Consider the following 106,999-nt stretch of genomic DNA (forward strand, 5'->3'; position numbering starts at 1 on the left):
GTTGCCGACCCAGGGGCCCAGCGAGTTGCGGGTTCATCACGATCAGGCGAGCGGTCCGTCGCCCGTGCCGACCCAGGTCGAACCGGCCCAGGTACAGGGGCAGTCGGGGTTTTGGCTGGACCTCGGGCAACCGGGGTTTGGCCCGCAGGCAGTGGCGGCCAGTGGCGTGCAGGTGGTGCAGTTGGAAGGGCGCGAACTGAGCCGGGTGCCGGCGTTGCAGGCCTTGCATGAACAGTGGGGGCACAGCCAGTTCGTGCGCATCGGCAACCCCCATTGCGTGACCCTGGTGAGTGACGCCGCAGCGCTGCCGAGCAATCAGCAGATGGGCCAGGCGCCCTTGGCCGAGGGCCTGACCCGGACGGCTTTTGCCTTGCCGGTGGGCAGTGGCCAGCCCTGCCCGGCGGGGGTCAACCTGCAATGGGCGGCACGTGAGTCCGAGGGTCGCCTGGTGGCCCGGGTATTCGAGCGGGGCGAAGGGCCGACCGCGTCATCCGGCACCAGCGCCAGCGCGGTGGCCAGTGCCGCGTGGCGGGTGGGTTGGGTCAAGGCCGGGCGGGTGGAGGTGGTGATGCCGGGTGGCACCGCGCCTTTGCGCCTGGACGAGCACAACGGTGAGCTGGTGCGCGTGAGCTTGTTCGGCACCGCGCATTCGATTCCCTGAACGCGCGCTGACTCTGCTGTTTGACGCTGGCGACCGCGAGGCCGCCAGCGCACGCCTTCAACCCTCCCGCAGTTCGAACTGCGCCATCTGCCGTTGCATCAGCACCTTGCCGTGGCGGATCGAGTACAGCGGCAGGCCCTGACTGCGGATCACTTCGTAGTCGCTGTCCGCCGAGAGGATCAGCAGGTTGGCCGGCCGCCCTTCTTCCAGGCCGTAGCCGTCACCGAGGGCCAGGGCCTTGGCGCTGTTGTCGGTGACCAGGTCCAGGGCGTTCTGCAGGTTGCGGTAACCGAGCATGTGGCAGATGTGCAGCCCGGCTTCCAGGACCCGCAGGATGTTGCCGTTGCCCAGGGGGTACCAGGGGTCGACGATGGAGTCCTGGCCGAAACACACGTTCATCCCGGCTTCCAGCAGCTCGTTGACCCGGGTGACGCCCCGGCGTTTCGGGAAGCTGTCGAAGCGCCCCTGCAGGTGGATGCTTTCGGTGGGGCAGGAAACAAAGCTGATGCCCGAATGCCCGAGCAGGCGAAACAGCTTGGCGCAGTAGGCGTTGTCGTAGGAGCCCATGGCGGTGGTGTGGCTGGCGGTGACCCGGGCGCCCATGTCGCGGCTGCGGGCTTCTTCGGCCAGCACTTCGAGAAAGCGCGAGTGAGGGTCGTCGGTTTCGTCGCAGTGCACGTCCACCAGGCAGCCCGTGCGCTCGGCCAGGTCCATGAGGAACTTCACCGAACTCACGCCCTGGTCGCGGGTGTATTCAAAGTGCGGAATGCCGCCCACCACGTCGGCGCCCAGGCGAATGGCTTCTTCCATCAGTTCCCGGCCATTGCGGTACGACTCGATGCCCTCCTGGGGGAAGGCGACGATCTGCAGGTCGATCAGGTGCGCGCTGTCTTCACGCACTTCGAGCATGGCCTTGAGGGCGGTGAGGTCCGGGTCGGTGACGTCGACGTGGGTGCGCACATGCTGGATGCCGTGGGCGGCCAGGGTGCGGATGGTTTTCTTGGCCCGGGTCTTGGTGTCTTCCTGGGTGATGGTGGCCTTGCGTTCGCCCCAGCACTCGATGCCTTCGAACAGGGTGCCGCTCATGTTCCAGCGCGGTTCGCCGGCGGTGAGGGTGGCGTCCAGGTGAATGTGCGGCTCGACAAAGGGCGGCACCACAAGATTGCCGGCGGCGTCGAGGTCGTCGGGGCCCAGGGTCGGGGCTTCGGTTTGCCGGGCAATGCGGGCGATGAGGCCGTTTTCCAGGTGCAGTTGGTGCAAGCCTTCACGGTGGCGCAAGCGGGCGTTGGTGATAAGCATTGGGCAGTTCCTCGTTCAGGCAATCAGGCGGATAGCCGCCAGATCATCAGCGCCACGCCGATGTCCAGACGGTCGTATGGGTGGTCCAGTGCCAGGCCGGTCAGGGCCTCTATGCGCTGGACGCGGTGAGTCAGGGTGTTGCGATGCACCGCCAGGCGCTGGGCCGCAGCCATCAGGTTGGCGTTTTCATGGAACCAGGCTTCCAGGGTCGGCATCAGGCTGGGGCCGTGGCGCCGGTCATGGCGCAACAGCGGGCCGAGGCGTTCCTCCAGAAACTGGTCGAGCAAGGCGCGGTTGTGCACGCCGCTGAGCAATTTGAGCACACCCAGCTCGTCGTAGACACACAGGCCGGCACGTTCGCTGAAACGCCGGGCCGCCGTCAGGGCCTGGCGCGCCTGGTCCTGGGCCTGGGGCAGGTCCGCCGCGCGGTGCCCGGCGGCGCTGAGGCCGATCAACAGTTTCAGCGGTGCCAGGCGCGGATTCAGCTGTTTCAGCCAGGTGGCCAGGCGCTGACGGTTGGCTTGGGCGGCGCTGGCATCGGCGGCGGGCAGCAGCAGGTGCCATTGCCCGGCACGCCCCAGCACCGGGCATTCGGGCCAGTGCTCCCGGGCCAGTTGCCGCAGGTGCCGGGCGATGCTGTCGCGCTGGCGGTCCAGTTGGGCTTGGGCGGCGTCGGCATGGCCCTGGGCGAACAGCCCGTCGCCGCCTTCGAGGTGCAGTTGCGCCACTTGCCACTGGCCCTGGAGGGCCATGCCCAATTGCCCGGCGCGCTGCAGCAGAAGGTCCAGAGACTGGTACTCGCCGGCCAGCAGCCGCTCCAGCACTTCGTGGCGCGAACGACCCAGTTGTTCGGCCTGCACCAGTGCGGAACCGATGGCTTGGGTCACTAGCACCATTTTCAACGAGTAGGGCTGCTCGATCAGCGGCAGCCCGGCCGCCTCGGCCTCGGCCAGCACCCGTGGCGGAATCGCCTGGATATAGTCGGTGCCGGTGAGGATCACCACCCCGGCCACCCGGCGTTCGCGGGCTTCATCCAGCAATTGCAGGAGGTTGGTTTCGTCCCGCGGGTGGTTGATGCCGGTGACGAACACCAGCTCGCCCCCCAGCACCCAATCGGCGATGCCGCTGTTTTCCGCCACGTAGGGCCAGCGCACCGGGTTGCCCAGGCCGACCGCGCCGGCCCGCAGTTGCATGGACTCCAGCCCCGGCAGGGCCAGCACGTCTTCGACGGTCAGGCTCATGCCCGGGCGTCGACGGCGACGGGCGCGCGGGAGCCGAGCACCGCGCTGATCAGCACGTAGCTCAGGGCCGCCGCGCCGATGCCCACCAGGGGCGCGACCCACGGCGAGCTGAACGCGGCCACGGTGCCGATGGCGTAGGCACTCAGGCCGGGCCAGTTGAAGGCCGGCAAACGGGTGTCGGCCAGGCGTGGGTAATGGCCGCGATAGCGGTAGAAGAAGTCGGCCATGATCACCCCGCCAATCGGTGGGATCACCGTGCCCAGCAAAATCAGGTAGGGCACCAGCATGTCGTACATGCCGAGCAGGGCCAGCAGGGTGCCGATCACCGCGCCGACCAGGGTGACGGTCTTGCGGCGGCCGGTGCGCAGCAGGTTGCAGCCGGCCACGGCGAAGTTGTAGATGGTGTTGTCCTGGGTGCTCCAGATGTTCAGCAGAAGCATGGCCATGGCCGCCAGGGCGAAACCTTGCAACAGCAGCACTTCGACCACGTCCGGTTGCTGGTAGACGATGGCGCCGTAGGCTCCGATCAGCACCATCAGGCCATTGCCGATAAAGAAGCCGATCAGGCTGGCGAGCACGGCCACCCTGGCCGAGCGTGAGAAACGGGTCCAGTTGGTGGCCTGGGTGGCGCCGCTGACAAAGGTCCCGAACACCAGGGTGATGGCGGTGGACAAGTCCAGGCTGCCGCTGGGCACCACGGCCATCAGGCCGTCGAGGCCGCCGACCTTGACCGTGGCCACCCACATCGACAGCAACAGCAACAAGGCCATGGCTGGCACCGCGATGTAGGAGAGGATTTCCAGGCCGCGATAGCCGATGTAGGCGGTGGCGCAGAACACCATGCCGAACAGCACCATCAACCCCAGCACCGTGCCTTGGCTCAGTTCGAAGTATTTGCCCAGCACCACCGCGGCGGTGGCGGTGCCCCAGGCGTACCAGCCGATCTGGGTGAAGCCGAGGATCAGGTCGCTGAGCTTGCTGCCCACTTCACCGAAACAGAAGCGCCCCATCAATACTGAGTTCAGCCCGCTCTTGAAGGCGATGTAGCCCAGGCCGGCGGCGTACAGCCCCAGCAGCAGGTTGCCGAGGACAATCACCCCGAGCATTTCCCCGAAGCTGAAGGCCACCCCCAGCTTGCCGCCGGCGAACATGGTGGCGGTAAAGAAGGTGAAGCCCAGCAGCACCATTGCCGTGGAGGCCAGGCCTTTGCGGGCGTGCATGGGCACTTCGCTCAAGGGGTAGTCGTTGCCTGGATCGTTCTGGGTCATGGGCCTGCTCCGGTCGGGTGGGGGATACAGGCCCTTTGCAGTGGTCGTGCCAACCCGCCCGGGGTGATCGACGCACAGCGCCGCTTGTGCAACCTGCACAAGGTTTATAGCCAACGCGTCGATTTTTGCCCTTGAGGTTGGTCGCCGTGCCCGGTTCGGCACGAAAGCGGTGCAGCGGTGATACAGATTGGATCACCGCCCAGCCATCAATCGAACAGGGTCAGGGTGGTGTCACCGCGCTGGAAGGCGAAGGCTTCTTCCAGGTCCCGTTCCACGGTGCGGCCTTGGGACAGTTCGGGCAGCGCGTCGAGGGCGAAAAAGCCCGCGTCGGTGGTTTCGCCCTGGGCCCGGGGGGCGCTCTGGTCAAGGCGGGTACAGAGGAAATACAGCTTGTAGAAGTCCCGGGCGTCGGCTTTGTACGGGCCCTTGGCTTTGTGCCGCACGCAGTACAGTGCTTGCACCGCGACCTCAAGCCCGGCTTCCTCGCGGATCTCCTTGACGATGTTTTCCGCCGCCGACAAGCCGACGTCGGCGTAGCCACCGGGCAGGGCCCAGCGCTCGTCGTTCTGTTCGCGCACCAGGAGGATCTTGTCGTTCTCGATCAGGGCGCCGCGCACTTCAACCATGGGTGTCGAGTAGCGCTGGGCAAAGTCCGAGACCAGCCCGGTGATGCGTTCCAGGGGCACGTTGCCCAGTTGCGCCAGCAGGCCGTGGGCGATGTCGGCGATTTCCTGGTAACGCTCGCGATCGAACGGGTCGCGGCAAAAATGCAGGCCGGTCGAGGCGATGGCTTGCAAGCGTTTGGCCTGGGTCAGCCAGTGGCTTTCCATGGACGATTCCTTGTTGGGTTGATCAGTGTTCCGGGGTTGCGCCGGCGGCTGTGGGGCGGCCCAGGTGTTGCTGGAGCTGCTGCACGGCGACTTCCACCGTGGCGCTGCAGCCGGCCCAGGTGCAGGCCAGCATCAGGTTGCGTGGCAGCCCGAAGTCTTCCACCAGGAAGCCCTGGGCATCGCGGCCCTCGGCGTCGTGGGGCACTTGCTCGCGCAAGGTCGCGGGGCCGTCGAAGTAGGCCCACACCGGCTTGCCCAGGGCCACCGCCATGCCCACTTCGAAGGCGCTGCCGGAGTCCGGTTCCAGGCCGCGAAAGTTGTTCAGGTTGGCCAGCACGGCGTCGCAGTCGCGGATCATCTGCAGGTTCTGCTGGCAGATCTGCTGCGCCTTGAGCGTTGGCGGCAGGTGCTCGGGGACCTGGTTGTCGAAGGGGTAGAGGCCTTGCAGGCCCTGGGCGCTGCACAGGCTTTTCAGGTAGTCGCCGTGGGCGATGGCATCGACGCGGAACACATCGAAGCCGGCCAGGTAGATACGCGCGGGCATGGGGCTTTCCTCAATCCAGGGACTTGCTCATGTACACCCGGTGCAGGCCGTGTTCCACCGCGCGGTGGGTTTCCACATAACCGTGGCGGCCGTACAGGGCAATGTTTTCGGTCATGGCCTGGTTGGTGTACAGGCGCACACAGCTGTGACCGGCCAAGCGTGCCTGTTGTTCGGCAAACGCCAGCAATCGACGGCCATGCCCCTGGCCCTGGGCCTCGGGGCTGATGGCGACGTTGTCCAGCAACAGGGCTTCCTGGGCGTCGAGCAGGACGATAAAGCCGGCGATCGTTTCGTCCTCTTCCAGCACCCAGGCCTGCTGCGCCAGCACCAGGCAGGAATAGTCCTCGAGCATGGGGGCCGGCTCGCGGCCGATGCGGGCGATGTAGGGCGCATAAGCACTTTTGGCAATGCGTTCGATGGCGGGCAGGTCGGCGAGGGCGGCGGGACGAATGATCGGCGACATGGGGCGCGGGCTCCGGCGCAAGGATGGCTGATGTTGCGGTAAAGCTTAGGCGCGGGAACGCCTGGGCATAAAAAAACCACCCTGGGGTGGTTTTTGGTGCCGGGTTTACTCGCCGCGGTAGATGCAGCCGCTGGTGCAGGTCTCGTGGATGCGGATCGCACTGAGCTCGGGCAGCAGGGGTTTGAGCTCATTCCAGATCCACTGGGCGAGCACTTCGCTGGTGGGGTTTTCCAGGCCAGGAATGTCGTTCAGGTAGTTGTGGTCCAGGCGTTCGTACAGCGGCTTGAAGATCGCCTTGATTTCCGAGAAATCGCGAATCCAGCCGGTGTGCGGGTCAATGTCGCCACTCAGATGGATGCCCACCTTGAACGAGTGGCCGTGCAGGCGCCCGCATTTGTGGCCTTCCGGTACGTGGGGCAGGCGATGGGCGGATTCGAAGGTAAATTCTTTGAAGATTTCCACGGTGTGACCTGTAGGGCTTGTGTAGCGCGGGTTTTAGGTGATTGCCAGTAGCGGGTGTACTGATCAACGTACTGATGGGTCGTGACTGGGCGTTATTGAAGTGCTCCATTCGACCATGGCCGATGGGCGCCAGGCGACCGAATTGGCGCCTAGTCTAACCTGTTTTGGGAATCAGCCCTCGCTGATCCTCCGATAACCGTATTGCGGCCAAGGCCTGTGCTTTCTGGCGGTTCTGAACTCGACTGCCCAGCCCGGGGGCGTGCTGTCGACTCAGGGCTTCACCGTTCACGCGGGGGAAGGCCTGCTTTGCCGGGGTTGTCTTTGCGCTTCAGGCAACCCATCGTTGTACGACTCCGGCTATTTCCGCTCCATGCTCCTGTTCAGCCTTGCGCAGCTCGTAGGTGGTCTGCAGGTTGAGCCAGAACTCTGGAGTGGTGTCGAGGCAGATGGCCAGGCGTAATGCCATGTCGGCAGAAACCCCGCCGCGTTCAAGCAGGATGTTGTTCACGGTGGGGGTGGCGACGCCGAGTGCGCGGGCCAGGGCAGCAGCGCTGAAGCCCATTTCTTTCTGGAAGTCCTCACGCAGGATCTCGCCAGGGTGTACGGGTCGCATGCCATTTTTGAGCATGATGTACCTCAGTGGTAATCGACAATTTCAACGTTTTCAGGGCCTTCTTCGGACCAGACGAAGCACGCGCGCCATTGATCATTGATCCGAATGCTGTCCGGCCCGATTCCCGCGCAGGGACTCAAGGCGGTTGCCGGGTGGTGAGCCCAGGTCGCGAAGCTCATTGGCGGCGTCCAGCATCGCTAGCTTGCGTTCGGCGACGGATTTGATATCGCCCCAGCGTCGCGTTTTTCCGGTTCTGAAGAGCGCTTCCGTGTCAGCGCATGCGAAGCTTCGAATCATGGCTATGAATGCTTAACGTTACTCGTTAAGGCGCGAATGTACGCTGATTTATTGGGTATTCAACGCTTGGTTGAATAGCCAGTTCGACGACTAAAGGGTTAGCAGGTGGTCCCCCAGGCGGCCAGTGCTGGCCAGCTCGAGGAATTCATCGCCCAGGCGTCGGCTTTCGTCCATGGCGCTGCGCCAGTATTTCTGCCGGCCGGCGTCGTCGCCCATAAAGCGTTTGAAGTCGTTACGGTCCGGCAGCTTGCCGTAGGGCAGGCGGGCCAGGTACTGCTTCGAGGGGGCCAGCAGAAGCACGTCTTGCAGGCGCCCGGTATCGCCGCGCCGCCAGGGCAGGCCTTTGTCGAACCAGCCGGGGATGACCTTGTCGGTGAAGTGCGGGTACAGCACCACGTCGTCACCGCTGTAGGGCAGGTCCAGGTGGTAGTCCAGCAGGCCGCCGTCGCGGAAGGTGCCGGCTCCGGCGCCGGGCAGGTCGCGCACCCCTTGCATGACCATGGGGATGGAACCCGAGGCCAGCAGGGCCTGGCGCAAGTTGCCCAGGTCCAGGGGCACGAAGCGCGAAGGGAAGTCGTTCAGGGCGTGCAGCGGCGGCGCCAGGCGCGGGTCGTGCAGCACCAGGCGTTCGAAGTGCCGTGAGAGTCGCGCGCGGCCCCGCAGGTTGTCGGCGATCACCGAGGACAGGCCCAGCCCCAGGCGGCCGCGATGGTCATCGGCGAGCAGGCCGTGGCTCTTCACCACCATGATGTTGAGGCGGTAATGCGGGTTGTCGAGGATCGACGCGTCGTGGCCGTCCAGCAATTCGTCGAGCATGCGCTGGGAGCTCTGGCTGATGTGCGCCATGGTCACGCCTTTGGCAAAACTTTGCGCGTTGTACAGCCGGCCCAGGCGCTGCAGGCTTTCGACTGCGTTCGGCAGGCAGGCACTGGCGAAGCGCCAGGAGCCCACCGAAGCGCCGATCAGCGAGCGCTCCCGTGGCGCCGCTGGCAGCCACTCACCGAACAGCGCCAGGTCCAGCCCCTGGATACCCAGGGCCTTGGGCCCGCCAGCGGCGCCGGGCAGGGTGCCCACATCGGCCGCACTGAGGCCTTTCTGGCGGATGCGTGCCCAGGCGCGGGGGCCGGCCTTGAGGGTCAGGGCGGGGAACTTGATGTGGATAGCGGTCATACCGGCCTCAGTCTCTGGCAAGCGGGTGAGTATAAAGAGTGGTGGCGGGATCGGCCGAGTGAAACTTCAGCCCCGGCAATGATGGCCATTCAGTTTCAATTAAGTTCAGTCGGTTAACGTGCGCAGCATCCGCTAGCCCGTACGTCCCGGAGACTTCCGATGAAAACCCTGACTGCCCTGTTTACCGCTGCCCTCGTTACCCTGACTGCCAACCTGGCACACGCCCGTGATCTGGGCCCCGATGAAGCCCTGCGCCTGCGTGACGCTGGTACTATTGTGTCCTTCGAAAAACTCAACGCCACGGCCGTGGCCCGGCACCCGGGTTCCATCGTCAATGAAACCGAGCTGGAAGAGGAATACGGCAAGTACATCTACCAGGTGGAATTGCGCGACCCCCAAGGCGTTGAATGGGACCTGGAATTGGACGCCGTGAGCGGCCAGGTCCTCAAGGATCATCAGGATAATTAATGAAGTCGAATCTGCGCGCCGGCCGTCGATTGGCCCTGGCGCTTCTGGCTTTTTGCTCCGTGGCACTGGCCCGCGACCTGGACCAGGACGAAGCCCTGCGTCTGCGTCAGCAGGGGGTGATCCTGCCGCTGGAGCAATTGCTGCAGCAGGCCATGGACCGCTACCCCGGGGCCAAGTTGCTGGAAGCCGAGCTGGAAGAAAAACACGATGTGTACATTTATGAAGTCGAGTTGCTGACCACCGACGGCGTGGTCCGCGAGATTGACCTTGAAGCCGCCACCGGGCGTTTATTGAAAGACGAGGAAGACGACTGATGCGCCTGTTGTTGGTGGAAGACCATGTGTCCCTGGCCGATGAGCTGCTTGAAGGCCTCAACCGCCAGGGCTATGCGGTGGACTGGCTGGCCGATGGCCGGGATGCGGTCTACCAGGGGGCCAGTGAACCTTACGACCTGATCATTCTCGACCTGGGCCTGCCGGGCCTGCCGGGCCTGGAGGTGCTGGCCCAGTGGCGCGCCGGCGGGCTTGCGACGCCGGTGCTGATCCTCACCGCGCGGAGTTCCTGGGCCGAGCGCATCGAGGGGCTCAAGGCGGGGGCCGATGACTACCTGAGCAAACCTTTCCATCCTGAAGAGCTGCACTTGCGGGTCCAGGCTCTTTTGCGCCGCTCCCATGGCCAGGCCAACCAGCCGACCCTCAAGGCGGCTGGCCTGCACCTGGATGAAGGCCGCCAGTGCGTGGTGCGCGACGGCGAAGACATCCAGCTGACCGCCGCCGAGTTTCGCCTGCTGCGCTACTTCATGCTGCACCCGCAGCAGATCCTGTCCAAAAGCCACTTGGCCGAACACCTGTACGACGGCGAGACCGAGCGCGACTCCAATGTGCTGGAGGTCCACGTCAACCACCTGCGGCGCAAGCTCGGCAAAAGCGTGATTGAAACCCGTCGCGGCCAGGGCTACCTGTTTGGCGGGGCGGCGTGAGGTCGATCCAGCGCCGCCTGAGCCTGGGCCTGGTCAGCGTGATGCTGGTGGTTGGCCTGGTGCTGGCCCAGACCAGCCTTTGGCTGTTTGAGGTGGGCTTGCAGCGTTACCTTGAAGCCGGTTTGCGCAACGACAGCGAAAACCTGCTGCTGGCCCTGGTGCGCGGCCCCCAAGGCTTGCAGCTGGATGAGCGACGCTTGTCGCCGGCTTACCAGCGGCCGTTCTCCGGGCATTACTTCCGCATCGATTTTGCCGACGTGCACTGGCGCTCCCGTTCCCTGTGGGACCAGGAGCTGCCGCAGTTGCCCCAGGTCGGTCTGCAAAGCAACTTGCAACTGGGCCCCGAAGGCCAGCAGTTGCTGGTGCTGCGCAGTGACTACCGACGCCTGGGGCAGTCGATTTCCATCAGCGTGGCCCAGGATTACACCCCGGTCCGCGAGAGCTTCCAGCGCATGCGCCAGATCGGCGTGGGCCTGGGTGTGGCCGGCCTGCTGCTGATTCTGCTGTTGCAGCGGGTCACCGTGCGTCGGGCCCTGCGCCCCCTAGAGACCGCCCGCGAACAGATCGCCCAGTTGCAGCAGGGCCAGCGCTCCCAGCTCGATGCCCAGGTGCCCCTGGAACTGGAGCCCCTGGTGGCGCAGATCAACCATTTGCTGGCCCATACCGAAGACAGCCTCAAGCGCTCGCGCAACGCCTTGGGCAACCTTGGTCATGCCTTGAAAACACCCCTGGCGGTGCTGTTGAGCCTAGCCTCGAACCCCAAGCTGCAGGCCTACCCGGAGCTGCGCAAGGTGCTCCAGGAACAACTGGAGCAAGTGCAGCAACGCCTGAACCGCGAGCTCAACCGCGCGCGCCTGGCCGGCGATGCGTTGCCCGGTGCGTTATTCGATTGCGATGCCGAGGTCCCCGGCCTGCTGGCCACCTTGAACATGATCCACGGCGAGCACCTGGAGTTGAGTTACCAAGGCGTGCCAGGGCTGCAATTACCCTGGGACCGGGAAGACTTGCTGGAGCTGTTGGGCAATCTGCTGGACAACGCCTGCAAATGGGCGGATGCGCAGATTCACTTGAGCATCGAGGCCAACACCGAGGTTTTTTGCTTGAAGGTGGAGGACGACGGGCCGGGCATTCCCGAGGCGCAACGGGCCCAGGTGTTCAGCCGTGGCACTCGCCTGGATGAACAGACCGATGGCCACGGCCTGGGGCTGGGTATCGTGCGCGACATCGTCGATGCCTGGGGTGGCGTGCTGCAACTGCACGAGAGCCCCCTGGGGGGCTTGCAAGTGCTGATCGAGTTGCCCCACCGCTAAAGGGCGCTGGCCGGGGGCGCTTGGCCCCGGCGGTTGATGGGGTCAGACCCGGAACTGATCCATCAGGCCTTGTTGCTGGTTGGCCAGGCTGTTGAGCGAGCGGCTGACCCGCGCCGACTCATTGGCCCGCTCCGACAGCGACTCGGTGACGTCGCGGATGGTCGCCACATTGCTGTTGATCTCTTCGGCCACCGCGCTTTGCTGTTCGGCGGCGCTGGCAATCTGCAGGTTCATGTCGCTGATCACCGTGACCGCATCGCCGATCTGGCGCAGGGCGCTGGCCGCCTGGCCCACGTGCTCGACGCTGCCCTGGGCCTGGCTGTGGCTGTTGTGCATGGCGTCCACCACCACTTGGGTGCCTTGCTGCAGGGCTTCGATCACCGTGCGGGTTTCTTCCACCGACTCCTGGGTGCGCCGGGCCAGGTTGCGCACTTCGTCGGCGACCACCGCAAAGCCCCGTCCGGCCTCACCGGCCCGGGCGGCCTCGATGGCGGCGTTGAGGGCCAGCAGGTTGGTTTGTTCGGCGATGGAACGGATCACTTCCAGTACCGAGCCGATCTTCTCGCTGTCGGCGGCCAGGCCTTCGACCTGGCTCATGGTGCTGCTCATGTCGCTGGCCAGGTGGCCGATGTGGGTGGTGGTGCGGTCGATCACCCTCAGCCCTTCAAGGGTGGCCTGGTCGGCATCGCGAGCCGCATGGGCCGCTTGGGCTGCGCTGCGGGCAACGTCCTGGGCGGTGGCGCTCATTTCATGGGAAGCGGTCGCCACCTGGTCGACCTGGCGGTACTGCTGCTCCATGCCGGCGCTGGTCTGGGTGGCGATGGCCGAGGATTGGTCGGCGGTGCCACGGGCGTCCTGCACCGAGCGTTTGACCTCGGCAATGATCGGTTGCAGCTTGTCGAGGAAACGGTTGAACCAGCCGGCCAACTGGCCCAGTTCATCCTGTTTGTCGTAGGCCAGGCGTCGCGTCAGGTCGCCTTCGCCGCTGGCAATGTCTTCCAGCATATGGGCCACGCCGAGGATCGGCCGGGTCACGCTGCGGGCCATCAGCCACACCAGCAGCAGGCCGAGCACCGTGGCCAACAGGCCCAGGCCCAGCTCGATCAGGGTGCCGCTTTGATTGCTCGCATCGAGCTTGTCTTTCAAGGCTTCGGCCGGCCCTACCAGCACCTGCTCGGGCACATCCAGCAGCACGCCCCAGGGCTTGCCCCCGGGAATCGGGCTGAAGGGCGCCAGCACCTTCAGTTGCTGGTTGCTGTGCAGGCTCTGGGGGCGGGTGCTGGCGGACAGCAGGCGAATCAACTCCGCGCCGCTGGCCGGGTCCACGCTCTCCAGGCGCTTGCTGAGTTTGCCGGCGTCCGGGCTGTAGCCAGCCAGCAGGCCCACCGGGCTGATGATGCTGACGTGGGTCTGGCCGTCGTACAGGCGCTGGCTGGCGCTCTGGCTCATGGCTTGCAGGCTGTTGAGGTTGATGTCCACCGACAGCGAGGCAATCACTTTGCCGTTGACCAGCAGCGGGAAGACGATGCTGGTCATCAGCACCTTCTGGCCGTCGATCACATAGAAGTAAGGTTCGATCACGCAGGGCTTGAGGGTCTGGCGCGGGCAGGTGAACCAGGCGTTGGCCGGCTCGCCGCTGGGCCCCTGCTGGGTGTCGTGCATGTCGCTTTCGGGCAAGGCCATGGACTTCAACTGGCCGGGGCTGGATTGCGACCAGTACAAGGCGAAGCGGCCCTTTTCATTACTGCCCAGTTCGTTCTGGTCGGCGAACAGTTCGTCCTTGCCGTCCAGGGCGTTGGCCTCGAACACCAGGGACAGGCCCAGCAGCTCGGGGTTGTTCTGCAAGGCCGACTTGACCTGCCGGGTCATGTCTTCGCGCAGGTCGAAGGCATCCAGGAAGCGTTTTTCCGCCTGGTCCCGCAGGAACAGCACCTGGCGCGAGAAACCGTGGCCATATTGGTAGGCATCCATGAATTGCTCGCGGATCGCCAGGGATTGCACTTCGCCTTGGGCTTCGATGCGCGCCTGGGCCGCTTCGTTGAGCATCTCCATGCTCGAGGCCTTGACCAGCTCGGAGCTGTGTTCCATGCGATACAGGGACAGGCCTACCAGCAGGGTCACGATGCCCAGCAGACAGAGTCCGGCGAGCAGGGTGATTTTCCATTGAATGGAGAGTTGTCTGGGCAACATGCAGAGGTCCTTGTTCGATAAATATCTGTGACTTCGCCACCTTATCGGCCGTGGTTGGCTCATCTTTAAACGCTTGTTTAACTGCCGTCGGGGCAGAAAACCACAGTTTTTCACGTGTTAATGCCGGGATAAGCGGCTGCAATGGCCTTGTTTTTGACAAGCCGGGCCAGCTCCTGCAAAGTGCGCGCCCTCTAATAAGAACCCACTTTTTATCCGGCGGCGGCCTGCTTGGCCCTCTGGCTGGACCCTGCTCCTGTGCGCCGTTTTTTATCGGCGCCGTAATGAGGTCATGATGATTAATGCTGTAATTGCCGCGGTTGGCGTGATGCTGATCCTCAGCCTGTCCCGCGTGCATGTGGTGATCGCGCTGATTGTCGGCGCGCTGGTGGGCGGGTTGACCGGCGGCCTGGGTATCGAGGCCACGCTCAAGGCCTTCAACAGTGGCCTGGGTGGCGGTGCCACGGTGGCCCTGTCGTACGCCTTGCTCGGTGCGTTCGCGGTGGCCATCGCCAAGTCCGGCCTGGCCCACGCCCTGGCGGACAAGATCCTGCTGCTGGTGGACCGCCAGGACGCGACTGGCAGCGGCCAGGTCAAGTGGCTGTTGATCGGTCTGTTGTGGGTGGTGTCCATTGCTTCGCAGAACATCCTGCCGATCCACATTGCCTTTATTCCGCTGTTGGTGCCGCCGCTGCTGTATGTGCTGACCAAATTGCAGTTGGACCGGCGGCTGATCGCCTGCGTCATCACCTTCGGCCTCATCACGCCCTACATGTTCCTGCCCGTGGGCTTCGGCAACATTTTCCTCAATGAAATCCTCCTGGCCAACGTGGCCCGCAGCGGCGTGGACATCAGCCAGGTCAACGTCACCCACGCCATGGGCATCCCGGCGTTGGGCATGCTCTGCGGCCTGTTGCTGGCCTTGATCAGCTACCGCAAGAAGCGCGTGTACGACCTGGACCGTATCGAGAAAGTCGAGCAGGTGCAGGTGAGCTACAACCCGCGGACACTGTTGGTGGCCGGGCTGGCGATCATTGTCGCGTTCGTCGTCCAGTTGCTGCTGGACTCGATGATCATCGGCGCCTTGTGTGGCTTTTTGCTGTTCTCGGTGTCGGGCATCGTGCGCTGGCGCGAGACGGATGACCTGTTCACCGAAGGCATGAAGATGATGGCCATGATCGGCTTCATCATGATTGCCGCCTCGGGTTTCGCCGAGGTGATGAAAGCCACCGGCGATGTGAAAACCCTGGTGGAGACGTCGGCCAGCTGGATCGGCCACAGCAAGGGCGTGGGTGCGCTGTTGATGTTGCTGGTGGGGCTGTTGGTGACCATGGGCATCGGCTCGTCGTTTTCCACGGTGCCGATCCTGGCGGCGATCTTTGTGCCTTTGTGTGTGCAACTGGGCTTCAGCCCGCTGGCGATCGTGTGCATCGTCGGCACCGCCGGAGCCTTGGGCGATGCCGGTTCGCCGGCTTCCGACTCGACCCTGGGGCCGACCTCGGGGCTGAATATCGACGGCCAGCATCACCATATCTGGGACACCGTGGTGCCGACCTTCCTGCACTACAACCTGCCGCTGCTGGCCTTTGGCTGGGTGGCGGCCATGGTCCTCTGACACCCGCTTTGGCGCCCCTCTCTATATAAGAGGGGGTTGCCGGTGGAGGGCTTCGTCGGCAAGCCGGCCTCTACGCAAGCGCGGGGCGAGCGCTGGGCTCAACTTTTGATTCGGCCAGCCGTTAACGGCTTATCACGCCCAATAAAATCAAGAGTGACCTCCTATGCGCCTAAGCCTGAAGGCCAAAGTTCTATCCCTCGCGGTACTCCCGGTTTTGCTGTTTGCGGTAGTGATCAGCCTGACCACGGTGTTCATGCTTAAAGAACAGGCGAAAAAGCAGGTCGACGAGACCCGCCAGCGCTTGATGAGTGAATCCAAGGCCACCTTGCAGGGTTACGTCGAAGTGGCCCTGAGCACCGTCAAGCCGCTGTACGACGCGGCGGCCAGTGGCGACCAGGCGGCTCGCGCCGAGGTGGTCAAGCTGCTGTCGAACATCACCTATGGCAAGGACGGTTACTTCTTCGGCTACGACTCCGAGACCGTGCGCCTGTTCAAGGGCAACAGCCCGGATGGCGTGGGCAAGAGCTTCAAGGACAACCGCGACCCCAATGGCGTCTACGTCAACCGCGAGCTGGTGCGGGTCGCCAAGGACGGCAGTCACTACGTGCAGTACAGCTCGACCCAGCCGGGCAGCGATGTGCTGGTGCCCAAGTTGGGCTACACCGAGTACCTGCCCAAGTGGGACATGGTGATCGGCTCCTCGGTGAACATCGACGGCATCGACGCCCAGGTGGCGGCGGTGGAAGCCGGGGTCAACGAGCGCATGGAAGGCATGGTGTTGAGCATTGTCGGGGTGGCGGCGGTGGTGCTGCTGGTGATTGCGGCCCTGGGCATGCTGGTGGCCAACACCATCCTGCGGCCGCTGAACCTGATGAAGCTCAACCTGGACGACATCGCCGCGGGCGAGGGTGACTTGACCCGGCGCCTGGCAATTACCAGCCAGGACGAACTGGGGGACCTGGCGGGCTCGTTCAACCGGTTTGTCGACAAAATCCACGGCCTGGTGCGGCAGATCACCGAGATGACCGGCCAGCTCACCGGCCTGGTGACCCAGGTGTCGGAGCAGGCCCAGCGTTCGGAGCAGGCCATGGAGCGCCAGCGCCACGAAACCGATCAGGTGGCCACGGCGATCAACGAGATGTCTTCGGCCGCCCAGGAAGTGGCCCGCAGTGCCCAGGGTGCAGCGGTGGCGGCGCAGAAGACCGACGAAGAAGGGCAGACCGCCAAGCGCGTGGTGGATGGCAGCATCCAGCAGATCCATGCCCTGGTCAGCGACATTCGCAACAGCGGCACCTCGCTGGACAGTCTGCAGCAGGACGTGGCGTCGATCGTCAGCGTGCTGGATGTGATCCGCTCGATTGCCGAGCAGACCAACCTCTTGGCCCTCAACGCGGCCATCGAAGCGGCCCGGGCCGGGGAGGCCGGGCGCGGTTTTGCCGTGGTGGCCGACGAAGTACGGGCCCTGGCCAGCCGCACCCAGCAGAGCACCCAGGAAATCCAGGGCATGATCAATCGCCTGCAGCAGGGCACCCGGGTGGCGGTGGACGCCATGCGGCGCTCCAGCGATGCCGGCGATGGCACCTCGGTCCAGGCCAACGAAGCGGGGGCGTCCCTGGATGCCATGGCGCAGTTGATCGGCACCATCAACTCGATGAACGCGCAGATCGCCAGCGCCGCGGAAGAACAAACCGCCGTGGCTGAAGAGATCAACCGCAGCGTGCATCAGATCGCCGTGGCGGTGGACAGTGTGGCCGATGAAACCCAGCTCGGGGCCCAGACGTCCCGCAGCCTGGCCGACCTGGGCCAGCGCCTGGGCAAGCTGGTGGGGCAATTCCGCATCTGAACCCAGGCCTGCCGCGCGGTGGTCAGCCGCGCGGTGCGGGTGCCGCCTGGCGGGCGATCAGTTGCGGCTCGCAGGCCGGGTCGGGCTCTGCTGCAGGCCGTTGCGTCACATCGCGCATCAACAGGCCGAAGCGCAGGTCCACCTGATCGGGGATCGGCAAATACACGGTGTGCCCGTCCCCCGGTGCCACCTCGATGGCCTCGTCTTTGACGTTCTGCAACTCACTCAGGTCGAAATGGAAGTTGCCCTTGGGGGTCATCAGTTCCATGTGATCGCCCAGGGCAAAGCGATTCTTCACCTTGACCTCGGCCAGCCGCCCCCGGCGCTCGCCGGTCAACTCACCGACAAACTGCTGGCGCTCGGAGACTGAGCTGCCGTTCTGGTAGTTCTGGTATTCGTCGTGCACGTGGCGCCGCAGGAAGCCCTCGGTGTAGCCCCGTTGCGCCAGGGATTCGAGGTCGCTCATCAGGCTGCGATCGAACTCGCGGCCGGCTGCGGCGTCGTCGATGGCCCGGCGATAGACCTGAGTGGTGCGGGCGCAATAGAAGTGCGACTTGGTGCGGCCCTCGATTTTCAGCGAGTGCACGCCCATGGCGCTCAGGCGTGGCACGTGCTGCACCGCCCGCAGGTCCTTGGCGTTCATGATGTAGGTGCCGTGCTCATCCTCGAAGGCGGGCATGGCCTCGTCCGGGCGATTGGCCTCGCGCAGCAGGAACACCTGGTCGGTGGGCGTGCCCAGGCCCAGGGTCGGTTCGGGTTGATAGGTCTGGACGATTTCCCCGAGGGTGTTCTCGGTGGCCGCCTCGGCCTGGTACTTCCAGCGGCAAGCGTTGGTGCAACTGCCCTGGTTGGCGTCGCGCTTGTTCATGTAGCCCGAGAGCAGGCAGCGCCCGGAATAGGCCATGCATAGGGCGCCGTGGACGAACACTTCCAGTTCCATGTCTGGCACTTGCTGGCGGATTTCGTCGATTTCCTCCAGGGACAGCTCCCGGGACAGGATCACCCGGCTGATGCCCTGTTGCTGCCAGAACTCGACGCTGGCCCAGTTCACTGTATTGGCCTGTACCGAGAGGTGGATCGGCATGGCCGGGAAGTGCCGGCGCACCAGCATGATCAGCCCCGGGTCGGACATGATCAGCGCGTCCGGGGCCATGGCGATGACCGGCTCCAGGTCCTTGAGGAAGGTTTTCAGCTTGGCGTTGTGTGGGGCGATGTTGACCACGACGTAGAAGCGCTTGCCCTGGGCCTGGGCTTCCTGGATGCCCAGGGTCAGGTTGGCGTGATCGAATTCGTTGTTGCGCACCCGCAGGCTGTAGCGTGGCTGGCCGGCGTAAACCGCATCGGCGCCGTAGGCGAAGGCGTAGCGCATGTTTTTCAGGGTGCCGGCGGGGGCCAGCAGTTCGGGTTTGGCGAGGAGCGTCATGGGGCTGTCGGTCGCAAAAGTTCGCGAGGGTAAGGCAGGCGCTGGCGGGGTTTATTGATCTGGGTCTAAGGCTGCGCAAGAAACTACGGCACTCGGCGCGGGTGCCGAGGACTAACGCTCAGGACGCTGAACATCTGCGTTGACTGACATGGATTGGATATGAACCAACAGAACCTGCAACACAAAAGCCTGCTCGTCTTGCTGACGCTGGTGACGATCGCGTTTATCTGGATTCTCTTGCCGTTTTACGGTGCAGTGTTCTGGGCGGTGATCCTCGGGATTGTCTTTGCACCCTTGCAGCGTCGCCTGCAACTCAAGTTCGGCTGGCCGCGCAACCTCACCTCGTTGTGCACCCTGAGTTTGTGCCTGGTGATGGCGATTTTGCCTGTGATCATCACCAGCGCCTTGCTGGTGCAAGAGGGGGCGACGCTGTACCAGAACATTGAAAGCGGCAAGCTGGACATTGCCGCCTATGTGGCCCAGTTCAAGCACAGCCTGCCGCCGTATTTCCAGCACCTGCTGGATCGCTTTGGCATGGGCGAGCTGGAGGGGCTGCGGGAGAAAATCGTCAAGAGCGCCATGCAAGGCAGCCAGTTCTTTGCCAGCCAGGCCTTCAGTTTCGGCCAGGGCACCTTCGAGTTTGTGGTGAGCGTGTTCATCATGCTCTACCTGCTGTTTTTCCTGCTGCGCGATGGCCCGGAGCTGGCGCGCAAGATCCGCACGGCGGTGCCGTTGGCAGAGCATCAGAAGCGTCGCCTGCAGCTCAAATTCAACCGCGTGGTGCGGGCCACGGTGAAAGGCAACGTGCTGGTGGCCGTGACCCAGGGCGCCCTCGGCGGCTTGATTTTCTGGTTCCTGGACATCCCCAGCGCCTTGCTCTGGGCGGTGCTGATGGCGTTCCTGTCGCTATTACCGGCCGTGGGTGCGGGCATTGTCTGGGGCCCGGTGGCCGCGTACTTCCTGCTTAGCGGAGCGATCTGGCAAGGGGTGGTGCTGGGGCTGTTCGGGGTGTTCGTGATTGGCCTGGTGGACAACGTGTTGCGGCCGATCCTGGTGGGCAAGGACACCAAGATGCCGGACTACCTGATCCTGATCTCGACCCTGGGCGGCCTGGCGATATTCGGCCTCAACGGGTTCGTCATCGGGCCGTTGATTGCCGCATTGTTCATGTCGAGTTGGGCGCTGTTTGTGGAAACCCGGCCGCGGGTGCAGCTGCCTTAGGCGTGGGCGGCGAGCGTGGGCCACTGTTGTGACAGGGCCTGGGCAGCGGGCAGGGAGGCGAGGGGGCCGCTGACGGGCTCGCCGTCCTGCATCAGATACCAGCAGGCCAGCACGCCGCGAGCCCTGAGGGATGCGGGAACCGCGCTGCCGATAACGGACATGATCTGAACTGTGGGCATAAGGACCTCCGATACGTGGTGGAGCTACCTTACAAAGCGCGCAGTGTTACGAAAAATCACCTGGCTCAATAGTGGTTATTGAAAATTGCTAACGGACGCGGGGGCCGCCTTCAGTCCACCACCTGGTCGAGCATGTGCAGCACTTCCTGTTCGCTGAGCAGGCCCTTGCGCACCAGGTTCTCGGCCAGCAGGGAGAGAAACTTGGCATTGCGATGGCCTTCCAGGTGCTTGAGTTCGGTCAGCGCGCCATAGACTTTGCTGGAGGTGCAGAGTCCGGCGATGCGGTGAGGGTTTTGCGTCGGCATAAAGGGCGTCCTTGTTGTTATGGGTCATTGGAACGACGGACAGGTCCGATCTTGCGGGCCTGCAATGACATCAATATGACGGTCCGATGGCTGAGGCCATCGAGGGACCGGTCGCCAATTGTCAGGCAAATACCGTTCCAGGCCTGGCCCTGGCGTGGACAGTCAAGACTTAAGGATGATGGCCAAATGCAACAAGCCCCGCTTGTGAGGGCGGGGCTTGTGGGTGTGATCAGCCTGTTACCAGCGCGGGCCACGGTCGTAATGACGTGGCGGACCGTAGTAACCCGGAGGCGGGCCGTAGTAGACCGGGGCGGGGCGGTAATACACCGGCGCCGATTCCACATACACCGGTTGTGGCTGGTAGTAGACCGGTGGTGGCGCGGCGTACACCGGCTGTGGCTGGACGTACACCGGTTGTTGCTGCACGTAGACCGGGCGTTCCTGGCCGGCGATCACCGAGCCCACCACAGCAGCACCGACAACAGCACCCAATACGGCGGGTCCGGCCCAGCCACCGCCGTGGGCAGACGCCTGGCCTGCGACAGCGAGTGCACCAATGAGCAAGGCTATCTTGGGGAGTTTGGAAATCATGAGCGTTCCTCGATTCAACCCCAGCGCTTGTTGCCTGCAGCAGGCTCAAGGACTGTCGTGGGGGATACTTCTAAGACAGTGGTTTTTTGAAAAACTGCGAAGCCGCAGGGTAAATATTGTGTAAGGTCTGTACCGGCTTCTTTACCCAGTTCCCAGGCGGGTAAAGCGCCCTTGGCTACGGGTCATCATGATCAGGCAGAACCGGTCGGGCCGGTTAATCCGTCCATCCGAAAGTGCGGTGCAAGGAGATAACGATGCAAATGAACCCCAACAAAGACACTCAGTTGTGCATGTCCTTGTCAGGGCGTCCGGGGAACTTCGGTTTGCGCTTTCACAACCACCTGTATGAGCAGTTGGGGCTGAACTTCTATTACAAGGCGTTCAGCAGCCAGGATTTGCCTGGCGCCATCGGCGGGATTCGCGCCCTGGGCATTCGCGGCTGTGGCGTGTCGATGCCCTTCAAGGAGGCGAGCATTGAGTTGGTGGACGAACTGGATGCATCGGCCCGGGCCATTGCGTCGATCAACACCATCGTCAACACCCAGGGCCACCTCAAGGCCTACAACACCGATTACATTGCTATCGCCCAATTGCTCAAGAGCCACGAGGTGCCGAAGGACTCGAGCTTTGTCTTGCGTGGCAGCGGCGGCATGGCCAAGGCCGTGGCCAGCGCCTTGCGTGATGGCGGCTACGCCAACGGCGTGATTGTGGCGCGTAACGAGGCGGCCGGACGTGGCTTGGCCAATGCCCTGGGTTATGAGTGGCAGGCCGAGCTCGGGGATGTGCGCGCGCAAATGCTGATCAATGTCACGCCGATCGGCATGGCGGGTGGGGCTGAGGCTGAGCAGTTGGCCTTCTCCGCAGAGGCGATTGCCGCTGCCGATACGCTGTTCGACGTGGTTGCGGTGCCCCCTGAAACCCCGCTGATTCTGCGCGGCCGGGCTGAGGGCAAAAAGGTCATCACCGGCCTGGAAGTGATCGCCATCCAGGCCCTGGAGCAGTTTGTGCTTTACACCGGGGTGCGCCCCAGTGAGGAGCAGTTCCAGAACGCTGTGGCCTTCGCCCGGGCCGGGTAGGGCGCTGCGTCGGCGCAGCCAGCGGGTGTCGTACCCGCGGCTGCGCCCACTGAGGGTTCAGCCTTCGAGTTGCGCCAGGCGCTCTTCGAGGGCAGCAATCCGCGCTTCCAACTCTTCGATACGCTCCACCGAGACCGCGCCGCCAGTGCTGCGTTCCACCGGGTTGTGCCGGGCCGCGAGGATCGCCTCGATGTCCGCCGGGTCACCCAGGGCGTGGGTGTAGCGGTCTTCCCGCTGGCCGGCCTGACGCGGGATCAACAGCGCCAGGTCGCGGGCAATCAGGCGCTCGAGTTGGTGCACCACTTGTTCGGCGTCTTCGAAGTCATGCATGCGGCCGCTGCGGGTCAGCAATTCATTCACCGTCTGCGGGCCGCGCAGGAACAGCAGGCCGGTGAGGATCATCTGCGCCGGCACCAGCTCCAGGGCCTTGTCCAGCCGGTGTTCCCAGCGGTCGGCGCGGCTGCCCATGACCAGGCGGGTAAACCCTTGGCTTTCCAGGGCGCGCAGGCTTTGCCCGACCTGGCCCTGGGTCAGGTTCATCACGGGCTCGCGGCTGGTCTTCTGGTTGCAGGCCAGGACCAGGGCGTTGAGGGTCAGGGGATAGGTTTCCGGGCTGGTGGCCTGCTTTTCGATCAAGGCGCCGAGGATGCGGATTTCGGTGCTGTTGAGTCGCAGTGCTTCGCTGGAGGTGTCGTGCTCGCTGCTCATCGCGCTTTCCCTATGCTGTGGAAGGCGCCTAGCCTAATCCTTGCGGGATAAAAGACAAGCCGCGCGCTGCCTCGGGCTGGGGCTATAATCGTCCCTCGCTGTATTTCTGCCATCTATGTCGAGACTGTCATGACTATTTCCCTGTACGCCGCTTCCGTTCCTGTCTTCAAGCAAATGCTCAATGCCTTGAGCGACGTTCTGAACAAGGCCGAAGCCCACGCCACGGCGAAGAGCATCGACCCCAACGCTTTGCTGCAGGCCCGCCTGTTCCCGGACATGTTCCCGCTGGTGCGCCAGGTGCAGATCGCCGTGGACTTCGCCAAGGGCGTGTCGGCGCGCCTGGCTGAAGTCGAGTTGCCGAAATACGACGACAGCGAAACCACCTTCGCTGACTTGCAGGCGCTGATCGCCAAGGTCCTGGCCTTTATCGACGGCATCCAGCCGGAGCAGATCGATGGCAAGGAAGGCATCGAAATCGTTACCCGTCCGGGCACTCCTAAAGAGAAGCGCTTCAGTGGCCAGAGCTACCTGCTGACCTACGGCCTGCCGCAGTTCTTCTTCCACGTCACCACCACCTATGCCTTGCTGCGCCACAACGGTGTGGAAGTGGGCAAGCGCGACTACATGGGCGCGTTCTAAACCGCCGGGCCAATGCGTCACCCTGTTCGGTGGCGCTGGCAGCCGGCAATAAAAAGCCCGGCAAGGTGCGAGCCTTGCCGGGCTTTTTTGTGCGCGGTGATGGTCAGGCCGGTTGCTGGCCTTGCTCATCCTGGGCCAGGCAGGCCGCGGCGGTGAACAGCACGTCAGTGGAGGAGTTGAGGGCGGTTTCTGCCGAGTCTTGCAGCACGCCGATGATGAAGCCCACGGCCACTACTTGCATGGCGATCTCGCTGGGGATGCCGAACAGGCTGCATGCCAGGGGGATCAGCAGCAGCGAACCGCCGGCCACGCCCGACGCACCACAGGCGCAGATGGCCGCGACCACGCTGAGCAGCACCGCGGTAGGCAGGTCGACGGCGATGCCCAGGGTGTGCACGGCGGCCAGGGTCAGCACGGTGATGGTGATCGCCGCGCCGGCCATGTTGATGGTCGCGCCCAGAGGGATGGATACCGAGTAGGTGTCTTCATGCAGCCCCAGGCGCTTGCTCAGCTCCAGGTTGACTGGAATGTTGGCCGCCGAACTGCGGGTGAAAAACGCGGTGATGCCGCTTTCCCGCAGGCAGGTCAGCACCAGGGGGAAGGGGTTGCGACGAATCTTCCAGAACACGATGGCCGGGTTGATCACCAGTGCCACAAATAGCATGCAGCCGATCAGCACGGCCAGCAGGTGCAGGTAGCCGATCAGGGCGTCAAAGCCGGAGGTGGCCAGGGTCGAAGCCACCAGGCCGAAGATCCCCAGCGGGGCGAAGCGGATGACCACGCGAACGATCAGGGTCACGCCGTTGGACAGGTCGCCGAGCACGGTGCGGGTGGTTTCCCCGGCGTGACGAATGGCCACGCCCAGGCCGATGGCCCAGGCCAGCACGCCGATGAAATTGGCGTTCATCAAGGCGCTGATGGGGTTTTCCACCACGCTTAGCAGCAGGCTTTGCAGCACCTCGGTAATACCACCGGGGGCGCTGACGCTGATGTCCTGGGTCGACAGCACCAGGGTGGACGGGAACAGGCTGCTGGCGATCACTGCCACCACGGCCGCGGCAAAGGTGCCCAGCAGGTAGAGGAACAGGATCGGGCGGATATGGGTTTCCTGGCCGTGCTTGTGGTTGGCGATGGACGCCATGACCAGCACGAACACCAGGATCGGCGCGACAGCCTTGAGCGCCGAGACAAACACTTTGCCAATAAAGGTGGTGGACTTGGCCAGCTCGGGGGCCAGCAGCGCCAGGGCGATGCCGGCGATCAGGCCGATGACGATCTGCGTGACCAGGCTGGTGCGTTTGAGTGTTTGCAGGAGCGAAGGGGGCGAAGCAGTCATAGCGGTATCTCTGATTTTTTTAGTTGGCAGTGGTGTGATGCGCGTGGGCAGCGACAAACGGGGCAGGCTGCTGAACGGACGCGGACCTTTGCAATGACGCGGGTGACCGTGGAGCCCCAGGCCCATTGAAGGTGAGGATCTACCGTCCTTTGGACGTTTTGCGGGCCGCGGACTTTATCACAGCCTTTGGCCAACCCCTGCGGATGTGACGATCTGCCACTCTTTCCGACGGCCCTGCGCGGTCTTGGCGTGTCCCTGGGCGGACACACTCTGTTAAGATTGCTCATCCTTTTTTCCTGCCCTATCAGCGAGCCCTCGGGCTGTCGCTGATGTCGTCGTTTCTGGAGTTATTGATGCTGTTGCCCATTCTGCTGTTGTCGGCCGCGGGTTTTACCGTGCTGACCACGGAATTCATTATTGTCGGCCTGCTGCCGGCGATTGCCCGAGACTTGGCGGTGAGCGTGCCCCAGGCCGGTTTGCTGGTGACCCTGTTCGCCTTCACAGTGGCTGCGTTCGGCCCGTTCCTGACGGCCTATTTCGCCCGCTTTCCGCGTAAGCAGCTGTTTATCTGCGTGCTGATCATGTTCGGCCTGGCCAATACCCTGGCGGCGTTGGCGCCGAATATCTGGGTCATGGCCGTGGCACGGTTGATTCCGGCCCTGGGCCTGCCCGTGTTCTGGGCCCTGGCCAGCGAGACGGCGGTGGACATCGTCGGTCCTGACTACGCGGGGCGAGCGATTGCCAAGATCGGTTTCGGCATTGTCTGCGCCACGGTGTTCGGCATTCCGGTGGGTACGCTGATTTCCGACGCCTTCGGTTGGCGTAGTGCCTTCGGCATCCTGGCCGTGGTGGCTTTTGCCAAGGCGCTGCTGCTGTGGGTTTACCTGCCGCGCACGCCGGTGCATCACCAGCACAGCAGCCTGCTTCAGCAGTTCCGGATCCTGCGCAGCCCGTTGATGCAGGGGCATGTGCTGTTGTCGATCCTGGTGTTCAGCGGCATGTTCACCGTCTACACCTACCTGGCGGACATCCTCGAACGCCTGGCCGGTTTCGACGGCACGCTGGTGGGCTGGTGCCTGATGGGCTTTGGCGCGGTAGGCCTGCTGGGCAATTCATTGGGCGGTCGCGCGGTGGATCGCCACCCGCTGCTGGCGTCGATGGGGTTCTGTGCCTTGATGATCGGCGGCATGGTGGCCCTGGTGCCGAGCATTCATTCGACTCTGGGCCTGGCCGCCGCCATGGGTATTTGGGGCGTGACCCAGGCGGCGCTGTTTCTGGTCAGCCATGTGCGTTTGATCAAGGCCGCGCCTGAGGCGCCGGCCTTTGCCGCCTCGCTGAACATTGCCGGGGCCAACCTGGGCATCGGCCTGGGGGCCATGGTCGGCGGCCGGGTCATCGACACCCTGGGGCTGGGCAGCCTGGGTTTTGCCGCAGCGGGTTTCATCCTGCTGTCGATCCTCCTGGCCTGGGGCCTGATGGGCGCCAAGCCTCGCGCCCTCTGCGCTTGAGGCCCTAGCTGTTGAGGGGCGTGAACAGCTCCCGGCGCGCGCCTTCGGTGATGGCGACGATGCCGGGGTGCTTGACCTTGCGCTCCACCGAGATGGCATAAAACGATTCGGCCACGGCGTCGGTCTGGCCGATCAGATCCACGGCGTATTGGCGTTTGATTTCATCGGCGATCACGCTGGGCGCGATAAAGATCCCGCTGCCGGATTGGCCAAAGGCCTGCATCAGTGCGCTGTCGTCGAACTCGCCGATGATCCGCGGCTGGATCTGCTGTTCGGCGAACCAGCGCAGCAGGCGGCTGCGGACCACGGTTTCCTGCCCGGGAATCAGCATGGGCGCGCCGTGCAGGCCCTTGGGGAAGTCCGCGCCGTATTGCTCGGCCAGGCGCTGGGTGGCGAAAAAGCTGATACCGCATTCACCGAGCTTCTGGCTGTAGCCCTTGATGTCCAGGTGCGACGGCATCGGGCTGTCGGATATCACCAGGTCCAGGCGCTGGATGGCCAGGTCGGCGAGCAGGCGCTCGAGCTTGTCTTCGCGGCAGGTGATGCGGATCGGTTCGCTCAATTCCATGGTCGGTGCGATCAGGCGGTAGACGATGGACTTGGGCACCACGTCGGCGACCCCGACCCGGAACGGGATCTGCTGTTCATTGGGTTGAGCACGGAGCAGGGCTTCCAACTCGCCTCCCAGCTGAAACATCTGCTCGGCATAAGGCAGGATCTGACGTCCAGACTCGCTGAGTTCCAGTTGCCGTCCCACTCGACGAAACAATTCGATGCCGTAGGTCTGCTCCAGCAGGGTGATCTGGCCGCTGATGGTCTGGGGCGTCAGGTTCAGCTGTTCGCAGGCGCGCACGATGCTGCCGGTCTTCGCCACCACCCAGAAATAATGCAACTGGCGGTAATTGAGCATGGGGCTTAATCACTTCGTAAAAACCGAAGTATAACTGCTAAAAATACGAATTTTCCTGAAGTATCGCGCTCCTTAGAATGCCTCGCTATCGATGGGCCCCCGGTTGGGCCCATGCGTTCTATCGAGGGTACTACCATGACACGCAAATCCATGGCCGCGGCATCGCTGCTGGCTCTGTCCCTGCTGGCCCTGGCGGGCTGTGACCAGGCTGAGAAAAGCGCTCAGCAGTTGATGGGCAAGGCTGCCGAGACCGCCAAACAGGCCATTGACGACACGCACAAGGCTGCTGAACAGGCCCTCGCCGATGCCACCGAAGACTTGATTGGCAAGCCCGAAAAACCGGCAGATGATGGCGAGAAAAAAGCGCCGGCGTCCCAGGAAATCTAATCTTTCGTTCAAACAGACTCAGGATTGACCCATGGAATACCTCTTACAGCTCGCCGCCAGCCCCACCGCCTGGGTCGCCTTGGCCACCCTGGTGGTGATGGAAATCGTGCTTGGCATCGATAACCTGATCTTTATCTCGATCCTTACCAACAAGCTACCCGAGCAACACCGGGCCAAGGCGCGGCGGATCGGTATCGGCATGGCCTTGATTCTGCGTCTGGCATTGCTTAGCACCATTGCCTTTATCGTCCAGTTGACTGAGCCGGTGATCGACGTCTTCGGCCAGAGCTTCTCCTGGAAAGACATGATCCTGATTGCCGGTGGCCTGTTCCTGGTGTGGAAGGCGACGACCGAGATCCATCACAGCATGTCCCCGGAGCCCGAGGAAAAGGACACGGCGAGCAACGGTGTGAGCATCGGTTTTGCTGCGGCGATTGTGCAGATCCTGATGCTGGACATGGTGTTTTCCATCGACAGCATCATCACGGCAGTGGGCATGACCGAGCACTTGCCGATCATGATCATCGCGGTGGTAGCGTCGGTGCTGGTGATGTTGCTGGCGGCTGAACCCCTGGCCAAGTTCATCAACGACAACCCGACTGTGGTGATGCTGGCCCTGGGCTTCCTGATCATGATCGGTATGACCCTGATCGCCGAAGGCTTTGGTGCCCATGTGCCGAAAGGCTACGTGTATGCGGCGATGGCTTTCTCGGCAGCGATCGAGACCCTGAACATCCTGGCGCGACGTGTTCGCCAAAAGCGTCAGGCGGTGGAGACTCAAGCCAAGGCTTAAGTCGCACCCACGACAAACGGCTGTCTGCACTCGAAAGAGTCAGATGGCCGTTTTTTTTAGTGGTGAATAACGCTGGGTCAGTGCGCGGTGGCCGGGCGGCCGGCGGTTTTGTCTCGCGGTGTCACGGTGGTCGATGGCAGTGGGTGATGATGGCGGCGGGCAATGCGCAACACGCCCCAAAGCATCGCGGCGGCCACGGCCAGCCAGCCAATTACCAGCATGCAGATCGTCGTCATCAGGCTCATACGTGCCTCCTTCTGGCCCCGTCCGGGGCACACGCTCTTTGCAATGGACAGTCTAGTCGCTGGTATGTTTCAGGCGATTGACTCGTGGTCGAGCCCTTCGAACACTTCGCTCTATCCATTTCAATTTACTGCGGCCTAACGCTATACCCCCGTGCAAGACGCCCTATTATCAGGGCCCTTGCCGGGAGATCGTGGCCCGGTGTCTGAGCAAAGAGAGTGATGATGGTGCGGGTATTTTCTCGAATTCGATGGGCATTGTTGGGCGCCGCCTGTGTGCTGAGCCTGGCGGCATGCGCGGGCAAAGTGCCGTCCGAGATTCAGCGTTTGCCTGAGCGGGTCGAACTCACCAGCGTGCCGTTCTTTCGCGGCAACATCTATCAAAGCGGACCGGGCGCCTTGGCCAGCATGCTGTCTCAGCAGGGCGTGGTGATTACCCCGGGGCTGCTGGACAAACCCTTGCATTTACCCGGTGCCGAGGCCCAGTTGCAGCAGAACATGCAGCGCCTGGCGCGGGATTACGGGATGGTGGTCTATCCACTGGATGAGCGCCTGCCGGCGTTGCTGGCCCAGGTTGCGGCCGGGTACCCGGTGTTGCTGCGCTTCACGGAAGGTTCGGCGTTCTGGTCTGAGCCGCGCTACGCGATACTGGCCGGCTATAACCGTGACAAGCAGACCGTGCTGTTGCGGGCAGGGCAGAATCGTCGGTTGTTGATGAGCTTCTCGGCGTTCGAGTCGGCCTGGAAAAGCGCCGGTAGCTGGGCGGTGTTGATTCAGGCACCGAACCAGTTGCCCGCCAATGTCGATCGCCAGCGTTGGTTGAAGGCCGCCAATGAGTTGGCCCAGGCCGGCCAAGAGCAGGCGGCGAATCGGGCGACCCAGGCGTTACCTGCTCCCTGATCGTGGCGAAGAAAAGAAAACGGCGCCCAAGGGCGCCGTTTTTTATGGCCTGTTTGATTAGTCCGAGGCCTGGGCCGCGCCGGTTTGGCGGTTCTTCAGGTTCTTTTCCGCTTTGTAGCGCAGCGCGACGTCCGGCACCGAGCCGCTTTTGCCGGTTTCCATCCAGTTGCGAATGCGCCCGGCGTCAGCGAAATGGGTGTATTTGCCGAAGGCATCGAGAATCACCAGGGCCACCGGGCGATTGGCCATGCTGGTCACCAGCACCAGGCAGTGGCCGGCCTGATTGGTGAAGCCGGTCTTGGTCAGCTTGATGTCCCATTTGTCTTTATGAACCAGATGGTCGGTGTTGCGAAAACCCAGGGTGTAATTGGGTTTGCGGAACGCCACGGTCTTTTCCTTGGTGGTGCTCAGCTCGCTCAGCATTGGGTATTTGCGCGCCGCCAGCAGCAGTTTGCTCAGGTCGCGAGCGGTGGACACGTTGTGGATCGACAGGCCAGTGGGTTCCACATAGCGGGTGTTGGTCATGCCCAGGGCCTTGGCCTTGGCGTTCATGGCTGCAATAAAGGCTGCGTATCCGCCTGGGTAATGGTGGGCCAGGCTGGCGGCGGCGCGATTCTCCGAGGACATCAGGGCGATCAGCAGCATGTCGCGGCGGCTCAACTCGCTATTGAGCTTGACCCGGGAGAACACCCCTTTCATTTCCGGGGTGTCGCTGATGTTGATTGAAATGTATTCGTCCATGGACTGCTTGGCGTCCAGCACGATCAACCCGGTCATGAGTTTGGTGACCGAGGCGATCGGCACCACCACATCCGGATTGCTTGAATAGATGACTTTGTTGGTCTGCAAGTCCAGCAACAGCGCGCTGCCCGAAGCAATGTGCAGTTGCGAGGTGTCGCGGGGGGCAGCAGTGGTTTCGCTCGCATCGACGTTGGGCGTGATCAAAGTGCCTGTGATTGCAAAAAATAGGCTGAGGATGGAAAGACGGATTTTCACGCGGGCGGACTCGATAAAGTATGGATATGCCGTTTGGCAACGGGCTTTTTCAGAAAAACGTTACATTTTATGATTATGGTTGATAGCTGTCGATTGTTCTTCAAAGGTCTGTTGAATACCCAAAAAAACCTGAAATATGCCGGTTTTCCTTTCGTGCCTCCTGGCTTTGGTCGCAGTTCGTCGCCTGGGGCGCGGCTTGAAACAAAGAACCCCGCCATTGGCGGGGTTCTCGTCGGGGCAAAGGTGCTGTGCCGGGTTTAGCCGTGCAGCGACTCTGCCGCATACAGGGTGTTTTCCAGCAAGCAGGCGCGGGTCATCGGGCCAACACCGCCAGGTACGGGGGTGATCCAGCCGGCGCGGGGCAGGGCGGTCTCGTACACCACGTCGCCTACCAGCTTGCCGTCTTCCTGGCGGTTGATGCCGACGTCGATGACGATGGCGCCTTCCTTGATCCACTCGCCTTTTACCAGGCCCGGCTTGCCAGCTGCCACGACCACCAGGTCAGCCCGGCCCACATGCCCGGCCAGGTCTTTGGTGAAGCGGTGGGTCACGGTCACGGTGCAGCCCGCGAGGAGCAGCTCCATTGCCATCGGGCGGCCAACAATGTTGGAGGCGCCCACGACGACGGCGTCCATGCCGTAAAGATCGGCACCGGTGCTTTCCAGCAAGGTCATGATGCCCTTGGGAGTGCAAGGGCGGAGCAGTGGGATGCGTTGGGCCAGGCGGCCGACGTTATAAGGGTGGAAACCATCCACGTCTTTGTCGGGCCGAATGCGTTCCAGCAGCTTTGAGGCGTCCAGGTGCTCCGGCAGCGGCAACTGTAGAAGGACGCCGTCGATGTTCGGGTCATCATTGAGGCGGTCGATCAGGGTGGCCAACGCTTCCTGAGTGGTGTCGGAAGGCAGGTCATAGGCTTGGGAAAGAAAGCCGACCTCTTCGCAGTCTTTACGCTTGTGCGAGACATAAACCTGAGAGGCTGGATCGCTGCCGACCAGGATCACCGCGAGGCCTGGTGTACGCAGGCCTTGCTGGCGACGCTCGGCGACACGTTTGGCGATCTGCTGGCGCAGGCTAGCGGCGATCGCTTTGCCGTCGATTAGTTGTGCAGTCATGACGCGTGATTAACCATCGAGAGGGAGAGAAAAAGAGAACGCATTCTCGCATGTCAGGACGTGAGGGCAAAGGCGCTTGGTCTGCAAATTCCCCTAACCCCTTTAATTAAATGAATTTTTTTGAAAAAAGAGTTGACGACCTAACGGACCGTCTATAACATTCGTCGCACTTGTCGGGCACAGCCTAGCACTGGTTAAGAAGGTCGGTCAGAGTTGATGTTTAACTCGTAACGACTGAAAGCACTTAGTTTGTAATCCTTAAAGAATACAGATTAACAAGGCGCCCGTAGCTCAGCTGGATAGAGCATCCGCCTTCTAAGCGGATGGTCGCAGGTTCGAGTCCTGCCGGGTGCGCCATTAGGCAGCTTTGGCACAAGTAACGCAACAACGCAATATGGTGGGCGTAGCTCAGTTGGTAGAGCACAGGATTGTGACTCCTGTTGTCGTGGGTTCGATCCCCATCGTCCACCCCATATTCCGAAAGGCGCCAGATTAACAGTCTGGCGCCTTTGCTTTAAAAGGCTTGATACGCGGACGTGGTGGAATTGGTAGACACACTGGATTTAGGTTCCAGCGCCGCAAGGTGTAAGAGTTCGAGTCTCTTCGTCCGCACCAATTAAGTAGCTAGTTAATAGCAGATGACGGCGCAGCACCTGAAAAGGGCTGCGCCGTTTTCGTTTCAAAAGTCTGCATTTCCAGTGTGGCCGTAAGTAGCAGGGCGGTGAGGCGGCGAGTTTTTCGTCCTTTTGTCGCTGGATGTTTGCGGCTCAGCTGTCGGATCGGTGGTTGATCCGGTTGCCCGGAGTGCTATGCCTGATTCCTTCTATATATAGAAGCATCGGTATAGAGGCCCCGGCTGGGTACGCTGTATTTGCTCTCAGGGCGCGGCGCAACCTATTGTCCCCGCCTTATAACTGACCAGCTGTTTTTTACCCGTTTCCAGTAGGGTGACTTCTTGAGTTTGACCCACTAGAATGCTTGCCCTTGATTCTTGGGGTCGGAAACGGCCGGCTAACGTCTGTGCAACGAGGAATATCCATGCAAGTTTCTGTTGAAAATACTTCTGTTCTTGAGCGCCGCCTGAGCATCACCGTGCCAGCCGAGCGTATCGAGAGCCAGGTCAACAAGCGTCTGCAGCAGACTGCCCAAAAGGCCAAAATTGCAGGCTTCCGTCCTGGCAAGGTTCCAATGAGCGTTATCCGTCAGCGTTATGAAGCTGATGCCCGCCAAGAAGCGGTAGGTGACGTGATCCAGGCTTCCTTCTATGAAGCCGTTGTTGAGCAGAAGCTGAACCCGGCCGGTGCTCCTTCGGTTGAGCCTAAGGTTCTGGAGAAAGGCAAGGATCTGGAATACGTTGCTACTTTCGAAGTGTTCCCAGAGTTCACCGTTGCCGGTTTCGACACCATCGCTGTTGAGCGTCTGAGCGCTGACGTGGCGGATGCCGACCTGGACAACATGCTGGAAATCCTGCGCAAGCAGAACGTACGTTTTGAAGCGGCTGATCGCGCTGCACAAAACGACGACCAACTGAACATTGATTTTGTTGGCAAGGTTGACGGCGAAGAGTTCGCTGGCGGTTCGGCTAAAGGTACTCAGCTGGTTCTGGGCTCCGGCCGCATGATCCCTGGTTTTGAAGACGGTCTGGTCGGCGCTAAAGCCGGTGAAGAGCGCGTTCTGAACCTGACCTTCCCTGAGAACTATCAGAACCTGGACCTGGCCAACAAGGCTGCCGAGTTCACCGTGACCGTTAACAGCGTTTCCGAGCCTAAGCTGCCAGAACTGACCGAAGAATTCTTCGCTCAATTCGGTATCAAGGAGTCGGGCCTGGACGGTTTCCGCGCCGAAGTTCGCAAGAATATGGAGCGTGAGCTGCGCCAAGCCATCAAGTCCAAGGTCAAGAATCAGGTCATGGATGGTCTGCTGGCCACCAATCCGATCGAAGTGCCAAAGGCGCTGCTGGACAACGAAGTCAACCGCCTGCGCGTTCAAGCGGTTCAGCAGTTCGGTGGCAACATCAAGCCTGATCAACTGCCGGCCGAGCTGTTCGAAGAGCAAGCCAAGCGCCGTGTCGTGCTGGGTCTGATCGTGGCTGAAGTGGTCAAGCAATTCGACCTCAAGCCTGACGAAGATCGCGTTCGCGAGCTGATCCAGGAAATGGCTTCGGCCTACCAGGAGCCAGAGCAGGTCGTGTCTTGGTACTACAAGAACGACCAGCAACTGAACGAAGTCCGTTCGGTTGTGCTGGAAGAACAAGTTGTGGATACTGTTCTGCAGAAAGCTAGCGTGACCGACAAATCGGTCTCTTACGAAGAAGCGGTCAAGCCGGTAGAAGCTCCACAAGCCGACTGATTGTTTTTGCGTTAAGAAGTACACACATAAGCAGCTCTCGAGCTGGCTTATGTGTATTCAAGACATAACTATTTGGGAGCGACTGCAGAGCATGTTCCGTAATTCTTATATTCAGCAGCACTCTGATATCCAAGCCGCCGGCGGCCTGGTCCCGATGGTTGTCGAGCAATCCGCTCGTGGCGAGCGTGCCTATGACATCTACTCGCGCCTTCTCAAGGAGCGAGTGATTTTTCTGGTGGGGCCGGTAGAGGACTACATGGCCAACCTGATCTGTGCGCAATTGCTGTTCCTTGAAGCGGAAAACCCGGACAAGGACATCCATCTCTACATTAACTCCCCGGGCGGTTCGGTGACGGCGGGCATGTCGATCTACGACACCATGCAGTTCATCAAGCCTAACGTGTCGACCACCTGTATTGGTCAGGCATGCAGCATGGGTGCGTTCCTGCTGACGGCTGGTGCCCCGGGCAAGCGTTTCTGCCTGCCGAACTCGCGTGTGATGATTCACCAGCCACTGGGCGGTTTCCAGGGCCAGGCGTCGGACATCGAAATCCATGCCAAGGAAATCCTCTTCATTCGTGAACGCCTCAACACGCTGATGGCCAAGCACAGCGGGCACACTCTGGAAGAAATCGAGCGCGATACCAATCGCGACAACTTCATGAGTGCGGAAGCCGCGCGTGCATACGGGCTGATCGATGAAGTGATCGCCCAGCGCCCAGCTTAAAATAAGCAGCTCAAAATAAGGCGGGTCGGCTGGTCCGATCACCAGTGGGCTTGAAAAAGCCCACAATAGCCTTCATCTTGTGTTGCAAGCCTATCGGATTTGGATCGAACGAATGACTGACACCCGCAACGGCGAGGACAACGGCAAGCTGCTTTATTGCTCCTTCTGTGGCAAAAGCCAGCATGAAGTGCGCAAATTGATTGCCGGCCCCTCGGTCTTTATCTGCGACGAGTGCGTCGACCTGTGCAATGACATCATCCGTGAGGAGGTGCAGGAAGCACAGGCCGAAAGCAGCGCGCATAAATTGCCTTCGCCTAAAGAAATCAGCGGCATCCTCGATCAGTACGTGATTGGTCAGGAGCGTGCGAAAAAGGTTTTGGCTGTAGCGGTCTATAACCACTACAAGCGCCTCAACCAGCGTGACAAAAAGAGCGACGATGTCGAGCTGGGCAAGAGCAACATCTTGCTGATCGGCCCTACAGGCTCGGGTAAGACTCTGCTGGCAGAGACCCTGGCACGCCTGCTGAATGTTCCCTTCACTATCGCTGACGCAACCACCCTCACCGAGGCGGGTTATGTGGGTGAAGACGTCGAGAACATCATTCAGAAGCTGTTGCAGAAATGCGATTACGATGTAGAGAAGGCCCAAATGGGTATCGTCTATATCGATGAAATCGACAAGATTTCGCGTAAATCCGACAATCCGTCGATCACCCGGGATGTCTCCGGTGAAGGCGTTCAGCAAGCATTGCTGAAGTTGATTGAAGGTACTGTGGCTTCCGTTCCGCCCCAAGGCGGTCGCAAGCATCCGCAGCAAGAGTTCCTGCAAGTCGACACGCGTAACATCCTGTTTATCTGTGGTGGTGCGTTCTCCGGTCTGGAAAAGGTTATCCAGAACCGCTCCACTCGCGGCGGCATCGGCTTCAATGCCGAGGTTCGCAGCAAGGAGGAGGGCAAGAAGGTTGGCGAATCTCTGCGTGAGGTCGAGCCTGATGACTTGGTCAAGTTCGGCCTGATCCCTGAGTTCGTCGGTCGTTTGCCGGTACTGGCAACGTTGGACGAGCTGGATGAAGCAGCATTGATCCAGATCCTCACCGAGCCGAAAAACGCACTGACCAAGCAATACGCCAAGTTGTTCGAGATGGAAGGCGTGGACCTCGAGTTCCGTACCGACGCACTCAAGTCCGTGGCCAAGCGTGCCCTTGAGCGCAAGACCGGTGCTCGTGGATTGCGTTCGATCCTCGAAGGTGTGTTGCTCGACACTATGTATGAAATCCCCTCGCAATCCGAGGTGAGTAAAGTAGTGATCGATGAAAGCGTTATAGAAGGCAAGTCCCAGCCACTGTATATCTATGAAAACAGTGAGCCGGCTGCCAAGGCAGCGCCGGACGCGTAAGCGTCACGACATTGCTTTAAAAGAAGGGGCCTTCGGGCCCCTTTGTTTTACTGCCTTCAAACTCCAGTCTTTGAGCTTGTTTTTTTTGCAGGCAGCCCCCATCTTGGTTTCAAGCTTACTTCCATCTGTTTACGGCCATATGGCCGCCGTAGAGGCGAAATCATGAAGACAACCATCGAATTGCCTCTCCTGCCATTGCGTGATGTTGTGGTTTATCCGCACATGGTTATCCCGCTGTTCGTGGGGCGCGAGAAGTCTATCGAAGCCCTTGAGGCAGCGATGACGGGCGACAAGCAGATTCTTCTGTTGGCTCAGAAAAACCCTGCTGATGACGATCCCGGTGAAGATGCACTCTATCGCGTAGGTACCGTTGCTACGGTTTTGCAATTGCTCAAGTTGCCTGATGGCACTGTCAAAGTGCTGGTCGAGGGCGAGCAGCGAGGCGCTGTAGAGCGCTTCAGCGAAGTGGACGGCCACTGCCGTGCCGAAGTTTCCCTGATCGACGAAGTCGATGCTCCTGAGCGCGAGTCGGAAGTGTTTGTCCGCAGCTTGCTGTCTCAGTTCGAGCAATATGTCCAGTTGGGCAAGAAAGTCCCCGCTGAAGTCCTGTCGTCCCTCAATAGCATTGATGAGCCCAGCCGCCTGGTCGACACCATGGCTGCTCATATGGCGTTGAAGATCGAACAGAAGCAGGAAATCCTCGAGATCATCGATTTGTCAGCCCGGGTCGAGCACGTCCTGGCGTTGCTGGATGCCGAGATCGACCTGCTGCAAGTTGAGAAACGTATTCGTGGTCGCGTCAAGAAACAAATGGAGCGTAGCCAGCGCGAGTACTACCTGAATGAGCAAATGAAGGCCATTCAGAAAGAGCTGGGTGACGGTGACGAAGGTCACAACGAAATCGAAGAACTGAAAAAACGCATTGATGCTGCCGGCCTGCCGAAGGACGCCTTGACCAAGGCTCAGGCAGAGCTGAACAAGTTGAAGCAGATGTCGCCGATGTCCGCTGAAGCCACCGTAGTGCGTTCGTACATCGATTGGCTGGTTCAGGTGCCGTGGAAGGCGCAGAGCAAGGTGCGCCTGGACTTGGCTCGCGCTGAGGACATCCTCGACGCTGATCACTATGGCCTGGAAGAGGTCAAAGAGCGGATCCTCGAGTACCTTGCTGTACAGAAGCGCGTGAAGAAGATTCGCGGCCCTGTGTTGTGCCTGGTTGGCCCACCAGGGGTTGGTAAAACCTCCTTGGCGGAGTCGATTGCCCACGCCACCAACCGTAAATTTGTGCGCATGGCCCTGGGTGGCGTGCGTGACGAAGCTGAAATTCGTGGTCATCGCCGTACTTACATCGGTTCGATGCCAGGAAGATTGATTCAAAAGATGACAAAAGTGGGTGTTCGCAACCCGTTGTTCTTGCTCGATGAAATCGACAAGATGGGAAGCGATATGCGTGGCGATCCGGCTTCGGCATTGCTTGAAGTGCTTGATCCGGAACAGAACCACAACTTCAACGACCACTACCTGGAAGTCGATTACGACCTTTCCGATGTGATGTTCCTTTGCACCTCCAACTCGATGAATATTCCGCCAGCTTTGCTGGACCGGATGGAGGTGATTCGTCTGCCTGGCTACACCGAAGACGAGAAGATCAACATCGCTGAAAAGTACCTGTCGCCCAAGCAAATCCAGGCCAATGGCCTGAAGAAGGGCGAGCTGGAGTTCGACGCTGAGGCGATCCGCGACATCATTCGCTACTACACCCGCGAAGCCGGTGTGCGTGGCCTTGAGCGGCAGATTGCCAAGGTGTGCCGTAAGGCTGTCAAAGAGCATGCGCTGGAAAAACGCTTCTCGGTGAAGGTCACGTCCGACCTGCTGGAGCATTTCTTGGGCGTGCGCAAATTCCGCTACGGCCTGGCTGAACAGCAGGATCAGATTGGCCAAGTGACGGGCCTGGCCTGGACTCAGGTGGGTGGCGAGTTGCTGACGATCGAAGCGGCAGTGGTACCGGGCAAGGGTCAGTTGATCAAGACCGGTTCCCTGGGCGATGTGATGGTCGAGTCGATCACCGCCGCGCTGACCGTGGTGCGCAGCCGGGCGAAAAGCCTGGGTATTCCCCTGGACTTCCACGAGAAGCGCGATACCCACATCCACATGCCTGAAGGGGCGACGCCGAAAGACGGCCCTAGCGCAGGTGTAGGCATGTGCACGGCACTGGTTTCGGCGCTGACCGGGATTCCGGTTCGGGCCGATGTTGCGATGACCGGTGAGATCACTTTGCGTGGTCAGGTATTGGCTATCGGTGGCCTGAAAGAGAAGCTGCTCGCAGCTCATCGGGGCGGAATCAAGACCGTGATCATTCCTGAAGAGAATGTTCGCGATTTGAAAGAAATTCCGGACAATATTAAGCAGGATCTGCAGATTAAACCGGTTAAATGGATTGACGAGGTCCTGCAAATTGCGCTGCAATACGCGCCGGAGCCCTTGCCGGATGTGGCTCCCGAGATAGTTGCTAAGGACGAAAAGCGCGAGTCTGACTCTAAGGAAAGAATTAGCACGCATTAGTACACATAAGCCTGGGGAGCTTCCTTGACAGCTTTTTAGAGCCCTTGTTATAAAGCGGCTCTTAAGTGTCTGTAGGCCATTCAGCACTGGTTTTTGCTTTCACCAAAAAACTTAGAATCATACTCAAATAGATATATAAGGGGACTTAGAGTGAACAAGTCGGAACTGATTGATGCTATCGCTGCATCTGCTGATATCCCGAAAGCTGCTGCTGGCCGTGCGCTGGATGCGGTAATCGAATCCGTCACTGGCGCTCTGAAGGCCGGTGACTCTGTTGTTCTGGTTGGTTTCGGTACTTTCTCCGTAACCGATCGTCCAGCTCGCGTTGGTCGTAACCCACAGACCGGTAAGACGCTGCAAATCGCTGCTGCTAAAAAGCCAGGTTTCAAAGCCGGTAAAGCCCTGAAAGAAGCCGTTAACTAAGCTTCGTTCAAGCCTTTGCCCATCCGGATCGGGGTCATGCCTGATCTGGCAGCGGAGCGGTAGTTCTGCCGGTTGGAATGCCGGCTCACGCCGAGGGTCGCGGGTCCAACCCACGTCCGCTCCGCCAGTTACGAGAAGGCGCATCCTCGGATGCGCCTTTCTTCTATCCGGACTCTACCCACGCTCCACGGTTGCCTAAATCTTGAAGTACAACCGTTTCTGGGGGACGCATGCTGCAGAATATCAGGGACAATTCACAAGGCTGGATTGCCAAAACCATTATCGGTGTCATCGTCGCGTTGATGGCGTTGACCGGTTTCGATGCCATTTTTCAAGCCACCAAAACCAGCCAGGACGCGGCCAAGGTCAATGGTCAGGAAATCACTCAGAACGAGCTGAGCCAGGCCGTCGACATGCAACGTCGCCAGTTGATGCAACAACTGGGCAAGGATTTCGATGCCTCGCTGCTTGACGAGAAAATGCTGCGTGAAGCGGCGCTCAAAGGTCTGATCGATCGCAAACTGCTGCTGCAAGGTGCCGAAGAATCCAAGTTCGCTTTCTCTGAAGCGGCATTGGACCAAGTCATCCTGCAAACGCCGGAGTTCCAGGTCGACGGCAAGTTCAGCCCTGAGCGTTTTGACCAGGTGATCCGCCAACTGGGTTACGGGCGTCTGCAATTCCGCCAGATGCTGGCTCAGGAAATGCTGATTGGCCAGGTACGTGCTGGCCTGGCCGGCAGCGGTTTCGTGACCGATGCCCAAGTGCTGGCTTTCGCTCGTCTGGAAAAACAGACTCGCGATTTCTCTGCGCTGACCATCAAGGCTGACCCTGCGGCGGTCAAACTGACCGACGACGAAGTCAAGGCTTACTACGACGAGCATGCCAAAGAGTTCATGACTCAGGATCAGGTGGTTGTCGATTACCTCGAGTTGAAGAAGGCTTCCTTCTTTGACCAGGTCACCGTCAAGGACGAGGACCTGCAAGCTCTGTATCAGAAAGAAATCGCCAACTTGTCCGAACAGCGTCGTGCCGCGCACATTCTGATCGAAGTCAACGACAAGGTGAACGAGGCGCAAGCCAAGGCGAAGATCGAAGACATCCAGGCGCGTTTGGCCAAGGGTGAGAGCTTTGATGCGCTGGCCAAGGAGTTCTCTCAGGACCCGGGTTCGGCGAGCAATGGCGGCGACCTCGGTTACGCCGGTCCTGGTGTCTATGACCCAATCTTCGAGAAGGCGCTCTACGCCTTGAACAAGGATCAGGTTTCGGCTCCGGTGCGTACCGACTTCGGTTTCCACCTGATCAAGCTGTTGGGCGTTGAAGCTCCTGAAGTGCCAAGCTTCGCCAGCCTGAAAGACAAGCTGACCCGCGAGCTGAAAACCCAGCAAGTCGAGCAGCGTTTCGTTGAGGCGACCAAGCAATTGGAAGACTCGTCGTTCGAAGCCTCCGACCTGGCCCAGCCTGCGCAAGAGCTGAAGCTGACCGTCCACACCTCCGCACCGTTTGGTCGTGAAGGCGGGGAAGGCATTGCTGCCAACCGTGCGGTCATCCAGGCGGCATTCAGTCCTGAAGTGCTCGACGAGGGTGCAAACAGCACCGCCATCGAGCTGGACCCGGAAACCGTGGTGGTTCTGCGCGCCAAAGAGCATCGCAAGCCTGAGCAACTGCCGCTGGAAGGCGTAGCCACCAGCATCCGCGCGCAATTGGCCAAGGAGCACGCCAGTGCTGCCGCCAAGACCAAGGCTGATGAGTTGATCGCTAGCCTGCGCGATGGCAAGACACCGCTGAACAAGCCGGTGGATGGCCAGGCCTGGAAAGTCTCCGAAGCCGTGACCCGCGGTCAGGAAGGCCTTGAGCCAACGGTGCTGCAAGCATTGTTCCGCATGAGCAAGCCCGAGTCGAAAGACAAGCCGAGCTTCTCCAGCGTGACCTTGCCCAACGGCAATATCGTGCTGCTGCAGCTCAACGGTGTGAACGAGGCCGCTGCGCCGACCGAGGAAGAGAAGGCCCAGTACCGTCGCTTCCTGGCGTCCCGCGTAGGTCAGCAAGACTTTGCGGCCTACCGCAAGCAGCTGGAAAGTCAGGCAGAGATCAAGCGCTACTGATGGCTGCATCGAAGCGTTAAGGCGACAAATCAAGACCCCGTCCGTAAGGCCGGGGTCTTTTTTTTGTGCGCTTGAACTACAAGCGCCGCCGTTATTGGTAAGGGGAGGCAAATGCTAAATACCTCCGCAGGCATCAACGCAGTGCGGGGAAGCCTTGGCGCCGTGCGTTGATTGCCACCCCCAGCGCCACGAGCAACAGTGCGCCGACCACCCAGACAAACACCTGCACGCCTGGCCCCTGCAACAGGACGGCCCCGGCCACGCCACCGCCTGCGATTGCCAGGTTCCAGGCCGTCACCAGCATCGACTGGGCCGCGTCGGCGGAGGCGCCGGCGCTTTTCGCCAAGGCGGTTTGCAGCAGGGTGGCCATGCCACCGAACGACAGGCCCCAGATCGCCACTGCGCTGTATATCAACCAGGGTTGGCTACCCCACAGCGCCAGCACCAGCATGGCGGCGATAAACAGCCCGCAGCTGATCAGCACCAGCTCACGCAGCCAGCGATCGATCAACAGGCCTACCACCCAGATGCTCAGCAAGGCTGCCAGGCCAAAGGTCAGCAGCACCTGCTCGATTTGCCCGGCGATCCCGGCCGGCTCGAGGAAGGGCACGATGTAGGTGTAGAGAATGTTGTGGCCCAACACATACACGAAAGTGACGAACAGCACCGGCTTGATGCCGGGCAAGGCCAGCACACGTCTTAGCGGCAGGCGTTTTTGCGTGCCCAGGCCCGGGAAGTCCGGGACCTGCCAGCGGACCCAGGCGATCAGCACCAGGGTCAGCAGAGTCATGATCACAAAGCTCATGCGCCAACCCACGGCATTGCCCAGCAAGGTGCCGGCGGGTACTCCCAGGGACAGCGCCAGGGGCGCGCCGAGCATGGCCACGGCAATGGCGCGGCCTTGCAGTTTGGGCACGACCATGCGGCTGGCGTAGCCGGCGAGCAGGGCCCAGAGCAGCCCGGCGAAGACCCCGGCAAACAGGCGGGCCACCAGGGTCAGGCCATAGTGGGTGGAGAAGGCGGTGATGCTGTTAACCACTGCGAAGCCGCCGATGGCGATCAGCAACAACGGGCGGCGGCGCCAGCCTTGGGTGAGGATCACCAGAGGGATGGCCGCCAGCAGTGAGCCGAGGGCATAGAAGGTCACCAACTGGCCGATCAATCCGGCAGAGACGCCCAGGTCCCGACTCATCTGCGGCAATAGGCCGGCTGGCAGGGTTTCGGTGAGCAAGGTGATGAAGCCCGCGGTGGCCAGCGCCAACAGGCCGCTGAGGGGTAATCGATCGCAAGGCTGGTGGGCCAGCGTCGGCTGGTCGAGGGCATTAATGGGAGCGTTCATGAGCAGGTCCTGATCCTAGGTTGAAACGTCAGGCGCAGAGAGTAGGGCGCTGTTCATGGGCGAAAAATAGGCTAAGGTTCCGAACTTATCGGACACCCACGTCCTTAATCGATGAGGCACGCAATGGATTGGCTGGGCAGTATTTCGGTGTTTGTGCAGGTGGCGGAGCTGCGCAGTTTTACAGAGGCAGGGCGGGTGCTGGGGGTGTCTTCGTCGGCAGTGGGCAAGAGCATCGCCCGTTTGGAAGAGCGCTTGCAGACCCGTTTGTTTCATCGCAGCACCCGCAGTATTGCCCTGACCGCCGAGGGCGCCGGATTCCTTCAGCACTGCCGGCGCATCGTCGCCGAGGCCGAGTCGGCAGAGTTCGGCCTGTGCAACCTGTCCAAAAAAGCCCAGGGCAAGCTCCGGGTCAGCCTGCCCCAAGTCCATGGGCTGGTGATGCCGGTGCTGGCGGAGTTCATGGCCTTGTATCCCCAGATCGAACTGGACATCGACCTGACCGACCGCTTGGTGGACGTGGTTGAGGAGGGGTTCGACGTGGTGGTACGTACTGGCACTCCGAAGGATTCTCGGCTGATTGCCCGCAAGCTGGGGCAATTCCGCCTGGTGCTGGTGGGTACTCCCGGTTACTTCCAGGCCCGGGGTGTTCCCGAAACACCGGCCGACCTCGCGGCCCATGCCTGCTTGCGACACGTGTTTCACAGCACCGGCAAACTCGAGCCCTGGCCCTTGCGCAGTGGGCCCGAGGACGGGGAGGTGGTGCTGCCGACGCGTTTCACCAGCACCTCCATCGAGGCCGTGGACCATGCCGTGCGCAGTGGCCTGGGGATTGCCTGCCTGCCGGATTTCATGGTCTGCACGGCGGTGGTGGCAGGGACCTTGCAGTGTGTACTGGACGACTACCTGGAACATCGCGGCGACTTCTGGATCCTTTGGCCGTCGAGCCGACACGCCGCGTCCAAGCTGCGGGTATTTATCGACCACCTGTGCGCGCGACTTTTTCCGGCAACCGAGGGTCAGTAGACTTGTATGGTTTTTAAGACACTAATCCGCACGCTGTCGGGCGTCGATCTGTTGCACAATACGCCCCGGACCGTTTTTCTCAGGATTTTCGATGTTTAGATCATTTCACTTGCGTGTGACGGCGGTGGCTTTGCTGTTGGCGTCCGCCGGCTGTTCGTCACAGAAACCCGCTGTTTACGAGCATGAGAACTTCGACGACTCTGGCACCTTCTCGCGCAACTACCCGGTGAGTGACACCGCGTCCTGCGAGGCAGCGCGACGTGCGTTGCTCAGCCAGGGCTACATCATCACCAGCAGCGATCCGAAGTTGATCAGCGGCAACAAGAGCTTCCAGCAGACCGGCGAAACCCATCTGCAAATCAGCTTCAACGTGGTGTGTGCCCAGGACGGCACCGGCGATCAGCGTTCCACGGTGTTTGCCAACGCCCTGCAGGACCGCTACGCGCTGAAGAAGGTCAACAATTCCGCAAGCCTCGGCGTCGGCGTGCTGGGCTCGGTGTCGATGCCCATTGGCTCGACCGACGATTCCATGGTCAAGGTGGCCAGCGAAACTGTGTCGTCGGCCAAGTTCTATGAGCGCTACTTCGCCCTGGTGGAGATGTTCCTGCCTCAGGAAGTCAAGAAGGCCGCGCACATCGTCGAGCAGCCCAAGACCGACCTGGGTGTGCCGGAGCCCAAGGCGGCCGAAGCGCTTCCCGTTCCTGTCGCAGCGCCAGTCACGGCGCCGGCTCCGGCGGATGCTGCCGTGCACCCAGCCGAGGCCCCAGCCACCGAACCGGCAGCCCCTCAGCCGGTGTCGCAACCACTGACGCCACCGGTTGAGGCTGCGCCCATCGTGCCGGAATCCACCAGCGTTTCAGAGCCTGCCAGCGAGCCGGAGCCGGCCACGGAAAGCATCACGCCGCCGCCTCCCAGCTCCTTGCCGCCGCCCACCGAGCCGATCAAGGCCCTGCCTTAGTCCGCGTCGGCTCAGACCGTGACGGGATCGACTTTGTTGATGTCGATCCCATAGCGACTGATGGCTTCCGCGACTCGGCTGTAAGGCAGTTCACCGTCATCGGCCAGGGCCTTCAAGGCCGCCAGGACGATAAAGTGCCGATCCACCTCGAAGAAACGACGCAGGGTTTCCCGGGTATCGGACTGACCGAAACCGTCGGTGCCCAACGCCACGAAGCGCCGTCCCTCGACGAAGGGGCGGATCTGGTCGGCATAGATCTTCATGTAATCCGTGGCCACCACCACCGGGCCCACTTGGCCCTTGAGGCAGTCCTGCACATGGCTTGAGCGCGGTGGCTGTTCCGGGTGCAGCAGGTTCCAGCGTTCTGCGGCTTGCCCGGCACGGCGCAGCTCGGTCAGGCTGGTTGCACTCCAGACGTCGCTCGACACGCCAAAATCGGCCAGCAGCAATGCCCCGGCCGCCATCACTTCCCGCAGGATCGAACCGCTGCCCAGCAACTGCACCCGCGGCTGTTTCGGGTCGGGAGCGTCGTGGCCGTGGAGGCGGTACAGCCCCTTGAGAATCCCGTCCTCGGCACCTTCCGGCATCCCCGGGTGCGGGTAGTTCTCGTTGAGCAGGGTGATGTAGTAGTAGATGTCTTCCTGCTCGACATACATGCGCCGCATGCCTTCCTGGATGATCACCGCCAATTCGTAGGCGAAGGTCGGATCGTAGGCCACGCAGCACGGCACCAAGGACGCCATTACATGGCTGTGGCCGTCGTCGTGTTGCAAACCTTCACCCATCAGGGTGGTGCGGCCTGCCGTGGCGCCCAGCAGGAAACCCCGGGCCCGGGCATCGCCGGCAGCCCAGGCGAGGTCGCCGACGCGCTGGAAACCGAACATCGAATAGAAGATGTAGAAGGGCAGGGTCATCACCCCGTGGTTGCTGTACGCGGTGCTGGCGGCAATCCACGAGGAAATCGCCCCGGACTCGTTGAGCCCTTCCTGCATGATCTGGCCGTCCTTGCTCTCCTTGTAATAGCTCAGTTGCCCGGCGTCCTGCGGGGTGTAGAGCTGGCCGACGGCGGAGTGGATGCCGATCTGGCGGAACAGGCTTTCCATACCGAAGGTCCGCGATTCGTCCGGCACGATGGGCACCACCAGCTTGCCGATCTGCGGGTCCTTGAGCAGGGTGCCGAGGATGCGCACAAAGGCCATGGTGGTGGAAATCGCGCGCTCGCCGGTGTCCTTGAGCTGGTTGGCAAAAGCCTCCAGCGGCGGAATCGCCAGGGCCTGGCAATCATTGCTGCGGGCCGGAACATGGCCGCCCAGGCGACCCCGGCAACTGGCGAAATAACGCCCTTCGGCGCTGTCCGGGTCAGGTTTCAGGTAGGGCAGTTCGGCCAGTTGCTCGTCGCTGACCGGCAGGTCGAAGCGATCGCGGAAGGCCCGCACTGCGTCGGCGCCCATTTTCTTCAACTGGTGATTGATGTTCTGGCCTTCGCCGGCCTCGCCCATGCCGAAGCCCTTGACGGTTTTCGCCAGGATCACCGTCGGCTGGCCGGAATGGGCCACGGCGGCGGCATAGGCGTTGTAGACCTTGAGTGGGTCATGGCCGCCTCGGGAGAGTTTCCAGATATCGTCGTCGGAGAGGTCAGCCACCAGTTCCAGCAACGCCGGGTATTTACCGAAGAAGTGTTCGCGCACATAGGCGCCGTTCTGGGACTTGTAGTTCTGATAGTCGCCGTCTACGCACTCCATCATGCGCTGGCGCAGCAGGCCGCTGCGGTCCTTTTCCAGCAGGGCGTCCCAGCCGCTGCCCCAGACCACCTTGATCACCTTCCAGCCGGCCGCGCGGTACAGGCTTTCAAACTCCTGGATCACCTTGGCGTTACCGCGCACCGGGCCGTCCAGGCGTTGCAGGTTGCAGTTGACCACGAAAATCAGGTTGTCGAGCTTTTCGCGCCCGGCCAGGGAAATCGCGGCCAGGGATTCCGGCTGGTCCATCTCGCCGTCGCCGAGGAAGGCCCAGACCTTGCGTCCCTGGTGCTGTTTCAGGCCGCGCAGCTCCAGGTAGCGCATAAAGCGCGCCTGATACGCCGCAGTGATCGGGCCCAAGCCCATGGACACCGTGGGGAACTGCCAGAAGTCTGGCATCAGTCGAGGGTGCGGGTAGGAGGAGATGCCCTGGCCGTCGGCTTCGCGGCGGAAGTTGTCCAGTTGCGCGGCGCTGATCCGGCCTTCCATGTAGGCCCGCCCGTAGATGCCCGGCGACGAGTGGCCCTGGATGTACACCATGTCGCCGTCGAAGTGCTCGGTACGGCCGCGGAAAAAGTGATCGAAGCCGACGTCATAGAGCACCGCCGCCGAGGCGTAGGTCGCGATATGCCCGCCCACCCCGGAATGCTTGCCGGCGCGCAGCACCATGGCCATGGCGTTCCAGCGGATAAAGGCGTTGAGCTTGCGCTCCAGTTCCAGGTCGCCGGGGTAGGGCAGTTGGCGCTCTGGGGCAATGCTGTTGATGTAGGGCGTGGTCACGCGGCCATGGAAGTCACCATGGCGGGCCACGTCGAAGTCCAGCAACTGGTCGATCAGGTAATGGGCCCGCGGGCGCCCTTCGGCGCTCAGCACCGACTCGATGGAGTCAAGCCATTCGCGGGTTTCCTGTGGGTCGTGATCGAGGGTTGCACTGTTGTTCTGGGTCATGCCGGGCTCCAGGTTGAGCAGGTTGCCAATGCGCAGATCCTTGTGGGATCGAGGGGCGTGGCGCACGGATAAAAGTAATTGCAATTGCAACTACATGGCCGAATCTATCCCGCCATGCGCTACTATTGCAACCTTTCTTCAATCCCTCGGATGGTGTGGCATGTCTTCAAAAGAGCCTGATGTGTGGTTCCGTTTTGTCCGGGCTCACAGGACGGTCATCCGTGAAATCGAGCGCCGACTGGCCGCTGCCGAGTTGCCGGCCTACGCCTGGTACGACGCCTTGTGGGGCTTGGAAAGCGGCCCCGAAGGCACCCGGCGCATGCATGAACTGGCCGATGTGTTGGCGATCGAACGCTACAACCTGACGCGGCTGGTGGACCGCCTGGAAAAGGACGGCCTAGTCGCTCGTTCGCGGTGCGACGGCGATGGTCGTGCGGCCTTTGTCAGCATCACTGACGCGGGGCGCAACCTGCGCAAGAAGATGTGGAAAATCTACGAAAGCACCGTCGACGAGCTGTTTCTTTCCCAGTTGGAGCCCGAGCAGAAACAGGGGTTTGCCGACGCCCTGGAGCGCACTGCAAACCTGGCCCGGGCCTCGGGCCAGGAAGCCGCAAAACGCTGAGGCGCAAGCCGTCATCCGAGGCGGTAACGCTGCAGCGCTTGCTCCACTGTCACCTGGGGTAGGCGTTGTTCATCGGCCAGGGCCTTGAGGGCCAGCACGCTGATCCAGTGGCGTTGGGGCGCAGCGCCTCGACGCGGGTCGGTGCTCCCACCCAGGGAGTCGGCACCGATGGCGCTAAAGGATGACTGCACAAAGGCCCTGAGCTGATCCGCCACACTTTGCCCGTAGCCGGTCACCGCCAGCACCGGGGCTTGGCTGTCCCCCAGGCAGCGCAACAGGTGGCTGTCGCGCTTGTCGAGGCACGGGTGCAAGCGGTTCCAGCGTTCTGCACTGGCCGCTTCCCTGGCCAGTCGCGTGTAGCTCGGGCAACTCCACAGCTGCACCGCCACGCCCCATTCTTCAGCCAGCAAGATGGCTGCTTTACGCACTTCGGCAAAGGCTTGCCCGGCACCCAGCAAGCGTACCTGGCAGGTGCTGTCTGCAGGGCCGTATTGGGCCACCTGGTACATGCCCTTCAAGGCCGCGCGACGTTGTTGTTCGTCCAGGGCCGGGCCGTTGTGGCGATCATGCAGGGCCAGGTAATAGAACCCCGGGCGGCCCTCCACATACAGCGCCTGCAACGCCTCCAGCACAATCGCCCGAGCCTCGTCGCCGGACGCCGGGTCGAAGGGCAGGCACTCGGGGTTACTGGCCAGCCACAACGGCAGCGAAGGCTCGGCCCCTTTGGGCCAGGGCGAGGCCAGGGTTTCGCTGGCGTTGCATAAAATGCCCCGGCGCGTGGCTTCCGACGCCAGGGCGCAGAGCTGAGCCGAAGAACTGGCACTGTGCAGATACAGCAACGGCTTCTCGCTGCGATCCCGGGAAAACCACAGCGGCCAGGCGCTGATGCGGGTGGTTGGGCCTGCCTCGCCGTGGTTGCGGATGACCCAAGCCTGGTTGGCCACGCGTCGGTCCAGCTCCAGGGTGTTGGCAATCTCCATGACCGTGAACAACGGCGAGCCGGGGTCGCGTCTTGCGGCCAGCAGGGTCTCGATGCAGGCCAAGGCCGCCTGACCGGTACGAGTGGTGGTGTTGAGTCGGGAGGGGATGGAGGCAGTCATGTGTGCGCCGTCTAAGAATCCGAGGCGCCCACCCTAGCGGAAGAGTGAATATAATTGCAATTGCAATGATTGCAGTTGCATCAATTGCAACTTTGTTAAATTTTCTGTCTGGAACGACGTTTTCAGTTGTAAGGCCAGCGGTTTTTGGCGCATATTTTTTCTGTCACCTTGGCACTTTATGCTGAAGGTGCAGGTCAACAAGAACAGGATTATTCATTCGATTTAAAAGGACGATGCAATGGACGACTATCAAGAAGAGTTACTGGAGTACCAGGCGTTCGAATTGGACCCGCTGGAACCCGCAGACGACGCCACCGAGCTTTAACGCCGGTGGCGTTTTTTTTTAGGCCGATTGCCGGTGGCTGCGTCGAAACTCACCGGGGGTCTGGCCGGTCCAGCGCTTGAAAGCGCGTTGAAAGGCCTCGGCTGAGGCAAACCCCAGCAAGTAGGCAATCTCTCCGAACGCCAGTTCGGTGTCTCGAATGTAGGTCATTGCCAGGTCGCGCCGCGTGTCGTTGAGCACCGCCCGAAATTGTGTGCCTTCCTCGGCCAGCTTGCGACGCAAAGTCCAGGTCGGCAGTTTCAGGCGTGCCGCCACTTCTTCCAGGTCCGGTTCCCGGCCACCATTGAGCAAAGGCCCCAGCAACTGAATGATGCGTTCGCGCAGGCTGCGGGTGCGCGTCAGTTGCTCCAGTTCTCGCTCACAGAGTTGCAGCAGGTGGCGCCAGGTGCTCGGGCAGTGTTCGGGGTTGCGCTGGGCCAGGCTCGCCAGGCTCAGGCGCACCTGGTTCTGCTCGGCGCCAAACTGGATCGGGCACTGGCCCAGCACGCTGTAGGCCTCGTGATAATCCGGCGCCTGGAATTCGATGTCGATGCGTTCGGCGGCGATGGGCTGCGTGCTCAGGCTGGACAGTTGTTGCAGCCAGCCAGCGAGGATGGAATCCACCACAAAGCGGTTGTAGGCGTTGTACGGGCTGATGGAATAAAAGCGCAGCCAGGCGCCTTCGGCGTCTTCGTGAAAACTCGACTGGCCCCGGTAATTGGAGCCGTACAAGGCTTCGAAACGGGTCAGGCAACGGGCCGCTTCGCGCACCGTGGGCGCCTGGGCGGCGGTGACCCCGGCGAGCCCGGCCTGACTAAGGCGGCTGAGGCGGCCCATGCGCAGGCCCAGGGCCGGGTCGCCGGTGAGTTGAATCGCGCCGTGGCCCAGGCGCATGTAACGGGGGATCGACAAGCGCGCCCCGGCTTCCCCTAGGCGCGCCCCATCCAGCCCGTATTGATCCAGCAAGGGCAGGGGGTCGATACCATGGCTACGCACAGCGTCGGCCAGGCTGTGGACGAAGCCCACCGATAAATCGCCCAGGCGCATCGGCTGTGGCTTCATGGCCTACAACCAGATATTCAGCAAGCGCGCGCCACGGGCGTTGCCGTCGGCGTAGGTCTGCCCGTTGCTGTTGATAAAGCCCTGGCCGGCACTGCCCTGGTCCCAGAACTGGCCGCGCAGGAACACGCTGACCCCGGCCGTGGCCAGGCTGCTGGGTACGCGGCTGGTGAGGGTCAGGCGATGCCAGGCTTCGCCCTCGCTGACTTCCCCTGGCTTGAGGCTGACTTCATCGGGGCTGGAGGCGCTCTTGTAGCCGCGCCAAGGCTGGTCCCACACCTCGCGCCCGAGGACGAAGGCCGGTACGGCCACCAGTTGTGCCCCTTGGTCATTGAGCTTGCGGTAGTTGTCCGGGTACCAGCTGTCGCTGCCGATCAGTACGCCCAGGCGCCCGGCCGGGGTGTCGACGACTTGCAGGGATTGCTCGGTGTCGGGGCGGATAAACCCGCGCTCGTCGAAGGTCGGGTAAAGCTGGCGCTGGGGCTGGCCGATGGGCAGCCCGTCACGGTCGAACACCAGGGTGCTGTTGTACAGCGCACCACTGCCGATCTGCAGTTGGCCCTGGTTGACCACCGGCTCTGGCAGGACGATGGAGCCGGCCACCAGGGTCACGCGAAATTCCTTGGCCAGCCCGCCGAACAGCTGCTGATAGTCCTTGGCCATTTTCTTGGCTTTCATCCGTAGGTGCGCGTCGTCCACCCGGCTGTCGCCCTTGGCGGTGATCAGCGCCCGCAGGAAGCGCAGGGGATTGCTCACCGCCAGCCAGTTCATCGCCTCTTTGAGGTTGGCCGCCTGGTACAGCTCGTTTTTCTCGCCGCTGACCATCAACCAGGTGCCGACGTGTTCCGGCAGGACGACGATGGTTTTTTCATTCAGCAGGCCCTGTTCGCGGGCTTGCTGCAGGTAGGCCGCCAGCTTGCGCCGCAGGCGCTCGGGGCTTTGGTAATCAGTGGGGAACAGCTCGGGCTGGATGCCCAGCAGGTTGCCGTGGTCGGCGGGTATGCCTTGGTCCAGCGCCAGGTTGATGCGCAGGTCCGACAGGTAATGGGCCTCGGGGCGGTCCCGGGTCCACAGCCCGTAGCTGGTCAGGGCGGCGAGCAGGGCCAGGGTCAAGGTGCAGTACAGAAGTTTGCGCATGGGGAGACAGTCAGCGGCCAGGTGCAGGATTCGTCGACTAGGGTAGGGCGCGCGTTGGCGCTTGCCAAGGGTTGCTGCGCATTTGGATCAATAAGTTGTCAGTTACGGTCATTGAGCGCCGGGTGCCCGGCTCTTAGGCTGTCGAGCATGACTGATGGAGGCCGCAGAGCTTCCGCACTTTCCGTGATTGCTTGATGTGGAGTAACACCATGGCTGCCGCACCTTACCCGCACTTGTTGGCCCCGCTGGACCTGGGTTTCACCACCCTGCGCAACCGCACCCTGATGGGCTCCATGCACACCGGGCTGGAAGAGAAACCCGGTGGTTTCGAGCGCATGGCTGCCTACTTCGCCGAGCGTGCCCGCGGCGGCGTGGGCCTGATGGTCACCGGCGGTATCGGTCCCAACGAAGAGGGCGGTGTGTACTCCGGCGCCGCCAAGCTGACCACCGAGGACGAGGCGCTGCAACACCGCATCGTCACCCGTGCGGTGCACGAGGCCGGCGGCAAGATCTGCATGCAGATCCTCCACGCCGGGCGTTATGCCTACAGCCCCAAGCAGGTAGCGCCGAGCGCGATCCAGGCGCCGATCAACCCGTTCAAGCCCAAGGAGCTGGACGAAGAGGGTATCGAAAAGCAGATCCGCGACTTTGTCAGCTGTTCCAGCCTGGCGCAGAAGGCCGAATACGACGGCGTGGAAATCATGGGCTCCGAGGGTTATTTCATTAACCAGTTCCTTGCCGCCCACACCAACCACCGCACTGACCGCTGGGGCGGCAGCTACGAGAACCGCATGCGCCTGCCGGTGGAAATCGTCCGCCGGGTGCGCGAGGCGGTGGGCCCGAATTTCATCATCATCTTCCGCCTGTCGATGCTCGACCTGGTGGAAGGCGGCAGCACCTGGGACGAGATCGTACTCCTGGCCAAGGCCATCGAGCAGGCCGGCGCCACCCTTATCAATACCGGCATCGGCTGGCATGAAGCACGTATCCCGACCATCGCCACCAAGGTGCCCAGGGCCGCGTTCAGCAAGGTCACGGCCAAGCTGCGGGGCGAAGTCGGGATTCCCCTGATCACCACCAACCGCATCAACACCCCGGAAGTGGCCGAGCAGATCCTCGCCGAGGGCGACGCCGACATGGTGTCCATGGCGCGACCGTTCCTCGCCGACCCGGAGTTCGTCAACAAGGCCGCTGAAGGCCGTGGCGATGAGATCAACACATGCATCGGCTGCAACCAGGCCTGCCTGGACCACACCTTCGGCGGCAAGCTCACCAGTTGCCTGGTCAACCCACGGGCTTGCCACGAAACCGAACTCAACTACCTGCCGGTGCAGCAGATCAAGAAGATTGCCGTGGTCGGTGCCGGTCCGGCGGGCCTGTCCGCCGCGACGGTGGCGGCCGAGCGCGGGCACCAAGTGACCCTGTTCGACTCGGCCAGCGAGATCGGTGGCCAGTTCAACGTTGCCAAGCGTGTGCCGGGCAAGGAAGAGTTCTTTGAAACCCTGCGCTACTTCAAACGCAAGCTGCAAACCAGCCATGTCGAGCTGTGCCTGAATACCCGGGTCGATGTGGCGCAGTTGGTGGCGGGCGGTTACGACGAAATCATCCTGGCCACGGGCATTGCCCCGCGCACCCCGGCGATCCCGGGGGTGGAGCATGCCAAGGTCCTGAGCTACCTGGACGTGCTGCTGCAACGCAAGCTGGTGGGGGCCAGCGTGGCGGTGATTGGTGCGGGCGGCATCGGCTTCGACGTCTCCGAGTTCCTGGTGCACCAGGGCGTGGCCACCAGTCAGGACCGCGAGGCGTTCTGGAAAGAGTGGGGCATCGATTGCCAGCTGGAAGCCCGTGGTGGTGTGGCCGGGATCAAGGCTGAACCCCATGCGCCGGCGCGTCAGGTTTTCCTGTTGCAGCGCAAGACCTCCAAGGTCGGCGACGGCCTGGGCAAGACCACTGGCTGGATTCACCGTACCGGGTTGAAGAACAAACAGGTGCAGATGCTCAACAGCGTCGAGTACCTGAAGATCGACGACGCTGGCCTGCATATCCGTATCGGCGAGAACGGTGAGCCCCAGGTGCTGGCGGTGGACAACATCGTGATCTGCGCCGGCCAGGACCCGCTGCGGGAGCTGCAGGAAGGCCTGTTGGCCGCCGGGCAGAATGTGCACCTGATCGGTGGCGCCGATGTGGCGGCGGAACTCGACGCCAAGCGTGCCATCAACCAGGGTTCGCGCCTGGCCGCCGCGTTGTAAAAGCCGTTTGCGGCAGAGGCCAGGCCCCATGCAGCCTGGCCTTTTTTTGCGCTGACGCTGAGCCACAGCCCGGCTGCAGCGGGTGTTTGGCCGTTTCGGCCGCGCTGTTAGACTGCCCGGCCCTGTGCTTGCGGACCTCTGAACGATGCCCATTCCCGACGCCTTTGATTGGTTGCCCAGCGCTCCATTGCAACGCCTGCAACTGGATTGGCTGAGCCAGGCCGATGTCGAGGTGGCGGTGCTGCGCCTGGACCTGATCGACCCGCTGATCTCCGGTAACAAGTGGTTCAAGCTGACCGAGCATTTGGCCGCCGCTCGGCGTGCCGGGGCCCAGGGCGTCATCAGCCTGGGCGGTGCCCATTCCAACCATTTGCATGCCCTGGCGGCTGCCGGCCAACGGTTTGGCTTTGCCACCGCCGGCCTGCTGCGCGGTCATGAGCAGGACACGCCCACCGTGCAGGACCTGCAGCGCTTTGGCATGCGCCTGCATTGGCTGGGCTATGGCGGTTATCGCGCCCGGCACGCGCCGGATTTCTGGACGCCGTGGCAGGCGCAGTACCCGCAGTGGCAAGCGGTGCCCGAAGGCGGCGGGGGCTTGCTCGGGGCCCAAGGTTGCCGACCACTGCTGGATCAGGTGCTCGAGCAATTGGTGGCGCTGGGCTGGGACGATTATCACGGCTGGTGGCTGGCCGCCGGCACTGGCACCACCCTGGCGGGGCTGGTCCTGGCCGAAGCCGGGGCCCATCCGGTGTATGGCGCCCTGGCGGTGCCGGATAACCACGGGGTGGCGCAGCAGGTGGCGGCCATTGTGCAGCAGGGCAATGGCCTGATGCCGCGCTATGAAATGTTCGACAGCAGCCGTGGCGGCTTTGCCAAGGTCGACCCGGAGCTGCTCGAACTCATCGCCCAGAGCGAGGTGCAGAGAGGCATGCCCCTGGAGCCCCTCTACACCGGCAAGGCCTTGCTGGCGCTGCAGCAGCAGGTTCAGCTGGGCCGCTTTGTGGCCGGAACACGCCTGGTCTTCGTCCATACCGGCGGCCTTCAAGGCCGCCGGGGTCTGGGTTTGCCGGCCCGGGACTAGCTGCGCTTGGGGAGCATGCGTTGCAGGGTGTTGTCGCGCATAAAGTAGTGGTGATAAAGCCCGGCCAGGGCATGCAGGCCAATCAGCCAGTAGCCGATGGTGCCGCCCAGTACGTGCCAGCCTTCAATCTGCTTGGCCAGTGATTTGTCCTCGCCGATCAACAGCGGCAGGTCGATGCCGTAGAACATCACCTGATGGCCTTCGGCACTGGTGATCAGCCAGCCGAGTATCGGCATGCCGATCATGAACAGGTACAGCGCCCAGTGCATCAGCTTGGCCAGCCACTGTTGCCAGTCAGGCGGCGTGGGCAGGATTTTCGGAGCCACCCCCAGGCTGCGGGCGAACAGGCGCAACCAGACCAGCAGGAACACCGTCAGGCCGAGCATGAAGTGGGCTTCCTTGATCAGGGTCCGGCCGCCGCTGCCCTTGGGGAAGATGCCGCGTAATTCGATGCAGGCGTATACCACCGCCAGTAGCACCACCATCAGCCAATGCAGGGCGATCGACACGCTGCTGTAGCGCGTGTCGGAGTTTTTCCAGGGCATACGGGACATCCTCAGTCATCAGGTCGGTGACCTCCGTTCTTGGACGACGGAGTGCTTTAACTGTAATCCTGTTTTGCCCGGTTTGCCTGAGGTGGGTCAGGCTTTTATCCGCGTGTTCGGTCCCCGTTTCAGGGGGCTTTCGATAAAAAAACGGCGGGCCCGAAAGGCACCGCCGTGGTGGCTGTTACGGCCTGGTGGATCAGTTGCCCTGGGGCATCTCGCCCTGGGCCAGGCGCCGGTTGATATCGCTGATCACCTCGGACAGGTCGCTGATGGTGTCGATCAGGTAATGCGGGCGCGAACCGGCGAACAACCCGTGGATGCGTCGACGCTCGCTGGCCAAGGCCTCGCTGTCCAGGGCGCGGAAGTCTTCGTAGTTCAGTCCCAGGGCGTTGCCCGAGCAGGTCAGGGCCACGGTCCACATCCCCGCGCGGCGCCCTTCGAGGATGCCCGGCACGGTGTCGTCGATTTTCACGCAGGCGGCGACATCGTCGATGCCCAGGGCGATGACGTTGGCCAGGGCCTGGGCCGGCCATGGGCGGCCGTTGGGCACTTCATCGGTGGCCACCACATGGTCGGCGGTGTAGCCGTTGCGGGCCGCCAATTCCACCACTTTGTCCATCACCTGTTTGGGGTAGCCGGAGCAGGAGCCGATCTTGATCCCTTGTTCACGCAGGTGGGCGATGGTCTCCAGGGCACCGGGGATCAGTGCCGAATGCTCGGCGATTTTTTCGATTTGCAGCGGCATGAAGCGCTCATAGATCGCGGTCACGTCGTCATCGGTGGGCGTGCGGCCGAACGCCTGGCGATAACGCTCGGCCACTGCCGGCAGGTTGCACAGGGTGCGGATGTGGTCCCATTTGCCCATGCCCATCGGCCCTCGGGCTTCCTCGATGGAAACCTGGACATCGAATTCGCCGAAGGCCTCGACAAAGATCTGGGTTGGGGCGAAGGAGCCGAAGTCGACCACGGTGCCGGCCCAGTCGAGGATGGCGGCTTGCAGTTGGCGGGGGGTGTTGTAGTTCATGGCGAAAATCCTGTTGGGGCCCGGGCAGGCCCGTGGCAATCAATGGGGAGTAGGCCCGGATCGCTGAGGCATCAGCGACGGCGGGGCTTGGGGTGGCTCAAATGTCGATGACTTGCAGTTCGCCCAGGGCGTCGGCGATGGCGTTGACGGCCGCGAGCATCTCGGCCTGGGTCACGTGGCCAATGCAGCCGACCCGGAAGGTGTCGACTTCGGTCAGCTTGCCCGGGTAGAGGATGAAACCCTTGGCCTTGACCCGTTCGTAGAAGGGTTTGAATTGGTAGTGCGGGTCGCGCGGGGCGTGGAAGGTGACGATGATCGGGGCCTGGATCGCGGCCGGCAGGAAACTGCGAAAACCCAGGCCGCTCATGGCGTCGAGCAGGGCCTGGCAGTTGTCGGCGTAGCGTTGGTGGCGTGCCGCCAAACCGCCTTCTTCGGCGTATTGCAAAAGAGCTTCGTGCAGTGCCGCCACCACATGGGTGGGCGGCGTGAAGCGCCATTGGCCGGTCCTGGCCATATAGTTGTGTTGGTCATGCAGGTCCATGGCCAAGGAGTGAGAGCGCCCAGCCGCCTGGGCCAGCGCGTCTTGGCGGGCCAATATGAAGCCCATGCCCGGCACCCCTTCCAGGCACTTGCCGGAGGCGGCGATCAAGGCGTCGAAAGGGACTTTTTGCGCGTCGATGGGCAAGGCGCCGAAGGAACTCATGGCGTCGATGATCAGGCGTTTGCCGTGGCGGGCGACAACTTCGGCGATCTCCGCCAGGGGGTTGAGGATGCCGGTGCTGGTTTCGCAATGGATCAGCGCCACGTGGCTGATCGTCCCATCGGCGCCCAGCAGGCGGTCGACATCGGCGGCGCTGGTGGGCTGGTCTTCGGCGGTTTCGAATGTGCAGCAGGCGCGGCCCAATACCTCGCAGATTTTCGCCAGGCGCTTGCCGTAGGCGCCGTTGATCAGTACCAGGACTTTGCCGTCCCGGGGCACCAGAGTGCCGATGGCGGCCTCCACAGCGAAGGTGCCGCTGCCTTGCAAGGGCACGCAGTGGTGGCTGTCGGCGGCGTTGGCGATGGCCAGCAATTGTTCGCAGAGGCTGGCGGTCAGTTGGTTGAAGCGCTCATCCCAAGAGCCCCAATCCACCATCATCGCCTGACGGGTGCGGGCAGAGGTGGTCAAGGGGCCGGGTGTAAGCAGGATGGGCGCGGTGTTACGCATGCTGTGTCCTCGCAAGGGATGGGCTGAAGCTACGAGGCATACGTTGCAGTTTGCGTTTCTATCAATCAAATTGTTTGTTGTTATGCCAATCATAAGTGAGGCCGATAGCTATGAACCTGTTCCAACTCCGGGCGTTCGATGCCGTGGCCCGTGAAGGCAGCTTCACCCGGGCCGCCGCACGGCTGTTTATCAGCCAGCCGGCGGTGACCGGGCACATCAAGGCGTTGGAAGAGCACTACCAGATCACCTTGTTGCGGCGCACTGCGCGGCGTGTGGAACTGACCGAGGAGGGCATCAAGCTGGCGGCCATTACCCGGGCCATGTTCGGCCTGGCGGAAGAGGCCCAGGCGTTGCTGGAAGCCAACCGGCAATTGCTCACCGGGCGCCTGGAAGTGGCAGCGGACGGCCCGCACCTGGTCATGCCGATGCTGGCCAGGCTGCGGGCGCTTTACCCTGGGGTAACCGTCAACCTGCGCTTGGGCAATGCCCAGGAAACCCTGGCGGCGCTGCTGTCCGAGCACGCCGATGTGGCGGTGTTGACTGAAGTGGAGCCACGCAAGGGCCTGCATCTGCAAAGCCTGGGAGCGTCGCGGATCTGCGCCCTGGTGCCTCTGGGGCATGAGTGGCTGGCCGAACCGGAGGGCATTGCCATCGAGCAACTGGACCAGGTGATCATGGTCCTGCGCGAGCCCAGTTCCATTACCCGGCGCACGTTCGATGGCGCCTGCGCGCTGGCCAAGGTCCAGCCCCGGGTCCTGCTGGAACTGGACAGCCGCGAGGCGGTGACCGAGGCGGTGGCGGCCGAGTTGGGGGTGGGCATCGTCTCGTCGGCGGAGGTCAGCCACGACCCGCGGGTCCGCGCCGTGCCGATTCGCGGGGAGGGTTTGCTCAACCAACACATGATGGGTTGCATCGAACGGCGCCGAGACCTGCGGCTGATCCAAGCCTTCCTGGCCCTGGCCCCTCCACCCACGTAGGCGTGGGCTTGCCAGCGATAGCGCCCGCAGGACCACCATCGCCGGCAAGCCGGCCCCTACATGACAAGGGCTGACTTTTTGGTCGATTGGTGCCCTGAGGACGTATAAACTTGCCCATCGCGTCGGCCAACATCTAACTCGACGCCATAGATCAAGAGAGTGAGTAATGGGCGCACAGTGGAAGGTTAAACACAAAGAAGCAGCAGCCAACGCCAAGGGCAAGATCTTCGGCAAGTTGGTGAAAGAGATCACCATTGCTGCACGCAACGGCGCAGACACCGCCACCAACGCCCACTTGCGGCTGGTGGTCGAGCAGGCGAAAAAAGCCTCGATGCCCCGTGAAACCCTGGAACGGGCGATCAAGAAAGGGTCGGGCCAGCTCGGCGAGACCGTGCAATACCATCGCGTGACCTATGAAGGTTTTGCCCCCCATCAGGTGCCGCTGATCGTTGAATGCGTGACTGACAACATCAACCGTACCGTGGCGGAAATCCGCGTGGCGTTCCGCAAGGGCCAACTGGGCGCTTCGGGTTCGGTGTCCTGGGATTTCAACCATGTGGGCATGATCGAAGCCTCGCCAGACACCCCGGACGCCGATCCGGAACTGGCCGCCATCGAAGCCGGTGCCCAGGATTTCGAGCCGGGTGAAGAGGGCGCGACCCTGTTCCTGACCGAGCCTGCGGACCTCGACGCGGTGCAGAAGGCATTGCCTGAGCAGGGCTTTACCGTGTTGTCGGCCAAGCTCGGCTACCAGCCGAAGAACCCGGTCAGCGGCCTGACCGATGAGCAGATGGCCGAAGTCGAAGCCTTCCTCGAAGGCCTGGACAACCACGACGACGTGCAAGACATGTTCGTCGGCCTGGCCGGTTAAGACCGAAACTCGCCAGCAAGCTCGCTCCTGCACACTGCTGTAGGAGCCAGCTTGCCGGCGAAGCTGTTAGAGCGCCGCCAACCCCCGCGCCACTTGCACAAAATCCGGTCGTGCCAGCACCTCCGGCTGACAGCATTGCTCCACCAGCGTCTGCAGCTTTTTCCGCTGCTCCTCGGCCAGCGACCCATCCCCACGTTCCAGCAACTCCTCCAGCAAGATGCCGAAGGCACGCACTTCCAGGCGTTGCAGCGCACGGGTGTGTACGGAGTCGTTCTGGGCATGGAAAGCGGCCGCGCCGAAATCCCCCAACAGGCAGTCGCCCTGTTCATTCCACAACAGGTTATGGCCGTAAAGATCGCCGTGGGTGATGCCCTGTGCGTGCAAGTGGGCACCCACCGAGGCGACGCCACTGGCCATGCGCAGTATCACCTCGGCGTTGTAGCGTGCGTCGGCCGGGTAGATGTCCCGGGAGCAGGAGTCCAGGCTCGGCAGCCCCGCCAGGTTGCGATAGCTGGGGTCGATCAACTGCATCACCAGGCCGTTTTGTCCGTCGGGGTGATCGGCAATACGGCCCTCGACCCGAATCAGGTTCGGGTGCAGCCCAGCGCTGACGCAGGCGTTCATTTCATGCAACGGCGAGCCGTCGCTGGTCATTTCACCCTTGTACAGCTTGACCGCCACCGGGCGCGCCGGCTGCTGCGCCGGTTGCCACTGGGCCTGGTAAATCACCCCGGATGCACCTTCGCCCAAACGCTGCTGCAGGGTCAGTTCGGACCAGGCGATACAGGCGGTGGACGCCAGGGCCTCGGTGCCCGCCTCTGATTCCAGTGGGTTGCCCGCGTAGGCCAGCCACGTCAGGCGTGGCAGGGCCAGGAGAAACGGCGGCAGTGCCCGCAACTGGTTGGCGGCGATCCGCAGCAGCTCCAGGCGGTGGCACTGGCTCAGGCTCTGGGGCAGGGCACTCAGGCGGTTGCCGGAAAGCATGAGTTTTTGCAGCAGCGGGCGCCGGCCCAACTCCTCTGGCAGTTCGCTGAGGCGGTTGTCGGTCAGGATCAGCCAGCGCAGTAACGGCGGCAGGGCTTCGGCGGGCACCCGTTCGATCTGGTTGGCCTTGAAGCCGATCATGCTCAACTGCGCACATTGGCCCAGGCAGGCGGGCAGTTCGGTAAAACGGTTGTCGGAGCAGAACAGGATCCGCAGGTGCGGCAGGCGATGCAGGTCATCGGGCAGGCTGCTCAGGGCATTGCCGCTCAGATTGAGTACTTCCAGGGAGTCGGCGAGGTCGAAGATTTCTCGCGGGAACTGCGTCAGCCCGCAGGACAGGTCCAGGCGCTTGAGCCCGGTCAACTGGCCGGCTCGCAATTGGGCAAGGGTGTCGGTCAACGCGTCAGCACTCGTCAGGGGCGGGCGGGGCCCGCAAAGGGCCGCATGATAACGGCTGGGGCGGGCGCCTGCTCAGCCGATCGACGTCTGCGGGCCGACTTCCCGTAGCTGGCCCAGGCGGCTGCGGGTGCGCGCCAGGTCAATGGCATCGCCGCCGAGGCTTTCCCGCAGGGGCAGTTCGCTGATCAGCACCAGGTGTTTGTCCTGGTCGTAGAGCACGTCGATCAGGTTGATAAAACGTTGCTGGGTGGCAATGGGGCAGTCGTCCAGGGCGGGCAGTTCGTCGATGATCCAGGTGTCAAAGCGCCGGCTCAGTTCCAGGTAATCCATCACCGCGGTGGGTTGTTCGCACAGGTCGGCGAACTCGAAACGAATGCTGCGCTGCTCGCACTGGCGGGCCCGTAATTGCCGGGCACCGACCTCCAGGGCTAGGGCGGGGGCGTGGCGCTCCGGCAGTTGCAAGGCGCTGCGCTGGGCCGCGCTGCCCGGCCAAACGTACTGGCCCTGGGTAAAGAGTTGCTGGTTGTGGGAACGGGCCTGGCTGCGGTAGTCATGGGGGCCGCCGACTTCCATCACCTGCATGCGCGCGTTGATCAGGTCGATCACCGGCTTGAAGCGCGCGTGATACAGCGGGTTGGGCAGCAGCCCCTCGGGGGCGTAGTTGGAGGTCACCAGCAGCAGGATGCCGCGTTGGAACAGGGCCTTGAACAGGCGGGTGATCAGCATCGCGTCGCCGATGTCATGCACGTGAAACTCGTCGAAACACAGGACCCGGCAGTCGTGCAGCAGCTCATCGAGGGTCGCCGCCAGGGCGTCTGTTGCCTGGCGATGGCGGAACATGCCTTGGTGCAGTTGGGCGAAGAAGTCGTGAAAGTGCAGGCGCTGTTTCTGCGCAATGGGCAGGGCGCGGAAGAAGCCGTCCAGCAACCAGCTCTTGCCCCGGCCAACGGCGCCATACAGGTACAGGCTCTGGATTGTGCGCTGGCCTTGCAGCAGGGCGTCGGCCTGCTGGGCCATGCACTCGATCACCCGCATCTGGCTGTGGCTCAGGGTGTACCCCTGGTCCTGGGCCTTGTGGCGAAAGTAGTCGTGGATCACTCGACCGGAGCCGCTCGGGCGGCGCGCAACCTTGCCGAGCAGGCGGCGCCAGCGTGATTGAACCTGTGCAGGTTTTGGCGGGAAAGCGGCCAATGGTGGTTACCCCAATTATTCCAGGCCGCTCACCTTGAAAGCGGCGTGACAATTTAACCAATAGAAAAGCCGCGGGCCAGTGATCTCTGACGTTCAGGGTGGCCAGCACTTGCTGGATTTTTCCTTTAATTCGTCAGATTAAGGCGCTAACTGGCGGTTTTCAGCAGGGTTGCTAACCTGATTTCTGCAAATGTTTCTCATAAGGATTGGGGCCTTGAATGGATGTAAGGGGTGGGCAGTCATGAGCGCCTTGCTCAGCGCAACGGCGGGGGCCGCGGATTTGCAGGTGCAAGTCCGGGTCGACGTGATGCGTGGCTGCCAACTGGTCGGTCAACAGCGCGAGGCGGGTATCGAGCAGCTCGGTACCCTGGATTTCGGCAGCACCGCGCGCCTGGACGAGCCCGCAGGCCCCTTGGGCGCAGCGCTGGCCAGTGACCGCCAGCCACGCCTGGAATGCAACCCCGACACCCCTTATCAAATGCGTATCGACGGCGGCCTGCATGGTGGCGTCGGTGAGGTGCGTTACCTGGCCAGCAACCAGTCGTCGAGCAAACCCATCCCCTATCGCCTCTACCAGGACCCGGCCCGGCGCATTCCGCTGCCGGTGAATGTGCCGGTCAGTGGGCGGGTGCCGGATTCCGGTACGGTGGATTTGCCGTTGTACGGGCGTATTGAACCCCTGGCCGAGATCCCTCGGGCCGGTGGCTATTCCGATGTATTGAAAGTGACCCTGACCTGGTAAGGCCAAGGTCGTGAATGCTGCCGCGGTGGAACCGGGCAGGCCAAGGAAAACCGTTCATCGTGGGCGGTTCGTGTGGGAGTCCTGATGGAACTGGGATGGGTGCTTTGAACAGCAAGACCTGGACGATGCTCGCCCTCGGGTGGCTGTGGCTGTCGGTGGATACCGCGCAGGCTGCAGTCGATGGGCAGATCCAGGCGCGCCTGGTGATCACGGCCAGTTGCCAGGTGACCAGTGGCGACAACGCGTCCGGCAGCCCGATCACCGACCTGGGCATGCTCAACTTTGGCCAGCAGGGCCCGACCTGGGTCAATCCCATCAATGCCAACCTCAGCAGCGGCAGCGAAAGCCAGGTGCAGGTTGCCTGCAACTCCTCGGTCACCGGCTTCACCGTGACCATCAATGGCGGCCTCAACGGCGACGGCACGACCCGACGCTTGAGCAACGGCCGTCAGACCATTCCCTATCACTTGTTCGTCGATGCTTCCGGTAGCGACAGCTACAGCATCGGCCAGCAGCGCAATTTCGCAGTGAGCAGTGGTCGCCGGATCCCCATTCCGGTGTTTGGCTCGGTGGTCGCGAATACCCGCGCGATTCCGGCAGGGGTCTACACCGACACCCTGACCATCACGCTGGATTGGTAAATCACAAGAGGACACACATCATGCACGCGCTTGTATCCAGGATTGGCTGGTCAGTATTGAGCTTGGCCATGGCCTCCACAGCCAACGCCGCCACCACGGTCACCGGGCAGATCAGTTCGACGCTGATCCTCACCAGCAGTTGCCAGGTCAACGGAGTGGGCGGCAGCACAGGCTTGAACTTCGGGGCCTTGAACTTCGGCACCGCCAACTCGCTGTTCACCACCGCCACTGGCCAAGTGCTGGGCGGCGGTGGCGGTGCGCTGTCGATTCTGTGCTCCAGTGGCACGTCACCGTCGCTGACCATCCAGGGCGGCAGCAACGACGGCAAGTCCACCGGCGGCACCCGTGCGCTGTTCGACGGCGTGGCCAATTATGTGCCTTACGACCTGTACACCGACTCTGGGCATTCGCAGATCGTGGCGATCAACGGGGTGATCAACCTGGCGCCGAGCACCGGGGTGGCGCAGACCGTGAACCTCTATGGCCAGGCGGTGGGCAAGGCGGGGTTGCCGGCGGGGACCTACACCGACACGGTGTCGGTTCAACTGACCTTCTGATGCCATGGCCCGCCACGCTGGTGTGCTGCTGGCGCTGATCTGTGCAGGGGCCTGGCCGACCTGGATTTCGGCGGCCACCAGCCAGAGCTTCCAGGTCAGCGCCACCGTCACCGCTGGGTGCCTGGTGGTGGGCGGTGTCAGCAACTACGGCAGCCTGGCGTTCGGCAGCCAATCGGCGCTGTCCACCAGCACGGTGAGAGTGGCGCTGACCGGGGGGGTGCAGTTGCAGTGCACGCCAGGGGTGACCCTGAACATGACCGTCGACGGCGGGCAGTACAACAGCAGTGGGCGGCACATGCAGCTCAATAGCGGCACGGCACGGGTGGCGTACCAGTTGTATCGGGATGCGGCCTACAGCCAGAGCCTGGGCATCAGCCAAAGCGTGGCGGTGGCTTACAGCGATGCCAATAACATCAGCCTGCCGATTTACGGACAGGTGCAGTTGCCGGGCAATCAGCCTGGGGGGACTTATAGCGACGTGCTGCAGGTGCAGCTGTCGTGGTGATGGGGCGATTCAATAACAAGCCGGCAGGCAAACAAGGAGTAGTCGTATGCATTTACCTTTGCGAGGCCTGTGGACCCTGGGTTATGGGGCACTGCTGGGGTTGGCGCTGGGAGCCTCCACGGCCCAGGCGGCCAGCTCGGTACTGATCTGGCCGATCGACCCGGTGCTGGAGGCCGATCAGCAGGCCAGTGCCTTATGGCTGGAAAACCGCGGCACCGAGACCGCCAACTTGCAGATCCGCGTGTTTGGCTGGAGCCAGAGCGGCTTTGCCGATCAGTACCAGAACCAGCGCGACATCATTGGCAGCCCACCGGTGGCAAAGATCGAGCCCGGCCAGCGGCAACTGGTGCGCTTGACCCGGACCCGTGACGTGCCCCCCGGGCAGGAGTTGGCGTACCGGATCATCATCGACGAGATTCCCTCGGCCAAGCCCATTACCCCGGAAGGGGACGCCAAGAGCGCCGCGGCCATTCGCTTCCAGATGCGTTACTCGGTGCCGTTGTTTGCCTATGGTGCGGGGCTCTGGAGCAAGGCCGACACCACCCGCCAGCGCGACCCCAAGAGCGCCGGCGTGCCGCAGTTGAGCTGGCGCAAGGTGGCGGTGGACGGCAAGGCGTTTTTCGAGCTGCGCAACCAGGGGGCGGTGCATGCGCGACTCACCGATGTCGCCTTCCAGCAGGGTGGGCAGACCCGGCCGTTGGCCCAGGGGTTGTTGGGGTATGTGTTGCCTGGGGCGGTGATGCGCTGGCCGGCGCCTGAAACCCTGGTGGGCGAGCCCAACCTGCAGCTACGGGTCAACGGTGCGCCACAGGTGCAGAGCTTGCCGCCTTCGCCGTGATCGACGGGCTGATTGCCGCCGGTGACGGCATCAACGCTAAGGCGCCTGTTTGGGAGTGATAAAGGCGGATGCGAGCGGGTTGACGCACGCGCCTTGGGATGGAGATGTCCATAGATGGACTTGGACCCGTCATGAGCCAGGATTCGGCTCGTCGTTTTCGGCACTTGCAAGGCCTGCTGGCCGGCCTGTGGGGCTTGCTGCTGGCCCAACCGCTCCAGGCTGGCGAATTGCCTCCACCGCCCAGCAGCCTGGAGTCGGTCGCCGATGCGCAGTTGTTTCTGGAGCTGGTGATCAATCAGATGAACACAGGACGGGTGGTGGCGGTGGAGCAGCGAGCGGGGCAGTTGTTCCTGCCGGTGCAGACCCTGCGCGACAGCGGCATGAAGCTTCCGGAAGGGCTGGGCGCCGAAGTCGGTCTGGACAACCTCCAGGGCCTGCACAGTGAGTACGACAGCCAGGGGCAGCGCTTGCTTTTGGAGGTGCCACCGGACTGGCTGCCGGAGCAGTTTATCGGTAACCGCCAGGCGTACCCCCGAACCCCGGCCCTCAGCAGTTTCGGGGCGTTGCTCAACTACGACCTGTACCTCAATGACACCGATAACGGTGGCACCTACCTGGCGGCCTGGAATGAGGTCCGGCTGTTCGACAGTTGGGGCACCTTGTCCAACACCGGGCAGTACCGGCAGACCCTGTCCGGCATCGAGGGGGCTTCCCTGAACAATGGTTACCGGCGCTACGACACCACGTGGCGCTATTCCGACGACGAGCGCCTGCTGACCTACGAGGCCGGCGACCTGGTCAGCGGCGCCTTGCCCTGGAGCAGCTCGGTGCGCCTGGGCGGTGTGCAGCTGTCGCGGGATTTTGGCGTGCGCCCGGACCTGGTGACGTACCCCTTGCCGCAGTTTGCCGGGGAGGCGGCGGTGCCGTCCTCGGTGGACCTGTTTATCAATGGCTACAAGTCCAGTAGCGCCGAGTTGCAGCCGGGCCCCTACACCCTGACCAATATCCCGTTTATCAACGGCGCGGGGGAGGCCGTGGTCGTGACCACTGACGCCCTGGGGCGACAGGTCTCGACCACGGTGCCGTTCTACGTCACCAGCACCTTGTTGCAGAAGGGCCTGACGGATTTTTCGGTGGCCGCTGGCAACTTGCGCCGCGACTACACCCTGCGGGATTTCGGTTATGGCCCGGGCGTGACTTCCGGCAGCCTACGCTATGGCCTCAGCGACAACCTGACCCTGGAAGGCCACGCCGAAGCCTCGGACGCCCTGACCCTGGGCGGGCTGGGGGGCAACCTGCGGCTGGGCAACTTTGGCGTGCTCAATACGGCCTTCAGCCAGAGCCGCTTCGACGGCAGCAGTGGGCAGCAATTCAGCATTGGCTACCAGTACAGCAGCCAGCGCTACAGCGTGGCCTATCAGCGCATGCAGCGCCGCGATCAATACGCCGACCTGACGGTGGTCGATAGCGCCTACACCAGCCTCAGCCAGCGCAGTGAGCAACTGACCCTGAGCCTCAGCCTGGACAGTTACGGCAGCCTGGGCGCCGGTTATTTCGATGTGCGCGCCGCCGATTCGAGCCGCACCCGGCTGGTGAACCTGACCTGGAGCAAGCCGCTGTGGCACAACAGCAGCTTCTATCTGTCGGCTAACCGCCAAATCGGCGAAAGCCAGTGGGCCATGCAGGCGCAACTGGTGATCCCGTTCGATCTGCACGGCAGCCTGAGCCTGGGCAATGAACGCAGCAAGAGTGGGGAAAACCGCCAGCGGGTCAACTTCAGCCGGTCGGTGCCGATCGAGGGCGGGGTGGGCTACAACCTCGGTTACGCCACGGGCGACGGCGCCGATTATCACCAGGCCGACCTGACCTGGCGCCTGCAATCGGTGCGCCTGCAAGCCGGCGTCTACGGCACCCGCGACGCCGAGACTCGTTGGGCCGATGCCAGCGGTTCACTGGTGTGGATGGACCGCCAAGTGTTCGCCGCCAACCGTATCGACGATGCCTTTGTGGTGGTCAGCACCGATGGCTACAAAGACATCCCCGTGCGCTACGAAAACCAATGGGTGGGTCAGACCGACAAGAACGGCCACTTGCTGGTGCCCTGGAGCAGCGCTTATTACCGGGGCAAATACGAAATCGACCCGCTCAACCTGCCGGCCAACGTGCGCAGCCCGAATGTCGAGCAGCGGGTGGCTGTGCGCCGCGGCAGCGGTTACTTGCTGGAGTTTCCTCTGACCCGAGTGATCGCCGCCAGCGTGGTGCTGGTGGATGCCCAGCAACGGGAGTTGCCCCTGGGCAGCACCGTCACCCATGAGCAGAGCGGGGTGCGCACGGTGGTCGGTTGGGACGGCTTGGTCTACCTGGAAAACCTGGCGGCGCACAACAGCCTGGTGGTGAGCCTGGGCGACGACCAGCAGTGCCGGGTGCAGTTCGACATGGACCTGGAACAGCAGCAGGTGCCGTTGATCGGCCCGCTGGTCTGCCAGTAGTCAGGGTTACACCACGTGCAAGGAGAGTGAAACGTGAACAGGTTCAAAGGATGGCGACACGCAGCGTTGGGGCTCTCGGCGATGGTCCTGGCGGCCGAGGCCCAGGCCTTGTGCACCACGGTGAGCACGACCTCGGCGAACTTCGGTACGGTCAGTTCGATGCTGGTGCGCAGTACTTCGCAACCAGCCTCCACCACCAATGCCGGGTTGAGCTGCACCGGTTCGCTGCTGAGCCTGCTGACCACAAACGACCACTTCTACGCCACCATCAGCTCCACCACCAGCGGCCTGGTCGGGCCCACCGGCGATGTCATTGGCTACACCCTGTACGCCAACAACAGCACCAGTTATCCGATTACCCGGGGCACCCCGTTCGACTTTGCGCGCAACTCGATCATCGACCTGCTGGGTCTGTTGGGCAGCAGCACGGTGGCCAAGACCATCCCCATCTACATGGGCTCGATTACCGGCAGCAATGTGGCGGCGGGGGTCTACACCGAGAACCTGAGCATCTTCTGGAACTGGAACTATTGCTCGGGGATCGGCGCCCTGGGGGTTTGCCTGGGGCGGGACGTCAGCAGTGGCACTCAGAACCTTACGGTGAACATGACCGTGTCCAATGATTGTTTGATCACCGCGCCCAACATCAGTTTTGGCAGCGCCCCGGTGGTTAGCGCCTTTGCCACGGTCACCGGGCAGACCATCAGCCTCAACTGCACCAAGGGCAGCGCCTACACCGTGGGCCTGAGTGACGGCCAGAACCCGGTGAGTGTGGGGGGGCGCCGGCGCATGGTGGCCAGCGGCAATTACCTGGCCTACGACATCTTCAAGAGTGCCGGCACCACCCGCTGGGGCAGCGTCGGCAGTGCCCGTCGCGCCAGTAGCGACGCTGAAGTGTTCCCAGGCAATGGCTTGGGCAACGGCAGCCAGGTCTTCAACTACAACGCGCGGATCTACACCGACCAGGCCACGCCACCTGCGGGCACCTACTTGGATAACGTGGTGCTGGACGTGGGCTTCTAAGGCCCCGGCGAGGGCAGCCGGGTTCAGAACTTCAAGGTGCGCTGCAGCTTCTCGGCCACCGGCGAATCGGCCGGGCTGACCATCGCGTAGTTGTAGCCGCTGTCAGACCAGTAATCGGCCTGCAACTCGCCGTCCCGGCGGCTGCCCCGTGGCAGCAGGTTGTTCTGCGGGCCAGGCGGGCGGATATAGAAGCTGATTTTGTCGCCGCTGGGGCCTTCATACAGCACCATCGCCGCAGGCCCTTGTTCGGTACTCATTAAGCGCCCGCTGACGGCTTTGAAGCCAGCCTCTTGCAGGTCCGGCAGGCGCTTGGCCTGGCTGAAGTAGCGGTCGAGCCAGGCCTGCATGGCGTCGTCGTCCTGCACCTTGAGGTCGGCCGGAAGGATCTGCTGCTGGGCGAACAGGCGATAGGCCTGCAGGGCATCGGTCATGGGGGGCACGGCGCCGGCCTGGGTCAGCCCCCGGGCCTGCCAGCCGCTGAAACCACCCAGGCTGACGGCGAGCAGCAGCACCGCCGCGCTGGCCAGGTAGCGCCGGGATTGGCCTTGCCGGCGCTGGCGCAGCTGTGTGGGGTCCAGTTGTGGGTTGGTCGGCTGTTGCAAGGCCCCGGCCAGGGCCGCTCGCAGTTGCTGAGCGTCGCGCTGCCAGCCCTGGACCTGGGCGGCCAGTTCCGGGTGAGCGGCCAGGTAGGTGTCCAGCAGGCGTCGGTCGGCCTCGTCAAGTCGATGGTCGACGTAAGCATGCAGGTCGTGTTCGCTGGGGGGCAGGTTGATCATTTGAGTCTCCGCAAGGCGGGGCGGGTGATTTCGCCGTCGCTGAGTTGGCGCAAGGCTTGGCGGGCGCGGGACAGGCGTGACATCACCGTGCCGATGGGCACTTGGAGGATGTCGGCGACTTCCTGGTAGCTCAAGCCTTCCACCGAGACCCAGAGCAGCAGGGCGCGTTGTTCAGTGTTGAGTTGGTCGAAGGCGGCCAGGGTCGACTGGGCAATCACCGTGCGCTCTGCTGAAGGCTGGGCGTCGTCGCGGCCGCGAAAAAACTCGAGCATGCGTGCGTAGCGCCGGGAGCGGCGGTGGGCATCGAGGAACTGGCGGTACAGGATGGCGAACAGCCAAGCCCGTAAATCCCCCGCTGGGCGTTTATCGCTCCAGCTCGACAACGCCCGCTCCAGGCAGGACTGGACCAGGTCGTCGGCGCTGCTGGCATTGCGGCTCAGGGACAGGGCAAAGCGCCTGAGCCTCGGGATCAGGGGGCGCAACTGTTCGTCGATTTCGTTCATGGCTGCCTGCAGGTTCGTGGCCAGTCTCTACGCTGGACTAGGAAGACGCCGGCGCACGCAGGTTATTCCAGCCCTCGGAAAATAAACATCGAGTGCCGGGAATAAAGCCGTTCGGGGTGCGTCTGACCGGTTCTTTCCACCTGCGGCCCATGGCCCTGGAGTTGTTCATGGTAGATCACTCATCACCGCCGGCGCGGCCGCCGCTCAGTGCCGCCAGTACCATGCTGCGCCTGGCCGGGATCGCCCTGGTGGTCGCGGCCGTGGTTGCGGCCATGGCCTATGTACGCGGTAGTTTCGACCCGCAGCGGCTGACGCCCAAGGCGTTGGTGGATGTGCTGGAAAAAAACAACGGCGTGCACCCCGGGTTCCGCCGTAATCATGCCAAGGGCGTGTGCGTGGCGGGGTATTTCGAGAGCAGTGGCGAGGCCCGGGCCTATTCCCGGGCCCAGGTGTTCAGCGAGTCGCGCACCCCGGTGGTGGGTCGGTTTGCCTTGCCCAGCGGCAACCCCTATGCCCCGGACAGCAGCGTGCCGATTCGCAGCCTGGCATTGCGCTTTCTCCAGGCCAATGGTCAGCAATGGCGCACCGGCATGAACAGCATGCCGGTATTCCCGGTGGGCACGCCCGAAGCCTTCTTCCAGCTGCAACAGGCCAGTTCTCCCGACTCGGCCACCGGCAAGCCGAATCCGGCCAGTGTGCCGGCGTTCTTTGCGGCGCACCCTGAAGCCGCGCCGTTCCTGCAATGGGTCAAGGGCGCCAAGCCGTCGGCCAGTTATGCCACCGAAACCTATAACGGCATCAATGCCTTTTACCTGGTGAACACCGCAGGCCAGCGCCAGGCGGTGCGTTGGAGCGTGGTGCCCCAGGCGGTGGATGGGCTCGGTGTCAGCGCGCCGCCGGGGGCCGACTTTCTGGCCCAGGACCTGACCCAGCGTCTGGCCGCCGGGCCGCTGCGCTGGCAGTTGAACATCACCTTGGCCGAGTCGGGCGACCCCACCGATGACGCCAGCAAGGCCTGGCCCGCCGAGCGCAAGACGCTGAATGCCGGGACCCTGGTGCTGCAAAGCACCCAGCCCCAGGACAACGGTGCCTGTCGGGACATCAACTACGACCCGCTGGTGCTGCCCAGCGGCATCGAAGGCTCCGACGACCCCTTGCTGGCCGCTCGTTCGGCGGCGTATGCCAGCTCTTATCTGCGTCGCACGAGTGAGGTCAGCCAATTACCTGCCGCCCAGGAGTCCCGCCCATGAGCCCCCAACCGACGTCTTTCGCCCCTTTGGCGCGGCTGCTGCATTGGCTGATGGCGCTGATGATCATCGCCATGCTGTTTATCGGCGCCGGCATGGTCACCTCGGTGTCTGAACGCCACGAGTGGCTGCTGCACCTGCACAAGCCTTTGGGGATTGCCATTCTGTTGCTGGTCATGGTGCGCCTGTTCGTGCGTTTCTCTACTCGGCAACCGCCGTTGCCCGCGGACTTGCCCGCTTGGCAGGTCCTCGCGGCCAAGGCGTCCCATGTGCTGCTGTACGCCTTGATGGTGATCTTGCCGTTGCTGGGCTGGGCGATGATCTCGGCGGCAGGGGACCCGGTGCTGCTCAGCGCCACCTTGCAGTTACCGTCGATCCTGCCGGCCAATGCCAAGGTCTTTGCCTGGCTGCGCCAGGCCCATGGTTATCTGGCGTACCTGTTGTTTTTGACGGTGCTGCTGCATTTGGCCGCGGCCTTGTTCCATAGCTGGGTACGACGCGACGGGGTCCTGAAGAGCATGCTCCATGGCAAGGATTGAGCGTGGCCGGCGCTTGCGGGGTTAATCGGCGCACAGCGGCGTGCGTCGCGGCGCCAGGCTCCACCACCAGTACAGCAGCGCGCTGATATTGATCAGTGCGCCCAAGGTGCAGACGCCCGTCCAGCCGGCCCGGGCATACACCAGCGTGGCGGCAATCGAGCCGCCGGCGCTGCCCAGGGAATAGAACAGCATGTAGGCCGCCGCCAAGCGGCTCTGGGCCTCGGGGCGCACGCTGTAGATCAGGCTCTGGCTGGTGACGTGCACGGCCTGCAAGCCCAGGTCGAAGGTGATGACCCCCAGCAGCAGGGCCCACAACGAGGACGTGGTAAAGGCGATGGGCAGCCATGAGGCCAGCATCAGCGCCAGGGCCAGGCCGCTGGTCCACTGCGCCCAACCGCGATCCGCCAGGTGACCGGCACGGGCCGCCCCTAAGGCACCGGCGGCGCCGGCCAGGCCGAACAGGCCTATTTCAGTGTGGGACAACGACCATGGCGCTGCGCTGAGGGGCAGCACCAGCGGGGTCCACAACACGGTGCCGGCAGCAAAGATCAGCATCGCCAGCACGGCCCGGTCGCGCAGCACCTTCTCTTGCCGAAATAATCCCCACAACGAACCAATCAACGGCCCATAACCACCCACCACGGGCGCTGGACGGTGATCGGGCAGGACCCGCCACAGCGCCAGGGCCATCAGTAAGGTCAGCCCGGCGGACAGCAGGTACACCGAGCGCCAGCCGCCCAAGTCGGCCATGGTTCCGGCCACGGTGCGGGCCAGGAGAATACCCATGACGATGCCGCTGGTGACGGTGCCGACCACCTTGCCCCGTTCGCCCGGCGCGGCCAGGTTGGCCGCGTGCGCCACCAGCACTTGGGTGACCACCGCCAGCAGGCCGTGCCGGCCATGCCCAGCAGCAACCCGGTCGCGCTGGGTGCCAGGGCCACCACCAACAAGGCCAGCACCGACAACAGCATTTGCACCACGATCAGGCGCCGCCGATTGAGCAGGTCGCCCAGGGGCACCAATAACAACAGGCCCAGGCCGTAGCCGACCTGAGTCAGGGTCACCACCAGGCCAATGGTCGAATGGGGTATGCCCAGGCTCTGCGCCATGGCGTCGAGCAGGGGTTGGGCGTAATACACATTGGCTACGGCCAGCCCGCAGGCCATGGCGAACAGCAACACCTGCACGGTCGGCAGGGTGCTGGTGGGGCTGGCAAGGGCAGGGGATTGCGAGGGCATCGAAGGCTCCGGACGTGTGGTTGCTTTATGAAACCAGTTGTACGGTAGTGAGGCTGGTTTTATATTGCAACCACTTTCCCTGTTGTCATCAGCGAGCCCCTTCATGGTCAAGCGCACAAGCCTGCAAGGCGCCGAATGCCCGGTCGCCCGTTCACTGGATGCCATTGGCGACTGGTGGTCGCTGTTGATCATTCGCGATGCATTCGATGGGATTCGCCGTTTTGGCGAGTTCCAGCGCAACCTGGGGATGGCCAAGAACATCCTGGCGGCGCGTTTGCGCACCTTGGTGGCCCACGGGATTTTCCAGGTGGTGCCGGCCTCCGATGGCAGTGCCTATCAGGAGTACGTGCTGACGGAGAAGGGCCAGGGCCTGTTCCACTTGATCATCGGCTTGCGCCAGTGGGGCGAACGGTTTTTCTACGAAGAGGGAGAGGCCCACTCACGGATGGTCGATCGTGAACGGGGGCAGCCGGTGCAGCCCCTGGAGTTGCGCTCGGCGGACGGGCGCCTGCTGGGGCCGCAAGACTGTCGGCGAGTGGCCCCGGAGTAGCGCTCGACCGCGGGTGGCGAGCCCGCAGCCGCTGGCGCGGGTCAGCGCAGGGTGGTGACGATGTCGGCCAAGGTGCTCAGCACATCCTTGCCCAGTTGCATGGAGCGTTTGCCGGACCAGCCCGTGCTCGGGTTGGGGTGGTCATCGTGATCCTTGAAAGGCATTTCCAGGGTCAGGGACAGGCAGTCGTAGCGTTGTCCGACGCTGTTGCAGGCCAGGGTCATGTTGGCGGCGCCCGGGTTGTCGCGGGGGTAGCCGTGCACGGTCTGGAAATCCCGGGTCTGGCGCTTCAAGTGGCTACGAAAGTGCTCCTCGAGTTGTTCGATCCGGGGCGTATAGCCGGGGTTGCCTTCGCTGCCGGCGGTGAACACGTGGGGGATTTCTTCATCGCCATGGACGTCGAGGAACAAGTCCACGCCGTACTTTTCCATCTGTTGCTGGACGAACAGCACTTCCGGGCTGAGTTCGGCGCTGGCGTTCTGCCAGGCGCGATTGAGGTCCTGGCCCATGGCGTTGGTGCGCAAATGCCCGTGGAAGGCACCGTCCGGATTCATATTGGGCACCAGGTACAGGTCGGCACTGGCCAGGAGCTTTTCCATCTCCGGGTCGTCCTGGCGTTGCAGGCGTTCGATCACGCCTTCCATGAACCACTCGGCCATGTGCTCGCCGGGATGTTGCTGGGCGATGATCCAGATGGCACGCCGACCTTCGCCACCGCTGCCTTTGCGCAGTAGCTGGATGTCCCGGCCTTCGACGCTTTTGCCGCAGGCCAGCAACTCGGTACCGGCCTTGTTCAGCGCCTGCTCGATCAACCAGTCATGACGCCCGCGGCTGTAGGGTTCGAAGTAGGCGAACCAGGCGTGAGTCTGGCTGGCTTCCAGATTGAAGCGCAGGGCATCGCCTTCGAAGATCGTCGGCACGCGAAACCAGTTCACGTGGTCGTAAGAGGCCACGGCTTGATATCCGGTCCAGGCTTTGTTGTAGGAGGATTGGCTGGCGTTGCTCAGGCGGAACCAGTGTTCCTGGCCCACATGCAGGCCACTGGCCTTGAAGTGGAACCACTGGAAGTGCGGGCTGCGGGTGTCGGGCCTGATGGCCAGCAAGGCTTGTAGCGGGTTGCTGATGTCCAGTACGTCGATATTGCCGCTGTCGAAGTCGGCAGTGATGTGCAGGCTATTTTGGGTCACGGTCATCATTCCTGGATTAGGGTGATTGTGACCGTCAACTCTACACACAAGGCAGGGTAATAGAAGGGGGGCGTCGTCCTTGACGCGAAAGCAGCTTAGAGGCTATGCGATTGATTCTCAAGTGCTGCTTTGGAATTCTTGGGCTTTGGCGACGGGCGTTCTCTTGCAATACGACACTCTTTTGCTATCATCGCCGCCACCAAATTCAGCTGCACCCAGACTTCATTAGCCTGAAGCCAAGCCAGAAAACTGGCAAAAAAAAAAGACCCGGCAAAAAGCCGGGTCAAAAACCGTGATTAGCCTGATGAGGAGATAATCCAAGAGTCCGACCTAAGGTCCCTTGGGTTATCAACTGATCTCGCGACCAGTTGCTTGCAATAATAATCATTATCATTTGCAAGTCAAATGTTTTTCCCCGCCTTTCGGAAATTTATTTTCCATTCCCCATTTTCACTGTCTCGATTTCAGTCGGCTGACTTCGTTCTGCCGTGTCCGGCCTTTCAGCTCGATTCAAAACGCTGACTCTCCAGGGACTTGTCCACCAGGGCTTTGGCCAGGTCGACCATGTGCATCACCGAGAGCGCCAGATCGCGAGACGTCCCCCGCAGGTTATCGGCGGCGCTATAGGCCGTGGCGGCCGCGCAGCGCAGCAGATCGGAAGCCTGGATCATCGCTTCCTCGTGGCTGACGCTGTGCCTGATCTCGAAGAGCCTGTTGTCCTTGCCCTGTTCGGTCATCGCCGGTTTCAAGTAATAGTCCATCGCCCGACGTGCTGCCTGGCTGCCTTTGAGGGCGCTGAGCTGGCCGTCGTTTTCCAGTTCAGGCACGTCTTTGCTGCTGGTATTCATCTCGTCTTCTCCCTTGTTGAGATCAGGATGGAGGGCCGATCGATGTTAATACTTATTGTAATTGTGACGAGATTTCAAATACTACAAGTTGTGTGTTGAGGGTGGAAATACACAACGTATTGTTCCGTCCATGGATAAATGGATCGAGTTGGTCAAGACCAACATGAAAGACCGCAAGGTCACGCAGGAACAACTCGCAGAGCGTCTGGGCATGTCCCAAGGCGGCATCGGTCATTGGCTGAGCAAACGTCGGCAGCCGAAAATCGAAGACATGAACCGGGTTCTGGATGCGATCGGCATGGGCTTTCTCGAGGTTGCCCTGGTGATCCGCGAGAAGTCGCTGGTGGGCGATGACGGTGAGCCCGCGGCGCAAGACCTGGCGCCCGTGCACAAATACAATCCCTACTTCCGCTACCCGGTCAGCGACTGGCGCGCCGCCAGTGAAGTGCGCGAGGCCGAGCAGGCAGCCTACGTTCACGAGCGCTATGAGCTCTCGGATTATCAGGCCCAGGGCGCAGCGTTCTGGCTGGTGGTTGTGGGTGACGCGATGATCGCGCCCAGTGGCGTCAGCATTGGCCAGGACATGTTGATCCTGGTGGACCCGGCCGTGGCGGCCGAGCCCGGAAAATTGGTGGTGGTGCAGTGCCCCGGCAGCGCCGAGGCGATCTTCCGCAAATGGGTGCAAGAAGGCGAGCAGCATTACCTGGTGCCGCTGAACCCCACGTACCCCAAGATGCTCTACAGCGATGAGTGTCGAATCATTGGTGTGGTTGTACAGGCGACCGCGAAGTTCTAAGCGCTGAAAAGGACCGTCCCCCTCACTGATGGGGACGGTCCTGCTGTTTCAGGCGCCGTTATTCCAGCTCGACCAGAGCACTTCCCTCACTGACCATTTCGCCTTCCTGGCAATACAACGCCTTGACCACACCCGCCTGTGGCGCACGAATGCTGTGCTCCATTTTCATGGCTTCAAGCACCACCAACTGGGTGCCGGCTTCGACCTGTTGGCCGGCGGCCACGAGGATGCGCACGATGCTGCCATTCATTGGCGCGGTGAGGCCGCCTTGCTGGCTGTGGCTGGCCTCCACGGCTGCGATGGGGTCGTAAGCGCTGATGCTGCGCATCTCCCCCTGCCAGTGCAGATAGAGGGTGTCGCCCCGGCGGATGGCCCGCTGTTGGCGCCGCACGTCCGGGCGCGCTTCTCCTTGTTCTGCCTCATGCTGCTGGAGCTGCGCGTCTGCGCTGCTGAGGCTGACGGCCTGGTCCTGGCCATCACAGCTCAGGTGCAACACGGTTTGCGGGGCCAAGCCGATACGCAAGCCTTGGGGGCTGGCCCAGGGCGAGTGCCGGTCGTCGTCGCGTGCCGATGACGGCAGGCTGTGCACGAAGGCCTGGGCGGCGGCTTGCCAGAAGTCCGGGTCAAGTTCGCTGGGCGGTGGCAGCAATTGCTCTTGGTAGCGCGGGATAAATCCGGTGTCCAATTCGGCGGCGGCGAAGGCCGGGTGGCCGACGATGCGCCGCAGGAATGCCAGGTTGGTCTTCAGCCCGCCAATGGCAAACTCATCGAGCATGGCCAGCAGGCGCAGGCGTGCCTGCTCGCGGTTCTCGCCCCAGGCAATCAGTTTGCCGAGCATCGGGTCGTAGAAGGGCGAGACGCTGTCACCTTCCTCGACGCCGCTGTCGACCCGACGGCCCGGGCCGGGTGCTGACTCTTGATACAGGTCCAGGCGCCCGGTGGCTGGGAGGAAGTCATTGCTGGGGTCTTCCGCGTAGAGCCGTACTTCAATCGCATGCCCGCGCAGTGGCACCTGGTCCTGAGTGATCGGCAACGGCTCGCCTTGGGCCACGCGAATCTGCCAGGCCACCAGGTCCAGGCCAGTGATGGCTTCGGTGACCGGGTGTTCCACCTGCAAGCGGGTGTTCATTTCCATAAAGAAGAATTCGCCACGGGAATCCAGGAGGAACTCCACGGTGCCCGCGCCGACATAGCCGATGGCCTGCGCCGCCCGCACCGCGGCTTCGCCCATGGCCCGGCGTTGTTCGGCGCTGAGGCCGGGGGCCGGTGCTTCTTCGACGACTTTCTGATGGCGCCGCTGGATCGAGCAATCCCGTTCATTGAGGTACAGGCAGTGGCCGTGCTGATCGGCGAACACCTGGATTTCCACGTGCCGGGGCTTGAGCACGTATTTCTCCACCAGCATCCGCGCATCGCCAAACGACGATTGTGCTTCCCGCTGTGCCGAGGCCAGGGCTTCGGCCAGTTGGCTGACGTCCTCGACCACTTTCATGCCCTTGCCGCCACCGCCTGCAGTGGCTTTGAGCAGCACCGGGTAGCCGATGCGTTCTGCGGCCAGGCGGAAGGTTTCCAGGTCCTGGGCTTCGCCGTGGTAGCCCGGTACCAGCGGCACTCCGGCGGTCTCCATCAAGGCCTTGGCCGCCGATTTGCTGCCCATAGCGTCGATGGCGGAGGCGGGTGGGCCAAGGAAAATCAACCCGGCGGCTTCAATCGCTCGGGCAAAACCGGCGTTTTCCGACAGAAAGCCGTAGCCCGGGTGAATCGCCTGGGCGCCGCTGGCCTGGGCGGCGGCGATGAGTTTGTCGATCTGCAAATAGCTGTCGGCGGCTTTGCTGCCACCCAGGTCGACGCGGATATCGGCTTCGCGGCTGTGGCGAGCATCACGGTCAGTGGCGCTGTGTACCGCGACTGTGGTCAGGCCCATGGCCTTGGCGGTGCGCATTACCCGGCAGGCGATTTCGCCGCGGTTGGCCACCAGTAGAGTGTCGAGGACGGGGGCGCTCATCAATGCGACTCCTGAGTGTTCCGAGTGGGCTGCCAGCTGGGCGGACGTTTTTGCAGGAAGGCGCGCAGCCCTTCCTGGCCTTCCGCGCTGACCCGAATACGTGCAATGGCGTTTTCGCAATAGCGGCGCAGGGCAGGGGTCAGTTCGCCGTTGCCCACTTCCCGCAGCAGGTCCTTGCTGGCGCGCATGGCCTGGGGGCTGTTGAGCAGCAGGTTGGCGATCCACTGCTCGACCTGAACCTCCAGCTCGGCGGCTGGGTAGCTTTCGGCCAACAGTCCGATCTCCCGGGCGCGTTGGCCGGCAAAACGCTCGGCGGTCAGGGCATAGCGCCGGGCCGCGCGCTCGCCGATGGCTTGCACAACGAAGGGGCTAATCACCGCCGGGGCCAGGCCGATGCGCACTTCCGACAGGCAGAATTGCGCGTCATCGGCACCAATCGCCATGTCACAGCAACTGATCAGACCCAGAGCACCGCCAAAGGCCGCGCCCTGTACGACCGCCAAAGTAGGAATCTTCAGCTTGGCCAGGTTGTACATGAGTTCCGCCAGTTCCCGGGCGTCGTCCAGGTTGGTGGCGTAGTCCAGTTCGGCCGATTGTTGCATCCAGGCCAGGTCGGCCCCGGCACTGAAGTGTTTGCCGCGGCCGCGCAGCAGCAGGAAACGCAGGCTCGGGTCGGCCTGCACCTGGTCCAGGGCGATGATCAATTCACGGATCATCTCGGCATTGAAGGCATTGTTCTTCTGCTCGCGGCTCAGCCACAGGGTGGCGAAGCCGCGAGGGTCAGTCAGCAATTCCAGGGTATTGAAGTCGCTCATCTTGTTCTGGCTCCGGGTCACATGCGGAACACGCCGAAGCGGCTCTGTTCGATGGGGGCGTTGAGGGCGGCGGACAGGGCCAGGGCCAATACGTCGCGGGTTTGCGCCGGGTCGATGACACCGTCGTCCCAGAGTCGCGCACTGGAGTAATAAGGGTGGCCCTGGTGTTCGTACTGATCGAGGATCGGCTGCTTGATCTCGGCCTCTTGCGCGGCACTGAAACCCTGGCCGCTGCGTTCGGCCTGCTCGCGCTTGACCTGTACCAGCACCCCGGCGGCCTGTTCGGCACCCATCACGCCAATCCGCGCGTTGGGCCACATCCACAAAAAGCGTGGGTCGTACGCCCGGCCACACATGCCGTAGTTACCGGCACCGAAGCTGCCGCCGATGATCACGGTGAATTTCGGTACCTTGGCGCAAGCCACCGCGGTCACCAGTTTGGCCCCGTGTTTGGCGATGCCACCGGCTTCGTATTTTTGTCCGACCATAAAGCCGGTGATGTTCTGCAAAAACAGCAGGGGAATCCCGCGTTGGCAGGCCAGCTCGATAAAGTGCGCGCCTTTTTGCGCGGCTTCGGCGAACAGGATGCCGTTGTTGGCCAGGATGGCGATCGGATAACCGTGCAAGTGGGCGAAGCCGCACACCAGGGTGGTGCCGAACAGCGCCTTGAACTCATCGAACACCGAGCCGTCCACCAGGCGCGCAATGACTTCACGGACATCGAACGGCTGTTTGGCGTCTGCCGGGATCACCCCATACAGCTCGTCGCCGGCATACCGCGGGGCGATCGGCGTGCGCTGCTGCAATTGCCCCTGCTTGTGCCAGTTGAGGTTGGCCACGCTGCGCCGGGCCAGGGCCAGGGCATGTTCATCGCTGTCTGCGTAATGGTCGGCGACCCCGGAAATCTTGCAGTGCACGTCGCACCGCCCAGGTCCTCGGCGCTGACCACCTCGCCGGTGGCGGCTTTTACCAGGGGCGGGCCGGCGAGGAAGATAGTGGCCTGTTCGCGAACCATGATCGCTTCATCGGCCATGGCCGGCACATAGGCACCGCCGGCGGTGCAGGAGCCCATGACCACGGCGATCTGCGGGATGCCTTGGGCGCTCATGTTGGCCTGGTTGAAGAAGATCCGCCCGAAGTGCTCGCGGTCGGGGAACACTTCATCCTGGCGCGGCAGGTTGGCGCCGCCGGAGTCCACCAGGTAGATGCAGGGCAGGCGGTTTTGCTGGGCGATGGTCTGGGCCCGCAGGTGTTTTTTCACCGTCAGCGGGTAATAGGAACCGCCTTTCACCGTGGCATCGTTGGCCACGATCATGCATTCGACGCCTTCCACCCGGCCGATGCCGGCAATCACTCCGGCGGCAGGCACGTCTTCGCCATAGACCTCATAGGCCGCCAGTTGGCTGAGTTCGAGGAAGGGGGAACCCGGGTCGAGCAGGCGGTTGATACGTTCACGCGGCAGCAGTTTGCCCCGCGAGGTGTGCCGTTCCTGGGCCTTGGCGCCACCGCCTTGCTGGACTTGGGCGAGTAGGCTGCGCAGGGCGTCGACCTGGGTCAGCATGCTGGCAGCGTTCTGCGCGAACTCGGGTGATTTCGGATTGAGCTGAGACTTCAGAATCATAGGAGGGCCTACGGCAGCTTCAAGCGACAGGCTTCAAGCTGCAAGAGTAAGTCGATGTTAAGGCAGCCATGGCTTGCCGCTTCAGGCGTGTCGCTCGCAGCCGCTCTTACTTCGTCTCATTGAACAGTTCGCGACCGATGAGCATGCGGCGGATCTCGCTGGTGCCGGCACCGATTTCGTAGAGTTTGGCGTCGCGCAGCAGGCGCCCGGCGGGGAATTCATTGATGTAGCCGTTACCGCCAAGAATCTGGATCGCGTCCAGGGCCATCTGGGTCGCGCGCTCGGCGCTGTAGAGAATCACCCCGGCAGCGTCCTTGCGGGTGGTCTCGCCACGCTCGCAGGCCTGGGCCACCGCATACAGGTAGGCGCGGCTGGCGTTGAGCTGGGTGTACATGTCGGCGACCTTGCCCTGGATCAGCTGGAATTCGCCGATGCTCTGGCCGAATTGTTTGCGGTCGTGGATATAAGGCACCACGACATCCATGCAGGCTTGCATGATCCCGGTGGGGCCGCCGGAGAGCACCACGCGCTCGTAATCCAGGCCACTCATCAGCACTTTCACGCCGCCGTTGAGCACCCCGAGGATGTTCTCTTCAGGCACTTCAACGTCATCGAAGAACAGTTCGCAGGTGTTGGAGCCGCGCATGCCCAGCTTGTCGAACTTGTTGCTGCGGCTGAAGCCCTTCCAGTCTCGTTCGACGATAAAGGCGGTGATGCCGTGGGCGCCCTTTTCCAGGTCGGTCTTGGCGTAGATCACGTAGGTGTTGGCATCGGGGCCGTTGGTGATCCAGGTCTTGCTGCCGTTGAGGACGTAGCGGTCGCCGCGCTTGTCGGCGCGCAGTTTCATCGACACCACGTCGGAGCCGGCGTTGGGTTCGCTCATGGCCAAGGCGCCGACGTGCTCGCCGCTGATCAGCTTGGGCAGGTATTTGCTTTTTTGTTCATGGTTGCCGTTGCGGTTGATCTGGTTCACGCAGAGGTTGGAGTGGGCGCCGTAGGAGAGGGCGACCGAGGCCGAGGCGCGGCTGATTTCTTCCATGGCCACCACGTGGGCCAGGTAACCCAGGCCGGCACCGCCGTATTCTTCTGCCACGGTGATGCCCAACAGGCCCATGTCGCCGAACTTGCGCCACATGTCGGCGGGGAACAGGTTGTCGATGTCGATCTGCGCCGCCCGCGGTGCCAGTTCGGCTTTGACGAAGGCCTGGACCTGATCGCGAAGCATGTCGATGGTTTCGCCGAGGGCAAAGTTCAGGGTCGGATAGCTCATGGAGGGCACCTGCAAACTTGTTGTTATTAAGGGGGAAAGCACGGAGAACCGGGCTGGTTGGTTCTCACCTTTACGTTAACGTAAACCTGCGATGAATGGCTGTCAATGACCCTTTACGTAAACGTCAACTTGCGCCAGAGTAGCAGCGTTTTCGATTGGAGCCGGCCTCCCTCGCAACCCGCACCGCGCTCCTGCATACCCACTAATAAAGACAATAGGGGTCGTCATGGAACAACCAGGTTCTCAACCGGGCCGCAGCTACAGTCGCGGCGCCCAGGACAAAGCCTTGCTGGCCCTGACCATTGGTCAGGCCTTCGATCGCACCGTCGCTCAGTACCCCCTCGGCGAGGCCCTGGTGGTTCGCCATCAGCAGCTGCGTTACACCTGGCAGCAGTTGGCCGAGGCCGTCGAGTTGCATGCCAGGGCGCTGCTGGCCCTGGGGCTGCAGACCGGTGATCGCCTCGGCATCTGGGCGCCCAACTGCGCCCAGTGGTGCATCAGCCAGTTCGCCAGCGCCAAGATCGGGGTGATCCTGGTGAACATCAATCCGGCCTATCGCGGCGCCGAACTGGAGTACGTGCTCAAGCAGTCGGGCTGCCAGTGGCTGGTCTGTGCCGGTGCGTTCAAGACCTCTGATTACCATGCGATGTTGCAGGGCCTGGTGCCCGAACTGGCCGAACAATCCATCGGCCAATTGCACAGCGCCCGGCTGCCGGAGCTGCGCGGGGTCATCAGCCTGGATGCCCAGCCGCCTTCGGGTTTCCTGCCCTGGTCGCAACTGGCCGCGCTGGGTGCGAGCATCACGCCACACGCGTTGCAGGCCCGGCAGGACAGCCTGGATTTTGATCAGGCGGTGAACATCCAGTACACCTCGGGCACCACGGGCTTTCCCAAGGGCGCCACCCTCAGTCACTACAACATTCTCAACAACGGTTATATGGTGGGCGAGAGCCTGGGGCTGAGTGCCAGCGACCGTCTGGTGATTCCGGTGCCGCTGTACCACTGCTTCGGCATGGTCATGGGCAACCTCGGTTGCGTTACCCATGGCACCACCATGATTTACCCGGGCGACGCCTTTGACCCGTTGTCGGCCCTGACGGCCGTGGCCGAGGAAAAGGCCACGGGTCTGTATGGCGTGCCCACCATGTTTATCGCCATGCTCGATCAGCCTCGGCGCCACGAGTTCGACCTGTCGAGCCTGCGCACCGGGATCATGGCCGGCGCCACGTGCCCCATCGAGGTGATGCGCCGGGTGATCAGCGAGATGCACATGAGTGAGGTGCAGATTGCCTACGGCATGACCGAAACCAGCCCGGTGTCGTTGCAGACCGGCCCGGCGGACGAGTTGGAACTGCGGGTGACCACCGTGGGCCGTACCCAGCCGCAACTGGAGAGCAAGATCATCGATGAAACCGGCAATGTGGTGCCACGTGGCACCATCGGCGAACTCTGTACCCGGGGTTACAGCGTGATGCTGGGCTACTGGAACAACCCCCAAGGCACCGCCGAGGCCATCGACTCGGCCGGCTGGATGCACACCGGCGACCTGGCGACCATGAACGAGCAGGGTTACGTGTGCATTGCCGGGCGTAACAAAGACATGATCATTCGTGGGGGCGAGAATATTTATCCGCGGGAGCTGGAGGAGTTTTTCTTCACCCATCCGGCGGTGGCCGATGTGCAGGTGATTGGCATTCCGTGCTCGCGTTATGGCGAGGAGATCGTCGCATGGATCAAGTTCCACCCGGGCCACAGTGCCACCGAGCAAGAGCTGCAAGCCTGGTGCAAGGAGCGCATCGCGCACTTCAAGACGCCGCGTTACTTCAAGTTCGTGGAAGACTTCCCCATGACCGTGACCGGCAAGATCCAGAAGTTTCGTATGCGAGAAATCAGCATCGAAGAGCTGAAGCATCCCTGAATCACTTCCTCGGCCTACGTCGCGCAAGGCCAGAGGGCTGATCGCCGGCAAGCCGGTTCCTGCGGGAGGGCGCTGAACCCACCTGTGTAGGCGTTGGCTTGCCAGCGATGACAATCCCCCGCATCGACGCAAGGCCTAGGGGCAATTCACAGAAGGGGGAATAAACGAGGAATCGCAGAAAGCACAAAGGGGAGCCGAAGCTCCCCTTTAATTTTGTCGTTGCGTGCTCTTTTTTATTATTGAGGGGCGGTCTGTTGTTGTTTTTGGCAACCGTGGCCCTTTACCGCTGTTTTTGGCGACCCCCATCCGGGGTCAAGAGCAAACGTATTTTTTTGAGCGCTGATCTACTTTCTCGACTAAGCGATCCAACCAGTTCGGGAGCTACCTGAAGGTAGTTTTATTGTTCTCTGCCCGGTTGCGGGTGACTCTGAGAGCACCCTGAAAAGCACACCTTCTCCAAAAAAATCTGTTAGCTGCGTCTCTGCCGTGTTGTTTTTGTTATGTCAGAGTCGTTACGTCTTATTTTTATTAGCTTTGCTGCTTTTTATTCTTGTTATGCCATAGAGATAGCAGAAGCCGTGCCAACTTTTTAAAGTCCTTTAAAATCAATGGTTTGGTATTTTTGCTTGCCGACTGTTCCGCTACAAAATCGACAAACTGTTTCCGTGTTACTCGTTTTTGCTACGCGGCGACGGGGAGCGGTAACACCCGTCGCGCACAGGGCTTAGCCGGCGTTACGGGCCTTGGCCACACGGGAGCCGGTGGGGCGGCCCAATACGTTGCAGATTTGCTGGCCGGCCACGAGCAACTGATCCAGGTCGACCCCGGTCTCGATGCCCAAGCCGTTGAGCAGGTAGAGCACGTCTTCCGTGGCGACGTTACCGCTGGCGCCCTTGGCGTAAGGGCAACCGCCGAGGCCGGCAATCGAGCTGTCGAACACCGCGATGCCTTCCAGCAGGCTGGCGTACAGGTTGGCCATGGCCTGGCCGTAGGTGTCGTGGAAGTGCCCGGCGAGCTTGTCCCTTGGCACCTGTGCGCCCACCACCTCGAACATCTTGCGGGTGGCGCCGGCAGTGCCGGTGCCGATGGTGTCGCCCAGGGACACTTCATAGCAGCCCATGGCGTACAGCTCGCGGGCCACCAGGGCCACTTGTTCCGGCGCTACGTCGCCCTCGTAGGGGCAGCCCAGCACGCAAGAAACGTAACCGCGCACGCTGACGCCATGCTGTTTGGCGGCGTCCATGATGGGGGCGAAGCGCGCCAGGCTGTCACTGATGGAGCAGTTGATATTGCGCTGGGAGAAGGATTCAGAGGCCGCAGCGAACACCGCCACCTCCTTGACCCCGGCGGCCAGCGCGTCTTCAAAGCCGCGCAGGTTGGGGGCCAGGGCGCCGTAGACCACGCCCGGCTTGCGCTGGATGCGGGCAAACACCTCGGCCGAGCCGGCCATTTGCGGCACCCATTTGGGCGAGACGAAGCTGCCCACTTCTATATAGCCAAGGCCGGCAGCACTCAGGGCATCCACCAGTTGCACCTTGTCGTCGACGCTGATGGGTTGGGCTTCGTTCTGCAGGCCGTCGCGGGGGCCGACTTCGATCAGGCGTACGTGGGTTGGCAGTGACATGGCGGGTACCTGTGCGGATGCAAGGCGAGCAGGGGAGCTCGCAGTGCCGAAAAGGGGGTTATTGAGGGGCTTGCTGATTCTTGATGGTCTGTTCCAGGGCCTGGGTGCAGCGCTCTTCGGCGGTGTCCAGTTCCAGCTTCATCTGTTCGATGTCCAGCAACTGTTGCTCCAGTTGGTCACGGCGCTCGCTGATTTTCGCCAGCATGCTGTGCAGCTGTTTCAGGTTGCCGCTGCTGGGGTCGTAGAGCTCGATCAGTTCTCGGCATTCAGCCAGGGAAAACCCGATGCGCTTGCCCCGCAGGATCAGCTTCAGGCTGACCTTGTCCCGGGGCGAATAGATGCGTTCCTGGCCGCGGCGCTCGGGGGCCAGCAGACCTTGTTCTTCATAGAAGCGAATGGCCCGCGTGGTGATGTCGAGCTCGCGGGCGAGGTCGGAAATGCTGTAGGTCTGGCTGCTCATGGAGGCGCTCAAGGAAAGTCTTGGCGCTAAGCTAATTCCTGCTTGACGTATACGTCAAGCAATGTCCGTGGATAGCACTCGCCAGCCAGCTCCTACCCATTCCTGTAGGAGCCGGCTTGCCAGCGAATCGCACTCAAGCCGTTTGCTGGTCGAGCTTCTTTTCATGGGCCGTGACTTGCTGACACAGCTCGATCATCTGTTCGCGCATCCAGCGGTTGGCTGGGTCTTGGTCGGTGCTTTCGTGCCAGTAAAGGTGGGTTTCCACCGGCGGTACATCGTTCACCGGCAAGTTGAAGGCCTGCAGTTCATGGCGCCGAGCAAAACGTTCCGGCACGGTCATCACCATGTCGGTCTGTTGCAGCACCTGGGAGGCCATCAAGTAATGCTGGGAGCGCAGGGCAATCTTGCGCTGGATGCCCATTTTGCCCAGGGCCAGGTCGACATGGCCCAGGCCGCTGCGGCGGCTGGAAATATGGATATGGGTCAGGGACAGGTAATCGTCGAGGGTGAATTTCTCTTTGCCCGCCAGGGGGTGGCCCTTGCGCATGGCGCAGACGTAGCGGTCTTCCATCAGCTTGACGTGGCGCACCTGAGGGTCGGTATTGAGCGGGGCGTCGACCGCAAAGTCCAGGCGCCCGGCGGCCAGTTCCTTGGTGGTTTCCCGGCGTTTGGACAGGAAGCTCTCGATGATCACCGTCGGGGCCAGGCGGCGCAGGCGCTGGAACAGCGGTGGCAGGATCACCGCCTCTGTGAGGTCGGTCATGCTGATGCGGTAAGTCTTGACCGCCTGCAGCGGGTTGAAGATGCGGCTTTCCTGCACCGAGACCCGCAGCAGCGAGAGGGCGTTGCGCACCGGGCCGATGATGTTCTGGGCCATGGGCGTGGGCACCATGCCTTGGGCGGTGCGCACAAACAGCGGGTCATTGAAGGTCTCCCGCAAGCGGGCCAGGGCGTTGGAGACTGCCGGTTGGGTGATGCCGACAATCTGCCCGGCACGGGTCAGGTTCGCTTCGGTGTAGATCGCGTCGAAAACGATGAAGAGATTAAGGTCGACCTTGCTCAGATTCATGGCGCTGCACTCTTATTGTTAAGGCGTCTTGTCAGGGCGGGAGGGCCTTGTCGATCAGCCGATCATATATCGGTGATGAATGTTAATACACGCTGAGAATAGGTTAGGTAAATTTTCGTAGCCTGTTCTAGCATCGAATCCACAGAGACCCACATCCCCCCATCACCTTCGAAAAAAGGTAGAGCTGCCCATGGATTTCGCCTATTCCCCCAAGGTTCAGGAACTGCGTGAACGCGTGACTGCGTTCATGGACACGTACGTGTATCCGGCTGAAGCGGTGTTCGAGCGCCAGGTTGCCGAAGGCGACCGCTGGCAGCCCACCGCGATCATGGAGGAGCTCAAGCGCAAGGCTCAGGCCGAAGGCCTGTGGAACCTGTTTTTGCCGGAGTCGGAACTGGGCGCCGGCTTGACCAACCTTGAGTACGCACCCCTGGCGGAAATCATGGGCCGCTCGCTGCTGGGGCCGGAGCCGTTCAACTGCTCGGCGCCGGACACCGGCAACATGGAAGTGCTGGTGCGTTACGCCAATGAAGAGCAGAAGGAGCGCTGGCTGGCGCCATTGCTGCGCGGCGAGATCCGTTCGGCGTTCGCCATGACCGAGCCGGATGTAGCCTCGTCCGATGCCACCAACATGGCCGCGCGGGCGGTGCGTGATGGCGATGAATGGGTGATCAACGGCAAGAAATGGTGGACCTCGGGCGCCTGCGACCCACGTTGCCAGATCCTGATCTTCATGGGGCTGAGTAACCCGGACGCGCCGCGCCACCAGCAGCACTCGATGATTCTGGTGCCGGTGGACACCCCCGGGGTGAAGATCCTGCGGCCGCTGCCGGTGTTCGGTTACGACGACGCGCCCCACGGCCATGCCGAGGTGCTGTTTGAAAACGTCCGTGTGCCTTACGAGAACGTGCTGCTGGGCGAGGGCCGTGGCTTTGAAATTGCCCAGGGGCGCCTGGGCCCGGGGCGCATTCACCACTGCATGCGCTCGATCGGCATGGCCGAACGTGCACTGGAACTGATGTGCAAGCGTGCGGTGAACCGGACCGCCTTCGGTAAACCGTTGGCGCGCCTGGGGGGCAATATCGACAAGATCGCCGACTCGCGGATGGAGATCGACATGGCGCGCCTGTTGACCCTGAAGGCGGCCTACATGATGGACACCGTGGGCAACAAGGTGGCCAAGAGTGAAATCGCCCAGATCAAGGTGGTGGCGCCCAATGTGGCTTTGCGGGTGATCGACCGTGCGATCCAGATCCATGGCGGGGCCGGGGTGTCCAACGATTTTCCGCTGGCCTACATGTACGCCATGCAGCGCACATTGCGCCTAGCCGATGGCCCGGATGAAGTGCACCGGGCGGCGATCGGCAAGTTCGAAATCGGCAAGTACGTGCCCAAGGAGATGCTGCGCAGCGGGCATTGATCGCCGCTTGTGAGCGCGCACCACCCGTGGGCGGCGCGCTCGCAAGCGTTTGTTTCAGGTCTCAGTAGACCCAGACTTCCACCCGTCGATTCTTGATCCGGCCTTCATCGGCGGTGTTGGCTGCCACCGGCATGTCCGCACCAAAGCCGCGGATCTCGCGCATCACCACGCCGCTTTTCACCAGTTCCCGGCGCACGGCCATGGCCCGGAGCTTGGACAGCAGGGCTGCCCGCGCCGGGTCGCTCTTGGCATCGCCAAACCCCACCAGGGTCACTTGGCGGTCGAGCTTGTGCTGCAGGCGCAGGAAATCGAGCACCCGTCCCACATCCTGGCGCGCCTTGTTGTCCAGGCTGGCGCTGCCTTCCTCAAAACGAAAATTCACCGTCAGGCGCTGGGCCTGTAGCGCCAGCCGCTGATAGTCCGTGGGCATTTGTGGGCTAGGGGGCACGCTCATGGCTTGCACGGTCTGGGCGATAAAACCGTTGGCGGCAACAATCGCCTGGCCTTTGGCGCTCTGGGCGAAATTCACCAGGGCCTCGGCCCAGGGGTTGTGCCCATTGGGCGGCAGGTACAGGTACAGCCGCCGTGACAGCGGATAGTCCTCGGTGGCAATCAGGCTGTTGAGCGGCAGCATCGGCTGGGAGTCGCCGTCCACCAGGGCCACGGCTTTGGCCTGGCGCACATAGGGCAGGCCGATAAAGCCGATGCCCTGGCGGTCCTGGCTGACCGCATCGGACAGTTGCTCACTGGACTCGAAACGCCGGGCGGCGCTGCTCAGGGTTTTGCCTCGGCGGTTGAGCACCAGTTCCTTGAAGGTGTCGTAGGTCCCGGATTGTTCATCGCGGGCATACAGGTGCACCGGCCCGCCGACGCCACCCAATTCCTCCCAGGTCTTGACCTCGCCGCTGAACAGTCGCGCCAATTGCTCGGTGTTCAAGGTGCCCAAGGGGTTTTGCGGGTGCAGGATGATCGCCAACCCATCGATGGCGATCACGTGTTCGGCACCCGGGCTTTTCAGGTCGCCCAGGGGTTCCAGTTCCACCAGCTCGCTGTCCTTGATCGGGCGGGAGGCGGCGGCGAGGTCGGCCTGGGCGCTTTTCAGGGCGACAAAACCGGTGCTGGAACCGTGAGCGGCGAGGTCGATGCGCACCGGACGGCCCTGGGCGGTCTGCGCCACGATCTGCTGTTCATTGTCCTTACCGCTGCGCTCGATCCTGATCTTCTGTAGCCCTTGTTCTTCCAGCAGGCCCTTGACCAGGGCCGGCCCCAGGCTGGCGCCGATGGTGTTGGAGCCCTGGACCCGCAGCACGCTGGCGGAATCGCTGGCCACGGGCAGTGCGGCAAACACTGACCAGGGCAGGGCATAACAAATGAAACCGATAACCAACAGGCTGATGGTTCGACACCAGATATCTCGTTCGCAGGGGTTAGCAGCGCGGGGCATGGGGCGCGGGCCTTGTGCAGGGGAAGGGAGCGTGCGCCGAGATTAAGTCCGTGAGGTGACAGCGATGTGACGGCCGCTGCGGGCAACCTGGCGGCGAAAAAAAGCCCATCCGGGGATGGGCTTGTTCAGGCCGCTTGGATCAGCTCAGTTCGAGCCAGATCGGCGCGTGATCCGACGGTTTTTCCATGCCCCGCAGGTCGTAGTCGACCCCTGCCGCCTTGACCCGTGGCAGCAAGCCGTGGGAGGTCATGATCACGTCGATGCGCAGGCCGCGCTTGGGTTCGTCCTCGAAGCCGCGGCTGCGGTAGTCGAACCAGCTGAAGCGGTCGCTGACCTCGGGGTTGAGGTGGCGGAAGCTGTCCACCAGGCCCCAATTCTTCAGGCGCGCCATCCACTCGCGTTCTTCCGGGAGGAAGCTGCATTTGCCGGTTTTCAGCCAGCGTTTGGCGTTGTCGGCACCGATGCCGATATCGATGTCTTCCGGGGAAATGTTGACGTCGCCCATCACCACCAGCGATTGCTCATTGCTGAAGCGGCTTTCCAGCAAATGCTGCAGGTCCTGGTAGAAGCGCGCTTTGGCCGGGAATTTTGTGGGGTGGTCGCGGCTTTCGCCCTGGGGGAAGTAGCCGTTCATGATGGTCACCGGCTGGCCATTGGCATCGGCGAAGGTGCCCCAGATAAAGCGTCGCTGGGCGTCTTCTTCATCGCCTTCGAAGCCTTTGTGCAACTCCAGGGGCGCCTGGCGCGAGAGCAGGGCCACGCCGTAATGGCCTTTCTGCCCGTGGAAGTGCACGTGGTAACCCAGGGCCTGGACGTCGGCGAGGGGGAACTGCTCGTCGCTGACTTTGGTTTCCTGGAGGCCGATCACGTCCGGCTGATGCTTGTCGATCAGTGCCGCCAACTGATGGGGGCGGGCACGCAGCCCGTTGATGTTGAACGAGACGATTTTCATGGTCGGCGGTCCTGGCAAAAACAGCGATGCTAGCCGACAAGTCTGGCGGCCACCAGCGTGGCAGCCCGTGGGATGCGCTGCTAATGTCCTTGGGCGTGGGAACGATCAGCGGTACGCAAGGCTCGTAACAACAAGAGCCCGGCCATTTGAACCGGGTCCAGGGGAGATTCACCGCCATGCCTGACACATCCACGGTCATCGCCGACGTCCACATGCTCGACAGCGGTTATTCCCGCGAGGCGCGCTCCTTGCTGTACCAGGCCTATCGGCATGAGCCGACGTTTGGCTACATCTTTGAATCCGAGCACCCCGGTTACGAGCAACGGGTGCGGGCCACGGTTCGCGAGTTGACCAAACAGCATTTTCTTCAGGACCTGCCGGCCATTGGCCTGTTGGTCAACGATCGCCTGGTTGGCCTGGCCTTGATCGCCCCACCGCAACGGCGCCTGGGGATTACCGAAAGCTGGGCCTGGCGCCTGCGCATGGTGCTCAGTGCCGGGTTTCGTTGCACGCGGCGCTACCTGGAATACCACGCGGCCATCAGTGCCTGCCTGCCCAGCGATTCGGTGCATGTCTTGCCGCTGCTGGGGATTCATCCGCAGTTTCAGGGCCAGCATTACGGCGAGCAGTTACTGGCGGCGGTGCATAACTGGTGCGCCGTGGACCAGCACTCCCAGGGCGTGGTGCTCAATACGGGCAACCCGCGTTACCTGGAATTCTATAAACGCCAGGGTTATGAAGAGGTTGGCGAGATCGCCGTGGGGCCGATTCGCGAGCATGTGTTTTTTCACGCCAACCCCCAGCTCATACAAACCGCAACAGTTTGAGTCGAACTTTCAACGCACCTGGGCGCTCTATCCCGCTCCCAAGCTCGTGATAGCATCCGCGCCTATGAAGTTTTCAGGAAGATTCACCAGCGGCTTTCTGCTGCTGTTCACAAGCTGTGTGGCGTTGGCGCAGAGCGAATTGGATGTCCGGGTCAAGCCGGCCAACGACGAACTGAAGGCCAATGTGGAGGGTTACATTGGCAGCGTCGGCGATCGTGATGAAGAAGCCTTGCTGCGCTTCAGTCGCGGCGCCGAGGAGCAGGCGAAGAAGGCGGCTCAGGCCCTGGGCTACTACCAGCCGCAGATTGCCAGTGAAGTCAGGGGCGGTGACAAGCCCCGGTTGTTGATCCGCATTGATCCGGGCGAGCCCGTGCACCTGCGCAATGTCACGGTGCGCATCGAAGGGCCGGCGGCCTCCCTCAAGGCCTTTCGGGTGCCCCGCAGCGACCAGTTGAAAAGTGGCGCGGTGCTCAACCATGGGCGTTATGAAGACGCCAAGCGCTTGATCATGAACCAGGCGTCGCGCTACGGCTTTTTCAGCGGGCGTTTCACCCGTCAGCAACTGGCGGTGGACCCTCAAGCCGGCGTCGCCGATATCGAGCTGGTGTATGACAGTGGCCCGCGTTACGCCTTGGGCCCGGTGCACTTTACAGGTGACACGCCCTTCGATGAGGACCTGCTGCAACGCATGGTGCCGTTCAAGGCGGGCACTCCTTACGATTCCGAACTGATCGCCGAACTCAACCAGGCCCTGCAATCCAGTGGCTTTTTCGAAGGTGTGCGGGTGGACGCGGCCCCTGCCGCCGCGAGCAATGACGTGATTCCGGTGGCCGTGCAACTGGAAACCCGCAAGCCCCGGACCATGGGCCTGGGGCTTGGGTATTCCACCGACGTCGGGCCTCGGGTCAAGGCCAACTGGACCCGGCACTGGGTCAACCCGCAAGGTCACAGTTACGGCTGGGAGGCGGAGGTCTCAGCACCTCGGCAGAACGTCGGCCTTTGGTACGACGTGCCCCTGGACCCGCCCCTGACCGACAAGCTGCGCTTCGCTGGCGGCTATCAGAATGAAGAAATCGCCAACACCGACACCCTGAGCAAGCTGCTGACTATCGGCCCCGAGTGGCACAGCAAGTTGCCCAGTGGCTGGCAGCGGGTGGTGTCTCTGAAATGGCAGCGTGAGGAGTATCGCCTGGGGGATGACTCGGGGTTGAGCAACCTGTTGATGCCGGGCGTCAGCTATTCCTACCTGCGCAGTGACAACCGCATCGATCCACACAACGGTTACCGCCTGCAATTCGACACCAAGGTGGCCAAGGAAGGGCTGCTGTCGGACACCAATCTGCTGTACGGCACCGTGCTGCTCAAGGGCCTGACCACGGTGTGGGACAACCATCGCTTCCTCGGGCGAGTGCAGTTCGGCGGCAGTGCCACCAACGGCTACAAGTCGATTCCGCCGTCGCTGCGGTTCTTCGCCGGTGGCGACCAGAGCGTGCGCGGCTATGACTACCAGACCCTGTCGCCGGAGAACTCCGACGGTGATCGCATCGGCGGGCGTTACATGGTGGCCGGCAGCCTTGAGTACCAATATTCCATCGCCGAAAAATGGCGCATCGCGACCTTTGTCGACCAGGGCAACTCGTTCAACAAGCTGGAGCTGCCCAGCCTGAAGACCGGGGTCGGCGTGGGCGTGCGCTGGGTGTCGCCGGTGGGGCCGATTCGTCTTGACCTGGCCCATGCGCTGGACGATGACGGCGGCGTTCGTTTGCACTTTTCCATGGGGCCGGAGCTTTGAAGCGTGGTGTGAAAATAACCCTGTTGGCGCTTCTGGCGCTAGTGATGGGATTGGTCCTGGCCGTGACGCTGATCCTCGGGACCCAGGCCGGCAGTCGCTGGGCCCTGGCCCGCGTGCCGGGCTTGACCGTGGAGCAGTTTGCCGGGCGCCTCGGCGGGCACTGGAGCGCCGAGTACCTGTTGTGGCAACAGGGCAGCAGCCGGGTCGAGTTGCAAGCGCCGACCTTTGCCTGGTCGCCGCTGTGCCTGCTGCGCATGACCCTGTGCATCGAGCAACTGGACGTGGAGCAGGTCAGCCTGCAATTTCCCCCCGGCACCGAAGAAAGCAGCGGCCCCATCAGCCTGCCGGACCTGCAACTGCCGCTGGCCATCGAGCTGGGGCAGGTGCGAGTCGGCAGCCTGGTGTTCAACGGCACTGAAGAACTCCGGGGGCTGCAACTGGCCGCCCACTGGACAGTCAAGGGTTTGCAGATTGACTCGGTGCACCTGCAACGCGATGACCTGAGCCTGGATCTGAGCGGGCTGCTGCAACCCCAGGGTGACTGGCCGCTGACCGCCAGTGGCAACCTTACGCTGCCGGCCCCGGGCAATCAGCCCTGGAGCCTGGCACTGAAGGTCGAAGGCGAGCTGCTCAAGACCCTCAAGTTGAATGCCGACAGCAGCGGTTACCTGCAAGGGCAGTTGAGCGGCGAGTTGCAAGCCCTGGCGGACAACCTGCCGGCCAAGGTGCGTATCACCGCCGACGGCTTCAAGCCCAGCGCCGACCTGCCAGACACCCTGCAACTCAATCAACTGCAGTTGACGGGCCAGGGCGACCTGAAAAACGGCTATCAACTGCTGGGCAGCGCCAGCTTGCCCGCCGAACAGGGGCCGGTGGCCTTGGCCCTGCAAGGCCGGGTCGATGCCAAGGGGGCGCAGATCGCCGCCCTGGACCTGACCGCCAATGACCAGCAGCAGCTCAAGGTGTCCGGGCAACTGGACTGGAGTGAAAGTTTCTCGGCCGAGGGCAAGGTGCTCTGGAAAGACTTCCCCTGGCACCGCCTCTATCCGTTGATCGACGAACCGGCCGTGGCCTTGCGCACCTTCAACGGCGAAGTGTCCTACCGCGATGGCAACTACCTCGGCAACTTCAAGGGAGACCTGGACGGCCCCGCTGGCGCATTCAGCCTGAGCAGCCCGTTCAGTGGCGACCTGACAAAGATCTTTCTGCCGGAGTTCAAGCTGGTGGCCGGGCAGGGCAAGGCCGAGGGCCACCTGAACCTGCAGTTTGCCGATGGTATCGCCTGGGACACCGCGCTCGACCTGTCTGCCCTTAACCCGGCCTATTGGCTGGCCGAGCTGCCCGGTACCCTGGCCGGGCCTTTGCACAGTCAGGGCGAGCTGAAGAATGAGCAACTCAAGCTCAACGCCAACCTCGACCTCAAGGGTAAATTGCGTGGCCAGCCGGCGGTGCTGCAAGCCAAGGCCGACGGCCAGGGCCAGCAGTGGAATCTCAGCGCCCTGGACATCCGCCTGGGAGACAACCGCATCAACGGCTCCGGCAGCCTGCAGCAGAAGCTGGCGGGGCAGGTGCAGATCAAGATGCCGCGCCTGGGCCAGCTCTGGCCGCAATTGCGTGGCCAGCTCGATGGCCGGTTGGATGTCGCCGGCACCTTGCAGGCGCCCCAGGGCCAGCTCGACCTGTCGGGCCAGCAATTGGCGTATGCCGACAACCGTCTGCAGGCCCTCAAGCTCGATGCGCGCTTGGACGCTAGCCAGCGGGCCAAGGTCGACCTCAAGGGCAGCGGGATTCAGGTCGGCGACACCCAGCTGGGCACGCTGACCCTGGCCGGCCAGGGCGACATCAAGAACCAGGCCTTGCAACTGAACCTGCAAGGACCGCTGTTGAAGCTGGTCCTGGGGCTGGACGGCGTGCTCAATCAAGGCAACTGGCGCGGGCGCCTGGCCAGCGGCGATGTGCAGACCGGTGGCCAGGACTGGAAGCTGCAAAGCCCGGCCAAGCTGGAATACCTGGCCACGGGCACTTTGAATTTCGGCGCCCATTGCTGGGCCAGTGGCGACGCCAGCCTCTGCGGCGAAGATCAGCGGCTGATGCCTGATCCCAAGCTGCGCTATCACCTCAAGCGCTTCCCCATCGACAGCCTGGCCCAGTGGCTGCCCAAGGACTTTGCCTGGAAGGGCCTGCTCAATGCCGATGTGCAATTGGACGTGCCGGCCAGCGGGCCCAAGGGCCAGATCCTCGTGGATGCCAGCGGCGGCACCCTGCGGGTACGGGAAAAGGACCAATGGCTGGACTTCCCCTATCAGGCGTTGAAGCTCAACACCACCTTGGCGCCACGGCGCATCGACAGCCAGTTGGAGTTCAATGGCGGCAAGCTGGGCCAGTTGATGGTCCAGGCGCAGATCAATCCGTTGCCCAAGAACAAGCCGTTGTCCGGTGAGTTTCGCCTTAGCGGCTTGGACCTGGCCGTGGTGCGGCCCTTTGTGCCGATGGTGGAGAAGCTCGCGGGCAACCTGAACGGCAGCGGGCGCTTGTCCGGCGGGCTGTTGGCGCCCCAGGTCAATGGCACCCTGACCCTCAGCGATGGCCAAGTCTCGGGCGCGGAATTGCCCACCAGCCTGGAGGATTTGCAGGTCCAGGCGCAGATTGCCGGTGAAAGCCTGCTCCTCAACGGCACCTGGAAAAGCGGCAAGGCCGGGCAGGGCAGCCTCAATGGCCAGGTTGCCTGGGGCCAGGCGCTGCTGGTGGACCTGAACCTCAAGGGCAGCCAGTTGCCGGTGACCGTGGAGCCCTATGCGGCCCTTGAAGTGGCGCCGGACCTGAAAATTTCCATGAAGGGCGACCAACTGGCGGTCGCCGGCAAAGTGCAGATTCCCAAGGGCGAGATCACCATTCGTGAGTTGCCGCCATCCACGGTCAAGGTCTCGGACGACACGGTGATCGTTGGGCAGCAGACCGATGAGGGCAAAGCCCCGCTGGCCATGGCCATGGACATCGATGTGGTGGTGGGCGAGGACAAGCTCAGCTTTGCCGGTTTCGGCCTGACCGCCAACGTTCAGGGGCATGTGCACATTGGCGACAACATGGACACCCGCGGCGAGTTGTGGCTCAACGACGGGCGTTACCGTGCCTACGGCCAGCGCCTGACGGTGCGCCGCGCGAGGTTGCTGTTTGCCGGTCCCCTCGACCAGCCGTACCTGGACATCGAAGCAGTGCGCCAGACCGACGACGTGATCGCCGGGATCCGCCTGAGCGGCAGCGCCGAACAGCCCACCACGCAGATCTTCTCCGAGCCGGCGATGAGCCAGGAGCAGGCACTGTCGTACCTGGTCCTGGGGCGCCCGCTGAGCACCACCGGTGAAGACAGCAACATGCTGGCCCAGGCTGCCCTGGGCCTGGGGTTGATGGGCAGCGCCGACTTGACCGGCGGGCTGGCCAAGAATCTGGGGATCCAGGACTTTCAGCTCGACACCCAGGGCAGCGGCACCGCCACCAGTGTGGTCGCCAGCGGCAACATCTCCGAGAAGCTCAGCCTGCGCTACGGCGTCGGTGTGTTTGAGCCGGCCAACACCATCGCCCTGCGCTACAAGCTCAGCAAGAAGGTCTATCTGGAAGCGGCCAGCGGTATCGCCAGCTCCCTGGACATCTTCTACAAGCGCGACTTCTAACCCCGTCTGCCATCCCCCCGCTCCTGTCAGTCAGGAGCGGGTGCTGGCGGCTGGCCGCTGATCAGCAAAATACAAAGCAAGCTAATAATTGTTTTGACATTCGCTGCCTAGGCAGTAACATCTCGACACACACTCTCTGCCTAGGCAGCTATTTGGTGGCCAGATGAAGCACTTCACTCCGGAAAATTTCCTCCATTGCCATCTCGGATTACTGCTGGGCCGCGCCGCCTTGCTCAAGGACCGGATCATCGACACCCACATGGAACCCCACGGCATCACCGCGGCGCAGTTCAAGGTGTTGATCATCATGGCCCAGTTCGGCGTCGACACCCCGGCGGAGCTGTGCCGCTACCTGTCCCTGGACAGCGGTTCGATGACCCGCATGCTCGATCGGCTGGAGCAGAAGGGCTTCCTGGCTCGCAAACGTTCCGAAGGCGATCGGCGCCAGGTGCAACTGGTGCTCACCGTGGACGGGCAGGCGCTCGCCGATCGCTTGCCGTACATCGGCGCCGAGGCGATGAACGAGCTGGCCGGCGCCATCAGTGCCCAAGAGCTGGACACCCTGGAACAGATCCTCAAGAAAATTTTGCTGGCGGCCGGTGACCCGATCACCGTGCTGCGGGTAGGTGATAAATGAGCAGTAAAACCTTGCGTAACCGAGCCAGCCTGGTGCTGTTAGCCATGAGCCTGGCCGGTTGTGCCAGCTACAGCGGCCTGACCACTGAAGGCCAGAACCTGGAGGCCAACAGCCTCAAGGCCGGGCAGTCCCTGAGCGGCGTGACCCTGTCGCCGGCGGCCTGGCCGAAAAGCGACTGGTGGAAAAGCCTGGGCGACCCGCAGTTGGATGGCCTGATCCAGGAAGCCCTGCGTGACAGCCCGGACATGCAGATCGCCAGCGCCCGCGCCCACCAGGCCAGCGCCGCGGCCTATGCCGCCGACGCTTCGCGGATGCCGACCCTGGATGCCAGCGGCAGTGTCAGCCGTTCGCGCCTGGCCCGTGACCAGGACCCGCTGGGGCAGGGCGGGGCCTACAGCACCCTGCGCAGCCTGGGCGTGGACTTCAACTACACCTTCGACCTCTGGGGTGGCCAGCGTGCCACCTGGGAAGCCGCTTTGGGCCAAGCCCGTGCCGCCGAGGTCGATCGCCAGGCCGCCCAGCTGACGTTGGCTGCCGACGTGGCCCGAGCCTACAGCGACCTGGGCCAGGCCCACATCCTCCACGACCTGGCCCAGGAAGACCTGAAGCGCACCCGGCAGATGCTCGATTTGAGCCGCCGTCGCCTGCAGTCCGGAATCGACAGCCAGTACCAGTACCAGCAGACCGAAAGCCTGGAAGCCAGTGCCCAGGCCAGCCTGATCGATACCGAGAAAAAGCTGCAGAGCGCGAGCATCGCCTTGGCCGTACTGCTGGGCAAAGGCCCGGATCGCAGCCATGACATCGCCCGTCCCAAAGTCCTGCAAGCCAGTGCCGTGGCCCTGCCAGCGGTGTTGCCGGCCGAACTGCTGGGGCGCCGGCCAGACCTGATCGCCGCCCGCTGGCGTGTGGAGGCGGCGAGCAAGAACATCGCCGCCGGCAAGACCCGCTTCTACCCCAACCTCAACCTGAGTGCCGCCGCCGGCACCCAGTCGTTGCTCGGGGATGCGCTGTTCGGGTCCGCCAGTCGCTTCTTCAATATCGCGCCGACCGTGTCGTTGCCGATCTTCGACGGCGGGCGCCTGCGGGCTGACCTGGATGCTCGTGACGCCGACTACGACCTGGCGGTGGCGCAGTACAACAAGAGCCTGGTCAGTGCGCTGGGGGATATCAGCGACACCCTCGGCCAGTTGCGTGACACCGGTCGGCAGATCGCCGCCCAGCAACACGCCACCGACATCGCCCAGGACTCCTACAACACCGTGGTCCAGCGTTTCGGCTCGGGCATTGGTAACTATCTGGACGTGCTGAGCATCGAGCAGCAACTGCTGCAGGCCCAGCGCCAGCTGGCGACCTTGAATGCCCTGCAAATCGATTTGTCGATCCAATTGATGCAGGCGTTGGGGGGTGGCTTCGAGCCCGGCAACCTGGCTTCGGCCACCCCGACCGCCGCCACGCAGACTGAATAATTAGAGGGAATTGTCATGGCCACTGCCGACACTCAAACAGCTGAAAACACCCAGGACGCAGGCAATTCGCGCAAGCGCAAAGTCATGTTGCTGGGGCTGGCGCTGATCGTCATCCTCGGTGGCGTGGGCGTGTTCGCCTGGCACGAGCTTTACGGGCGCTGGAATGAAAGCACTGACGATGCCTACGTCAACGGCAACGTGGTGGAGATCACCCCACTGGTCACTGGCACCGTGGTCAGCATCGGCGCCGACGACGGCGACCTGGTGCATGAAGGCCAGGTGCTGATCAATTTCGACCCCAACGATGCCCAGGTCGGCCTGCAAAGTGCCGAGGCCAATCTGGCCCGCACCGTGCGCCAGGTCCGTGGCCTGTACAGCAACGTCGATGGCATGCGCGCCCAGGTGGCGGCGCAGAAGGCCGAAGTGCAGAAAGCCCGGGACAACTTCAATCGCCGTAAGAACTTGGCGGCCAGCGGGGCGATTTCCCAGGAAGAACTCTCCCACGCTCGCGACGACCTGACCTCGGCGCAGAACGCCCTGGCCAATGCCCAGCAGCAACTCAACACCACCAATGCCTTGGTGGACGATACCGTGGTGTCGTCCCACCCGGATGTGCAGGCCGCCGCCGCGCAACTGCGCCAGGCTTACCTGACCAACGCCCGCAGCACCTTGATCGCCCCGGTGACCGGTTACGTGGCCAAGCGCACCGTACAACTGGGCCAGCGAGTCCAGCCGGGCACCGCGCTGATGGCGGTGATTCCCCTGGACCAACTGTGGATCGACGCCAACTTCAAGGAAACCCAGCTGCGTGACATGCGCATCGGCCAGCCGGTGGACATCGAAGCCGACATCTACGGCAGCGACGTGAAGTACAGCGGCACCATCGACAGCCTGGGCGCGGGTACCGGCAGTGCCTTTGCCTTGCTGCCGGCGCAGAACGCCACCGGCAACTGGATCAAGATCGTGCAACGGGTGCCGGTGCGCGTGCACATCAATGCCGAAGAACTGGCCAAGCACCCGTTGCGAGTGGGGCTGTCGACGCAGGTCAGCGTCAACCTGCGCGACCAGAGTGGCCCGGTACTGGCCCAGCAGCCGCCGCAGAAGGCGTCCTTCAGCACCAACGTCTACGACCGTCAGTTGGGTGAAGCGGATGCCCTGATCACTCGCTTGATCCACGACAACAGCGCTGCCATCGGCAAGACCGCCCAGCGCTGATTCGCCGATCCGCCTGCTGCGGCCCTGGTGGTCGCAGCACCTGCCTCGTTTCCAAGGATTTGCGATGAGCAATAACGCCTCTTTCACGCCGCCCAGCCTGTTGCTCAGCACCATCGGCCTGTCGCTGGCGACCTTTATGCAGGTGCTCGACACCACCATCGCCAACGTGGCCTTGCCGACCATTTCCGGCAACCTGGGGGTGAGTTCCGAGCAGGGCACCTGGGTCATCACCTCGTTTGCCGTGAGCAACGCCATCGCCTTGCCCCTGACCGGTTGGCTCAGCCGACGTTTCGGCGAGGTGAAGCTGTTTATCTGGGCCACCATCCTCTTCGTGCTGGCCTCGTTTCTTTGCGGTATCTCCACCTCCATGCCCGAGTTGGTGGGCTTTCGGGTGCTCCAGGGGGTGGTGGCCGGGCCGTTGTACCCGATGACCCAGACCTTGCTGATTGCCGTCTATCCACCGGCCAAAAGGGGGATGGCCCTGGCGTTGCTGGCCATGGTCACGGTGGTGGCGCCGATTGCCGGGCCGATCCTCGGCGGCTGGATTACCGACAGTTACAGCTGGCCGTGGATCTTCTTTATCAACGTGCCCATTGGTTTGTTCGCCGCCTGGGTCGTCCGTCAGCAGTTGAAAGCGCGGCCGGTGGTGACCAGTCGCCAGCCCATGGACTACATCGGCCTGCTGACCCTGATCATTGGGGTCGGGGCGCTGCAAGTGGTGCTCGACAAGGGCAATGACCTGGACTGGTTCGAGTCCAATTTCATCATCATCGGCACGCTGATCTCGGTGGTGGCCCTGGCGGTGTTCGTGATCTGGGAAATGACCGATCGCCACCCAGTGGTCAACCTGCGGCTGTTTGCCCACCGCAACTTCCGCATTGGCACCATTGTGCTGGTGGGGGGGTACGCCGGGTTCTTCGGCATCAACCTGATCCTGCCCCAGTGGTTGCAGACCCAGATGGGCTACACCGCGACCTGGGCGGGGCTGGCGGTGGCGCCGATCGGCATCCTGCCGGTAGTGATGTCACCGTTTGTCGGCAAGTACGCCCATAAGTTCGACCTGCGCCTGCTGGCCGGGCTGGCGTTCCTGGCCATCGGCCTGAGCTGCTTTATGCGCGCCGGGTTCACCAATGAAGTGGACTTCCAGCACATTGCCCTGGTGCAGCTGTTCATGGGGATTGGCGTGGCGCTGTTCTTTATGCCGACCCTGAGCATCCTGATGTCGGACTTGCCGCCCAGCCAGATTGCCGATGGCGCCGGGTTGGCGACCTTCCTGCGGACCCTGGGCGGCAGCTTTGCGGCGTCGCTGACCACCTGGATCTGGATTCGCCGGGCCGATCAGCATCATGCCTACATGAGTGAAAGCCTGAGCACTTTCGACCCAGCCACTCGCGAGGCGCTGAACAACCTGGGCGGCGCGGGCACCAAGGCCTACGCGCAGTTGGACCAGGTGCTGACCAGCCAGGCCTACATGCTGTCGACCGTGGATTACTTCACGTTGCTGGGGTGGGTGTTTATGGGCTTGATCCTGCTGGTGTGGCTGGCCAAACCGCCGTTTGCCGCCAAGGCGGGGCCGGCTTCAGGGGGGCATTGAGGGTCAATCGCCGGCAAGCCGGCTCCTACGGTCGTTAATTCGTTGTAGGAGCTGGCTTGCCAGCGAAGGCGTCCGTTCAGGGCGAGCCAGGCAACGCCAGTTGCGTTGGTACGAAGTCGAACGCTGCCAGGTGAAAGCCTTGTTCATCCACCTGCAACGCCCAGCCTTGTCGATCCCAGTCTCCCAGCACAATGCGCTTGGAGGCGTGTTCACCGACTTGCAACTTGTGGATGGCGGGGCGGTGAGTGTGGCCGTGCACCAGGGTGCGCACGCCGAACTCACGCATCACCCGCGGCACTTCGTCCGGGGTCACATCGACGATGTCGTTGGCCTTCATCCGCGTTTGCGAGCGGCTTTCATTGCGCAGCTTGCGCGCCAGCTTGTGCCGGGTGCGCAGGGGCAGATGGCGCAGCACCCACAACGTCAGCGGGTTGCGCAGGTAGCGACGCAGGCGCATGTAGCCTTCATCACGGGTGCACAGGCTGTCGCCGTGCATCAGCAACACCGGTTCGCCGTAGAAGTCGACGACGCTCGGGTCTTTGAGCAGAGTGGCGCCCGCGGCCTTGCAAAAGGCCTTGCCGAGCATGAAGTCGCGATTGCCATGCATGAGGAATATCGGCGTGCCGCTATCGCTCAGATCCCGCAATGCCTGGCAAATGGAAAGCTGGTAGGGGGTCATGGCGTCGTCGCCGATCCACACCTCGAAGAAGTCCCCGAGTATGTACAGCGCCTCTGCCTCGCGGGCTCGCCCGCCGAGTAAATCCAGAAACGCCCGGGTAATGTCCGGGCGCTCCTCTTCCAGATGCAAATCTGAAATCAGCAATATCACTCAATGATCTCGGCTTTCTCGATGATCACGTCTTCTGCTGGTACGTCCTGGTGGCCGGACTTCATGGTGGTGGCCACGCCTTTGATCTTGTCGACCACTTCGTTGCCGGCAACCACTTTGCCGAACACCGCGTAGCCCCAACCCTGAACGGTCTTGCCGCTGTGGTTGAGGAAGCTGTTGTCAGCCACGTTGATGAAGAACTGGGCGGAGGCCGAATGCGGCTCCATGGTGCGGGCCATGGCCACGGTGTACTTGTCGTTGGAAAGACCGTTGTCGGCTTCGTTCTGGATGCTTGGACGCTTGTCTTTCTTTTCTTTCATGCCTGGTTCGAAACCGCCGCCCTGGATCATGAAGTTACCGATCACCCGGTGGAATACGGTGTTTTCGTAGTGGCCGGCCTTAACGTATTCAACGAAGTTGGCCACGGTGACCGGGGCTTTCTCGGCGTTCAGTTCCAGCACGATCTCGCCGTGGTTGGTGGTCAGTTTGACTTGGGTCATGGTCATTACTCATTCAAGGAATTCGTGGGTTTCGGGGCGCGGATGCCGCCTGCGGGCCCGAACCGGTTTGGCGCATAGCGGCCAAGGTGCGCAGTTTAGCGTGACAGCTGTGAAATTCGAGGCTGTTTTTTCAATTGAGTTGCATTAATAAGGGCAGTTTTGGCAGCGGTGCTGTCAGGCGCTTGACAGCATCGGCTATGATAGCCGTTTTGATTTATCAGGCCGCACCTGGCCGCGCACTTGTACGTTCAAGGATCCTATGAGCAAGCCCACTGTCGACCCTACCTCGAATTCCAAGACTGGACCGGCCGTGCCGGTCAACTTCCTGCGCCCGATTATCCAGGCGGACCTGGACTCGGGTAAGCACACACAGATCGTGACCCGCTTCCCCCCTGAACCCAACGGCTACCTGCACATCGGCCACGCCAAGTCGATCTGTGTGAACTTCGGCCTGGCCCAGGAATTCGGCGGTGTCACGCACCTGCGTTTCGACGACACCAACCCGGCCAAGGAAGACCAGGAATACATCGACGCCATCGAAAGCGACGTCAAGTGGTTGGGCTTCGAATGGTCCGGTGAAGTGCGCTATGCCTCGCAGTATTTCGACCAGTTGCACGACTGGGCCGTGGAACTGATCAAGGCGGGCAAGGCCTACGTCTGCGACCTGACCCCCGAGCAAGCCAAGGAATACCGCGGCAGCCTGACCGAGCCGGGCAAGAACAGCCCGTTCCGCGAGCGTTCGGTGGAAGAGAACCTGGACTGGTTCGCCCGCATGCGTGCTGGTGAGTTCCCGGACGGTGCACGGGTGCTGCGGGCCAAGATCGACATGGCCTCGCCGAACATGAACCTGCGCGACCCGATCATGTACCGTATCCGCCACGCCCATCACCACCAGACCGGTGACAAGTGGTGCATCTACCCCAACTATGACTTCACCCACGGTCAGTCGGATGCCATCGAAGGCATTACTCACTCGATCTGCACCCTGGAGTTCGAAAGCCACCGTCCGCTGTACGAGTGGTTCCTCGAGCACCTGCCAGTGCCGGCCAACCCGCGCCAGTACGAATTCAGTCGCCTGAACCTGAACTACACCATCACCAGCAAGCGCAAGCTCAAGCAACTGGTGGATGAGAAGCACGTGAATGGTTGGGACGACCCGCGCATGTCGACGCTGTCGGGCTTCCGCCGCCGCGGCTACACCCCGGCATCGATCCGTAACTTCTGCGAGATGGTTGGCACCAACCGTTCCGACGGCGTGGTCGACTACGGCATGCTGGAATTCAGCATCCGCCAGGACCTCGACGCGAATGCCCCGCGCGCCATGTGCGTGCTGCGTCCGTTGAAAGTCGTGATCACCAACTACCCGCAAGACCAGGTCGAGAACCTCGAGCTGCCGCGTCATCCGCAGAAAGAAGAACTCGGCGTGCGCAAGCTGCCGTTCGCCCGTGAAATCTACATCGACCGTGACGATTTCATGGAAGAGCCGCCAAAGGGCTACAAGCGCCTGGAGCCGAACGGCGAAGTGCGCCTGCGCGGCAGCTACGTGATCCGCGCCGACGAAGCCATCAAGGACGCCGACGGCAACATCGTCGAGCTGCGTTGCTCGTACGACCCGGATACCCTGGGCAAGAACCCTGAAGGCCGCAAGGTCAAAGGCGTGGTCCACTGGGTGCCGGCCGCTGCCAGCATCGAGTGCGAAGTGCGCCTGTACGATCGCTTGTTCCGCTCGCCGAACCCTGAAAAGGCCGAAGACAGCGCCAGTTTCCTCGACAACATCAACCCTGACTCCCTGCAAGTGCTCACTGGTTGTCGTGCCGAGCCATCGCTTGGCAACGCACAGCCGGAAGACCGTTTCCAGTTCGAGCGCGAAGGTTACTTCTGCGCGGATATCAAGGACTCGAAACCAGGTGCTCCGGTATTCAACCGTACCGTGACCCTGCGCGACTCCTGGGGTCAGTGATTCAGTCAAGGAACTAACGTGCTAACGATCTACAACACGCTCACCAAGAGCAAAGAAGTCTTCAAGCCCCTGGACGGCAACAAGGTGCGCATGTACGTGTGCGGCATGACCGTGTACGACTACTGCCACCTGGGCCACGGCCGCAGCATGGTGGCGTTCGACCTGGTGACCCGCTGGTTGCGTTTCAGCGGCTACGACTTGACCTACGTGCGCAACATCACCGACATCGACGACAAGATCATCAATCGGGCCAACGAGAACGGTGAAGCGTTCGAAGCGCTGACCGAGCGCATGATCGCGGCGATGCACGAGGACGAAGCCCGGCTGAACATCAAGAAGCCGGACATGGAGCCTCGTGCCACCGACCATATCCCCGGCATGCACGCAATGATCCAGACCCTGATCGACAAGGGTTACGCCTACGCCCCGGGCAACGGCGACGTGTATTACCGCGTCGGCAAGTTCATGGGCTACGGCAAGCTGTCGCGCAAGAAGATCGAAGACCTGCGCATCGGCGCGCGGATCGAAGTCGACGAGTCCAAGCAGGACCCGCTGGACTTCGTGCTGTGGAAAGCCGCCAAGCCGGGCGAGCCGAGCTGGGCGTCGCCGTGGGGCGCCGGGCGTCCGGGCTGGCACATCGAATGCTCGGTGATGTCCACCTGCTGCCTGGGCGAGACCTTCGACATTCATGGCGGCGGCAGCGACCTCGAGTTTCCGCACCATGAAAACGAAATCGCCCAGAGCGAAGCCGCCACCGGCAAGACCTACGCCAATGCCTGGATGCACTGCGGCATGATTCGCATCAATGGCGAGAAGATGTCCAAGTCCTTGAACAACTTCTTCACCATCCGCGACGTGCTCGACAAGTACCACCCGGAAGTGGTGCGCTACTTGTTGGTGTCCAGCCACTACCGCAGCGCCATCAACTATTCGGAAGACAACCTCAAGGACGCCAAGGGCGCCCTGGAGCGTTTCTATCATGCGTTGAAAGGCCTGCCGAACGTGGCGCCGGCTGGCGGCGAAGCCTTTGTCGAGCGCTTCACCCAGGTGATGAACGACGACTTCGGTACGCCGGAAGCCTGCGCGGTGCTGTTCGAGATGGTGCGCGAGATCAACCGCCTGCGTGACAGCGACCTGAATGCCGCAGCCGGTCTGGCGGCGCGCTTGAAGGAACTGGCCAGCGTGCTGGGCGTGCTGCAACTGGAGGCCGATGACTTCCTCCAGGCCGGTGCCGAAGGCCGGGTCGATGGCGCCGAAGTCGAAGCGCTGATCCAGGCTCGCCTGCAAGCCCGTGCCGACAAAAACTGGGCGGAATCCGACCGTATCCGCGACCAGATCACCGCCATGGGCGTGATCCTGGAAGACGGCAAAGGTGGAACCACCTGGCGTCTGGCTGACTAACCGCAGCCACGGCTAAAAACAAAACCCGCCCCGTGCGGGTTTTTGTTTGCCCACTTGCCGGCGATGGGGCCTGTGAATATGGCGCAAGGCTCGTTGACGCCATCGCTGGCAAGCCAACTCCTA

The 106,999-nt window shown here is 62.5% G+C and carries 93 protein-coding genes, 4 tRNA genes and 6 pseudogenes (1 of these 103 only partly in view); 54 read left to right on the forward strand and 49 right to left on the reverse strand.

The window, feature by feature from the left end; genetic code table 11:
• Positions 1 to 661, forward strand: partial view of a diaminopimelate epimerase gene (locus M1B35_RS15765; RefSeq protein WP_268262463.1) — the 3' portion only. Its footprint begins 332 nt before the window's first position; only the last 661 of its 993 coding nucleotides appear in the window; the start codon falls outside the window, past its left edge; the stop codon is at positions 659 to 661.
• A gap of 57 nt (positions 662 to 718) precedes the next feature.
• Here the strand turns inward: M1B35_RS15765 and codA are convergent, their stop codons facing one another.
• The 11 genes and pseudogenes from codA to M1B35_RS15820 all read right to left on the reverse strand — a co-directional run bounded on the left by codA (position 719) and on the right by M1B35_RS15820 (position 8,848).
• A complete protein-coding gene (codA, locus tag M1B35_RS15770; protein ID WP_268262464.1) occupies positions 719 to 1,960 on the reverse strand; it encodes a cytosine deaminase in 1,242 nt (413 codons plus the stop codon).
• Positions 1,961 to 1,983: 23 nt separating this feature from the next.
• Entirely contained in the window at positions 1,984 to 3,201 is a 1,218-nt protein-coding gene (locus tag M1B35_RS15775; RefSeq protein ID WP_268262465.1) for a PucR family transcriptional regulator, read from the reverse strand.
• Positions 3,198 to 4,469, reverse strand: a complete 1,272-nt coding sequence (codB, locus tag M1B35_RS15780; RefSeq protein ID WP_123335319.1) for a cytosine permease — start codon at positions 4,467 to 4,469, stop codon at positions 3,198 to 3,200. Before codB ends, M1B35_RS15775 begins: the two co-directional genes overlap by 4 nt.
• Before the next feature lie 206 nt (positions 4,470 to 4,675).
• On the reverse strand, positions 4,676 to 5,299 hold the full coding sequence (locus M1B35_RS15785) for an NUDIX hydrolase (protein ID WP_268262466.1): 624 nt from the start codon (positions 5,297 to 5,299) through the stop codon (positions 4,676 to 4,678).
• A 22-nt stretch (positions 5,300 to 5,321) separates the two neighbouring features.
• Positions 5,322 to 5,843: a nucleoside 2-deoxyribosyltransferase gene (locus M1B35_RS15790; protein ID WP_268262467.1), complete on the reverse strand. Its 522-nt coding sequence runs from the start codon at positions 5,841 to 5,843 to the stop codon at positions 5,322 to 5,324.
• A gap of 10 nt (positions 5,844 to 5,853) precedes the next feature.
• The gene (locus tag M1B35_RS15795; protein WP_123335324.1) at positions 5,854 to 6,306 is read right to left on the reverse strand and encodes a GNAT family N-acetyltransferase; all 453 of its coding nucleotides are present in this window, start codon (positions 6,304 to 6,306) and stop codon (positions 5,854 to 5,856) included.
• Between the two features lie 105 nt (positions 6,307 to 6,411).
• Positions 6,412 to 6,768: a 6-carboxytetrahydropterin synthase QueD gene (queD, locus tag M1B35_RS15800; protein WP_123335326.1), complete on the reverse strand. Its 357-nt coding sequence runs from the start codon at positions 6,766 to 6,768 to the stop codon at positions 6,412 to 6,414.
• 63 nt (positions 6,769 to 6,831) lie between these two features.
• Positions 6,832 to 6,909, reverse strand: a pseudogene (locus tag M1B35_RS32045) (helix-turn-helix transcriptional regulator); the annotation flags it as partial.
• 187 nt (positions 6,910 to 7,096) lie between these two features.
• Positions 7,097 to 7,396, reverse strand: coding sequence for a HigA family addiction module antitoxin (locus M1B35_RS15810; protein WP_123335328.1), 300 nt, complete (start codon positions 7,394 to 7,396; stop codon positions 7,097 to 7,099).
• An 8-nt stretch (positions 7,397 to 7,404) separates the two neighbouring features.
• Positions 7,405 to 7,678 (reverse strand): annotated as a pseudogene (locus M1B35_RS15815) (type II toxin-antitoxin system RelE/ParE family toxin).
• A 90-nt stretch (positions 7,679 to 7,768) separates the two neighbouring features.
• Positions 7,769 to 8,848, reverse strand: coding sequence for a patatin-like phospholipase family protein (locus M1B35_RS15820; protein WP_123335330.1), 1,080 nt, complete (start codon positions 8,846 to 8,848; stop codon positions 7,769 to 7,771).
• Between the two features lie 159 nt (positions 8,849 to 9,007).
• Here M1B35_RS15820 and M1B35_RS15825 point away from each other — a divergent pair, with 159 nt between their 5' ends.
• From M1B35_RS15825 to M1B35_RS15840, 4 genes are read left to right on the forward strand one after another with little or no spacing between them, the layout of a single operon-like run.
• Entirely contained in the window at positions 9,008 to 9,316 is a 309-nt protein-coding gene (locus M1B35_RS15825) for a PepSY domain-containing protein (RefSeq protein WP_268262468.1), read from the forward strand.
• The gene (locus tag M1B35_RS15830; protein WP_123335334.1) at positions 9,316 to 9,630 is read left to right on the forward strand and encodes a PepSY domain-containing protein; all 315 of its coding nucleotides are present in this window, start codon (positions 9,316 to 9,318) and stop codon (positions 9,628 to 9,630) included. The genes M1B35_RS15825 and M1B35_RS15830 overlap by 1 nt, the downstream gene beginning before the upstream one ends.
• The gene (locus M1B35_RS15835) at positions 9,630 to 10,295 is read left to right on the forward strand and encodes a response regulator transcription factor (RefSeq protein ID WP_123335336.1); all 666 of its coding nucleotides are present in this window, start codon (positions 9,630 to 9,632) and stop codon (positions 10,293 to 10,295) included. Before M1B35_RS15830 ends, M1B35_RS15835 begins: the two co-directional genes overlap by 1 nt.
• Positions 10,292 to 11,605: a sensor histidine kinase gene (locus tag M1B35_RS15840; protein ID WP_268262469.1), complete on the forward strand. Its 1,314-nt coding sequence runs from the start codon at positions 10,292 to 10,294 to the stop codon at positions 11,603 to 11,605. The genes M1B35_RS15835 and M1B35_RS15840 overlap by 4 nt, the downstream gene beginning before the upstream one ends.
• A gap of 42 nt (positions 11,606 to 11,647) precedes the next feature.
• Here M1B35_RS15840 and M1B35_RS32270 read toward each other — a convergent pair whose 3' ends face one another.
• A complete protein-coding gene (locus tag M1B35_RS32270; RefSeq protein WP_425273418.1) occupies positions 11,648 to 12,403 on the reverse strand; it encodes a methyl-accepting chemotaxis protein in 756 nt (251 codons plus the stop codon).
• A 102-nt stretch (positions 12,404 to 12,505) separates the two neighbouring features.
• Positions 12,506 to 13,858: pseudogene (locus tag M1B35_RS32275) on the reverse strand (cache domain-containing protein); the annotation flags it as partial.
• Positions 13,859 to 14,090: 232 nt separating this feature from the next.
• Here M1B35_RS32275 and M1B35_RS15850 point away from each other — a divergent pair.
• From M1B35_RS15850 to M1B35_RS32285, 3 genes and pseudogenes are all read left to right on the forward strand, one after another.
• Positions 14,091 to 15,407 (forward strand): Na+/H+ antiporter NhaC family protein, encoded by a 1,317-nt coding sequence (locus M1B35_RS15850; RefSeq protein WP_185039393.1) that lies wholly within the window; start codon positions 14,091 to 14,093, stop codon positions 15,405 to 15,407.
• Between the two features lie 253 nt (positions 15,408 to 15,660).
• A pseudogene (locus M1B35_RS32280) lies at positions 15,661 to 16,392 on the forward strand (cache domain-containing protein); the annotation flags it as partial.
• 102 nt (positions 16,393 to 16,494) lie between these two features.
• Positions 16,495 to 17,250 (forward strand): methyl-accepting chemotaxis protein, encoded by a 756-nt coding sequence (locus M1B35_RS32285; RefSeq protein ID WP_425273419.1) that lies wholly within the window; start codon positions 16,495 to 16,497, stop codon positions 17,248 to 17,250.
• A 22-nt stretch (positions 17,251 to 17,272) separates the two neighbouring features.
• On the opposite strand, the gene trhP is transcribed toward M1B35_RS32285, so the two are convergent.
• Positions 17,273 to 18,673, reverse strand: coding sequence for a prephenate-dependent tRNA uridine(34) hydroxylase TrhP (gene trhP, locus M1B35_RS15860; RefSeq protein ID WP_268262472.1), 1,401 nt, complete (start codon positions 18,671 to 18,673; stop codon positions 17,273 to 17,275).
• Between the two features lie 159 nt (positions 18,674 to 18,832).
• Between trhP and M1B35_RS15865 the strand changes: the two genes are divergently transcribed.
• Positions 18,833 to 19,894 carry an AI-2E family transporter gene (locus tag M1B35_RS15865; RefSeq protein WP_123335347.1) on the forward strand — a complete coding sequence of 354 codons (1,062 nt, stop codon included), beginning with the start codon at positions 18,833 to 18,835 and terminating at the stop codon, positions 19,892 to 19,894.
• Here M1B35_RS15865 and M1B35_RS15870 read toward each other — a convergent pair.
• From M1B35_RS15870 to M1B35_RS15880, 3 genes are all read right to left on the reverse strand, one after another.
• The gene (locus M1B35_RS15870; RefSeq protein ID WP_123335349.1) at positions 19,891 to 20,073 is read right to left on the reverse strand and encodes a hypothetical protein; all 183 of its coding nucleotides are present in this window, start codon (positions 20,071 to 20,073) and stop codon (positions 19,891 to 19,893) included. The genes M1B35_RS15865 and M1B35_RS15870 overlap by 4 nt on opposite strands.
• Positions 20,074 to 20,183: 110 nt before the next feature.
• The gene (locus M1B35_RS15875) at positions 20,184 to 20,378 is read right to left on the reverse strand and encodes a hypothetical protein (RefSeq protein WP_123335351.1); all 195 of its coding nucleotides are present in this window, start codon (positions 20,376 to 20,378) and stop codon (positions 20,184 to 20,186) included.
• Positions 20,379 to 20,615: 237 nt separating this feature from the next.
• Positions 20,616 to 20,969 carry a hypothetical protein gene (locus tag M1B35_RS15880; RefSeq protein ID WP_123335353.1) on the reverse strand — a complete coding sequence of 118 codons (354 nt, stop codon included), beginning with the start codon at positions 20,967 to 20,969 and terminating at the stop codon, positions 20,616 to 20,618.
• 254 nt (positions 20,970 to 21,223) lie between these two features.
• Between M1B35_RS15880 and M1B35_RS15885 the strand changes: the two genes are divergently transcribed.
• On the forward strand, positions 21,224 to 22,045 hold the full coding sequence (locus tag M1B35_RS15885) for a shikimate 5-dehydrogenase (RefSeq protein ID WP_268262473.1): 822 nt from the start codon (positions 21,224 to 21,226) through the stop codon (positions 22,043 to 22,045).
• A 57-nt stretch (positions 22,046 to 22,102) separates the two neighbouring features.
• Here M1B35_RS15885 and M1B35_RS15890 read toward each other — a convergent pair whose 3' ends face one another.
• Complete coding sequence (locus M1B35_RS15890; protein ID WP_268262474.1) at positions 22,103 to 22,753, reverse strand: YceH family protein; 651 nt, start codon at positions 22,751 to 22,753, stop codon at positions 22,103 to 22,105.
• A 129-nt stretch (positions 22,754 to 22,882) separates the two neighbouring features.
• On the opposite strand from M1B35_RS15890, the gene M1B35_RS15895 reads away from it, so the two are divergent.
• Complete coding sequence (locus M1B35_RS15895; protein WP_123335359.1) at positions 22,883 to 23,392, forward strand: DUF1993 domain-containing protein; 510 nt, start codon at positions 22,883 to 22,885, stop codon at positions 23,390 to 23,392.
• 103 nt (positions 23,393 to 23,495) lie between these two features.
• Here M1B35_RS15895 and sstT read toward each other — a convergent pair whose 3' ends face one another.
• Complete coding sequence (gene sstT / locus M1B35_RS15900; protein WP_123335361.1) at positions 23,496 to 24,728, reverse strand: serine/threonine transporter SstT; 1,233 nt, start codon at positions 24,726 to 24,728, stop codon at positions 23,496 to 23,498.
• A gap of 353 nt (positions 24,729 to 25,081) precedes the next feature.
• On the opposite strand from sstT, the gene M1B35_RS15905 reads away from it, so the two are divergent.
• On the forward strand, positions 25,082 to 26,236 hold the full coding sequence (locus tag M1B35_RS15905; RefSeq protein ID WP_123335362.1) for an MFS transporter: 1,155 nt from the start codon (positions 25,082 to 25,084) through the stop codon (positions 26,234 to 26,236).
• 4 nt (positions 26,237 to 26,240) lie between these two features.
• On the opposite strand, the gene nhaR is transcribed toward M1B35_RS15905, so the two are convergent.
• A complete protein-coding gene (nhaR, locus tag M1B35_RS15910; protein ID WP_268262475.1) occupies positions 26,241 to 27,146 on the reverse strand; it encodes a transcriptional activator NhaR in 906 nt (301 codons plus the stop codon).
• 135 nt (positions 27,147 to 27,281) lie between these two features.
• Between nhaR and M1B35_RS15915 the strand changes: the two genes are divergently transcribed.
• Positions 27,282 to 27,533, forward strand: a complete 252-nt coding sequence (locus tag M1B35_RS15915) for a hypothetical protein (RefSeq protein ID WP_123335365.1) — start codon at positions 27,282 to 27,284, stop codon at positions 27,531 to 27,533.
• Between the two features lie 31 nt (positions 27,534 to 27,564).
• A complete protein-coding gene (locus M1B35_RS15920; protein ID WP_123335367.1) occupies positions 27,565 to 28,326 on the forward strand; it encodes a TerC family protein in 762 nt (253 codons plus the stop codon).
• 77 nt (positions 28,327 to 28,403) lie between these two features.
• On the opposite strand, the gene M1B35_RS15925 is transcribed toward M1B35_RS15920, so the two are convergent.
• Positions 28,404 to 28,571, reverse strand: coding sequence for a hypothetical protein (locus M1B35_RS15925; RefSeq protein ID WP_185039361.1), 168 nt, complete (start codon positions 28,569 to 28,571; stop codon positions 28,404 to 28,406).
• 222 nt (positions 28,572 to 28,793) lie between these two features.
• Here M1B35_RS15925 and M1B35_RS15930 point away from each other — a divergent pair, with 222 nt between their 5' ends.
• A complete protein-coding gene (locus M1B35_RS15930) occupies positions 28,794 to 29,468 on the forward strand; it encodes a PA2778 family cysteine peptidase (protein ID WP_123335370.1) in 675 nt (224 codons plus the stop codon).
• A 57-nt stretch (positions 29,469 to 29,525) separates the two neighbouring features.
• Here the strand turns inward: M1B35_RS15930 and pbpG are convergent, their stop codons facing one another.
• Positions 29,526 to 30,464 (reverse strand): D-alanyl-D-alanine endopeptidase, encoded by a 939-nt coding sequence (pbpG, locus tag M1B35_RS15935; RefSeq protein WP_123335372.1) that lies wholly within the window; start codon positions 30,462 to 30,464, stop codon positions 29,526 to 29,528.
• A gap of 257 nt (positions 30,465 to 30,721) precedes the next feature.
• Positions 30,722 to 31,576 carry a bifunctional methylenetetrahydrofolate dehydrogenase/methenyltetrahydrofolate cyclohydrolase FolD gene (gene folD, locus M1B35_RS15940; protein WP_123335374.1) on the reverse strand — a complete coding sequence of 285 codons (855 nt, stop codon included), beginning with the start codon at positions 31,574 to 31,576 and terminating at the stop codon, positions 30,722 to 30,724.
• A gap of 280 nt (positions 31,577 to 31,856) precedes the next feature.
• On the opposite strand from folD, the gene M1B35_RS15945 reads away from it, so the two are divergent.
• From M1B35_RS15945 to M1B35_RS15990, 10 genes are all read left to right on the forward strand, one after another.
• Positions 31,857 to 31,933: transfer RNA gene (locus M1B35_RS15945), tRNA-Arg, on the forward strand.
• A 40-nt stretch (positions 31,934 to 31,973) separates the two neighbouring features.
• A tRNA-His gene (locus M1B35_RS15950) sits at positions 31,974 to 32,049 on the forward strand.
• 57 nt (positions 32,050 to 32,106) lie between these two features.
• Positions 32,107 to 32,191: transfer RNA gene (locus tag M1B35_RS15955), tRNA-Leu, on the forward strand.
• A 423-nt stretch (positions 32,192 to 32,614) separates the two neighbouring features.
• Positions 32,615 to 33,925: a trigger factor gene (gene tig, locus M1B35_RS15960; RefSeq protein WP_123335376.1), complete on the forward strand. Its 1,311-nt coding sequence runs from the start codon at positions 32,615 to 32,617 to the stop codon at positions 33,923 to 33,925.
• Between the two features lie 91 nt (positions 33,926 to 34,016).
• Complete coding sequence (gene clpP, locus M1B35_RS15965; RefSeq protein ID WP_123335377.1) at positions 34,017 to 34,652, forward strand: ATP-dependent Clp endopeptidase proteolytic subunit ClpP; 636 nt, start codon at positions 34,017 to 34,019, stop codon at positions 34,650 to 34,652.
• Between the two features lie 112 nt (positions 34,653 to 34,764).
• Positions 34,765 to 36,048 carry an ATP-dependent Clp protease ATP-binding subunit ClpX gene (gene clpX / locus M1B35_RS15970; RefSeq protein WP_123335379.1) on the forward strand — a complete coding sequence of 428 codons (1,284 nt, stop codon included), beginning with the start codon at positions 34,765 to 34,767 and terminating at the stop codon, positions 36,046 to 36,048.
• A gap of 162 nt (positions 36,049 to 36,210) precedes the next feature.
• Complete coding sequence (gene lon / locus M1B35_RS15975; protein WP_123335381.1) at positions 36,211 to 38,607, forward strand: endopeptidase La; 2,397 nt, start codon at positions 36,211 to 36,213, stop codon at positions 38,605 to 38,607.
• A gap of 93 nt (positions 38,608 to 38,700) precedes the next feature.
• A complete protein-coding gene (locus M1B35_RS15980; RefSeq protein WP_221178443.1) occupies positions 38,701 to 39,030 on the forward strand; it encodes an HU family DNA-binding protein in 330 nt (109 codons plus the stop codon).
• Positions 39,031 to 39,083: 53 nt separating this feature from the next.
• Positions 39,084 to 39,157 (forward strand) — tRNA-OTHER (locus M1B35_RS15985).
• Between the two features lie 103 nt (positions 39,158 to 39,260).
• A complete protein-coding gene (locus tag M1B35_RS15990) occupies positions 39,261 to 41,132 on the forward strand; it encodes a SurA N-terminal domain-containing protein (protein ID WP_268262476.1) in 1,872 nt (623 codons plus the stop codon).
• Positions 41,133 to 41,265: 133 nt separating this feature from the next.
• On the opposite strand, the gene M1B35_RS15995 is transcribed toward M1B35_RS15990, so the two are convergent.
• Positions 41,266 to 42,471 carry an MFS transporter gene (locus tag M1B35_RS15995; RefSeq protein WP_268262477.1) on the reverse strand — a complete coding sequence of 402 codons (1,206 nt, stop codon included), beginning with the start codon at positions 42,469 to 42,471 and terminating at the stop codon, positions 41,266 to 41,268.
• A gap of 123 nt (positions 42,472 to 42,594) precedes the next feature.
• On the opposite strand from M1B35_RS15995, the gene M1B35_RS16000 reads away from it, so the two are divergent.
• Positions 42,595 to 43,494, forward strand: coding sequence for a LysR family transcriptional regulator (locus tag M1B35_RS16000; protein ID WP_268262478.1), 900 nt, complete (start codon positions 42,595 to 42,597; stop codon positions 43,492 to 43,494).
• 91 nt (positions 43,495 to 43,585) lie between these two features.
• Complete coding sequence (locus M1B35_RS16005) at positions 43,586 to 44,452, forward strand: DUF2242 domain-containing protein (protein WP_268262479.1); 867 nt, start codon at positions 43,586 to 43,588, stop codon at positions 44,450 to 44,452.
• Positions 44,453 to 44,463: 11 nt separating this feature from the next.
• Here the strand turns inward: M1B35_RS16005 and aceE are convergent, their stop codons facing one another.
• Complete coding sequence (gene aceE, locus M1B35_RS16010) at positions 44,464 to 47,139, reverse strand: pyruvate dehydrogenase (acetyl-transferring), homodimeric type (RefSeq protein WP_268262480.1); 2,676 nt, start codon at positions 47,137 to 47,139, stop codon at positions 44,464 to 44,466.
• A gap of 160 nt (positions 47,140 to 47,299) precedes the next feature.
• Between aceE and M1B35_RS16015 the strand changes: the two genes are divergently transcribed.
• The gene (locus M1B35_RS16015; RefSeq protein WP_268262481.1) at positions 47,300 to 47,761 is read left to right on the forward strand and encodes a MarR family winged helix-turn-helix transcriptional regulator; all 462 of its coding nucleotides are present in this window, start codon (positions 47,300 to 47,302) and stop codon (positions 47,759 to 47,761) included.
• Between the two features lie 11 nt (positions 47,762 to 47,772).
• Here M1B35_RS16015 and M1B35_RS16020 read toward each other — a convergent pair whose 3' ends face one another.
• From M1B35_RS16020 to M1B35_RS16030, 3 genes are all read right to left on the reverse strand, one after another.
• Positions 47,773 to 48,861, reverse strand: a complete 1,089-nt coding sequence (locus tag M1B35_RS16020) for a transketolase-like TK C-terminal-containing protein (RefSeq protein WP_268262482.1) — start codon at positions 48,859 to 48,861, stop codon at positions 47,773 to 47,775.
• Between the two features lie 343 nt (positions 48,862 to 49,204).
• Entirely contained in the window at positions 49,205 to 50,245 is a 1,041-nt protein-coding gene (locus tag M1B35_RS16025) for an AraC family transcriptional regulator (protein ID WP_268262483.1), read from the reverse strand.
• A 3-nt stretch (positions 50,246 to 50,248) separates the two neighbouring features.
• A complete protein-coding gene (locus tag M1B35_RS16030) occupies positions 50,249 to 51,379 on the reverse strand; it encodes a carbon-nitrogen hydrolase family protein (RefSeq protein ID WP_268262484.1) in 1,131 nt (376 codons plus the stop codon).
• Positions 51,380 to 51,588: 209 nt separating this feature from the next.
• Here M1B35_RS16030 and M1B35_RS16035 point away from each other — a divergent pair, with 209 nt between their 5' ends.
• Together M1B35_RS16035 and M1B35_RS16040 are read left to right on the forward strand one after the other, a co-directional pair.
• The gene (locus M1B35_RS16035) at positions 51,589 to 53,628 is read left to right on the forward strand and encodes an oxidoreductase (protein WP_268262485.1); all 2,040 of its coding nucleotides are present in this window, start codon (positions 51,589 to 51,591) and stop codon (positions 53,626 to 53,628) included.
• Positions 53,629 to 53,773: 145 nt separating this feature from the next.
• The gene (locus tag M1B35_RS16040) at positions 53,774 to 54,709 is read left to right on the forward strand and encodes a 1-aminocyclopropane-1-carboxylate deaminase/D-cysteine desulfhydrase (protein WP_268262486.1); all 936 of its coding nucleotides are present in this window, start codon (positions 53,774 to 53,776) and stop codon (positions 54,707 to 54,709) included.
• Here M1B35_RS16040 and M1B35_RS16045 read toward each other — a convergent pair.
• From M1B35_RS16045 to M1B35_RS16055, 3 genes are all read right to left on the reverse strand, one after another.
• A complete protein-coding gene (locus M1B35_RS16045; RefSeq protein WP_123335405.1) occupies positions 54,706 to 55,254 on the reverse strand; it encodes a cytochrome b in 549 nt (182 codons plus the stop codon). The two genes, M1B35_RS16040 and M1B35_RS16045, sit on opposite strands and share 4 nt — an antisense overlap.
• 199 nt (positions 55,255 to 55,453) lie before the next feature.
• Positions 55,454 to 56,281 carry a phosphonoacetaldehyde hydrolase gene (gene phnX, locus M1B35_RS16050; RefSeq protein ID WP_268262487.1) on the reverse strand — a complete coding sequence of 276 codons (828 nt, stop codon included), beginning with the start codon at positions 56,279 to 56,281 and terminating at the stop codon, positions 55,454 to 55,456.
• Positions 56,282 to 56,378: 97 nt separating this feature from the next.
• Complete coding sequence (locus tag M1B35_RS16055) at positions 56,379 to 57,488, reverse strand: 2-aminoethylphosphonate--pyruvate transaminase (protein ID WP_268262488.1); 1,110 nt, start codon at positions 57,486 to 57,488, stop codon at positions 56,379 to 56,381.
• Between the two features lie 110 nt (positions 57,489 to 57,598).
• On the opposite strand from M1B35_RS16055, the gene M1B35_RS16060 reads away from it, so the two are divergent.
• Together M1B35_RS16060 and M1B35_RS16065 are read left to right on the forward strand one after the other, a co-directional pair.
• Positions 57,599 to 58,465: a LysR substrate-binding domain-containing protein gene (locus M1B35_RS16060; RefSeq protein ID WP_268262489.1), complete on the forward strand. Its 867-nt coding sequence runs from the start codon at positions 57,599 to 57,601 to the stop codon at positions 58,463 to 58,465.
• Between the two features lie 166 nt (positions 58,466 to 58,631).
• Positions 58,632 to 59,336, forward strand: a complete 705-nt coding sequence (locus M1B35_RS16065) for a YebC/PmpR family DNA-binding transcriptional regulator (RefSeq protein ID WP_123335412.1) — start codon at positions 58,632 to 58,634, stop codon at positions 59,334 to 59,336.
• A gap of 66 nt (positions 59,337 to 59,402) precedes the next feature.
• On the opposite strand, the gene M1B35_RS16070 is transcribed toward M1B35_RS16065, so the two are convergent.
• Positions 59,403 to 60,719: a leucine-rich repeat-containing protein kinase family protein gene (locus M1B35_RS16070; protein WP_268262490.1), complete on the reverse strand. Its 1,317-nt coding sequence runs from the start codon at positions 60,717 to 60,719 to the stop codon at positions 59,403 to 59,405.
• 72 nt (positions 60,720 to 60,791) lie between these two features.
• Positions 60,792 to 61,910 carry a cell division protein ZapE gene (gene zapE, locus M1B35_RS16075; protein WP_268262491.1) on the reverse strand — a complete coding sequence of 373 codons (1,119 nt, stop codon included), beginning with the start codon at positions 61,908 to 61,910 and terminating at the stop codon, positions 60,792 to 60,794.
• A 241-nt stretch (positions 61,911 to 62,151) separates the two neighbouring features.
• Here zapE and M1B35_RS16080 point away from each other — a divergent pair, with 241 nt between their 5' ends.
• The 7 genes from M1B35_RS16080 to M1B35_RS16110 all read left to right on the forward strand — a co-directional run bounded on the left by M1B35_RS16080 (position 62,152) and on the right by M1B35_RS16110 (position 68,705).
• A complete protein-coding gene (locus M1B35_RS16080) occupies positions 62,152 to 62,652 on the forward strand; it encodes a Csu type fimbrial protein (RefSeq protein WP_185039363.1) in 501 nt (166 codons plus the stop codon).
• Positions 62,653 to 62,756: 104 nt separating this feature from the next.
• Positions 62,757 to 63,293, forward strand: a complete 537-nt coding sequence (locus M1B35_RS16085) for a Csu type fimbrial protein (RefSeq protein ID WP_123336090.1) — start codon at positions 62,757 to 62,759, stop codon at positions 63,291 to 63,293.
• 20 nt (positions 63,294 to 63,313) lie between these two features.
• Entirely contained in the window at positions 63,314 to 63,850 is a 537-nt protein-coding gene (locus M1B35_RS16090; RefSeq protein ID WP_268262492.1) for a Csu type fimbrial protein, read from the forward strand.
• A gap of 4 nt (positions 63,851 to 63,854) precedes the next feature.
• Positions 63,855 to 64,355: a Csu type fimbrial protein gene (locus M1B35_RS16095; RefSeq protein ID WP_123335420.1), complete on the forward strand. Its 501-nt coding sequence runs from the start codon at positions 63,855 to 63,857 to the stop codon at positions 64,353 to 64,355.
• A gap of 46 nt (positions 64,356 to 64,401) precedes the next feature.
• On the forward strand, positions 64,402 to 65,193 hold the full coding sequence (locus M1B35_RS16100; protein WP_123335421.1) for a fimbrial biogenesis chaperone: 792 nt from the start codon (positions 64,402 to 64,404) through the stop codon (positions 65,191 to 65,193).
• A 131-nt stretch (positions 65,194 to 65,324) separates the two neighbouring features.
• Positions 65,325 to 67,682, forward strand: a complete 2,358-nt coding sequence (locus tag M1B35_RS16105) for a fimbria/pilus outer membrane usher protein (protein ID WP_123335423.1) — start codon at positions 65,325 to 65,327, stop codon at positions 67,680 to 67,682.
• An 81-nt stretch (positions 67,683 to 67,763) separates the two neighbouring features.
• On the forward strand, positions 67,764 to 68,705 hold the full coding sequence (locus M1B35_RS16110; RefSeq protein WP_123335425.1) for a Csu type fimbrial protein: 942 nt from the start codon (positions 67,764 to 67,766) through the stop codon (positions 68,703 to 68,705).
• 23 nt (positions 68,706 to 68,728) lie between these two features.
• On the opposite strand, the gene M1B35_RS16115 is transcribed toward M1B35_RS16110, so the two are convergent.
• Positions 68,729 to 69,481 carry an anti-sigma factor family protein gene (locus M1B35_RS16115; protein WP_268262493.1) on the reverse strand — a complete coding sequence of 251 codons (753 nt, stop codon included), beginning with the start codon at positions 69,479 to 69,481 and terminating at the stop codon, positions 68,729 to 68,731.
• Positions 69,478 to 69,984, reverse strand: coding sequence for a sigma-70 family RNA polymerase sigma factor (locus tag M1B35_RS16120; protein ID WP_268262494.1), 507 nt, complete (start codon positions 69,982 to 69,984; stop codon positions 69,478 to 69,480). The genes M1B35_RS16115 and M1B35_RS16120 overlap by 4 nt, the downstream gene beginning before the upstream one ends.
• Before the next feature lie 167 nt (positions 69,985 to 70,151).
• Here M1B35_RS16120 and M1B35_RS16125 point away from each other — a divergent pair, with 167 nt between their 5' ends.
• A complete protein-coding gene (locus M1B35_RS16125) occupies positions 70,152 to 71,234 on the forward strand; it encodes a catalase family peroxidase (RefSeq protein ID WP_268262495.1) in 1,083 nt (360 codons plus the stop codon).
• Positions 71,231 to 71,770: a cytochrome b gene (locus M1B35_RS16130; protein ID WP_268262496.1), complete on the forward strand. Its 540-nt coding sequence runs from the start codon at positions 71,231 to 71,233 to the stop codon at positions 71,768 to 71,770. The genes M1B35_RS16125 and M1B35_RS16130 overlap by 4 nt, the downstream gene beginning before the upstream one ends.
• Before the next feature lie 21 nt (positions 71,771 to 71,791).
• On the opposite strand, the pseudogene M1B35_RS16135 reads toward M1B35_RS16130, so the two are convergent.
• Positions 71,792 to 73,008, reverse strand: a pseudogene (locus M1B35_RS16135) (MFS transporter).
• Between the two features lie 103 nt (positions 73,009 to 73,111).
• Between M1B35_RS16135 and M1B35_RS16140 the strand changes: the two are divergent.
• A complete protein-coding gene (locus M1B35_RS16140; RefSeq protein ID WP_123335436.1) occupies positions 73,112 to 73,558 on the forward strand; it encodes a winged helix-turn-helix transcriptional regulator in 447 nt (148 codons plus the stop codon).
• A gap of 41 nt (positions 73,559 to 73,599) precedes the next feature.
• Here the strand turns inward: M1B35_RS16140 and M1B35_RS16145 are convergent, their stop codons facing one another.
• A complete protein-coding gene (locus tag M1B35_RS16145) occupies positions 73,600 to 74,751 on the reverse strand; it encodes a M14 family metallopeptidase (RefSeq protein WP_268262497.1) in 1,152 nt (383 codons plus the stop codon).
• 494 nt (positions 74,752 to 75,245) lie between these two features.
• Complete coding sequence (locus M1B35_RS16150; RefSeq protein ID WP_123335441.1) at positions 75,246 to 75,593, reverse strand: DUF6124 family protein; 348 nt, start codon at positions 75,591 to 75,593, stop codon at positions 75,246 to 75,248.
• A 130-nt stretch (positions 75,594 to 75,723) separates the two neighbouring features.
• Between M1B35_RS16150 and M1B35_RS16155 the strand changes: the two genes are divergently transcribed.
• Positions 75,724 to 76,389, forward strand: a complete 666-nt coding sequence (locus M1B35_RS16155) for a LexA family protein (RefSeq protein WP_268262498.1) — start codon at positions 75,724 to 75,726, stop codon at positions 76,387 to 76,389.
• 58 nt (positions 76,390 to 76,447) lie between these two features.
• Here M1B35_RS16155 and M1B35_RS16160 read toward each other — a convergent pair whose 3' ends face one another.
• From M1B35_RS16160 to M1B35_RS16175, 4 genes and pseudogenes are all read right to left on the reverse strand, one after another.
• The gene (locus M1B35_RS16160) at positions 76,448 to 78,394 is read right to left on the reverse strand and encodes an acetyl-CoA carboxylase biotin carboxylase subunit (RefSeq protein WP_268262499.1); all 1,947 of its coding nucleotides are present in this window, start codon (positions 78,392 to 78,394) and stop codon (positions 76,448 to 76,450) included.
• Positions 78,394 to 79,209, reverse strand: coding sequence for a gamma-carboxygeranoyl-CoA hydratase (locus M1B35_RS16165; protein ID WP_268262500.1), 816 nt, complete (start codon positions 79,207 to 79,209; stop codon positions 78,394 to 78,396). Before M1B35_RS16165 ends, M1B35_RS16160 begins: the two co-directional genes overlap by 1 nt.
• Before the next feature lie 17 nt (positions 79,210 to 79,226).
• A pseudogene (locus M1B35_RS16170) lies at positions 79,227 to 80,767 on the reverse strand (carboxyl transferase domain-containing protein).
• 169 nt (positions 80,768 to 80,936) lie between these two features.
• Complete coding sequence (locus tag M1B35_RS16175; protein ID WP_123335451.1) at positions 80,937 to 82,100, reverse strand: isovaleryl-CoA dehydrogenase; 1,164 nt, start codon at positions 82,098 to 82,100, stop codon at positions 80,937 to 80,939.
• A gap of 226 nt (positions 82,101 to 82,326) precedes the next feature.
• Here M1B35_RS16175 and M1B35_RS16180 point away from each other — a divergent pair, with 226 nt between their 5' ends.
• A complete protein-coding gene (locus tag M1B35_RS16180) occupies positions 82,327 to 84,018 on the forward strand; it encodes an AMP-binding protein (protein WP_268262501.1) in 1,692 nt (563 codons plus the stop codon).
• A 724-nt stretch (positions 84,019 to 84,742) separates the two neighbouring features.
• Here the strand turns inward: M1B35_RS16180 and M1B35_RS16185 are convergent.
• The 3 genes from M1B35_RS16185 to M1B35_RS16195 form a co-directional block, all read right to left on the reverse strand.
• Entirely contained in the window at positions 84,743 to 85,642 is a 900-nt protein-coding gene (locus M1B35_RS16185) for a hydroxymethylglutaryl-CoA lyase (protein ID WP_268262502.1), read from the reverse strand.
• A 58-nt stretch (positions 85,643 to 85,700) separates the two neighbouring features.
• Positions 85,701 to 86,102, reverse strand: a complete 402-nt coding sequence (locus M1B35_RS16190; protein ID WP_268262503.1) for a MerR family transcriptional regulator — start codon at positions 86,100 to 86,102, stop codon at positions 85,701 to 85,703.
• 133 nt (positions 86,103 to 86,235) lie between these two features.
• The gene (locus M1B35_RS16195) at positions 86,236 to 87,171 is read right to left on the reverse strand and encodes a LysR family transcriptional regulator (protein ID WP_268262504.1); all 936 of its coding nucleotides are present in this window, start codon (positions 87,169 to 87,171) and stop codon (positions 86,236 to 86,238) included.
• 190 nt (positions 87,172 to 87,361) lie between these two features.
• Here M1B35_RS16195 and M1B35_RS16200 point away from each other — a divergent pair, with 190 nt between their 5' ends.
• On the forward strand, positions 87,362 to 88,591 hold the full coding sequence (locus tag M1B35_RS16200; RefSeq protein WP_123335462.1) for an acyl-CoA dehydrogenase: 1,230 nt from the start codon (positions 87,362 to 87,364) through the stop codon (positions 88,589 to 88,591).
• 61 nt (positions 88,592 to 88,652) lie between these two features.
• On the opposite strand, the gene M1B35_RS16205 is transcribed toward M1B35_RS16200, so the two are convergent.
• A complete protein-coding gene (locus tag M1B35_RS16205; RefSeq protein ID WP_268262505.1) occupies positions 88,653 to 90,035 on the reverse strand; it encodes a substrate-binding domain-containing protein in 1,383 nt (460 codons plus the stop codon).
• Positions 90,036 to 90,174: 139 nt separating this feature from the next.
• Positions 90,175 to 90,987 carry an exodeoxyribonuclease III gene (xthA, locus tag M1B35_RS16210; protein WP_268262506.1) on the reverse strand — a complete coding sequence of 271 codons (813 nt, stop codon included), beginning with the start codon at positions 90,985 to 90,987 and terminating at the stop codon, positions 90,175 to 90,177.
• A gap of 176 nt (positions 90,988 to 91,163) precedes the next feature.
• On the opposite strand from xthA, the gene M1B35_RS16215 reads away from it, so the two are divergent.
• The 7 genes from M1B35_RS16215 (at position 91,164) to M1B35_RS16245 (ending at position 102,186) form a co-directional block, all read left to right on the forward strand.
• Positions 91,164 to 91,814 (forward strand): GNAT family N-acetyltransferase, encoded by a 651-nt coding sequence (locus tag M1B35_RS16215; RefSeq protein ID WP_123335467.1) that lies wholly within the window; start codon positions 91,164 to 91,166, stop codon positions 91,812 to 91,814.
• Between the two features lie 64 nt (positions 91,815 to 91,878).
• The gene (locus M1B35_RS16220; RefSeq protein WP_123335469.1) at positions 91,879 to 93,606 is read left to right on the forward strand and encodes an autotransporter assembly complex protein TamA; all 1,728 of its coding nucleotides are present in this window, start codon (positions 91,879 to 91,881) and stop codon (positions 93,604 to 93,606) included.
• Complete coding sequence (locus tag M1B35_RS16225; protein ID WP_268262507.1) at positions 93,603 to 97,274, forward strand: translocation/assembly module TamB domain-containing protein; 3,672 nt, start codon at positions 93,603 to 93,605, stop codon at positions 97,272 to 97,274. The genes M1B35_RS16220 and M1B35_RS16225 overlap by 4 nt, the downstream gene beginning before the upstream one ends.
• A gap of 163 nt (positions 97,275 to 97,437) precedes the next feature.
• Complete coding sequence (locus tag M1B35_RS16230; protein WP_123335473.1) at positions 97,438 to 97,911, forward strand: MarR family winged helix-turn-helix transcriptional regulator; 474 nt, start codon at positions 97,438 to 97,440, stop codon at positions 97,909 to 97,911.
• Positions 97,908 to 99,377 (forward strand): efflux transporter outer membrane subunit, encoded by a 1,470-nt coding sequence (locus tag M1B35_RS16235; protein WP_268262508.1) that lies wholly within the window; start codon positions 97,908 to 97,910, stop codon positions 99,375 to 99,377. Before M1B35_RS16230 ends, M1B35_RS16235 begins: the two co-directional genes overlap by 4 nt.
• A 15-nt stretch (positions 99,378 to 99,392) precedes the next feature.
• Positions 99,393 to 100,592, forward strand: coding sequence for an HlyD/EmrA/EmrK family protein (locus M1B35_RS16240; RefSeq protein ID WP_123335477.1), 1,200 nt, complete (start codon positions 99,393 to 99,395; stop codon positions 100,590 to 100,592).
• Positions 100,593 to 100,656: 64 nt separating this feature from the next.
• The gene (locus M1B35_RS16245; protein WP_268262509.1) at positions 100,657 to 102,186 is read left to right on the forward strand and encodes a DHA2 family efflux MFS transporter permease subunit; all 1,530 of its coding nucleotides are present in this window, start codon (positions 100,657 to 100,659) and stop codon (positions 102,184 to 102,186) included.
• A 76-nt stretch (positions 102,187 to 102,262) separates the two neighbouring features.
• Here the strand turns inward: M1B35_RS16245 and lpxH are convergent, their stop codons facing one another.
• Together lpxH and M1B35_RS16255 are read right to left on the reverse strand one after the other, a co-directional pair.
• Entirely contained in the window at positions 102,263 to 103,015 is a 753-nt protein-coding gene (gene lpxH / locus M1B35_RS16250) for a UDP-2,3-diacylglucosamine diphosphatase (RefSeq protein ID WP_123335481.1), read from the reverse strand.
• Positions 103,012 to 103,515 carry a peptidylprolyl isomerase gene (locus M1B35_RS16255; protein WP_123336092.1) on the reverse strand — a complete coding sequence of 168 codons (504 nt, stop codon included), beginning with the start codon at positions 103,513 to 103,515 and terminating at the stop codon, positions 103,012 to 103,014. The genes lpxH and M1B35_RS16255 overlap by 4 nt, the downstream gene beginning before the upstream one ends.
• A gap of 259 nt (positions 103,516 to 103,774) precedes the next feature.
• On the opposite strand from M1B35_RS16255, the gene M1B35_RS16260 reads away from it, so the two are divergent.
• Both M1B35_RS16260 and cysS read left to right on the forward strand, forming a co-directional pair.
• Positions 103,775 to 105,475 carry a glutamine--tRNA ligase/YqeY domain fusion protein gene (locus tag M1B35_RS16260; RefSeq protein WP_268262510.1) on the forward strand — a complete coding sequence of 567 codons (1,701 nt, stop codon included), beginning with the start codon at positions 103,775 to 103,777 and terminating at the stop codon, positions 105,473 to 105,475.
• Between the two features lie 18 nt (positions 105,476 to 105,493).
• Positions 105,494 to 106,876 carry a cysteine--tRNA ligase gene (cysS, locus tag M1B35_RS16265; protein ID WP_268262511.1) on the forward strand — a complete coding sequence of 461 codons (1,383 nt, stop codon included), beginning with the start codon at positions 105,494 to 105,496 and terminating at the stop codon, positions 106,874 to 106,876.
• The last annotated feature ends 123 nt before the right edge of the window (positions 106,877 to 106,999 follow it).

Origin of the sequence: Pseudomonas morbosilactucae (assembly GCF_023241665.1) — a bacterium.
GTDB classification, from domain to species: Bacteria; Pseudomonadota; Gammaproteobacteria; order Pseudomonadales; family Pseudomonadaceae; genus Aquipseudomonas; species Aquipseudomonas morbosilactucae.

What these genes read in the sequence shown, in the direction of transcription:
- M1B35_RS16235 (WP_268262508.1), top strand. Translation starts at nt 97,908, where the DNA reads ATGAGCAGTAAAACCTTGCGTAACCGAGCCAGCCTGGTGCTGTTAGCC.
- M1B35_RS15795 (WP_123335324.1), bottom strand. Translation starts at nt 6,306, where the DNA reads ATGTCGCCGATCATTCGTCCCGCCGCCCTCGCCGACCTGCCCGCCATC.
- M1B35_RS16140 (WP_123335436.1), top strand. Translation starts at nt 73,112, where the DNA reads ATGGTCAAGCGCACAAGCCTGCAAGGCGCCGAATGCCCGGTCGCCCGT.
- M1B35_RS15920 (WP_123335367.1), top strand. Translation starts at nt 27,565, where the DNA reads ATGGAATACCTCTTACAGCTCGCCGCCAGCCCCACCGCCTGGGTCGCC.
- M1B35_RS16185 (WP_268262502.1), bottom strand. Translation starts at nt 85,642, where the DNA reads ATGTCACTGCCAACCCACGTACGCCTGATCGAAGTCGGCCCCCGCGAC.
- M1B35_RS16200 (WP_123335462.1), top strand. Translation starts at nt 87,362, where the DNA reads ATGGATTTCGCCTATTCCCCCAAGGTTCAGGAACTGCGTGAACGCGTG.
- M1B35_RS16195 (WP_268262504.1), bottom strand. Translation starts at nt 87,171, where the DNA reads ATGAATCTGAGCAAGGTCGACCTTAATCTCTTCATCGTTTTCGACGCG.
- M1B35_RS16220 (WP_123335469.1), top strand. Translation starts at nt 91,879, where the DNA reads ATGAAGTTTTCAGGAAGATTCACCAGCGGCTTTCTGCTGCTGTTCACA.
- M1B35_RS15775 (WP_268262465.1), bottom strand. Translation starts at nt 3,201, where the DNA reads ATGAGCCTGACCGTCGAAGACGTGCTGGCCCTGCCGGGGCTGGAGTCC.
- M1B35_RS15785 (WP_268262466.1), bottom strand. Translation starts at nt 5,299, where the DNA reads ATGGAAAGCCACTGGCTGACCCAGGCCAAACGCTTGCAAGCCATCGCC.
- M1B35_RS16130 (WP_268262496.1), top strand. Translation starts at nt 71,231, where the DNA reads ATGAGCCCCCAACCGACGTCTTTCGCCCCTTTGGCGCGGCTGCTGCAT.
- lon (WP_123335381.1), top strand. Translation starts at nt 36,211, where the DNA reads ATGAAGACAACCATCGAATTGCCTCTCCTGCCATTGCGTGATGTTGTG.
- M1B35_RS16015 (WP_268262481.1), top strand. Translation starts at nt 47,300, where the DNA reads ATGTCTTCAAAAGAGCCTGATGTGTGGTTCCGTTTTGTCCGGGCTCAC.
- clpP (WP_123335377.1), top strand. Translation starts at nt 34,017, where the DNA reads ATGTTCCGTAATTCTTATATTCAGCAGCACTCTGATATCCAAGCCGCC.
- M1B35_RS15915 (WP_123335365.1), top strand. Translation starts at nt 27,282, where the DNA reads ATGACACGCAAATCCATGGCCGCGGCATCGCTGCTGGCTCTGTCCCTG.
- M1B35_RS15925 (WP_185039361.1), bottom strand. Translation starts at nt 28,571, where the DNA reads ATGAGCCTGATGACGACGATCTGCATGCTGGTAATTGGCTGGCTGGCC.
- M1B35_RS16190 (WP_268262503.1), bottom strand. Translation starts at nt 86,102, where the DNA reads ATGAGCAGCCAGACCTACAGCATTTCCGACCTCGCCCGCGAGCTCGAC.
- M1B35_RS16150 (WP_123335441.1), bottom strand. Translation starts at nt 75,593, where the DNA reads ATGAATACCAGCAGCAAAGACGTGCCTGAACTGGAAAACGACGGCCAG.
- M1B35_RS16245 (WP_268262509.1), top strand. Translation starts at nt 100,657, where the DNA reads ATGAGCAATAACGCCTCTTTCACGCCGCCCAGCCTGTTGCTCAGCACC.
- M1B35_RS16145 (WP_268262497.1), bottom strand. Translation starts at nt 74,751, where the DNA reads ATGACCGTGACCCAAAATAGCCTGCACATCACTGCCGACTTCGACAGC.
- M1B35_RS15890 (WP_268262474.1), bottom strand. Translation starts at nt 22,753, where the DNA reads ATGAGCAGCGAGCACGACACCTCCAGCGAAGCACTGCGACTCAACAGC.
- M1B35_RS16240 (WP_123335477.1), top strand. Translation starts at nt 99,393, where the DNA reads ATGGCCACTGCCGACACTCAAACAGCTGAAAACACCCAGGACGCAGGC.
- M1B35_RS16090 (WP_268262492.1), top strand. Translation starts at nt 63,314, where the DNA reads ATGCACGCGCTTGTATCCAGGATTGGCTGGTCAGTATTGAGCTTGGCC.
- tig (WP_123335376.1), top strand. Translation starts at nt 32,615, where the DNA reads ATGCAAGTTTCTGTTGAAAATACTTCTGTTCTTGAGCGCCGCCTGAGC.
- trhP (WP_268262472.1), bottom strand. Translation starts at nt 18,673, where the DNA reads ATGACGCTCCTCGCCAAACCCGAACTGCTGGCCCCCGCCGGCACCCTG.
- M1B35_RS16060 (WP_268262489.1), top strand. Translation starts at nt 57,599, where the DNA reads ATGAACCTGTTCCAACTCCGGGCGTTCGATGCCGTGGCCCGTGAAGGC.
- M1B35_RS16080 (WP_185039363.1), top strand. Translation starts at nt 62,152, where the DNA reads ATGAGCGCCTTGCTCAGCGCAACGGCGGGGGCCGCGGATTTGCAGGTG.
- M1B35_RS16110 (WP_123335425.1), top strand. Translation starts at nt 67,764, where the DNA reads ATGGTCCTGGCGGCCGAGGCCCAGGCCTTGTGCACCACGGTGAGCACG.
- M1B35_RS16035 (WP_268262485.1), top strand. Translation starts at nt 51,589, where the DNA reads ATGGCTGCCGCACCTTACCCGCACTTGTTGGCCCCGCTGGACCTGGGT.
- M1B35_RS16120 (WP_268262494.1), bottom strand. Translation starts at nt 69,984, where the DNA reads ATGAACGAAATCGACGAACAGTTGCGCCCCCTGATCCCGAGGCTCAGG.
- M1B35_RS15870 (WP_123335349.1), bottom strand. Translation starts at nt 20,073, where the DNA reads ATGCCCACAGTTCAGATCATGTCCGTTATCGGCAGCGCGGTTCCCGCA.
- M1B35_RS16045 (WP_123335405.1), bottom strand. Translation starts at nt 55,254, where the DNA reads ATGCCCTGGAAAAACTCCGACACGCGCTACAGCAGCGTGTCGATCGCC.
- M1B35_RS15930 (WP_123335370.1), top strand. Translation starts at nt 28,794, where the DNA reads ATGGTGCGGGTATTTTCTCGAATTCGATGGGCATTGTTGGGCGCCGCC.
- M1B35_RS32285 (WP_425273419.1), top strand. Translation starts at nt 16,495, where the DNA reads ATGGAGCGCCAGCGCCACGAAACCGATCAGGTGGCCACGGCGATCAAC.
- M1B35_RS16065 (WP_123335412.1), top strand. Translation starts at nt 58,632, where the DNA reads ATGGGCGCACAGTGGAAGGTTAAACACAAAGAAGCAGCAGCCAACGCC.
- M1B35_RS16230 (WP_123335473.1), top strand. Translation starts at nt 97,438, where the DNA reads ATGAAGCACTTCACTCCGGAAAATTTCCTCCATTGCCATCTCGGATTA.
- M1B35_RS16055 (WP_268262488.1), bottom strand. Translation starts at nt 57,488, where the DNA reads ATGCGTAACACCGCGCCCATCCTGCTTACACCCGGCCCCTTGACCACC.
- M1B35_RS16175 (WP_123335451.1), bottom strand. Translation starts at nt 82,100, where the DNA reads ATGAGCTATCCGACCCTGAACTTTGCCCTCGGCGAAACCATCGACATG.
- M1B35_RS16000 (WP_268262478.1), top strand. Translation starts at nt 42,595, where the DNA reads ATGGATTGGCTGGGCAGTATTTCGGTGTTTGTGCAGGTGGCGGAGCTG.
- M1B35_RS16040 (WP_268262486.1), top strand. Translation starts at nt 53,774, where the DNA reads ATGCCCATTCCCGACGCCTTTGATTGGTTGCCCAGCGCTCCATTGCAA.
- xthA (WP_268262506.1), bottom strand. Translation starts at nt 90,987, where the DNA reads ATGAAAATCGTCTCGTTCAACATCAACGGGCTGCGTGCCCGCCCCCAT.
- M1B35_RS15885 (WP_268262473.1), top strand. Translation starts at nt 21,224, where the DNA reads ATGCAAATGAACCCCAACAAAGACACTCAGTTGTGCATGTCCTTGTCA.
- M1B35_RS15995 (WP_268262477.1), bottom strand. Translation starts at nt 42,471, where the DNA reads ATGAACGCTCCCATTAATGCCCTCGACCAGCCGACGCTGGCCCACCAG.
- M1B35_RS16025 (WP_268262483.1), bottom strand. Translation starts at nt 50,245, where the DNA reads ATGAAGCCACAGCCGATGCGCCTGGGCGATTTATCGGTGGGCTTCGTC.
- M1B35_RS15835 (WP_123335336.1), top strand. Translation starts at nt 9,630, where the DNA reads ATGCGCCTGTTGTTGGTGGAAGACCATGTGTCCCTGGCCGATGAGCTG.
- M1B35_RS15825 (WP_268262468.1), top strand. Translation starts at nt 9,008, where the DNA reads ATGAAAACCCTGACTGCCCTGTTTACCGCTGCCCTCGTTACCCTGACT.
- M1B35_RS16260 (WP_268262510.1), top strand. Translation starts at nt 103,775, where the DNA reads ATGAGCAAGCCCACTGTCGACCCTACCTCGAATTCCAAGACTGGACCG.
- phnX (WP_268262487.1), bottom strand. Translation starts at nt 56,281, where the DNA reads ATGAACTACAACACCCCCCGCCAACTGCAAGCCGCCATCCTCGACTGG.
- M1B35_RS16020 (WP_268262482.1), bottom strand. Translation starts at nt 48,861, where the DNA reads ATGACTGCCTCCATCCCCTCCCGACTCAACACCACCACTCGTACCGGT.
- M1B35_RS16165 (WP_268262500.1), bottom strand. Translation starts at nt 79,209, where the DNA reads ATGAGCGACTTCAATACCCTGGAATTGCTGACTGACCCTCGCGGCTTC.
- codB (WP_123335319.1), bottom strand. Translation starts at nt 4,469, where the DNA reads ATGACCCAGAACGATCCAGGCAACGACTACCCCTTGAGCGAAGTGCCC.
- M1B35_RS15865 (WP_123335347.1), top strand. Translation starts at nt 18,833, where the DNA reads ATGAACCAACAGAACCTGCAACACAAAAGCCTGCTCGTCTTGCTGACG.
- M1B35_RS16155 (WP_268262498.1), top strand. Translation starts at nt 75,724, where the DNA reads ATGGATAAATGGATCGAGTTGGTCAAGACCAACATGAAAGACCGCAAG.
- M1B35_RS15830 (WP_123335334.1), top strand. Translation starts at nt 9,316, where the DNA reads ATGAAGTCGAATCTGCGCGCCGGCCGTCGATTGGCCCTGGCGCTTCTG.
- M1B35_RS16180 (WP_268262501.1), top strand. Translation starts at nt 82,327, where the DNA reads ATGGAACAACCAGGTTCTCAACCGGGCCGCAGCTACAGTCGCGGCGCC.
- M1B35_RS15990 (WP_268262476.1), top strand. Translation starts at nt 39,261, where the DNA reads ATGCTGCAGAATATCAGGGACAATTCACAAGGCTGGATTGCCAAAACC.
- M1B35_RS16030 (WP_268262484.1), bottom strand. Translation starts at nt 51,379, where the DNA reads ATGCGCAAACTTCTGTACTGCACCTTGACCCTGGCCCTGCTCGCCGCC.
- M1B35_RS16005 (WP_268262479.1), top strand. Translation starts at nt 43,586, where the DNA reads ATGTTTAGATCATTTCACTTGCGTGTGACGGCGGTGGCTTTGCTGTTG.
- M1B35_RS15820 (WP_123335330.1), bottom strand. Translation starts at nt 8,848, where the DNA reads ATGACCGCTATCCACATCAAGTTCCCCGCCCTGACCCTCAAGGCCGGC.
- nhaR (WP_268262475.1), bottom strand. Translation starts at nt 27,146, where the DNA reads ATGCTCAATTACCGCCAGTTGCATTATTTCTGGGTGGTGGCGAAGACC.
- M1B35_RS16215 (WP_123335467.1), top strand. Translation starts at nt 91,164, where the DNA reads ATGCCTGACACATCCACGGTCATCGCCGACGTCCACATGCTCGACAGC.
- codA (WP_268262464.1), bottom strand. Translation starts at nt 1,960, where the DNA reads ATGCTTATCACCAACGCCCGCTTGCGCCACCGTGAAGGCTTGCACCAA.
- folD (WP_123335374.1), bottom strand. Translation starts at nt 31,576, where the DNA reads ATGACTGCACAACTAATCGACGGCAAAGCGATCGCCGCTAGCCTGCGC.
- M1B35_RS15905 (WP_123335362.1), top strand. Translation starts at nt 25,082, where the DNA reads ATGCTGTTGCCCATTCTGCTGTTGTCGGCCGCGGGTTTTACCGTGCTG.
- M1B35_RS16115 (WP_268262493.1), bottom strand. Translation starts at nt 69,481, where the DNA reads ATGATCAACCTGCCCCCCAGCGAACACGACCTGCATGCTTACGTCGAC.
- M1B35_RS15790 (WP_268262467.1), bottom strand. Translation starts at nt 5,843, where the DNA reads ATGCCCGCGCGTATCTACCTGGCCGGCTTCGATGTGTTCCGCGTCGAT.
- M1B35_RS16255 (WP_123336092.1), bottom strand. Translation starts at nt 103,515, where the DNA reads ATGACCCAAGTCAAACTGACCACCAACCACGGCGAGATCGTGCTGGAA.
- M1B35_RS15875 (WP_123335351.1), bottom strand. Translation starts at nt 20,378, where the DNA reads ATGCCGACGCAAAACCCTCACCGCATCGCCGGACTCTGCACCTCCAGC.
- M1B35_RS16105 (WP_123335423.1), top strand. Translation starts at nt 65,325, where the DNA reads ATGAGCCAGGATTCGGCTCGTCGTTTTCGGCACTTGCAAGGCCTGCTG.
- aceE (WP_268262480.1), bottom strand. Translation starts at nt 47,139, where the DNA reads ATGACCCAGAACAACAGTGCAACCCTCGATCACGACCCACAGGAAACC.
- M1B35_RS16100 (WP_123335421.1), top strand. Translation starts at nt 64,402, where the DNA reads ATGCATTTACCTTTGCGAGGCCTGTGGACCCTGGGTTATGGGGCACTG.
- M1B35_RS16125 (WP_268262495.1), top strand. Translation starts at nt 70,152, where the DNA reads ATGGTAGATCACTCATCACCGCCGGCGCGGCCGCCGCTCAGTGCCGCC.
- sstT (WP_123335361.1), bottom strand. Translation starts at nt 24,728, where the DNA reads ATGACTGCTTCGCCCCCTTCGCTCCTGCAAACACTCAAACGCACCAGC.
- M1B35_RS15880 (WP_123335353.1), bottom strand. Translation starts at nt 20,969, where the DNA reads ATGATTTCCAAACTCCCCAAGATAGCCTTGCTCATTGGTGCACTCGCT.
- M1B35_RS16160 (WP_268262499.1), bottom strand. Translation starts at nt 78,394, where the DNA reads ATGAGCGCCCCCGTCCTCGACACTCTACTGGTGGCCAACCGCGGCGAA.
- M1B35_RS16095 (WP_123335420.1), top strand. Translation starts at nt 63,855, where the DNA reads ATGGCCCGCCACGCTGGTGTGCTGCTGGCGCTGATCTGTGCAGGGGCC.
- M1B35_RS16205 (WP_268262505.1), bottom strand. Translation starts at nt 90,035, where the DNA reads ATGCCCCGCGCTGCTAACCCCTGCGAACGAGATATCTGGTGTCGAACC.
- M1B35_RS15810 (WP_123335328.1), bottom strand. Translation starts at nt 7,396, where the DNA reads ATGCTCAAAAATGGCATGCGACCCGTACACCCTGGCGAGATCCTGCGT.
- M1B35_RS15895 (WP_123335359.1), top strand. Translation starts at nt 22,883, where the DNA reads ATGACTATTTCCCTGTACGCCGCTTCCGTTCCTGTCTTCAAGCAAATG.
- clpX (WP_123335379.1), top strand. Translation starts at nt 34,765, where the DNA reads ATGACTGACACCCGCAACGGCGAGGACAACGGCAAGCTGCTTTATTGC.
- M1B35_RS32270 (WP_425273418.1), bottom strand. Translation starts at nt 12,403, where the DNA reads ATGGAGCAGCAGTACCGCCAGGTCGACCAGGTGGCGACCGCTTCCCAT.